The organism is Leclercia sp. M50, from assembly GCF_037150775.1.
Lineage (GTDB): Bacteria > Pseudomonadota > Gammaproteobacteria > Enterobacterales > Enterobacteriaceae > Enterobacter.
Genome location: NZ_JBBCPK010000006.1, coordinates 1 through 93088 on the forward strand (window position 1 = coordinate 1; position 93088 = coordinate 93088).

The 93088-nt window shown below is 56.5% G+C and carries 84 protein-coding genes, 1 tRNA gene, 1 pseudogene and 1 other annotated feature; of the genes and pseudogenes, 53 read left to right on the forward strand and 33 right to left on the reverse strand.

What is annotated here, in order from left to right; translation table 11 throughout:
- Nucleotides 1-81: 81 nt before the first annotated feature.
- Together WFM46_RS02350 and rsmC are read right to left on the reverse strand one after the other, a co-directional pair.
- Nucleotides 82-168 (reverse strand) — tRNA-Leu (locus WFM46_RS02350).
- 141 nt (nt 169-309) lie between these two features.
- Nucleotides 310-1338: a 16S rRNA (guanine(1207)-N(2))-methyltransferase RsmC gene (gene rsmC, locus WFM46_RS02355; RefSeq protein WP_103178164.1), complete on the reverse strand. Its 1029-nt coding sequence runs from the start codon at nt 1336-1338 to the stop codon at nt 310-312.
- 102 nt (nt 1339-1440) lie between these two features.
- On the opposite strand from rsmC, the gene WFM46_RS02360 reads away from it, so the two are divergent.
- The 8 genes from WFM46_RS02360 (at nt 1441) to WFM46_RS02395 (ending at nt 7850) form a co-directional block, all read left to right on the forward strand.
- Nucleotides 1441-1854: a DNA polymerase III subunit psi gene (locus WFM46_RS02360; protein ID WP_103178165.1), complete on the forward strand. Its 414-nt coding sequence runs from the start codon at nt 1441-1443 to the stop codon at nt 1852-1854.
- On the forward strand, nt 1823-2266 hold the full coding sequence (gene rimI / locus WFM46_RS02365; RefSeq protein ID WP_103178166.1) for a ribosomal protein S18-alanine N-acetyltransferase: 444 nt from the start codon (nt 1823-1825) through the stop codon (nt 2264-2266). The genes WFM46_RS02360 and rimI overlap by 32 nt, the downstream gene beginning before the upstream one ends.
- An 18-nt stretch (nt 2267-2284) precedes the next feature.
- The gene (gene yjjG / locus WFM46_RS02370) at nt 2285-2962 is read left to right on the forward strand and encodes a pyrimidine 5'-nucleotidase (RefSeq protein WP_103178167.1); all 678 of its coding nucleotides are present in this window, start codon (nt 2285-2287) and stop codon (nt 2960-2962) included.
- A gap of 90 nt (nt 2963-3052) precedes the next feature.
- Nucleotides 3053-4642: a peptide chain release factor 3 gene (prfC, locus tag WFM46_RS02375; RefSeq protein ID WP_103178168.1), complete on the forward strand. Its 1590-nt coding sequence runs from the start codon at nt 3053-3055 to the stop codon at nt 4640-4642.
- 304 nt (nt 4643-4946) lie between these two features.
- Nucleotides 4947-5564 carry a molecular chaperone OsmY gene (gene osmY / locus WFM46_RS02380; protein WP_103178169.1) on the forward strand — a complete coding sequence of 206 codons (618 nt, stop codon included), beginning with the start codon at nt 4947-4949 and terminating at the stop codon, nt 5562-5564.
- Nucleotides 5565-5690: 126 nt separating this feature from the next.
- Nucleotides 5691-5852 carry a DUF1328 domain-containing protein gene (locus tag WFM46_RS02385; RefSeq protein ID WP_002887716.1) on the forward strand — a complete coding sequence of 54 codons (162 nt, stop codon included), beginning with the start codon at nt 5691-5693 and terminating at the stop codon, nt 5850-5852.
- A 148-nt stretch (nt 5853-6000) separates the two neighbouring features.
- The gene (locus tag WFM46_RS02390) at nt 6001-7071 is read left to right on the forward strand and encodes a patatin-like phospholipase family protein (protein WP_103178171.1); all 1071 of its coding nucleotides are present in this window, start codon (nt 6001-6003) and stop codon (nt 7069-7071) included.
- Entirely contained in the window at nt 7068-7850 is a 783-nt protein-coding gene (locus tag WFM46_RS02395; RefSeq protein WP_336997004.1) for a TatD family hydrolase, read from the forward strand. Before WFM46_RS02390 ends, WFM46_RS02395 begins: the two co-directional genes overlap by 4 nt.
- Here WFM46_RS02395 and WFM46_RS02400 read toward each other — a convergent pair.
- Nucleotides 7845-8705: a YjjW family glycine radical enzyme activase gene (locus tag WFM46_RS02400; protein WP_336997005.1), complete on the reverse strand. Its 861-nt coding sequence runs from the start codon at nt 8703-8705 to the stop codon at nt 7845-7847. The genes WFM46_RS02395 and WFM46_RS02400 overlap by 6 nt on opposite strands.
- Complete coding sequence (locus WFM46_RS02405) at nt 8677-10227, reverse strand: YjjI family glycine radical enzyme (RefSeq protein ID WP_336997006.1); 1551 nt, start codon at nt 10225-10227, stop codon at nt 8677-8679. The genes WFM46_RS02400 and WFM46_RS02405 overlap by 29 nt, the downstream gene beginning before the upstream one ends.
- Nucleotides 10228-10488: 261 nt before the next feature.
- Between WFM46_RS02405 and deoC the strand changes: the two genes are divergently transcribed.
- The 4 genes from deoC (at nt 10489) to deoD (ending at nt 14818) form a co-directional block, all read left to right on the forward strand.
- A complete protein-coding gene (gene deoC, locus WFM46_RS02410) occupies nt 10489-11268 on the forward strand; it encodes a deoxyribose-phosphate aldolase (RefSeq protein WP_168192000.1) in 780 nt (259 codons plus the stop codon).
- A 124-nt stretch (nt 11269-11392) separates the two neighbouring features.
- Nucleotides 11393-12715, forward strand: a complete 1323-nt coding sequence (gene deoA, locus WFM46_RS02415) for a thymidine phosphorylase (RefSeq protein WP_336997007.1) — start codon at nt 11393-11395, stop codon at nt 12713-12715.
- Between the two features lie 51 nt (nt 12716-12766).
- On the forward strand, nt 12767-13990 hold the full coding sequence (gene deoB / locus WFM46_RS02420; protein ID WP_103178177.1) for a phosphopentomutase: 1224 nt from the start codon (nt 12767-12769) through the stop codon (nt 13988-13990).
- 105 nt (nt 13991-14095) lie between these two features.
- Nucleotides 14096-14818 (forward strand): purine-nucleoside phosphorylase, encoded by a 723-nt coding sequence (deoD, locus tag WFM46_RS02425; protein WP_103178178.1) that lies wholly within the window; start codon nt 14096-14098, stop codon nt 14816-14818.
- A 72-nt stretch (nt 14819-14890) separates the two neighbouring features.
- Here deoD and lplA read toward each other — a convergent pair whose 3' ends face one another.
- Complete coding sequence (lplA, locus tag WFM46_RS02430; RefSeq protein WP_103178180.1) at nt 14891-15907, reverse strand: lipoate--protein ligase LplA; 1017 nt, start codon at nt 15905-15907, stop codon at nt 14891-14893.
- A 35-nt stretch (nt 15908-15942) separates the two neighbouring features.
- Nucleotides 15943-16590 carry a YtjB family periplasmic protein gene (locus WFM46_RS02435; RefSeq protein ID WP_103178181.1) on the reverse strand — a complete coding sequence of 216 codons (648 nt, stop codon included), beginning with the start codon at nt 16588-16590 and terminating at the stop codon, nt 15943-15945.
- 122 nt (nt 16591-16712) lie between these two features.
- On the opposite strand from WFM46_RS02435, the gene serB reads away from it, so the two are divergent.
- From serB to nadR, 3 genes are read left to right on the forward strand one after another with little or no spacing between them, the layout of a single operon-like run.
- Complete coding sequence (serB, locus tag WFM46_RS02440) at nt 16713-17681, forward strand: phosphoserine phosphatase (protein WP_336997008.1); 969 nt, start codon at nt 16713-16715, stop codon at nt 17679-17681.
- A gap of 11 nt (nt 17682-17692) precedes the next feature.
- Nucleotides 17693-19078, forward strand: coding sequence for a DNA repair protein RadA (gene radA, locus WFM46_RS02445; RefSeq protein ID WP_103823183.1), 1386 nt, complete (start codon nt 17693-17695; stop codon nt 19076-19078).
- Nucleotides 19079-19113: 35 nt separating this feature from the next.
- A complete protein-coding gene (gene nadR, locus WFM46_RS02450; protein ID WP_103178184.1) occupies nt 19114-20346 on the forward strand; it encodes a multifunctional transcriptional regulator/nicotinamide-nucleotide adenylyltransferase/ribosylnicotinamide kinase NadR in 1233 nt (410 codons plus the stop codon).
- 107 nt (nt 20347-20453) lie between these two features.
- On the opposite strand, the gene ettA is transcribed toward nadR, so the two are convergent.
- A complete protein-coding gene (ettA, locus tag WFM46_RS02455; protein ID WP_103178185.1) occupies nt 20454-22121 on the reverse strand; it encodes an energy-dependent translational throttle protein EttA in 1668 nt (555 codons plus the stop codon).
- Between the two features lie 220 nt (nt 22122-22341).
- Here ettA and sltY point away from each other — a divergent pair, with 220 nt between their 5' ends.
- Together sltY and trpR are read left to right on the forward strand one after the other, a co-directional pair.
- On the forward strand, nt 22342-24279 hold the full coding sequence (sltY, locus tag WFM46_RS02460) for a murein transglycosylase (RefSeq protein ID WP_336997009.1): 1938 nt from the start codon (nt 22342-22344) through the stop codon (nt 24277-24279).
- A gap of 55 nt (nt 24280-24334) precedes the next feature.
- On the forward strand, nt 24335-24661 hold the full coding sequence (trpR, locus tag WFM46_RS02465) for a trp operon repressor (protein ID WP_103178187.1): 327 nt from the start codon (nt 24335-24337) through the stop codon (nt 24659-24661).
- A 60-nt stretch (nt 24662-24721) separates the two neighbouring features.
- Here the strand turns inward: trpR and yjjX are convergent, their stop codons facing one another.
- Nucleotides 24722-25237, reverse strand: coding sequence for an inosine/xanthosine triphosphatase (gene yjjX / locus WFM46_RS02470; RefSeq protein ID WP_156653893.1), 516 nt, complete (start codon nt 25235-25237; stop codon nt 24722-24724).
- 49 nt (nt 25238-25286) lie between these two features.
- Here yjjX and gpmB point away from each other — a divergent pair, with 49 nt between their 5' ends.
- Nucleotides 25287-25934: a 2,3-diphosphoglycerate-dependent phosphoglycerate mutase GpmB gene (gpmB, locus tag WFM46_RS02475; protein WP_103178188.1), complete on the forward strand. Its 648-nt coding sequence runs from the start codon at nt 25287-25289 to the stop codon at nt 25932-25934.
- Here the strand turns inward: gpmB and robA are convergent.
- Nucleotides 25931-26800: an MDR efflux pump AcrAB transcriptional activator RobA gene (gene robA, locus WFM46_RS02480; RefSeq protein WP_290503515.1), complete on the reverse strand. Its 870-nt coding sequence runs from the start codon at nt 26798-26800 to the stop codon at nt 25931-25933. The genes gpmB and robA overlap by 4 nt on opposite strands.
- A 212-nt stretch (nt 26801-27012) precedes the next feature.
- Between robA and creA the strand changes: the two genes are divergently transcribed.
- From creA to creD, 4 genes are read left to right on the forward strand one after another with little or no spacing between them, the layout of a single operon-like run.
- A complete protein-coding gene (gene creA, locus WFM46_RS02485) occupies nt 27013-27483 on the forward strand; it encodes a protein CreA (protein WP_103178190.1) in 471 nt (156 codons plus the stop codon).
- Between the two features lie 14 nt (nt 27484-27497).
- Nucleotides 27498-28187 (forward strand): two-component system response regulator CreB, encoded by a 690-nt coding sequence (gene creB, locus WFM46_RS02490; protein WP_103178191.1) that lies wholly within the window; start codon nt 27498-27500, stop codon nt 28185-28187.
- Nucleotides 28187-29611: a two-component system sensor histidine kinase CreC gene (gene creC, locus WFM46_RS02495; RefSeq protein WP_156237761.1), complete on the forward strand. Its 1425-nt coding sequence runs from the start codon at nt 28187-28189 to the stop codon at nt 29609-29611. The genes creB and creC overlap by 1 nt, the downstream gene beginning before the upstream one ends.
- Nucleotides 29612-29669: 58 nt before the next feature.
- The gene (creD, locus tag WFM46_RS02500; RefSeq protein ID WP_103178193.1) at nt 29670-31019 is read left to right on the forward strand and encodes a cell envelope integrity protein CreD; all 1350 of its coding nucleotides are present in this window, start codon (nt 29670-29672) and stop codon (nt 31017-31019) included.
- Between the two features lie 45 nt (nt 31020-31064).
- Here creD and arcA read toward each other — a convergent pair whose 3' ends face one another.
- The gene (gene arcA / locus WFM46_RS02505) at nt 31065-31781 is read right to left on the reverse strand and encodes a two-component system response regulator ArcA (protein ID WP_039030451.1); all 717 of its coding nucleotides are present in this window, start codon (nt 31779-31781) and stop codon (nt 31065-31067) included.
- Between the two features lie 95 nt (nt 31782-31876).
- On the opposite strand from arcA, the gene yjjY reads away from it, so the two are divergent.
- From yjjY to WFM46_RS02540, 7 genes are all read left to right on the forward strand, one after another.
- On the forward strand, nt 31877-32017 hold the full coding sequence (gene yjjY / locus WFM46_RS02510; RefSeq protein WP_001541509.1) for a protein YjjY: 141 nt from the start codon (nt 31877-31879) through the stop codon (nt 32015-32017).
- A gap of 399 nt (nt 32018-32416) precedes the next feature.
- Complete coding sequence (locus WFM46_RS02515; protein WP_336997010.1) at nt 32417-33103, forward strand: tRNA/rRNA methyltransferase; 687 nt, start codon at nt 32417-32419, stop codon at nt 33101-33103.
- 212 nt (nt 33104-33315) lie between these two features.
- Nucleotides 33316-33384, forward strand: coding sequence for a thr operon leader peptide (gene thrL / locus WFM46_RS02520; protein WP_103181027.1), 69 nt, complete (start codon nt 33316-33318; stop codon nt 33382-33384).
- Nucleotides 33323-33441, forward strand: a sequence feature (Thr leader region). It overlaps the preceding gene by 62 nt.
- A gap of 25 nt (nt 33442-33466) precedes the next feature.
- Nucleotides 33467-35929 (forward strand): bifunctional aspartate kinase/homoserine dehydrogenase I, encoded by a 2463-nt coding sequence (gene thrA, locus WFM46_RS02525; protein ID WP_336997011.1) that lies wholly within the window; start codon nt 33467-33469, stop codon nt 35927-35929.
- Nucleotide 35930: 1 nt separating this feature from the next.
- A complete protein-coding gene (thrB, locus tag WFM46_RS02530; RefSeq protein WP_336997012.1) occupies nt 35931-36860 on the forward strand; it encodes a homoserine kinase in 930 nt (309 codons plus the stop codon).
- Between the two features lie 3 nt (nt 36861-36863).
- Nucleotides 36864-38150: a threonine synthase gene (gene thrC, locus WFM46_RS02535; protein WP_103178197.1), complete on the forward strand. Its 1287-nt coding sequence runs from the start codon at nt 36864-36866 to the stop codon at nt 38148-38150.
- A 291-nt stretch (nt 38151-38441) separates the two neighbouring features.
- A complete protein-coding gene (locus WFM46_RS02540; protein WP_336997013.1) occupies nt 38442-38729 on the forward strand; it encodes a DUF2502 domain-containing protein in 288 nt (95 codons plus the stop codon).
- A 30-nt stretch (nt 38730-38759) separates the two neighbouring features.
- On the opposite strand, the gene yaaA is transcribed toward WFM46_RS02540, so the two are convergent.
- Both yaaA and WFM46_RS02550 read right to left on the reverse strand, forming a co-directional pair.
- Nucleotides 38760-39533, reverse strand: a complete 774-nt coding sequence (yaaA, locus tag WFM46_RS02545; RefSeq protein ID WP_336997014.1) for a peroxide stress protein YaaA — start codon at nt 39531-39533, stop codon at nt 38760-38762.
- Between the two features lie 66 nt (nt 39534-39599).
- The gene (locus tag WFM46_RS02550) at nt 39600-41030 is read right to left on the reverse strand and encodes an alanine/glycine:cation symporter family protein (protein WP_103178200.1); all 1431 of its coding nucleotides are present in this window, start codon (nt 41028-41030) and stop codon (nt 39600-39602) included.
- Nucleotides 41031-41291: 261 nt separating this feature from the next.
- Between WFM46_RS02550 and tal the strand changes: the two genes are divergently transcribed.
- The 3 genes from tal (at nt 41292) to WFM46_RS02565 (ending at nt 44357) form a co-directional block, all read left to right on the forward strand.
- Complete coding sequence (gene tal / locus WFM46_RS02555) at nt 41292-42245, forward strand: transaldolase (RefSeq protein WP_103178201.1); 954 nt, start codon at nt 41292-41294, stop codon at nt 42243-42245.
- A gap of 111 nt (nt 42246-42356) precedes the next feature.
- Nucleotides 42357-42944, forward strand: a complete 588-nt coding sequence (gene mog, locus WFM46_RS02560) for a molybdopterin adenylyltransferase (protein WP_103178202.1) — start codon at nt 42357-42359, stop codon at nt 42942-42944.
- Nucleotides 42945-43067: 123 nt separating this feature from the next.
- Complete coding sequence (locus WFM46_RS02565; RefSeq protein ID WP_156653895.1) at nt 43068-44357, forward strand: MFS transporter; 1290 nt, start codon at nt 43068-43070, stop codon at nt 44355-44357.
- A 27-nt stretch (nt 44358-44384) separates the two neighbouring features.
- Here the strand turns inward: WFM46_RS02565 and WFM46_RS02570 are convergent, their stop codons facing one another.
- The 4 genes from WFM46_RS02570 to satP all read right to left on the reverse strand — a co-directional run bounded on the left by WFM46_RS02570 (nt 44385) and on the right by satP (nt 48204).
- Nucleotides 44385-45521 (reverse strand): ABC transporter substrate-binding protein, encoded by a 1137-nt coding sequence (locus WFM46_RS02570; protein WP_336997015.1) that lies wholly within the window; start codon nt 45519-45521, stop codon nt 44385-44387.
- 17 nt (nt 45522-45538) lie between these two features.
- Nucleotides 45539-46315: an ABC transporter ATP-binding protein gene (locus tag WFM46_RS02575; RefSeq protein ID WP_336997016.1), complete on the reverse strand. Its 777-nt coding sequence runs from the start codon at nt 46313-46315 to the stop codon at nt 45539-45541.
- The gene (locus WFM46_RS02580; RefSeq protein WP_336997017.1) at nt 46312-47385 is read right to left on the reverse strand and encodes a FecCD family ABC transporter permease; all 1074 of its coding nucleotides are present in this window, start codon (nt 47383-47385) and stop codon (nt 46312-46314) included. Before WFM46_RS02580 ends, WFM46_RS02575 begins: the two co-directional genes overlap by 4 nt.
- Nucleotides 47386-47634: 249 nt before the next feature.
- Nucleotides 47635-48204, reverse strand: a complete 570-nt coding sequence (gene satP / locus WFM46_RS02585; protein WP_103178207.1) for an acetate uptake transporter — start codon at nt 48202-48204, stop codon at nt 47635-47637.
- Nucleotides 48205-48500: 296 nt separating this feature from the next.
- On the opposite strand from satP, the gene dnaK reads away from it, so the two are divergent.
- The 4 genes from dnaK to nhaR all read left to right on the forward strand — a co-directional run bounded on the left by dnaK (nt 48501) and on the right by nhaR (nt 53947).
- Nucleotides 48501-50420: a molecular chaperone DnaK gene (gene dnaK / locus WFM46_RS02590; protein ID WP_180209045.1), complete on the forward strand. Its 1920-nt coding sequence runs from the start codon at nt 48501-48503 to the stop codon at nt 50418-50420.
- Nucleotides 50421-50506: 86 nt separating this feature from the next.
- Nucleotides 50507-51640: a molecular chaperone DnaJ gene (dnaJ, locus tag WFM46_RS02595; RefSeq protein WP_103178209.1), complete on the forward strand. Its 1134-nt coding sequence runs from the start codon at nt 50507-50509 to the stop codon at nt 51638-51640.
- Between the two features lie 172 nt (nt 51641-51812).
- A complete protein-coding gene (gene nhaA / locus WFM46_RS02600) occupies nt 51813-52988 on the forward strand; it encodes a Na+/H+ antiporter NhaA (RefSeq protein WP_156653897.1) in 1176 nt (391 codons plus the stop codon).
- A 59-nt stretch (nt 52989-53047) separates the two neighbouring features.
- A complete protein-coding gene (nhaR, locus tag WFM46_RS02605; RefSeq protein WP_103178211.1) occupies nt 53048-53947 on the forward strand; it encodes a transcriptional activator NhaR in 900 nt (299 codons plus the stop codon).
- 59 nt (nt 53948-54006) lie between these two features.
- On the opposite strand, the gene rpsT is transcribed toward nhaR, so the two are convergent.
- On the reverse strand, nt 54007-54270 hold the full coding sequence (gene rpsT / locus WFM46_RS02610) for a 30S ribosomal protein S20 (protein WP_008502037.1): 264 nt from the start codon (nt 54268-54270) through the stop codon (nt 54007-54009).
- 154 nt (nt 54271-54424) lie between these two features.
- Between rpsT and WFM46_RS02615 the strand changes: the two are divergent.
- From WFM46_RS02615 to ispH, 6 genes and pseudogenes are all read left to right on the forward strand, one after another.
- Nucleotides 54425-54592, forward strand: a pseudogene (locus WFM46_RS02615) (DUF2575 domain-containing protein).
- 7 nt (nt 54593-54599) lie between these two features.
- Nucleotides 54600-55538: a bifunctional riboflavin kinase/FAD synthetase gene (ribF, locus tag WFM46_RS02620; protein ID WP_103823205.1), complete on the forward strand. Its 939-nt coding sequence runs from the start codon at nt 54600-54602 to the stop codon at nt 55536-55538.
- 33 nt (nt 55539-55571) lie between these two features.
- A complete protein-coding gene (ileS, locus tag WFM46_RS02625; RefSeq protein ID WP_336997018.1) occupies nt 55572-58388 on the forward strand; it encodes an isoleucine--tRNA ligase in 2817 nt (938 codons plus the stop codon).
- Nucleotides 58388-58888 carry a signal peptidase II gene (lspA, locus tag WFM46_RS02630; protein ID WP_103178215.1) on the forward strand — a complete coding sequence of 167 codons (501 nt, stop codon included), beginning with the start codon at nt 58388-58390 and terminating at the stop codon, nt 58886-58888. The genes ileS and lspA overlap by 1 nt, the downstream gene beginning before the upstream one ends.
- Nucleotides 58889-58981: 93 nt before the next feature.
- Complete coding sequence (gene fkpB / locus WFM46_RS02635; RefSeq protein WP_103178216.1) at nt 58982-59431, forward strand: FKBP-type peptidyl-prolyl cis-trans isomerase; 450 nt, start codon at nt 58982-58984, stop codon at nt 59429-59431.
- A gap of 1 nt (nt 59432) precedes the next feature.
- The gene (ispH, locus tag WFM46_RS02640; RefSeq protein WP_028015471.1) at nt 59433-60383 is read left to right on the forward strand and encodes a 4-hydroxy-3-methylbut-2-enyl diphosphate reductase; all 951 of its coding nucleotides are present in this window, start codon (nt 59433-59435) and stop codon (nt 60381-60383) included.
- Between the two features lie 19 nt (nt 60384-60402).
- Here ispH and WFM46_RS02645 read toward each other — a convergent pair whose 3' ends face one another.
- Nucleotides 60403-61305, reverse strand: coding sequence for a LysR family transcriptional regulator (locus tag WFM46_RS02645; protein WP_156653899.1), 903 nt, complete (start codon nt 61303-61305; stop codon nt 60403-60405).
- A 92-nt stretch (nt 61306-61397) separates the two neighbouring features.
- Between WFM46_RS02645 and WFM46_RS02650 the strand changes: the two genes are divergently transcribed.
- Nucleotides 61398-62039: an alanyl-tRNA editing protein gene (locus tag WFM46_RS02650; RefSeq protein ID WP_336997019.1), complete on the forward strand. Its 642-nt coding sequence runs from the start codon at nt 61398-61400 to the stop codon at nt 62037-62039.
- 203 nt (nt 62040-62242) lie between these two features.
- Complete coding sequence (locus tag WFM46_RS02655) at nt 62243-63013, forward strand: glucose-6-phosphate isomerase family protein (RefSeq protein WP_336997020.1); 771 nt, start codon at nt 62243-62245, stop codon at nt 63011-63013.
- Between the two features lie 28 nt (nt 63014-63041).
- On the opposite strand, the gene WFM46_RS02660 is transcribed toward WFM46_RS02655, so the two are convergent.
- The 5 genes from WFM46_RS02660 to WFM46_RS02680 are packed head-to-tail and all read right to left on the reverse strand — an operon-like array spanning nt 63042 to nt 67343.
- Complete coding sequence (locus WFM46_RS02660) at nt 63042-63860, reverse strand: PTS system mannose/fructose/sorbose family transporter subunit IID (RefSeq protein WP_336997021.1); 819 nt, start codon at nt 63858-63860, stop codon at nt 63042-63044.
- Nucleotides 63860-64657, reverse strand: a complete 798-nt coding sequence (locus WFM46_RS02665; RefSeq protein WP_336997022.1) for a PTS mannose/fructose/sorbose/N-acetylgalactosamine transporter subunit IIC — start codon at nt 64655-64657, stop codon at nt 63860-63862. The genes WFM46_RS02660 and WFM46_RS02665 overlap by 1 nt, the downstream gene beginning before the upstream one ends.
- Before the next feature lie 10 nt (nt 64658-64667).
- Nucleotides 64668-65162, reverse strand: coding sequence for a PTS sugar transporter subunit IIB (locus WFM46_RS02670; protein WP_180209041.1), 495 nt, complete (start codon nt 65160-65162; stop codon nt 64668-64670).
- 10 nt (nt 65163-65172) lie between these two features.
- Entirely contained in the window at nt 65173-65601 is a 429-nt protein-coding gene (locus tag WFM46_RS02675; protein WP_180209040.1) for a PTS fructose transporter subunit IIA, read from the reverse strand.
- A gap of 2 nt (nt 65602-65603) precedes the next feature.
- The gene (locus WFM46_RS02680) at nt 65604-67343 is read right to left on the reverse strand and encodes a class I mannose-6-phosphate isomerase (RefSeq protein ID WP_336997023.1); all 1740 of its coding nucleotides are present in this window, start codon (nt 67341-67343) and stop codon (nt 65604-65606) included.
- Between the two features lie 183 nt (nt 67344-67526).
- Here WFM46_RS02680 and WFM46_RS02685 point away from each other — a divergent pair, with 183 nt between their 5' ends.
- The 5 genes from WFM46_RS02685 to WFM46_RS02705 all read left to right on the forward strand — a co-directional run bounded on the left by WFM46_RS02685 (nt 67527) and on the right by WFM46_RS02705 (nt 74758).
- The gene (locus tag WFM46_RS02685; RefSeq protein ID WP_103178225.1) at nt 67527-68534 is read left to right on the forward strand and encodes a LacI family DNA-binding transcriptional regulator; all 1008 of its coding nucleotides are present in this window, start codon (nt 67527-67529) and stop codon (nt 68532-68534) included.
- 133 nt (nt 68535-68667) lie between these two features.
- The gene (gene dapB / locus WFM46_RS02690; RefSeq protein WP_336997024.1) at nt 68668-69489 is read left to right on the forward strand and encodes a 4-hydroxy-tetrahydrodipicolinate reductase; all 822 of its coding nucleotides are present in this window, start codon (nt 68668-68670) and stop codon (nt 69487-69489) included.
- 455 nt (nt 69490-69944) lie between these two features.
- The gene (gene carA / locus WFM46_RS02695) at nt 69945-71093 is read left to right on the forward strand and encodes a glutamine-hydrolyzing carbamoyl-phosphate synthase small subunit (protein ID WP_103178227.1); all 1149 of its coding nucleotides are present in this window, start codon (nt 69945-69947) and stop codon (nt 71091-71093) included.
- Nucleotides 71094-71111: 18 nt separating this feature from the next.
- On the forward strand, nt 71112-74336 hold the full coding sequence (carB, locus tag WFM46_RS02700) for a carbamoyl-phosphate synthase large subunit (RefSeq protein WP_336997025.1): 3225 nt from the start codon (nt 71112-71114) through the stop codon (nt 74334-74336).
- A gap of 188 nt (nt 74337-74524) precedes the next feature.
- Nucleotides 74525-74758 (forward strand): YgdI/YgdR family lipoprotein, encoded by a 234-nt coding sequence (locus WFM46_RS02705; RefSeq protein ID WP_103178229.1) that lies wholly within the window; start codon nt 74525-74527, stop codon nt 74756-74758.
- A 51-nt stretch (nt 74759-74809) separates the two neighbouring features.
- On the opposite strand, the gene WFM46_RS02710 is transcribed toward WFM46_RS02705, so the two are convergent.
- Entirely contained in the window at nt 74810-77641 is a 2832-nt protein-coding gene (locus WFM46_RS02710; protein ID WP_442913439.1) for an autotransporter family protein, read from the reverse strand.
- 380 nt (nt 77642-78021) lie between these two features.
- On the opposite strand from WFM46_RS02710, the gene kefF reads away from it, so the two are divergent.
- The 3 genes from kefF to folA all read left to right on the forward strand — a co-directional run bounded on the left by kefF (nt 78022) and on the right by folA (nt 81004).
- On the forward strand, nt 78022-78552 hold the full coding sequence (kefF, locus tag WFM46_RS02715; RefSeq protein WP_103178231.1) for a glutathione-regulated potassium-efflux system oxidoreductase KefF: 531 nt from the start codon (nt 78022-78024) through the stop codon (nt 78550-78552).
- The gene (gene kefC, locus WFM46_RS02720) at nt 78545-80410 is read left to right on the forward strand and encodes a glutathione-regulated potassium-efflux system protein KefC (RefSeq protein WP_103178232.1); all 1866 of its coding nucleotides are present in this window, start codon (nt 78545-78547) and stop codon (nt 80408-80410) included. The genes kefF and kefC overlap by 8 nt, the downstream gene beginning before the upstream one ends.
- A gap of 114 nt (nt 80411-80524) precedes the next feature.
- Complete coding sequence (gene folA, locus WFM46_RS02725; RefSeq protein ID WP_103178233.1) at nt 80525-81004, forward strand: type 3 dihydrofolate reductase; 480 nt, start codon at nt 80525-80527, stop codon at nt 81002-81004.
- A gap of 44 nt (nt 81005-81048) precedes the next feature.
- Here the strand turns inward: folA and apaH are convergent, their stop codons facing one another.
- From apaH to lptD, 6 genes are read right to left on the reverse strand one after another with little or no spacing between them, the layout of a single operon-like run.
- Nucleotides 81049-81897 (reverse strand): bis(5'-nucleosyl)-tetraphosphatase (symmetrical) ApaH, encoded by an 849-nt coding sequence (gene apaH, locus WFM46_RS02730; RefSeq protein WP_180209037.1) that lies wholly within the window; start codon nt 81895-81897, stop codon nt 81049-81051.
- Nucleotides 81898-81899: 2 nt separating this feature from the next.
- Nucleotides 81900-82277, reverse strand: a complete 378-nt coding sequence (gene apaG / locus WFM46_RS02735) for a Co2+/Mg2+ efflux protein ApaG (RefSeq protein WP_103178235.1) — start codon at nt 82275-82277, stop codon at nt 81900-81902.
- 3 nt (nt 82278-82280) lie between these two features.
- On the reverse strand, nt 82281-83102 hold the full coding sequence (gene rsmA, locus WFM46_RS02740) for a 16S rRNA (adenine(1518)-N(6)/adenine(1519)-N(6))-dimethyltransferase RsmA (RefSeq protein WP_103178236.1): 822 nt from the start codon (nt 83100-83102) through the stop codon (nt 82281-82283).
- Nucleotides 83099-84085: a 4-hydroxythreonine-4-phosphate dehydrogenase PdxA gene (gene pdxA / locus WFM46_RS02745; protein ID WP_103178237.1), complete on the reverse strand. Its 987-nt coding sequence runs from the start codon at nt 84083-84085 to the stop codon at nt 83099-83101. Before pdxA ends, rsmA begins: the two co-directional genes overlap by 4 nt.
- Nucleotides 84085-85371, reverse strand: coding sequence for a peptidylprolyl isomerase SurA (gene surA / locus WFM46_RS02750; RefSeq protein WP_103178238.1), 1287 nt, complete (start codon nt 85369-85371; stop codon nt 84085-84087). Before surA ends, pdxA begins: the two co-directional genes overlap by 1 nt.
- 53 nt (nt 85372-85424) lie before the next feature.
- Nucleotides 85425-87779 (reverse strand): LPS assembly protein LptD, encoded by a 2355-nt coding sequence (gene lptD, locus WFM46_RS02755; RefSeq protein WP_336997027.1) that lies wholly within the window; start codon nt 87777-87779, stop codon nt 85425-85427.
- Nucleotides 87780-88019: 240 nt separating this feature from the next.
- Here lptD and djlA point away from each other — a divergent pair, with 240 nt between their 5' ends.
- Entirely contained in the window at nt 88020-88838 is an 819-nt protein-coding gene (gene djlA, locus WFM46_RS02760; RefSeq protein ID WP_103178240.1) for a co-chaperone DjlA, read from the forward strand.
- A 42-nt stretch (nt 88839-88880) separates the two neighbouring features.
- Here djlA and rluA read toward each other — a convergent pair whose 3' ends face one another.
- The 3 genes from rluA to WFM46_RS02775 all read right to left on the reverse strand — a co-directional run.
- Entirely contained in the window at nt 88881-89540 is a 660-nt protein-coding gene (gene rluA, locus WFM46_RS02765) for a bifunctional tRNA pseudouridine(32) synthase/23S rRNA pseudouridine(746) synthase RluA (RefSeq protein ID WP_180209034.1), read from the reverse strand.
- Nucleotides 89541-89552: 12 nt separating this feature from the next.
- Nucleotides 89553-92459: an RNA polymerase-associated protein RapA gene (gene rapA / locus WFM46_RS02770; RefSeq protein ID WP_103178242.1), complete on the reverse strand. Its 2907-nt coding sequence runs from the start codon at nt 92457-92459 to the stop codon at nt 89553-89555.
- 129 nt (nt 92460-92588) lie between these two features.
- Nucleotides 92589-93088: DNA polymerase domain-containing protein (locus WFM46_RS02775; protein ID WP_336997028.1), on the reverse strand; the 500-nt coding region annotated here is incomplete at its 5' end.

Sequence of the window (93088 nt, forward strand, 5' to 3'; positions counted from 1 at the left end):
TAAGGACACTAACACCTGAAGCTAGCGCGTCTACCAATTCCGCCACCTTCGCCCAGTGCGAGCAATATCAATTATGGTTATTGGTGCGAGGGGGGGGACTCGAACCCCCACATCCGTAAGGACACTAACACCTGAAGCTAGCGCGTCTACCAATTCCGCCACCTTCGCAGACCATCGATACAGTAAAAGTATCGTAACCACGGAGGCGCATTCTAGATGTTTTCAGCTTTTCGTCAACAGATAATTGTGCGGGAGATATTATTTGCTGCAAAAATGGCCTGAACGGGCGGCTCAGGCCAGCGGGAGACGTTACTTCTTCGCCTGGCGGGTCATGATGGCGCGGTAGATCTTAAAGCGGCCAGTTTGCGCCAGCACTTCGTGGAAGCCGAAGACTTCATCCAGCACTTTCGGGTACGGCAGGAAGGCGTTCGCCACGATTCGCAGCTCACCGCCGCTGTTCAGATGGCGTACCGCGGTACGAATCAAGGTCTGCGCTGCTTCGAGGCTGGTTTCCACACCGTCATGGAATGGCGGATTAGAGATAATCATATCGAAACGGCCGGTCACGTCGGAGAGGACGTTGGAGGCAAAAACTTCGCCTTCAATGTTGTTGGCCGCCAGGGTCGCGCGGCTGGCTTCGATGGCGGATGCACCCACATCGGTGAGGGTTAAACGCACTTTCGGCGAGTGGCTTGCCAGCACAGCGGAGAGCACGCCTGCGCCACAGCCGACATCCAGCACTTTGCCTTTGGTGTGCGGCGTAAAGGTGGAGAGCAGCAGCTGGCTGCCCACGTCCAGACCGTCACGGCTGAAGACGCCCGGCAGGGTTTTGATGGTCAGGCCATCCAGCTGATATTCGCCCCAGTATTTTTCCGCGTCGAAGGTCGGTTTTTTGTCCAGGCGGCCATGGTAGAGGCCGCAGCGGCGGGCGCTGTCGACTTTGTTCAGCGTGACGTACTCCGCCAGCATCTGCTCAGCGCTGCGCACGCCGCTGCGGTTTTCACCGATCACGAAGATATCGCAACCCACCGGCAGGAGGGAGAGCAGGTTCATCAGCTGGAACTGGGCTTCGGGTTTGTTCTTCGGCCAGTAGTAGATCAGCGTATCGCAGTCGGCCACGTCGGCCTGTTCCGCCACCAGGCTGAAACGGGCGCGCTCGCCCATCTGACGGCTCAGGACCTGCCAGTGGTGATACTGCTGGGTGTGCGCACGGCTGTCGGCGCACTCGAAACGGGCAGGCAGGTCATCCTGCATATCTCCGGCAAACAGAATACGGCTTTGTTCGAAATCATCACTGTGACGCAGCAAGACTTCACTTGCCGGGGTAAATGCAGACATGAATTGTTCCTCAATAAACACAGGCGGGGATTATAGTAGGTAGATGGCGCAGATTCGACACATTTGGTATATTTGCGCGCCTGACAAACAGGAGTTTTTGCAATGGCATCCCGACGAGACAGGCAACTACAGCAACTGGGCATCACCCAGTGGGCGCTGCGCCGCCCGGCGGCATTGCAGGGCGAAATCGCCATCTCGCTACCGGCGCATATTCGTCTGGTGATGGTGGCGCAAAGCCTGCCCGCCCTGAGCGAGCCGGTGATCGCCGACGTACTTCGGGCGCTGAGGCTGGGGGCCGATCAGGTGCTGCAACTGACGCCCGATCGCGTGGCCATGCTGCCCGAGGGCAGCCGCTGCAACAGCTGGCAGCTTGGCGTAAGAGAAGAGATTGCTCTGGAGGGGGCGAGTATGGCCTCTCCGGCGCTGGACGAACTTAACGTAAACCCGGCGGCACGTCGCGCGCTGTGGCAACAAATCTGCGAACATGAACACAATTTCTTCCCTCACGACGACTGATTTAGCGCAGGCTTTTGAGATCGAAAAACGCGCCCACGCTTTTCCGTGGAGTGAAAAAACCTTTGCCAGCAACCAGGGTGAGCGTTACCTGAACTATCGGCTGGATGTCGATAATCAGCTGGCGGCATTTGCCATCACGCAGGTCGTTCTGGATGAAGCGACGCTGTTTAACATCGCTGTGGATCCTGCTTTCCAGCGCCGTGGGCTGGGCAGAGAACTGCTGGAGCATTTAATTCGCGAGCTGGAAGCACGAGACGTGTTCACGCTGTGGTTGGAAGTACGGGCCTCGAACGTCGCCGCCATCGCACTCTATGAGAGCCTGGGCTTTAACGAGGCGACGATCCGCCGTAACTATTACCCCACCGCAGAAGGACGTGAAGACGCCATCATCATGGCTCTGCCGCTTGGATAACTAAAAAAGGTTGTAACAATGAACTGGGACTGGATTTTCTTTGACGCCGATGAAACGCTGTTTACCTTCGATTCGTACGGCGGCTTACAGCGGATGTTTCTCGACTACAGCGTGACCTTTACTGCTGAAGATTTCCAGGCTTACCAGACGGTGAATAAACCGTTGTGGGTGGATTACCAGAACGGCGCAATCACCGCGTTACAGCTGCAACACCAGCGTTTTCAGGGGTGGTCGGAGCGCCTGAACGTTCCGCCAGGCGATCTGAACGACGCCTTCCTTAATGCAATGGCTGAAATCTGCGCCCCGCTGCCGGGCGCCGCGTCGCTGCTCGCCTCCCTGAAAGGCAAGGCGAAGCTCGGGATCATCACCAACGGCTTTACCGCGCTCCAGCAGATCCGCCTTGAGCGGACCGGTTTCCGTGACTACTTTGATTTATTAGTAATTTCAGAACAGGTGGGCGTGGCGAAACCGGCCCCGCAAATCTTTGATTATGCGCTGGCCCAGGCCGGAAACCCTGACCGGGCGAAAGTGCTGATGGTGGGGGACACGGCGGAGTCGGATATCCTTGGTGGAATGAACGCCGGGCTCTCCACCTGCTGGCTGAACGCGCACAACCGCACCCTGCCGGAGGGGATCACACCGACCTGGACCGTGACCTCCCTGAGCGAACTGGAGCAACTCCTGTGTAAACATTGATTGCCTGCCCCCCATTGATGGGTAAAATAGCCGCATTTTCGTATTCATGATGCGCGGCCCGCTGCCGCGCTTTTTAAAGAAGATTGAATTATGACGTTGTCTCCTTATCTGCAAGAGGTGGCGAAACGCCGTACTTTTGCCATTATCTCTCACCCGGATGCCGGTAAAACCACCATCACCGAAAAGGTGCTGCTGTTCGGACAGGCGATCCAGACCGCCGGTACGGTAAAAGGCCGTGGCTCCAGCCAGCATGCAAAATCGGACTGGATGGAGATGGAAAAGCAGCGTGGGATCTCGATTACCACCTCCGTAATGCAGTTCCCGTATCACGACTGCCTGGTGAACCTGCTGGACACCCCGGGGCACGAAGACTTCTCCGAAGATACTTATCGTACCCTGACGGCGGTGGACTGCTGTCTGATGGTGATCGATGCCGCAAAAGGCGTTGAGGATCGTACCCGTAAGCTGATGGAAGTTACCCGTCTGCGCGACACGCCGATCCTGACCTTCATGAACAAACTCGACCGTGACATCCGCGATCCGATGGAGGTGATGGATGAGGTGGAGCGTGAGCTGAAGATCGCCTGTGCGCCAATCACCTGGCCAATTGGCTGCGGTAAGCTGTTTAAAGGCGTTTACCATCTCTACAAAGACGAAACCTACCTCTACCAGAGCGGTAAAGGTCACACCATTCAGGAAGTGCGCGTCGTTAAAGGGCTGGATAACCCTGATCTGGACGCGGCTGTCGGCGAAGAGCTGGCAGAACAGCTGCGTGAAGAGCTGGAGCTGGTCAAAGGCGCTTCCCACGAATTTGATAAAGAGCTGTTCCTGAGCGGTGAAATCACGCCGGTCTTCTTTGGTACCGCGCTGGGTAACTTTGGCGTGGACCATATGCTGGACGGTCTGGTGGAGTGGGCGCCGCAGCCGATGCCGCGCAATACCGACTCCCGTGAAGTGGTTGCCAGCGAAGAGAAGTTCACCGGCTTCGTCTTCAAGATTCAGGCCAACATGGACCCGAAACACCGCGACCGCGTGGCGTTTATGCGTGTGGTATCCGGCAAATATGAAAAGGGCATGAAGCTGCGCCAGGTGCGTACCGGTAAAGATGTGGTGATCTCCGACGCGCTGACCTTTATGGCCGGTGACCGTTCCCATGTGGAAGAGGCGTATCCGGGCGACATCATTGGCCTGCATAACCACGGCACCATCCAGATTGGCGACACCTTTACTCAGGGTGAGATGATGAAGTTCACCGGTATTCCGAACTTCGCACCGGAGCTGTTCCGCCGTATCCGCCTGAAAGATCCGCTGAAGCAGAAACAGCTGCTGAAAGGGCTGGTTCAGCTGTCGGAAGAGGGGGCGGTGCAGGTATTCCGTCCTATCGCCAATAACGATCTGATTGTCGGCGCCGTGGGCGTGCTGCAGTTTGACGTGGTGGTTGCCCGTCTGAAGAGCGAGTACAACGTTGAAGCGATTTACGAATCGGTCAACGTGGCGACGGCGCGCTGGGTAGAGTGTTCTGATGTGAAGAAATTCGAAGAGTTCAAGCGTAAGAACGAAGTTCAGCTGGCGCTCGATGGCGGTGATAACCTCACCTATATCGCCCCAACCATGGTTAACCTGAACCTGGCGCACGAGCGTTATCCCGATATTCAGTTCCGCAAAACCCGCGAGCATTAATCCCTTCCCGGAGCACGGCAGCCGCCGTGCTCTGCTTAAATCCCTGCCTTATTAATCCCTTGCGGAATGTTCTTAATTCAACGGCTTTTGCTGCTTATTGCTCATTTTTTGCCCAATTCTGAAAGCGGACCTGTGAGAGTGATCTATATTTAACTCAGTGTTTAACACCGGGCGCAGATGAAAGTTTCATTCAATGCGTGTTGATAAGGTTCTCATCTCGCCCGAGTGTTGATTGGTAGTACTAAAGACTACTTGCACGTGATGTTTGACGCTCGAATTCGGAGCAAACCACAGGAATACATCGATGAATACTAAAAAACTGAAGATTTCGAAAACTCTGCTGGCGGTAATGATGGGTAGCGCTCTGGTATGCGGTTCTGCAATGGCAGAAACCACTGCAACCGACAAAGCGCAATCCACCGCGAACACCGCAGGGGAAAAAATCGATAACTCTATGAATAAAGTCGGTAACTTCATGGATGACAGCTCTATCACAGCAAAAGTAAAAGCTGCACTGGTAGATGCTGATGACATTAAAAGCACCGATATCTCTGTAGAAACCGATAAAAACGTCGTCACGCTGAGTGGCTTCGTTGAAAGCCAGGCGCAGGCTGAAAAAGCGGTCTCCGTGGCGAAAGGCATTGAGGGCGTAAAATCTGTCAGCGACAAACTGCATGTTCGCGACGGCAAGGAACAGTCTGCTAAAGGCTATGCCGGTGACGCTGCTACTACCAGCGAAATCAAAGCGAAACTGCTTGCCGATGACATCGTCCCTTCACGTAATGTGAAAGTGGAAACCACCGACGGCGTGGTACAGCTCAGCGGTGAAGTCGAGTCTAAGGCACAGAGCGACCGTGCTGAAAGTATCGCTAAAGCCATTGATGGCGTGAAAAGCGTTAAAAACGATCTGAAAGTGAAATAAAACTCCAAAATTCGTCCTTCTGGCTGAGGCCAGAAGGCGAGATAAGAATTACACATGTAGATATCGCCGTGAGCAACCTGAGCGCTCACCATGCGGTCGACATTAACTATGGTAAAGGAGAGTCATATGTTTCGTTGGGGCATCATTTTTCTGGTTATCGCGTTAATTGCCGCCGCTCTGGGTTTTGGTGGTCTGGCGGGTACCGCGGCGGGCGCGGCGAAAATTGTCTTCGTCGTCGGTATTATCCTGTTCCTGGTAAGCCTGTTCACCGGACGTCGTCGTCCATAGCTCAGGTAACCGTATGTTGATGAAAAGGCCCATGTTAAGCATGGGCCTTTTTCTTTGGCTGACCTTTTCGCATACATCCTGTTTGGGAAACCCGCCGGTGTAGGCTACTGTGTAGTGACATAACAAATAAAAAAACAGGAAAGCAGAGGTGGGGCAGCGAATTCCGGTTACGCTCGGCAATATTGCGCCGTTAGCACTGAAACCCTTTCGGCCAGGCCAGATTGCGCTGGTTTGCGAAGGGGGTGGGCAGCGAGGGATCTTCACGGCTGGCGTGCTGGATGAGTTTATGCGCGCGCAATTTAACCCGTTCGATCTCTATTTTGGCACCTCCGCCGGGGCGCAGAACCTCTCGGCCTACGTCTGTAATCAGCCGGGCTACGCCCGCAAAGTGATCATGCGTTACACCACCTCCCGCGACTTCTTCGATCCGCTGCGCTTTGTGCGCGGAGGAAATCTTATCGATCTCGACTGGCTGCTGGATGCTACCGCAAGCAAAATGCCGCTGGCGATGGACAACGCCTCGCGCCTGTTCGATACCGGCAAAGCCTTCTGGATGTGCGCCTGCCGCGGAGATGACTACTCGGCGAGCTATTTTTCGCCGCAAAAAGAGACCTGGCTCGATATTCTTCGCGCCACCAGCGCCATCCCCGGCTTCTACCGGACGGGGGCGCTGCTGGATGGGATAAGCTATCTCGATGGCGGTGTCAGCGATGCGGTCCCGGTGCAGGAGGCGGCCCGGCGGGGGGCAAACACCATTGTGGTGATCCGCACCGTGCCCTCGCAGATGTACTATACGCCGCAGTGGTTTAAGCGGATGGAACGCTGGCTGGGTGAAAGCAGTCTGCAACCGATGCTCAATCTGGTGTCGCACCATGAGGCGAGCTATCACGCCATCCAGCAGTTTATTGAAAAGCCACCGGGTAAACTGAGGATCTTTGAAATCTATCCGCCAAAGCCGCTCAACAGCATGGCGCTGGGCAGCCGCGTACCGGCCCTGCGGGACGATTACAAAACCGGGCGTCTGTGCGGACGCTATTTCCTGGCGACGGTGGGCAAAATGCTGGCCGAGCGTCCACCGCTGCGCCGCCATCAGCGGATCATCGCCCCTGCTACGGTGGTGGTTCCCCCGGCAAGCGTGGCCAACGATGTTGTTGCCACACCGTTAATCGATGCCCCGCAGGCGAACGACACCCTGTTTGATAATGAGGATCTGGCGTGACTTACCGCTTTATTGATACCCATTGCCATTTTGATTTTTCACCCTTCACCGGCGATGAGCCCGCCAGCATCCAGCGTGCCGCCGGAGCGGGGGTCATGGCGATCGTGGTGCCGGCCATTGATGCGGCGAGCATCGATCGCGTGCTGGATCTCGGCGCGCGCTACCCGGCGCTCTATATGGCGCTAGGTCTGCATCCGATTGTGATCGAAAACCATCAGGATGCCGATCTGGAAAAGCTGGAGGCGGCGCTCGCGGCACGTCCGGAAAGGCTGGTGGCGGTGGGGGAGATCGGCCTCGATCTCTATCGCGAGGATCCTCACTTCGAGCGGCAGGAGGCGATCCTCGATGCGCAGCTGAAGCTGGCCAAACGCTACGATCTGCCGGTGATCCTCCACTCCCGGCGCACCCATGACAAGCTGGCGATGCACCTTAAGCGCCACAATCTGCCGCGTACCGGGGTGGTACACGGCTTTGCCGGCAGCCTGCAACAGGCGCAGCGCTTTGTGGCGTTGGGCTATAACATTGGCGTCGGCGGCACCATTACCTATCCCCGCGCCAACAAAACCCGTGAGGTGATGGCGCAGCTCCCCCTCTCCGCGCTGGTGCTGGAAACCGATGCCCCGGATATGCCGCTCAACGGTTTTCAGGGGCAGCCGAACCGCCCGGAGCAGGCGGCAAGGGTCTTTACCTCCCTGTGTGAACTACGCCCGGAGCCCGCGGAGGAGATCGCCCAGGCGCTGCTGGACAATACCCGCGCGCTGTTCGGCCTGTCGTTATAGATAGAGCGCCGGGCGGATCACGCTGAACTGCTCGCGCTCCAGCAGCTGCGCCAGGGGCTCAACATCCTCAGCCGTTGCGCTGCGCCAGTGCCGGGCTTCGCCATAGACGCCATGCGCGTGAAAGGCGTTGATCCTGACGGGAACATCCCCCAACTGGCGGATAAATTTGATCAGTTCACGACGGTGCGTCAGGTAATCACAGCGATCCGGGATCACCAGCAGGCGCAGTTCGCTCAGCTTGTTGTGCGCCGCCAGCCAGCGGATGCTGTGCTTGATGAGAGGGTTTTCGCGTCCGGTCAGATAGCGGTGGTGTTCATTACCCCATGCCTTGAGATCCACCATCGCGCCATCAAACACCGGGAGCAGTTTCTGCCAGCCGGTTTCGCTTAGCAGGCCGTTGCTGTCTACCAGGCAGGTCAGATGCTGTAGCTGCGGATCGGCTTTTAGCGTCGAAAACAGCGCCACCAGAAACGGCAGCTGAGTGGTGGCCTCCCCGCCGCTGACGGTAATGCCGGAGATAAACGGCGCGACCTTGCGGATCTGCGCCACCATCTCTTCCACACTATAGCGCTGCGCCATAGGCGTCGCCTGCTGCGGGCACATTTGCAGGCAGGTGTCGCACTGCTGGCAATGCGCCTCATCCCACCAGACGCGCCCGGCCTGAACGTTCAGCGCCTCATGCGGGCAGTGCGGCACACAGGCGGCGCAGTCGTTGCAACGTCCTATTGTCCACGGGTTGTGGCAGGTTTTGCAGCGCAGGTTACATCCCTGCAGAAACAGGGCCAGGCGGCTGCCGGGCCCGTCGACGCAGGAGAACGGGATAACCTTACTGACTAAAGCGCATCTGTTGTTCATGGCTTATCACGCGCGGCTGGCGCTCCAGAATGCGGGTGTTGCGGGCGGCCTCTTCTCCCAGCCAGGTGGTGTTGGTGCGGGAACCTTCTGCGCGATATTTTTCCAGCTCGGACAGCCGCACCATATAGCCCGTCACGCGAACCAGATCGTTGCCCGACACGTTGGCACTGAATTCACGCATTCCGGCGCGGAAGGCACCCAGACAGAGTTCCACCACCGCCTGCGGATTGCATTTCACGGTTTCATCCAGCGTCAGGATGTCGCTGATCCCGGCGTGATAGTGACGGTGATGCGGGGCCACCGCCAGCAGGTGGTTGATGGGATCGGGCTCGTCCCCATACGGCAGGCGCGCCCCCGGCGTGGTGCCCACATCGGAACTGATCCCCGACTGGGCATGCAGCATGGCGCGTTTTTTCCAGCCATGTTTAACCGGGGTCGCTTCCACGAACGCTGCCAGCTGTTCGCTGATGCGATATCCCAGCGCATTAGCCTGGTCATCCTGGCCGTAGCGCCCGTTGATCCCGGCCTTCTCACACAGCACGTTCACCGCCTCAGCCAGGCCATACATACCGAACATCGGCACAAAGCTGTCGGGATCGATCAGCCCTTCTTTAACCAGGAAGCTATGCTCAAAGAAGCCGGAACGCTGGTACAGGAAGTCGCAGCGCGCATCGATAATGGCTATCTGCTGCTGGCAGTAGTGCGGCAGGGTGCAGGTAAAGAACGCCTCCACCGTCTCGCTCTGTTCGGCGATGGCTTTCAGGTTGAGGCGCACCAGGGTGCTGCCTCCGCCCGCCAGCGGCAGCGAGTTGTAACAGCTAACCACACCGTAGCCCTTTTTTGTGAAAATTTTATCATTCACCGGACCGTTGGCAATGTGCGGCTTGCTGCATTCGCAGATGTTCTTCGCCACCTCCAGCAGCAGGGAATCCGGGGTGATATCCGGATCATAAATAAAGGTAAGGTTGGGTGAAACCTGCTTAAGCTCTGCATCGGCACGTAAGATGGCGCGCGTGACTGGCCCCTCTGCCGGGCCGATATTGGCATGGACGAAGGCATCAGGCAGGGTGCGATCGAGGTAGCGCCAGAAACGTTTTATTCGAATATCGATTTCTTCTTGTGTTAGAATTTTAACATACGGCTGCAACAGCGTATCGAGATGGCCGAGAAAGACCGGCATGCCGGTGACGGAGGGAACATGATGATAAAGGATGGTCAGCAGCGACAGCGCATCATCCAGATCCTGAGCGCCCTCCAGCTCCAGCCACGCCGAACCCTGTTTCAGGAACAGCGCATAGTCGGGCAACACGTAGCGCGGTTTGTAAGGCGCGTGGCCTTCAAACATATCGCAGATAAACCCCCCGGCCAGCGCCAGGCGCGCATCGTTATCCAGCGCGGGATAGGGCAGGTTGTTTTCCGCCTCCAGCGCCAGAAAATGGCGTTTTTGTTCGGGGCTTAACATTGGGCTTGTCACAATTTTCTGGCAACGTTGTTGCAGGGCGGCGGGTGTGGAGAGGGACATTGTCGCTTCCTTATTGTTCTGCATGGACAGAGGAAGAGTGTAAAAAGAGTCCCGCCGGCTGCCTTTGATCCTGCGCGGGTGCCTGACGCTTTAATCCGCAGTTGCAGCTTAATTATTTGAAGTTGATCGCATTACGGTAATGCAAATTTGTATGCATTTTTCATTAACTGTGATGAATGTCGAAGTGAGAATGCGGGTGAATGTTAGAATACTCACAGACCCGCAAGGTGAAATTTTACGGCTATACGCCCGGAGAATGTTATGACCGATTTAACCGCCAGCAGCCTGCGCGCACTGAAACTGATGGATCTGACCACCCTGAATGACGACGACACCAACGAAAAAGTGATCGCGCTGTGTCATCAGGCGAAAACCCCGGTGGGCACCACCGCGGCTGTCTGTATCTACCCGCGTTTCATTCCCATCGCGCGTAAGACCCTGAAAGAGCAGGGCACGCCGGAGGTGCGTATTGCCACGGTGACGAACTTCCCGCACGGCAACGACGACATCGAGATCGCGCTGGCCGAAACCCGCGCCGCCATTGCCTATGGCGCTGATGAAGTGGATGTGGTCTTCCCGTACCGCGCGCTGATCGCGGGTAACGAGCAGGTCGGTTTCGATCTGGTGAAAGCCTGTAAAGAGGCCTGCGCCGCGGCAAACGTACTGCTGAAAGTGATCATCGAAACCGGCGAACTGAAAGAAGAGGCGCTGATTCGCAAAGCGTCTGAAATCTCCATCAAAGCCGGGGCAGACTTCATTAAAACCTCCACCGGTAAAGTGCCGGTGAACGCCACTCCGGAAAGCGCACGCATCATGATGGAAGTGATCCGCGACATGGGCGTGGAAAAAACCGTGGGCTTCAAACCGGCGGGCGGCGTGCGTACCGCAGAAGATGCGCAGCAGTTCCTGGCGATTGCCGATGAGCTGTTCGGTGCCGACTGGGCCGATGCCCGTCACTACCGTTTTGGCGCATCCAGCCTGCTGGCGAGCCTGCTGAAAGCGCTGGGTCACGGCGACGGTAAGAGCGCAAGCAGCTACTAATAGCACTACTCGTTGTAAGCCGGATAAGGCGTAGCCGCCCTCCGGCGTTATTCCGCTTCGCCGGGTGGCGCTACGCTTACCCGGCCTACGGTTAGCCTTCGACTCACTTCCTCAGGGGGTTATTTTGTTTCTCGCACAAGAAATTATTCGTAAAAAACGTGATGGTCATGCTTTAAGCGACGAAGAGATCCGTTTCTTTATCAACGGCATTCGCGACAATACCATCTCTGAAGGGCAGATTGCCGCCCTGGCGATGACCATTTTCTTCCACGATATGGCGATGCCGGAGCGCGTGTCGCTGACCATGGCAATGCGGGATTCAGGAACCGTTCTGGACTGGAAAGGCCTTAACCTTAATGGCCCAATCGTGGACAAACACTCCACCGGCGGCGTGGGTGATGTCACCTCGCTGATGCTGGGGCCAATGGTCGCTGCCTGCGGCGGCTACATTCCTATGATTTCCGGGCGCGGCCTCGGTCATACCGGCGGCACGCTCGACAAACTGGAAGCCATTCCGGGCTTCGATATCTTCCCGGATGACAATCGCTTCCGCGACATTATTAAAGATGTGGGTGTGGCGATTATCGGCCAGACCAGCTCCCTTGCCCCGGCGGATAAGCGTTTTTACGCCACGCGTGACATTACCGCGACCGTCGATTCCATCCCGCTGATCACCGCCTCGATCCTCGCCAAGAAGCTGGCCGAAGGGCTGGATGCGCTGGTGATGGACGTCAAAGTGGGCAGCGGCGCCTTTATGCCGACTTACGAACTCTCTGCCCAGCTTGCGGAAGCAATTGTTGGCGTGGCTAACGGCGCTGGGGTGCGCACCACCGCGCTGCTTACCGATATGAACCAGGTGCTCGCCTCCAGCGCGGGTAACGCGGTCGAAGTCCGCGAAGCGGTGCAGTTCCTCACCGGTGAGTACCGTAACCCGCGTCTGTTTGACGTCACCATGGCGCTGTGCGTCGAGATGTTGATCTCCGGTAACCTGGCGAAAGATGACGCCGACGCCCGCGCGAAGCTTCAGGCGGTGCTGGACAACGGCAAAGCGGCGGAGATCTTTGGCCGCATGGTGGCGGCGCAAAAAGGCCCGACCGACTTCGTGGAAAACTACGCCAAATACCTGCCTACCGCGATGCTCAGCAAAGCGGTCTATGCGGATACCGAAGGCTTTGTCTCGGCAATGGACACCCGCGCGCTGGGGATGGCGGTGGTGTCGATGGGCGGCGGTCGTCGTCAGGCTTCCGACAGCATTGATTACAGCGTCGGCTTCACCGATATGGCCCGTCTGGGCGACAGCGTTGACGGTCAACGTCCGCTGGCGGTGATCCATGCGAAGGATGAAAACAGCTGGCAGGAGGCGGCGAAAGCGGTGAAAGCGGCCATTACCCTGGCAGATAATGCCTCAGAAAGCTCGCCTTCGGTCTATCGTCGTATTACCGAATAGCGGTATACTGATCTGATCGCTTTTTTATGAAGCACTGAGTACGGAGAACATATGAAACGTGCATTTATTATGGTGCTGGACTCTTTCGGCATCGGCGCTACAGAAGATGCAGATCGCTTTGGTGACAACGGTGCAGACACCATGGGTCACATTGCTGAAGCCTGTGCAAAAGGCGAAGCGAACAACGGTCGTCAGGGCCCTCTGAATCTGCCAAACCTGACCCGCCTGGGTCTGGTTAAGGCCCACGAAGGTTCTACCGGCAACGTTGCCGCCGGTATGGACGCTAACGCGGAAGTGGTGGGCGCGTACGCCTGGGCGCACGAGCTCTCTTCCGGGAAAGACACCCCGTCAGGTCACTGGGAAATCGCCGGTGTGCCGGTTCTGTTTGACTGGGGCTATTTCTCCGATCACGAAAACAGCTTCCCGCAGGAGCTGCTCGATAAGCTGGTTGAGCGTGCGAACCTGCCGGGTTACCTCGGCAACTGCCACTCTTCCGGTACCGTCATTCTGGATCAGCTCGGCGAAGAGCACATGAAAACCGGGAAGCCGATTTTCTACACCTCCGCTGACTCCGTGTTCCAGATTGCCTGCCACGAAGAGACCTTTGGTCTGGATCGCCTGTACGAGCTGTGCGAAATCGCCCGTGAAGAGCTGACTGAAGGCGGCTACAACATTGGCCGCGTGATCGCGCGTCCGTTTGTGGGTGACAAGCCGGGCAACTTCCAGCGTACCGGTAACCGTCACGACCTGGCCGTTGAACCGCCAGCGCCGACCGTGCTGCAGAAACTGGTTGATGAGAAAGGGGGCCAGGTGGTCTCTGTCGGTAAGATCGCCGATATCTACGCCAACTGCGGCATCACCAAAAAAGTGAAAGCCACCGGTCTGGATGCGCTGTTCGACGCCACCGTCAAAGAGATGAAAGAGGCGGGTGATAACACCATCGTCTTTACCAACTTCGTGGACTTCGACTCCTCCTGGGGCCACCGTCGCGACGTTGCAGGTTATGCTGCCGGTCTGGAGCTGTTCGACCGCCGTCTGCCGGAGCTGATGGAGCTGGTGGGTGAAGATGACATTCTGATCCTGACCGCCGACCACGGCTGCGACCCAACCTGGACCGGTACCGACCACACCCGCGAGCACATTCCGGTGCTGGTCTACGGTCCGAAAGTGAAACCAGGCTCTCTGGGCCATCGTGAAACTTTCGCGGATATCGGCCAGACGATTGCAAAATACTTTGGTACGTCTGACATGGAATATGGCAAAGCCATGTTCTGATGACGCTGCCCGGCGGCGCGTGGCTTGCCGGGCTTACGTTTTTTGTAGGCCGGGTAAGGCGCAGCCGCCGCCCGGCAAAACAACATACTAATAAGGGAACTGAAGATGGCAACTCCTCACATTAATGCAGAGATGGGTGATTTCGCTGACGTCGTATTGATGCCGGGCGACCCGCTGCGCGCGAAGCACATCGCCGAAACCTTCCTCGAAGATGTGCGTGAAGTGAACAACGTTCGCGGCATGCTGGGCTTCACCGGTACCTACAAAGGCCGCAAAATTTCCGTTATGGGTCACGGTATGGGTATCCCATCCTGCTCCATCTACACCAAAGAGCTGATCACCGATTTCGGCGTGAAGAAAATCATCCGCGTCGGCTCCTGCGGCGCCGTGCGTATGGACGTTAAGCTGCGTGACATCGTGATCGGCATGGGCGCCTGCACCGACTCCAAAGTTAACCGCATGCGTTTCAAAGACCATGACTTCGCGGCGATTGCCGACTTTGATATGGTGCGTAACGCCGTTGACGCCGCCAAAGCGCTGGGCGTGGACGCGCGCGTGGGTAACATCTTCTCTGCGGACCTCTTCTACGCGCCAGACGGCGGCGAGATGTTCGACGTGATGGAGAAATATGGCATCCTGGGCGTGGAGATGGAAGCGGCGGGTATCTACGGTGTGGCGGCTGAGTTCGGTGCGAAAGCCCTGACCATCTGCACCGTGTCTGACCACATCCGTACTCACGAGCAGACCACTGCCGCTGAGCGTCAGACCACCTTCAACGACATGATCAAGATCGCGCTGGAATCCGTCCTGCTAGGCGATAAAGAGTAAGATCTGTTCTGCCGGGTGGCGGCTTCGGCTTACCCGGCCTACGATTACAGGCCCGCGCAAGCGGGCTTTTTGTTAGCGTACCGCCCGCGCAATCCAGGCTGACAACTCCCGCAGCTCTTTTTCCTGTTCCGGGAAATCGCCGATCAGGGCATCGCACTCTTGTTGCAGCCTATCCGCACGGTACAAACAGCCCTGCAAACGCGCCGCCAGCGCCTCTAACGGCGCCGGGTTCAGGCTGTCGGTAAAGACCTGGGTACGCGAGATATGGCCCTTCTCGACGTCGAAGTGCAGCTCCACGCCGCCCCACGTAAAGCGCTCATCCAGCAGGTGCGAGAAGGCAGGCGCCTGACCGAAGTTCCACTCCCAGCTGCTCTGGCGGGCAAAGGTTTCGGCAAAGTTCGGCAGATCCGGCGTCTTGTCAGGTGAAATGAGTTCGGCTTCAACCCGCTCGCCGTAATGGGCAAAAAACGCCTCGCGGATAGCATCGCAGATCCGCTCATGGGTGATGCCCGGCAGCAGATCCACCAGATTGGCAACCCGTCCGCGTACCGAGGTAATGCCCTTGGCCTGCAACTTTTTCTGGTCGGGATTGAGGTAGTTCGCCAGGCGGCTAAGATCGGCATTTAATAACAGGGTGCCGTGATGGAAACCCCGGTCCATCGTTTCGCGATAGGCCGAGCCGGAGACCTTCCGGTCACCTTCATCTGTTTTTACCACCAGGTCGTTGCGCCCGGAGGCTTCCGCCGTGGCCCCCAGCGCCTGCAACGCGTTCAGTACGATGCTGGTGGAGATGGTTTTGTCGTACTCCGGCTTTCCGGCCATAAAGGTAAAGCAGGTGTTGCCGAGGTCGTGGAATACCGCGCCGCCGCCGCTGCTGCGACGGGCCAGGCGCACATTGTCCTCTTCCATGCGCCGCGTGTTGCACTCTTTCCACGGGTTTTGCGCCCGGCCAATGACCACCGTGTCGGCGTTGCGCCACAGGAACAGCACCCGCTGCGTGGCGGGCATCTGGCGGAAGATGCACTCTTCTACCGCAAGGTTAAACCAGGGATCGTATGAATCTGAGATAAGCAGACGCAATGTAGACATGCAGATTTCCTCTCCTGAAACGGTTATCGACTCAATCACTCGCTTTTCTTTTCGCTCTCTTCCTCTTCAGGCACCGATTTACTGGCGGTGAGCAGGAATGGCGACTGCTGCCAGCGGGTGCGTTTGCCCTGCAGCAGCGTGCGGGTCAGCACCACGCCGATCGCCAGCGACAACAGCAGCATCAGGCGCAGAATATTGGTGGTGTTATCCACCTGCTTGGCCTCGGTGGCCAAAGTATGGGTGTCGAGTGTCAGACGCAGATAGCCGAGCGGGCCGTTTTTACCCTGAATCGGCTCCACCAGCTGCTGGTTAAAGTAGCCGCCCGCTTTTTTACCATCCAGCGCCAGCCTGTCGCGCACGTCGACATGCTCGCCGGAGCGGGCAATCAGGGCTCCTTCTTCATCGTAAACGCTGGCATCCAGGATGCGGCTCTCTTCCGTCAGAAGATGCAGCACCTGGGTGATGCGCTTTTCATCCGGCGTTTCGGTGCGCATCAGCGGGGCGATGTTGAGCGACACCTGACGCGCAAGGGTGTGCGCCAGCTCTTCAAGCTGCGGATTACGCTGCCGTTGATGATTCTGGCTGAACCACGATGCGCCCTGCATCAGCGCCACTAACAGGGCGAGACAGGAGAGGACAATCACGGCACGATGAAGCCGGAATTTCAGTTTTGCACGAGCCATATTCCACCTGCTGAAAATTTTCGGGGTTAATGTTGCCAGAAGTGATGGTTACAAGGTAGCCTCATGCGTTATTTTCCCTCCCCTGGATGATTCCCGGCGCGAACGATTTTACAGGAGCTTTAATGCCAAACATTACCTGGTGCGACCTGCCCAATGATCTCTCTCTCTGGCCAGGATTGCCGCTCTCATTAAGTGGTGATGAGGTAATGCCACTGGATTACCATGCTGGTCGTAGCGGCTGGCTGCTGTATGGACGCGGCCTGGATAAACAGCAGTTAACGACGTATCAGCGCAAGCTGGGCGCGGCAATGGTGATCGTGGCGGCCTGGTGTGTGGAAGATTATCAGGTGATTCGTCTGGCCGATTCCCTGACCCAGCGTGCCACCCGTCTGGCGCATGATGCGGGTCTCGATGTCGCGCCGTTGGGTAAAATCCCGCACCTGAAAACGCCGGGCTTGCTGGTGATGGACATGGATTCAACCGCCATCCAGATCGAGTGCATCGACGAAATTGCTAAACTGGCGGGTACCGGCGAGATGGTGGCTGAAGTGACCGAACGCGCCATGCGCGGCGAACTGGACTTCACCGCCAGCCTGAAACAGCGCGTGGCGACCCTGAAAGATGCCGACGCGAATATCCTGATGCAGGTCCGGGAAAAGCTCCCCCTGATGCCGGGGCTGGTGCAGCTGGTGCTGAAGCTGGAAACCCTGGGCTGGAAAGTGGCCATCGCCTCCGGCGGGTTCACCTTCTTTGCCGAGTATCTGCGTGACAAGCTGCGCCTGGACGCGGTGGTCGCCAACGAGCTGGAGATCCGCGACGGCAAACTGACCGGAAACGTGGTTGGCGATATCGTTGATGCCCAGTTCAAGGCCAACACCCTGACGCGTCTGGCGGAAAAATATGAGATCCCGGTTGCCCAGACGGTGGCCATTGGCGACGGCGCGAACGATCTGCCGATGATTAAAGTGGCCGGGCTTGGCATCGCCTACCATGCCAAACCGACCGTGAACGAAAAGACGGAAGTCACTATCCGTCATGCTGACCTGATGGGGGTGTTCTGCATTCTCTCTGGCAGCGTAAACCAGAAATAAAGAGGTAAAACGTGGCGAAAGCTCCAAAACGCGCATTTGTCTGTAATGAATGTGGTGCGGATTATCCGCGCTGGCAGGGGCAGTGCAGCGCCTGTCATGCCTGGAACACCATCACCGAAGTGCGCGGAGTTGCCGCTTCACCCACCGTAGCCCGTAACGAGCGTCTGAGCGGTTATGCGGGCAACGCAGGCGTATCGAAAGTCCAGAAGCTCTCCGACATCAGCCTTGAAGCCCTGCCGCGCTTCTCAACCGGTTTTAAAGAGTTTGACCGGGTGCTGGGCGGCGGCGTGGTGCCGGGCAGCGCCATTCTGATTGGCGGGAACCCGGGCGCCGGGAAATCGACCCTGCTGCTGCAAACCCTCTGCAAGCTCGCGGCGCAGATGAAAACGCTCTACGTCACCGGGGAAGAGTCGCTGCAGCAGGTGGCGATGCGTGCCCACCGGCTGGGGCTGCCCACCAGCGAGCTGAATATGCTCTCCGAAACCAGCATCGAGCAGATCTGCATGATTGCTGAAGAAGAGCAGCCGAAGCTGATGGTGATCGACTCCATTCAGGTGATGCACATGGCAGACATCCAGTCGTCGCCGGGGAGCGTCGCCCAGGTGCGCGAAACTGCCGCCTATCTGACGCGCTTTGCGAAAACGCGCGGCGTGGCGATCATCATGGTCGGCCACGTCACCAAAGATGGCGCCCTGGCGGGGCCGAAAGTGCTGGAGCACTGTATCGACTGCTCCGTGATGCTGGATGGCGATGCCGATACCCGTTTCCGTACCCTGCGCAGCCATAAGAACCGCTTTGGCGCGGTGAATGAGCTGGGCGTCTTTGCCATGACCGAGCAGGGGCTGCGTGAAGTGAGCAACCCGTCAGCCATCTTCCTGAGCCGCGGCGACGAAGTCACCTCCGGCAGCTCGGTAATGGTGGTCTGGGAAGGGACGCGCCCGCTGCTGGTGGAGATCCAGGCTCTGGTCGATCACTCGATGATGGGCAATCCCCGTCGCGTGGCGGTGGGGCTGGAGCAAAACCGTCTGGCAATTTTGCTGGCGGTGCTGCACCGTCACGGCGGCCTGCAGATGGCGGATCAGGATGTGTTTGTCAACGTGGTCGGCGGCGTGAAGGTCACCGAAACCAGCGCCGACCTGGCGCTGCTGCTGGCGATGGTCTCCAGCCTGCGCGACCGTCCGTTGCCGCAGGATCTGGTGGTCTTTGGCGAGGTCGGCCTGGCCGGCGAAATCCGCCCGGTGCCGAGTGGTCAGGAGCGCATCTCCGAGGCGGCAAAACATGGCTTCCGCCGGGCGATTGTCCCCGCCGCCAACGTGCCGAAAAAGGTGCCGGAAGGGATGAAGGTCTTTGGCGTGAAAAAACTTGCTGATGCGTTAAATGTCTTTGACGACTTATAATTACCTGGTCGATGTTGCAGGAGGCACCATAATTTATGTCGTCATTTGACTATATTAAGACCGCGATCCGCCAGAAAGGCTGCACCTTGCAGCAGGTGGCGGAAGCCAGCGGTATGACCAAGGGCTATTTAAGCCAGCTGCTGAATGCCAAAATCAAAAGCCCCAGCGCGCAGAAGCTGGAAGCGCTGCACCGCTTTCTGGGGCTTGAATTTCCACGTATGCAGAAGAACATCGGCGTGGTGTTCGGCAAGTTTTATCCGCTGCATACCGGGCATATCTACCTCATCCAGCGCGCCTGTAGCCAGGTGGACGAGCTGCACATCATCATGGGCTACGACGACAAGCGCGACCGCGAGCTGTTTGAAGCGAGCGCCATGTCCCAGCAGCCCACCGTCCCGGACCGCCTGCGCTGGCTGCTTCAGACCTTCAAGTACCAGAAAAACATCCGCATTCATGCCTTTAACGAAGAGGGGATGGAGCCCTATCCCCACGGCTGGGATGTCTGGAGCAACGGTATAAAAGCCTTTATGGAAGAGAAAGGGATCCAGCCAAACTGGATCTACACCTCTGAAGAGTCTGACGCTTCGCAGTATCCCGAACATCTGGGCACGGAAACGGTGCTGATCGACCCTAAACGCACCTTTATGAATATCAGTGGCGCCCAGATCCGCGAAAACCCGTTCCGCTACTGGGAATACATCCCGACGGAAGTGAAGCCGTTCTTCGTGCGCACCGTGGCGATCCTCGGCGGTGAGTCCAGCGGTAAGTCCACGCTGGTCAACAAGCTGGCGAACATCTTCAACACCACCAGCGCCTGGGAGTATGGCCGGGATTACGTCTTCTCGCACCTCGGCGGCGACGAGATGGCGCTGCAATATTCCGACTACGACAAGATTGCACTGGGGCACGCCCAGTACATTGATTTTGCGGTGAAATACGCCAATAAAGTGGCGTTTGTCGATACCGATTTCGTCACCACCCAGGCGTTCTGTAAAAAATATGAAGGGCGCGAGCACCCGTTTGTGCAGGCACTGATCGACGAGTACCGCTTCGACTTAGTGATTCTGCTGGAGAACAACACCCCCTGGGTGGCGGACGGGATGCGCAGCCTGGGCAGCTCGGTGGACAGGAGAGAGTTCCAGACCATGCTGGTGGAGATGCTTGAAGCGAACAATATCGACTTTGTGCATGTGGAAGAGGCGGACTATGACAACCGATTCCTGCGCTGCGTGGAGCTGGTGAAAGAGATGATGGGCGAGAAGGGGTAAGCCCTCTGCCGCTCTGCTTGCCGGGCCGACAAAACCGTAGGCCGGGTAAGGCGAAGCCGCCACCCGGCACACATAAAAACGGCAACCCGTGGGTTGCCGTTTTGCCTTTACTTGGCGATACGCTTGTACTTGATACGCTTTGGCTCCAGCGCGTCAGCGCCCAGCGTGCGTTTCTTGTACTCTTCGTATTCGGTGAAGTTACCTTCGAAGAACTCCACTTTACCCTCATCTTGGTAATCCAGAATGTGGGTTGCGATACGGTCGAGGAACCAACGGTCGTGGGAGATCACCATGGCGCAGCCCGGGAACTCCAGCAGGGCGTTTTCCAGCGCGCGCAGGGTTTCGATGTCGAGGTCGTTGGTCGGTTCATCGAGCAGCAGCATGTTACCGCCAACCTGCAGCAGTTTTGCCAGATGCAGACGACCACGCTCACCGCCGGACAGCTCGCCCACGCGTTTACCCTGATCAACCCCTTTAAAGTTAAAGCGGCCCACATAGGCGCGGCTTGGCATTTCGGTGTTGCCGATACGCATGATATCCAGGCCGCCGGAAACTTCTTCCCAGACGGTTTTGCTGTTATCCATTGCGTCGCGGAACTGATCCACGGAGGCCAGCTTCACGGTTTCGCCGAGGGTGATGGTGCCGCTGTCAGGCTGTTCCTGACCGGACATCATGCGGAACAGGGTCGATTTACCCGCGCCGTTCGGACCGATGATGCCGACGATCGCGCCTTTCGGTACCGAGAAGCTCAGATCGTCGATCAGCACGCGGTCGCCGTAGGATTTACGCAGGTTGCTGACTTCAACCACTTTGTCACCCAGACGGGCTCCAGGTGGAATAAACAGTTCGTTGGTTTCGTTACGTTTCTGGTATTCGGTGTTGTTCAGCTCTTCGAAGCGCGCCAGACGGGCTTTGCCCTTAGACTGACGGCCTTTAGTGCCCTGACGAACCCACTCCAGCTCTTTCTCAATGGATTTGCGACGGGCCGCTTCCTGAGAAGCTTCCTGCGCCAGACGCTGATCTTTCTGCTCCAGCCAGGAGGAGTAGTTACCTTCCCACGGAATACCTTCCCCGCGGTCCAGCTCCAGGATCCAGCCGGCAACGTTATCAAGGAAGTAACGGTCGTGGGTGATCGCCACAACGGTGCCTTCGAAGTCGTGCAGGAAGCGTTCCAGCCACGCCACAGATTCCGCATCCAGGTGGTTGGTGGGTTCGTCGAGCAGCAGCATGTCTGGCTTTTCCAGCAGCAGACGGCACAGCGCGACGCGGCGGCGCTCACCACCGGAGAGGTTGGCGATTTTTGCATCCCAGTCTGGCAGGCGCAGGGCATCGGCCGCACGCTCCAGCTGCACGTTCAGGTTATGACCGTCGTGTGCCTGGATGATCTCTTCATATTTACCCTGCTGGGCCGCGAGCTTATCGAAGTCTGCATCCGGCTCTGCGTACTTCGCGTACACCTCGTCCAGACCTTTCAGCGCGTTAACCACTTCGGAAACGGCTTCTTCAACAGATTCACGAACGGTGTGCTCCGGGTTCAGCTGCGGTTCCTGGGGCAGGTAACCGATTTTGAGGCCAGGCTGCGGACGGGCTTCACCTTCGATCTCTGTATCGATGCCCGCCATGATGCGCAGCAAGGTGGACTTACCGGCACCGTTGAGACCCAGCACACCAATTTTTGCGCCCGGGAAGAAGCTCAGCGAGATATTTTTAAGAATATGACGTTTCGGCGGTACCACTTTGCCGACACGATGCATGGTATAAACGAATTGAGCCACGTTGGACTTCGCCTCTTTTATCGTGATGAGAATAGTGGCGAAGTGTAGCCTTTTTCCCCGCCTAATCCCAGCCATCGACGGCAGGAGTGTTAAAACGCGCAAGAAAGGTAAAAATGTGTCGGTAACGTGGCGCGTTGCGGGATGCCTGGTTAGCATAAGTTAATTACGTTTTTGCGCGGCACGATGCTGCATTTAATGACGATTAACAGAGGATGAGCGTGTGGTAAAAGCCAAACAAGTGGGCTGGCGACTGTTGGCTGCCAGCGTCTGCGTGCTGACCATCAGCAGCGCGGCGCGAGCCGATTCACTGGATGAACAACGTAACCGCTATGCCCAGATCAAACAGGCATGGGATCAGCGACAGATGGAGACGGTGCAGGCCCTGATGCCGACGTTGAAAGATTACCCGCTCTACCCCTATCTGGAATACCGCCAGCTCACCGACGATCTGATGAACCAGCCGACGATCACCGTCCAAAACTTTATCCAGGCCAACCCGACGCTGCCTCCGGCGCGTACCCTACAGTCGCGCTTTGTCAACGAGCTGGCCCGCCGTGAAGACTGGCGCGGCCTGCTGGCCTTTAGCCCTGAAAAACCCGGTACCACCGAAGCGCAGTGTAACTACTACTACGCGAAGTGGGCGACAGGCCAGCAGGAAGAGGCCTGGAACGGCGCCAAAGCGCTATGGCTCACCGGTAAAAGCCAGCCCAACGCCTGCGACTCGCTGTTCGGCGCCTGGCGCGCCTCCGGCAAGCAGGATCCTTTAGCGTATCTGGAGCGCATCCGTCTGGCGATGAAAGCGGGCAACACCCGTCTGGTGACCGCGCTCGCCGGACAGATGCCGCCGGAGTATCAGACCATCTCCAGCGCGCTGATCCAGCTGGCGAACGATCCGAAGACGGTGATGGACTTTGCCCGCACCACGGGCGCCACCGATTTTACCCGCCAGATGGCGGCAGTGGCGTTCACCAGCGTGGCGCGGGACGACGTGGAAAACGCCCGGTTGATGATCCCATCCCTTGCCCAGGCGCAGCAGCTCAATGAGGATCAGACCCAGGAGCTGCGCGATATCGTGGCGTGGCGACTGATGGGCAGCGATGTCACCGATGAACAGGCGCGCTGGCGCGATGACGCCATCATGCGTTCGCAGTCCACCTCGCTGGTGGAGCGCCGCGTGCGCATGGCGTTGGGGAATGGCGATCGCCGCGGCCTGAACACCTGGCTGGCGCGCTTGCCGATGGAGGCGAAAGAGAAGGACGAGTGGCGCTACTGGCAGGCGGATCTTCTGCTGGAGCGGGGGCGTGAGGAGGAGGCGAAATCGATTCTGCACAGCCTGATGCAGCAGCGCGGTTTCTATCCGATGGTCGCGGCCCAGCGGCTCGGCGAGGAGTACACCTTAAAGATTGATAAAGCGCCGTCCGGTGTGAATGCGGCGCTGGTGCAGGGGCCGGAGATGGCGCGGGTGCGCGAGCTGATGTACTGGAATCTGGACAACACCGCCCGCAGCGAATGGGCGAACCTGGTCACCAGCCGCACCATCGACGAAAAAGCGCAACTGGCGCGCTATGCCTTTGATAATCACTGGTGGGATCTCAGCGTCCAGGCGACGATCGCCGGTAAGCTGTGGGATCATCTCGAGGAGCGTTTCCCGCTGGCCTATAAGGATCTGTTCGAACGCTATACCCGCGGCAAAACTATCCCGCAGAGCTATGCGATGGCGATTGCCCGTCAGGAGAGCGCCTGGAACCCGAAAGTGCGCTCGCCGGTGGGGGCCAGCGGTCTGATGCAGGTGATGCCCGCCACCGCCGCCCATACGGTGAAGAAGTTTAGTATCCCGGGTTACACCAGCCCGTCGCAGCTGCTGGATCCGGAGACCAATATCAATATTGGCACCACCTATCTGCAGAGCGTCTACGACCAGTTCGGCGATAACCGTATCTTCGCCTCGGCGGCCTATAACGCCGGTCCGGGCCGCGTGCGCACCTGGCTTGGCAACAGTGCCGGCCGCATTGACGCGGTGGCGTTTGTCGAGAGCATTCCGTTCTCAGAAACCCGCGGCTATGTGAAGAACGTCCTGGCGTATGATGCTTACTATCGCTACTTCATGGGAGAGAAAGATACCCTGATGAGCGACAGTGAGTGGCAGCGACGTTACTGATCGGTGGGGTTATGTTATGCTTGTACTCGTTTAAGAGTACGAAAGGCGGCATAACATGACCCAGCATTCCCCTTATTCATCGGCGATGGCCGAGCAACGTCATCAGGAGTGGCTTCGTTTTGTGGAGCTGCTTCGTCAGTCTTATGAACAGGATCTGCATCTGCCGCTGCTGCAGCTGATGCTGACCCCCGACGAGCGCGAGGCGCTGGGCACCCGGGTGCGGATCATCGAGGAGCTGCTGCGCGGTGAGATGAGCCAGCGCGAGCTGAAAAGCGAGCTGGGGGCGGGGATCGCCACCATCACCCGCGGATCGAACAGCCTGAAATCGGCGCCGGTTGAATTGCGCCAGTGGCTGGAACAGGTGCTGCTGAAAAACGCCTGATGGCGCTGCGCTTATCAGGCCTACACAAGACGTGTGTACCGTAGGCCGGATAAGGCGTAATTACCTGTATATCGCGTTATGAAACGGACTTAACGCCAGGATCACCGCCTGATGGTAAACGCTTGAGCGCGTCAGCGCCCCGGCGGTAAAGACCCCAATCGCCCCCTCTTTGCGCCCAATCTCATCAATGCCGGTGTATTTCGACATCACCGGCCCAAGGGCTTCCCCTTCGCGCACTTTATCCAGAATCACCTCCGGGAGCGGCAGGGTGGCGGAGCGGGCTTCGCCGCGCTGTTCAGCGCTCTCGATCACCACCCAACTGAAGGTGCTCCCTTCGTCGATCCCGGCTTCAATGGCGACCCAAAAGTCAGCCTGTGGACGTGCAAGCCGGGCATTCGCCACGCGGTTACGTGCGCCAGCGCGGGTTTCTTCGCTGCCGATTGGCTGTTCCGGGACGCCGCTCTCGACGTTGAGGGATTCAATATGGCAGGATCCTTCGCCGAAGATCTCGTCAAATGCCCTTAGAATTGCCTGAATTTTGGCAGGATTAGTGGTAGCAGAGACAACCTGGTGCATAATTAAGCCTAACTCTAAAAATATCATCGCAGTATAACGGAAAAAAAGCATGTTACAGGTATACCTTGTTCGCCACGGTGAAACGCAGTGGAACGCCGAGCGACGTATTCAAGGCCAGTCAGACAGTCCACTCACTGCCAAGGGCGAACATCAGGCCTGGCAGGTTGGCGAACGTGCCAAAACATTGGGCATCACCCACATCATCGCCAGCGATTTAGGTCGCACGCGACGCACAGCGGAGATTATCGCGCAGGCCTGCGGTTGCGATGTCACCGTGGATGCCCGCCTGCGTGAGCTGGATATGGGCGTGCTGGAACAGCGTCTTATCGATACCCTGACGGAAGAAGAAGAGTCCTGGCGTCGTACGCTGGTTAACGGCAGCGAAGATGGCCGTATTCCACAAGGCGAATCGATGCTGGAACTGAGCGAGCGTATGCATGCGGCACTGGCAGCCTGCCTGGATCTTCCCGAGGGTAGTCGGCCATTGCTGGTGAGTCACGGGATGGCGTTGGGTTGTCTGGTCAGCACCATCCTTGGGCTTCCGGCCTGGGCTGAACGTCGCCTGCGTCTGCGTAACTGCTCGCTTTCCCGCATCGACTATCAGCAAAGTCCGTGGCTGGCTTCAGGCTGGATTGTGGAGATGGCAGGGGATATCTCGCATCTCGATGCCCCTGCGTTAGATGAGCTACAGCGTTAACGGCGGATAGGAATCAGGTATTCGCAGCGCAGGTCGATTGGGCGTTCTTCCGGTCTCACATCCGTTGACGGATAGTAACGCTCAATATCCTGCCCCTTTCTGCGGTTCAGGTTCAGCATCGGCATGCAGGTGCCGTACACCGTCATGATAAAGTCCTGCACGCCGGTACCCAGCCCTTCATAGGTGAACATCACATATTCGCCGCCTTCCAGCACGACCGGTTTCGACCCCTGAATATAGCCATTGGCCATTTCCGGCGTTAATGCGGTGGTATAGAACACTTCCTGCTCGTCATCTTTTTCCAGGCTTGGACGCGTCTCGTTCAGGCCATACAGCAGCGGCGGAATGGCCGGCGCATGGCTGAGGAAATCACGCCAGAACTGAACGCGCATCTGATGACGGAATTCGGAGATCTGTTCCAGCGAGCAGGAGTAGCTTTGCGTCGTGCCGACCAGATGCGTCTCTGGCAGAGTGACGAACTCATGCTGAGGCAGGGTGAACTCGCCAAGGCGCAGCGGCGGGCACATACCGAATGAACTCCAGTCCGGGGAGCGGCGGTAGAGCGCAGGGGTCAACGAGAACTGTTTTTTGAACGCGCGGGTAAAGGTCTGCTGTGAATCAAAGCGGTACTGTAAGGCGATATCCAGAATTGGACGCGCAGTCAGGCGAAGCGCCACGGCGGACTTGGAGAGGCGACGTGCGCGGATATAGGCGCCAATGGCATGACCGGTGACATCCTTAAACATCCGCTGTAAATGCCACTTAGAATATCCCGCTTTTGCCGCCACATTATCGAGTGACAACGGCTGATCCAGATGGCCTTCCAGCCAGGTAAGAAGATCGCGAATAATTCCAGCCTGATCCATATACTATCCTCATCCTTTAAACAGCAGATACCCTGCTAACAGGTTAGCGGATAATAGCATTTTTTGATGTTTTAGCATTCAGTGTTTTTTTTGCGCTTAAATGCGATTTTCCTTGTTATCCAGGGAGATATTTTCTAATGCTGTGATCTTGCTGCTTTTTTTATATCATTGTTGAATAATTACGCAGTTCAATCTTCAAATATGGTAACAATATGAAATACAAGACATTGATCGTTATGACGCTGCTGTTATTAGTGGGGCGCGCCGTGCAGGCCGAGGAGATTGGCTCTGTCGATACCGTGTTCAAAGTTTTCGGGCCGGACCATAAAATTGTTGTCGAAGCTTTTGACGATCCCGATGTAAAGAACGTGACCTGCTATATCAGCCGGGCAAAAACGGGCGGGATAAAAGGGGGCCTTGGGTTGGCGGAAGACACCTCCGACGCGGCGATCTCCTGTCAGCAGGTGGGGCCGGTTGAGCTGAGCGACAAGATCAAAAACGGTAAGGCGCAGGGCGACGTGGTGTTCCAGAAACGCACCTCGCTGGTGTTCAAAAAACTGCAGGTGGTGCGTTTCTATGATGCGAAACGTAACGCGCTGGCTTACCTGGCCTACTCGGATAAGGTCGTTGAAGGTTCACCGAAAAACGCGCTGAGCGCGGTGCCCATTATGCCGTGGCATTAATTCAGGGACACGCCATGCAGCAACCTGTGGTCTGGCTGGTTGAAGACGAAATCAGCATCGCCGATACGCTGATCTACATGCTCCAGCAGGAGGGATTTGCGGTAAAGGCCTTTGAACGTGGCCTTCCGGTGCTGGAGGAAGCGCGCCGACAAAGCCCGGCGCTCGCCATCCTGGACGTGGGGCTGCCGGATATCAGCGGTTTTGAGCTCTGCCGTCAGCTGCTGGCCCGGCATCCTTCGCTACCGGTGCTGTTCCTGACGGCCCGCAGCGATGAAGTGGACAAGCTGCTCGGCCTGGAGATCGGCGCCGATGATTACGTCGCCAAACCCTTCTCGCCCCGGGAAGTGTGCGCCCGGGTGCGGACCATTTTACGGCGCATGCAAAAGTCCGCTGCGCCTTCAGAGATTGTCCGTATCGGCGAGTTTGAACTGAATGAACCTGCCGCCAGAATCAGCTGGTTTGGTGAGCCATTACCCCTGACACGCTACGAGTTCCTGCTGCTTAAAACGCTGCTGAACGCGCCGGGCCGCGTCTATTCCCGCCAGCAATTGATGGATAAAGTCTGGGGAGAGGAGGGCGACAGCTTCGATCGCACCGTGGATACCCATATTAAAACCCTGCGCGCCAAGCTGCGGGCCGTGAATGATCAGCTTTCCCCTATCAGCACCCACCGCGGCATGGGTTATAGCCTGGGATTATATTAATGCGCATAGGCATGCGGCTGTTGCTGGGATACTTCCTTATTGTGGCCATCGCCGCGTGGTTTGTGCTGTCGATCTTTGTTCAGGAGATCAAGCCCGGCGTGCGCAGGGCAACCGAAGGCACGCTGATTGACACCGCGACGCTGCTGGCGGAAGTGGGGCGAGACGATCTGCTCGCAGGCAACCCGCAGGAGGGCAAGCTGGCGCAGGCCTTTTCCCGGCTCCACCAGCGCCCGTTTCGCGCCAATATTGGCGGCATTCATAAAGTGCGTAACGAATATCACGTCTACATGACCGATGCCCGCGGCCGGGTGGTATTTGATTCCGCCGGCCTGGCCGTGGGGAAGGATTACGCGCGCTGGAACGACGTCTGGCTGACGCTGCGCGGGGAGTATGGCGCCCGCAGCACGCCGAGCGATCCGCAGGATCCGGAGAGTACGGTCATGTACGTTGCCGCGCCGGTGGTCGATCGGGGCAAGATTATCGGCGTATTGTCGGTTGGCAAGCCCAATAGCGCGATGGCGCCGGTGATCCAGCGCAGCGAGCGACGGATCCTGTGGGCCGGCGGCGCGCTGCTAGGGATTGCGTTGCTCATTGGTCTGGCGGTGGCCTGGTGGATCAACCGCTCGATTAACACCCTGTCGCGCTATGCCGACTCGGTGACCAATGATACCCCGCTACCGTTGCCCGATCCGGGCAGCAGTGAACTGCGCAAACTGGCGCAGGCGCTGGAGAACATGCGTGTTCGTCTGGAGGGAAAAAATGATATCGAAAATTATGTGCATGCGCTCACCCACGAACTGAAAAGCCCGCTGGCCGCGATCCGCGGTGCGGCGGAGATCCTGGCAGAGCAGCCCCCGCCGCAGGTGGCGGCGCGGTTTATTGATAATATCCTGGCGCAAAACGCGCGCATGCAGTCGCTGGTTGAAAAACTTCTCGCTCAGGCCAGGCTGGAAAACAGGGTCGAGATCGTTCCGGTCAGTGTCAGCATTGATGAGCTGTTCACACGCCTTGCCGATGCGCGCGCGGCGACGCTGGCCTCCCGAAACATCACTCTGAACTGGCAAAGGAGCGGGTGCTGCGTGGAGGGCGATGCCGATCTGCTTGAGCAGGCGCTGGGCAATTTACTGGATAACGCTATCGACTTTACCCCGCCGGGTGGGGCGATCCAGCTTGCCGCTACGCAGGCGTTCAGGCAGGTCACCATCACCGTGACGGATAACGGAAGCGGCATCCCGGATTATGCGCAGGCGCGAATCTTTGAGCGCTTCTACTCCCTCCCGCGCGAGAACGGGTTGAAAAGTAGCGGGCTGGGGCTGGCCTTTGTGCTGGAGGTGGCGCGTCTGCATCAGGGGAGCATCGATCTGCGAAACCGGACTGACGGCGGCGTGACGGCCACCCTGATACTTCACCGTCCCTTCACATAACTTCAAACTGACCCCACATAGCCTGGTTAGGCTCTCCTCATCACAAAGGAGACCTGATATGAAATCCCCCCTGTTCTGGAAAGTCAGCACCCTGTTGGGGTGCATTCTGCTGTTACTCATCCCACTGATGCTGGTGGGCAATCTAATTTCGGAGCGTGAGAGCTATCGCAACGAGGTCGAAAACACCCTTCGCCAGAGTACCAGCGGTCCGCAGCAGCTGGTGGGCCCGCTGATCGCCATTCCGGTAACGGAGATCTATTACAAACAGGAAGAGGCGAAAAAGGTGGAGTATAAGAAGCGTTATATGCACTTCATCCTGCCGGAGACGCTACTGGTTGAGGGCAATCAGCACGTGCAAACGCGCAATATCGGCATCTATGACGGACAAATCTGGAATACCGATCTCAACATTAAGGCGCAGTTTACGACGGAAAAACTGGCGGAGTTGCAGGGGGAGACGATGACGCTCGGCAAGCCGTTTATCGTGGTCGGCGTCGGGGATGCGCGCGGGATAGGGGCAGTGAGCATCTCAAAAATCAATGGTGAGACGTTAAGCATCGAGCCTGGCGCCGGGGTGTACGGGGCGTTATCCGGCATTCACATCCCACTGACCGACAACGCGCTGGCGGCAAAAACCGTCTCGCTGGAGATGTCGCTCAATCTGGCCGGTACCGGCAGCTTTGCCGTGGTTCCAGTGGGACGTAACAGCGAAATGACCCTGAACAGTAACTGGCCGCACCCGAGCTTTATGGGCAATTACCTGCCGGTTAAGCACGAAATTAGCGCGTCTGGTTTCCAGGCAAACTGGAAAAGTAGCTGGTTTGCGAACAATCTTGCGGGCTGGTTCAACGACAACGAGATCCCTGAATGGAGTGCGATCCCGGCGTTTAGCGTCACGGTGGCGACCCCCGCGGATCAGTATCAGCTGACCGACCGCGCGATTAAGTACGCCATTTTACTGATTGCTTTGACGTTTATGGCCTTCTTCGTCTTTGAAACTTTAACCGGATTGCGGCTGCACCCGATGCAGTACCTGCTGGTGGGACTGGCGCTGGTGCTGTTCTATCTGGTGCTACTGGCGTTGTCTGAGCATGTGGGCTTTACACCCGCATGGATTATCGCCAGCCTGGTAGGGGCGCTAATGAACGGCGTCTATCTGCAGGCAGTGCTGAAAAGCTGGAAACGCAGTGGCCTGTTTGTGCTGGCGCTGCTGGGGCTGGACGTGGTGATGTGGTTCCTGCTGCGTTCAGAAGAGAGTGCGTTGCTGCTGGGCTCTGCGGTGCTGGTGCTGGCCCTGTTCGCGGTAATGTATCTCACGCGCCACTTTGACTGGTACTCGCTCTCCCAGCCGAAGCGCACGGCGCCATCCGGGTCATCGGATAAAGATACGATGCGGTTATGGAAATAAAAAAAACGGCGCCAGGGCGCCGTTTTTTATGACTTATGTGCAGAATTATTCCTGCAGGTCGCCGCAGAAACGATAGCCTTCACCATGAATGGTGGCGATGATTTCTGGTGTATCCGGCGTGGATTCGAAATGTTTACGAATACGGCGGATAGTCACGTCAACGGTACGGTCGTGTGGCTTCAGCTCACGGCCGGTCATTTTTTTCAGCAGTTCTGCACGGGACTGGATCTTGCCCGGGTTTTCGCAGAAGTGCAGCATGGCGCGGAATTCGCTGCGCGGCAGTTTATACTGGTCGCCCTGAGGGCTCACCAGAGAACGGCTATTGATATCCAGTTCCCAGCCGTTGAATTTGTAGCTCTCTACGCTACGACGCTCTTCGCTGACCGTGCCCAGGTTCATGGTGCGGGACAGCAGATTGCGTGCACGAATGGTTAACTCGCGTGGGTTAAACGGTTTGGTGATATAGTCATCCGCGCCGATTTCCAGGCCAAGAATTTTATCAACTTCGTTGTCGCGGCCGGTCAGGAACATTAACGCAACGTTCGCCTGTTCACGCAGTTCACGTGCCAGCAGAAGGCCGTTTTTACCCGGCAGGTTGATGTCCATGATAACCAGGTTGATATCATTTTCAGAAAGGATCTGATGCATCTCTGCGCCATCGGTCGCTTCAAAGACATCGTAGCCTTCTGCTTCGAAAATGCTCTTTAACGTGTTGCGTGTTACCAACTCGTCTTCAACGATAAGAATGTGCGGGGTCTGCATGTTTGCTACCTAAATTGCCAACTAAATCGAAACAGGAAGTACAAAAGTCCCTGACCTGCCTGATACATGCCACAAATTAACATGACCGGCGTAACGTGACTAAAGTACGTAATTGCGTTCTTGATGCACTTTCCATCAACGTCAACAACATCATTAGCTTGGTCGTGGGTACTTTCCCTCTGGACCCGACAGTGTCAAAAACGGCTGTCATCCTAACCATTTTAACAGCAACATAACAGGCTAAGTGACACCAGACACCCAATAAAACTACGCTTCGTTGACATATATCAAGTTCAATTGTAGCACGTTAACAGTTTGATGAAATCATCGTAGCGGATCGCTAGCCTTTGTCACAAATTTTCAACAAACCAACTAGTTGCGACCGTTAATTAATAAACAAGGTGAATCCAATGTCAACATTGAACCTGAGAAATCATTATCATTATTAAACATAGGGATAAGTATTGTTCATTAACATTATCGCTTAAAGTTCATTCACGAAATAGTTTAGTATTTTTAATTTGTCGTGAAATGCTATTTCAGTGATTTCTGTTACGAATTTGTAAATTCGTGATGCGTAATATGATGATGTGTATCACATTTTTATCGGCTAACTGCCTAAAAAGAGAGCATAAATGCATTTGTCTATCGTACTGGTATCCCCAGCAAGAGCAGAAAATATCGGCGCCGCCGCACGGGCAATGAAGACCATGGGGTTTACCGATTTACGAATCGTTGCCAGCGACGCGCACAACGAACCTGCGGCGCGTTGGGTTGCCCATGGATCTGGAGATATCTTAGATAATTTAACGACTTACGAAACGCTGGCCGACGCGCTGCACGATATCTCTTATACCGTCGCTACCACCGCACGCAGCCGATCTAAGTTTCATTACTACGCCACGCCCGCTGAACTGGTGCCGTTACTGGCAGAAAAAAGCCAGTGGCTGCCCAACATGGCGCTGGTTTTTGGCCGGGAAGATTCCGGCCTGACGAACGAGGAACTGGCACTCGCAGACGTGCTGACCGGCGTGCCGATGGTGGCAGATTATCCGTCGCTAAATTTAGGTCAGGCCGTGATGGTGTACTGCTATCAATTAGCATCCTTGATGCAAAATCCTGCTCCACCTCCGGCTGAGGTGGATGAAAACCAGCTTTCTGCTCTGCGTGCGCGTACCGAACGCCTGCTGACCTCGCTGAATATCGCCGACGATCAAAAAATGGCGGAGTGGCTACAGCAGCGGTTAGGTCTGTTAGGTCAGCGAGACACGGCAATGTTGCACCGATTACTGCACGATATCGAAAAAAAACTGACAGAGTAAAATGCTGTCATACTTTTTTGTTATGGTTGAATGTTCCAAAAAGCGTACTGCGCACGGTCCGATCCGGACGGAAATAAAAACTCAGGCAGAGATACGTGAAAGGGCCGGAAAATGTGATCAAATTAGAAATTCGTTGACTTACCGGCACGTATGCTTTAACCAATAGGGTCAGACAGCACAGACAGATAATAATGACAGAGTACACAACATCCATGAAACGCATCAGCATCACCACCATTACCACCACCATCATCATTACCACAGGTAACGGTGCGGGCTGACGCGTACAGGAAAGAAAAGAAAAAAGCCCGCACCTGAACAGTGCGGGCTTTTTTTTCGGCTAAAGATCACGAGGTAACAACCATGCGAGTGTTGAAGTTCGGCGGTACATCAGTGGCAAATGCAGAACGATTTCTGCGTGTTGCCGACATCCTGGAGAGCAATGCCAGGCAGGGGCAGGTGGCGACGGTTCTCTCTGCCCCGGCTAAAATTACCAATCACCTGGTGGCGATGATTGAAAAAACCATCGGGGGTCAGGATGCACTGGTGAACATCAGCGACGCTGAGCAGATCTTTGCCAGCCTGCTACAGGGCCTGGCGGATGCACAGCCTGGCTTTCCTCACGCCCAGCTGAAAGCCTTCGTTGAGCAAGAGTTCGCTCAGATTAAACACGTTCTGCATGGTATCAGCCTGTTGGGGCAGTGCCCGGACAGCATCAACGCGGCGCTGATCTGCCGCGGCGAAAAACTCTCTATCGCCATTATGGCGGGTCTGCTGGAAGCCCGTGGTCATAACGTCACGGTGATCGATCCCGTCGAAAAACTGCTCGCTGTTGGCCATTACCTCGAATCTACCGTAGATATTGCCGAATCTACCCGTCGCATTGCGGCAGGAAAAATTCCTGCCGACCATATGATCCTGATGGCGGGCTTCACCGCCGGGAATGAAAAAGGGGAGCTGGTGGTGCTGGGCCGTAACGGCTCCGACTATTCCGCTGCCGTGCTGGCTGCCTGCCTGCGCGCCGACTGTTGTGAGATCTGGACTGACGTCGACGGCGTCTATACCTGCGACCCGCGCCAGGTGCCCGATGCCCGCCTGCTGAAGTCGATGTCTTATCAGGAGGCGATGGAGCTCTCCTACTTCGGGGCCAAAGTGCTTCACCCGCGTACTATCGCCCCTATCGCCCAGTTCCAGATCCCCTGCCTGATTAAAAACACCGGTAATCCACAGGCGCCAGGCACGCTGATTGGCGCCAGCAGCAATGAAGATGGCCTGCCGGTAAAAGGTATCTCCAACCTCAATAATATGGCGATGTTCAGCGTCTCCGGGCCAGGCATGAAAGGGATGGTTGGCATGGCGGCGCGCGTGTTTGCGGCCATGTCGCGCAACGGCATCTCGGTGGTGTTAATTACCCAGTCCTCTTCTGAATACAGCATCAGCTTCTGCGTTCCGCAGGTGGACTGCCTGCGCGCCCGCCGTGCGCTGGAAGAGGAGTTCTATCTTGAGCTGAAAGAGGAGCTGCTGGAGCCGATGGCGATTCAGGAGCATCTGGCGATCATCTCCGTAGTCGGTGACGGTATGCGCACCCTGCGTGGTATCTCCGCGAAGTTCTTTGCGGCGCTGGCGCGGGCGAACATCAATATTGTCGCCATTGCCCAGGGCTCATCGGAGCGCTCCATCTCCGTGGTAGTGAATAATGATGATGCGACCACCGGCGTGCGCGTCACCCACCAGATGCTGTTTAACACTGACCAGGTGATCGAGGTGTTCCTGATTGGCGTCGGCGGCGTCGGCGGTGCGTTACTGGAGCAGCTGAAGCGCCAGCAGGAGTGGCTGAAGAAAAAGCATATCGATCTGCGCGTCTGCGGCATCGCTAACTCAAAAGCCCTGCTGACTAACGTCCACGGACTGAATCTGGAGAACTGGCAGGCAGAGCTGGCGGAAGCGAAAGAGCCGTTTAACCTTGGCCGCCTGATCCGCCTGGTCAAAGAGTACCATCTGCTGAACCCGGTGATCGTCGACTGTACCTCCCACCAGGCGGTGGCCGATCAGTATGCCGACTTCCTGCGTGAAGGCTTCCACGTGGTGACGCCAAACAAAAAGGCCAACACCTCGTCGATGGATTACTACCATCAGATGCGCCACGCGGCGGCAAAATCCCGCCGTAAGTTCCTGTACGACACCAACGTCGGCGCCGGGCTGCCGGTTATCGAAAACCTGCAAAACCTGCTCAATGCCGGGGATGAACTGCAGCGTTTCTCCGGCATCCTGTCGGGCTCGCTCTCCTTTATCTTTGGCAAGCTGGACGAAGGCATGAGCCTGTCGGAAGCGACCAAAATGGCGCGTGAGCTGGGCTACACCGAGCACGATCCCCGTGACGATCTCTCCGGCATGGATGTGGCGCGCAAGCTGCTGATCCTCGCCCGCGAAACGGGGCGTGAGCTGGAGCTGTCGGATATCGTCATCGAACCGGTTCTGCCGGAGAGTTTTGACCACGCTGGCGATGTCGCCACCTTTATGGCGAATCTGCCGCAGCTGGATGACGCTTTCGCCTCCCGGGTGGCAAAAGCCCGTGATGAAGGCAAGGTATTGCGCTATGTTGGCAACATTGAAGAAGATGGCGTCTGCCGTGTCAAAGTGGCGGCGGTAGACGGTAACGATCCGCTCTTCAAAGTGAAAAACGGCGAAAACGCCCTCGCGTTTTACAGCCACTATTATCAGCCTCTGCCGTTGGTCCTGCGCGGCTATGGCGCGGGAAATGATGTGACGGCGGCGGGCGTGTTTGCCGATCTGCTGCGTACCCTGTCATGGAAGTTAGGAGTTTAATATGGTCAAAGTTTATGCCCCGGCTTCCAGCGCCAATATGAGCGTCGGGTTTGATGTGCTGGGTGCGGCGGTGACGCCAGTGAATGGCGCATTGCTGGGTGATACGGTTACGGTAGAAGCGGCGAATAGCTTCAGTCTGAACAACGTGGGACGCTTCGCCAGCAAGCTGCCGAGCGAACCGCGCGAAAATATTGTCTATCAGTGCTGGGAGCGTTTTTGTCAGGAGATCGGTAAAAACGTCCCGGTCGCCATGACGCTGGAAAAAAGCATGCCGATTGGCTCCGGGCTGGGTTCCAGCGCCTGTTCCGTCGTCGCTGCGCTGGTGGCGATGAACGAACATTGCGGCAAGCCGCTGAATAACACCCGCCTGCTGGCCCTGATGGGCGAGCTGGAAGGGCGCATCTCCGGCAGCATTCATTATGATAATGTCGCCCCCTGTTTCCTGGGCGGCATGCAGTTGATGATCGAAGAGAACGGCATTATCAGCCAGCAGGTGCCAGGCTTTGATGAGTGGCTATGGGTGCTGGCCTATCCGGGCATCAAAGTGTCGACCGCGGAAGCGCGCGCTATTCTGCCGGCGCAGTATCGCCGTCAGGACTGCATCGCCCATGGCCGTCATCTGGCAGGCTTTATTCATGCCTGCTATACCCGTCAGCCAGGGCTTGCAGCAAAACTGATGAAAGATGTTATTGCCGAGCCGTACCGCACTAAACTGCTGCCTGGCTTTGACGAGGCACGCAGCGCCGCACTGGATATTGGCGCACTGGCCTGCGGCATCTCCGGTTCCGGACCGACCCTGTTTGCGCTGTGCGACAAACCGGATACGGCTGAGCGGGTGGCAGGTTGGCTGGAGAAAAATTACCTGCAAAATCAGGAAGGCTTTGTTCATATTTGCCGTCTGGATACGGCGGGCGCACGAGTACTGGGATAAACGATGAAACTCTACAATCTTAAAGATCATAACGAGCAGGTAAGCTTTGCACAGGCAGTAACGCAGGGGCTGGGCAAAAACCAGGGGCTGTTCTTCCCGCACGATCTGCCAGAATTCGGTTTGACCGAAATTGACGAGATGCTGAAGCAGGATTTCGTCACCCGCAGCACCAAAATTCTCTCGGCGTTTATCGGCGACGAGATCCCACCAGAGCTGCTCGAAGAGCGCGTTCGTGCGGCCTTTGCCTTCCCGGCACCGGTAAGCCAGGTCGAGCCGGATGTCGGCTGCCTTGAGCTGTTCCACGGTCCGACGCTGGCGTTTAAAGATTTTGGCGGCCGCTTTATGGCGCAGATGCTGACTCACATCAGCGGCGATAAGCCAGTAACCATCCTGACGGCTACCTCTGGCGATACCGGGGCGGCGGTCGCGCATGCCTTCTACGGCCTGAAAAACGTCCGCGTCGTGATCCTCTACCCGCAGGGTAAAATCAGCCCGCTGCAGGAAAAACTCTTCTGTACGCTCGGCGGCAACATTGAAACCGTCGCTATCGACGGGGATTTCGATGCCTGTCAGGCGCTGGTTAAGCAGGCCTTCGATGATGAAGAGCTGAAAGTGGCGCTGGGTCTGAACTCCGCCAACTCCATCAACATTAGCCGCCTGCTGGCGCAGATCTGCTATTACTTCGAAGCGGTGGCCCAGCTGCCGCAGGAAGCGCGTAATCAACTGGTGATCTCGGTGCCGAGCGGCAACTTTGGCGATCTGACAGCTGGCCTGCTGGCGAAGTCTCTGGGCCTGCCGGTGAAACGCTTTATCGCGGCCACCAACGCCAACGACACCGTTCCCCGCTTCCTGAAAGAGGGCAAGTGGACGCCAAATGCGACGCAGGCCACCCTGTCTAACGCGATGGATGTGTCACAGCCTAATAACTGGCCGCGTGTGGAGGAGCTGTTCCGCCGTAAAATCTGGCGTCTGAATGAGCTGGGCTACGCTGCGGTGACTGACGAAACCACCAAAGAGACAATGCGTGAGCTGAAGCAACTGGGCTACGTCTCTGAACCGCATGCCGCGGTGGCGTATCGCGCCCTGCGCGATCAGCTGAACCCGGGCGAGTACGGCCTGTTCCTCGGCACCGCGCACCCGGCGAAGTTCAAAGAGAGCGTGGACGCGATCCTGGGCGATTCCCTGCCGCTACCGAAAGAGCTGGCCGAACGTGCCGATCTGCCGCTGCTGTCGCACAACCTGCCGGCCGATTTTGCGGCGCTGCGTAAGTTGATGATGACGCGCGGGTGATTGTTTGTTGCCGGGTGGCGCTTCGCTTACCCGGCCTACACGAGCTCGAATTGTAGGCCCGGCAGGCACAGCGCCGCCGGGCATCAGGCCGCACAATCCAGCCGGGGACGCCTCTGCGTTACCCGGCTTTTTTATGGAGAAATTAAGGAGAGAAATAGCAGGGAAAAAGTAGAAATTCCCAATAAATGCGGACACTTACAGAATAGGATTGCAGAGAATAACATCCTGCCTATCCCTCACGTAATCTCCTTACATCGGCCCACAACGGGCAGGATGAATAAGGAGTAACCTATGTCGAAACTGAAACCTGTGCTGATCGCGCTTTCTCTGATGCTGGTGGCTCCGATGGCGGCTCAGGCCTCTGAAATCACTCTGGTACCGGCGGTCAAACTGCAAATTGGCGATCGGAATAATCGTGGACACTACTGGGATGGCGGGCACTGGCGTGACCATGACTGGTGGAAATCTCACTACGAGTGGCGGGACAACCGCTGGCATCCGCATGGCGAGCATCACGATAATCACCATCACGATCGCCATGATGACCACCGTCCGGGACCGGGCTGGAAGCATCACTAAGATTTCCCCGCCGGGCGGCGGGGAAGGTGATTACTGCTCGTGACGCTTAAACACCATTTCGCCTTTCCCTGACGCTTCCTCGTCAAAGAAATAGCCTTCGCTGTCGAATGCTTTCAGTTGCTCTGGCTGGGTCAGACGGTTTTCAATGATGTAGCGGCTCATCAACCCGCGGGCTTTTTTGGCGTAGAAGCTGATCACTTTGAATTTGCCATTCTTCTCGTCCAGGAAGACCGGCTTGACGATCTCCGCATTCAGCTTTTTCGGTTTGACCGATTTGTAGTACTCATCCGATGCCAGGTTGATCAGGACGTTGTCGCCCTGCGCCTTCAGCGCCGCGTTCAGCGTGTCGGTGATGGTCTCGCCCCAGAACTGATAGAGATCTTTCCCTCTCGCGTTTTCCAGGCGGATCCCCATCTCCAGGCGGTAAGGCTGCATCAGATCCAGCGGGCGCAATACCCCGTACAGGCCGGAGAGCATGCGCAAATGCTGCTGGGCAAAATCAAAGTCCGCTTCGCTAAAGGTTTCTGCCTGCAGGCCGGTATAAACATCGCCTTTAAAAGCGAGAATCGCCTGACGCGCGTTGGATGGGGTGAAATCGGGCTGCCAGTCGTGAAAACGGGTGGCATTCAGATCCGCCAGCTTGTCGCTGATGTTCATCAGGGTCGCAATTTGCGGAGCCGAAAGCTTACGCGCCTCGCGGATCAGCTGTTGCGAGTGATCCAGCAGTTCCGGCTGGGTATAGCGCTCGGTGGCAAGCGGGCTCTGGTAGTCGAGCGTTTTGGCAGGTGAAATCAGAATCAGCATATCCAGTCCTTGCAGAAGAATGAGTGCGACTTTAGCAAAAAAAACGCCCTGGGTGATCGATGGCTGTTATTGACGCGGCAAATCATCCCAGGCGCCGGGGGCGAGCTGTGCTTCAATCTCGGGATAACGCGAGACATCAAAGACCGGCTGGACACCCAGCTTGCGCTGACGCAGATAGTCCCGGGCAATCAGGGTCACCACCGGGGAGAGCAGCAGGATAGCCGTCAGGTTGGCGATGGCCATCAGGGCCATGATGATATCCGCCAGCTGCCAGACCGTCGGCAGGCTTAACAGCGATCCGAGCAGCACCATCAGCACAACGCCGCCCCGTAATACCCAGCGCGATCGCCGGGCATCGGGATGCAGAAAGATCAGGTTATTTTCGGCATAGATGTAATTCACCACGATGGAGCTGAACGCGAACAGGATGAGGATAAACCCGACGAATCCCGCTCCCCAGCCCCCGGTCAGGTTTATCAGGGCCTGTTGCAGCAGCTGTATGCCTGCGGTATCTGCCGGCAGATCCATAGGCCCTGCCAGCAGCACAATCATGGCGCTGGCGGTACCGATAATGATGGTATCGACGAAGACGCCGATCATCTGCACCAGTCCCTGAGAGGCCGGGTGAGGGGGACAGGAGGCGGCGGCTGCGGCGGCATTCGGGGTTGAACCCATGCCCGCTTCGTTGGAAAACATGCCGCGCTGGAAACCTGCCGTCAGGGCCTGGCTCAGGGTGTAGCCCAGCGCCCCGGCGGCCGCTTCGCGCCAGCCAAAGGCGCTTTTGACGATCAGGCTGAAGACGGCGGGTAACTGTCCGGCATGCCAGACGCAAATGACCAGGCTGCTCATGACCCACAGCAGCGCCATCGTCGGCACCATCCACTGCATCAGCCGGGCGACGCCTTTGATGCCGGTGACGATCGCCAGCAGCGTGAACGCGGCCAGCATGCCGCCGGTGATGATTTCCGGGCAGTCGAAGGCGAAGCGCAGCGCATGGGCCACCGAGTGGGCCTCGACGGTGTTAAAAATAAGACCGTAGGCGACGAGCAAAAAGAGTGAAAAGAGCACGCCCATCCAGCGCATGCCGAGGCCCCGGGCCATGTACCAGGCCGGGCCACCGCGAAATTGCCCCTGTTTATCCGCTTCCTTATAAAGCTGCGCCAGCGAGCACTCTGCGAAGGAGGTCGCCATGCCGATAATGGCGGTCATCCACATCCAGAATATCGCCCCCGGGCCGCCAGCGGAGATGGCCAGCGCGACTCCGGCCAGGTTACCGCTACCGAGCCGGGCCGCCAGACTGGTGCAGAGCGCCTGGAATGAGGTTAAGCCTCCCGGCTGGGGGCTCAGGCTATTTTTCAGATTAATGCGCAGTTGAGGAAGGGAGCTAAATTGAATAAACCCGCTGCGAACAGTGAACCAAAGACCTGCCGCAAAAAGCAGGTATATCATCACCGAACCCCACAGAATTTCATTAATAAACGACAGATAATCAGGCACTAACGTCCCTCGTGTTGATGCCAAAGTGCATAGGTAATCGCTTCGAGCGATTGAACAAACAGTGAATGGGTAATCTGTTAATTTGCTGAGTTTATCACAGTATCTTTCAGCGCATTGTCTGCGGTTGCGCTGACCTTCCGTCGTGTTATCATCAGGGCAGACCGGTTACATCCCCCTAACAAGTAAACCTGTCATTTTTCCGTTTCTGGCATCTTGCTGGTAACGCGAATTATCCAGGGCAAGTTAAAGAGAAACACTATCATGACGGATAAATTAACCTCCCTTCGTCAGTTCACGACTGTTGTCGCTGACACCGGAGATATCGCGGCAATGAAGTTGTACCAGCCGCAGGATGCCACAACGAACCCTTCTCTGATCCTTAACGCTGCACAGATCCCTGAATACCGTAAACTGATCGACGATGCCGTTGCCTGGGCGAAAAGCCAGAGCAGCGATCGCGCACAGCAGGTAGTGGATGCTACCGACAAACTGGCTGTGAACATCGGTCTGGAGATCCTGAAACTGGTTCCGGGCCGCATCTCCACTGAAGTGGATGCGCGTCTGTCCTACGACACCGAAGCGTCCATCGCGAAAGCCAAACGCCTGATCAAGCTGTACAACGATGCGGGTATCAGCAACGACCGTATCCTGATCAAACTGGCTTCCACCTGGCAGGGCATTCGCGCTGCAGAGCAGCTGGAAAAAGAGGGCATCAACTGTAACCTGACCCTGCTGTTCTCCTTCGCGCAGGCGCGTGCGTGTGCAGAAGCGGGCGTCTACCTGATCTCGCCATTCGTGGGCCGTATTCTGGACTGGTACAAAGCCAACACCGATAAGAAAGAGTACGCGGCAGCGGAAGATCCGGGTGTGGTTTCCGTTACCGAGATCTACGAGTACTACAAACAGCACGGTTATGAAACCGTGGTGATGGGCGCAAGCTTCCGTAACGTGGGCGAGATCCTGGAACTGGCTGGCTGTGACCGTCTGACCATCGCCCCTGCGCTGCTGAAAGAGCTGGCAGAAAGCGAAGGCGCAATCGAGCGTAAGCTGAGCTTCAGCGGTGAAGTGAAAGCCCGTCCAGAGCGCATCACTGAATCTGAGTTCCTGTGGCAGCACAACCAGGATCCAATGGCGGTAGACAAACTGGCGGACGGTATCCGTAAGTTTGCCATCGACCAGGAAAAACTGGAAAAAATGATCGGCGACCTGCTGTAATCATTCCAGCGTGACCGGGCTCCCGGTCACGCTACCTTTCTCATACCCTGTCTGAATCGCCTTCCTGCGTGTATCATTCCCCTCAATCTGTATTGTTTGAATGGAATGGATATGAATACCTTACGCATTGGCTTAGTTTCCGTCTCAGATCGCGCCTCCAGCGGTGTCTATGAAGATAAAGGCATCCCCGCGCTGGAAGCCTGGCTGGCGTCTGCCCTGACTACGCCGTTTGAAGTACAAACCCGTCTGATCCCCGACGAGCAGGCCGTGATTGAGCAAACCCTGTGTGAACTGGTGGATGAAATGAGCTGTCACCTGGTGCTGACAACCGGCGGTACCGGTCCGGCACGACGCGATGTGACCCCGGACGCAACGCTTGCCGTCGCCGACCGTGAAATGCCGGGCTTTGGCGAACAGATGCGCCAGATCAGTCTACACTTTGTGCCAACGGCCATCCTGTCACGCCAGGTCGGTGTGATCCGCAAGCAGGCGCTTATCCTCAATCTCCCGGGCCAGCCGAAGTCGATTAAAGAGACGCTGGAAGGCGTTAAAGAGGCTGACGGCAAAGTGGTGGTGGCGGGAATCTTTGCAAGTGTACCGTATTGTGTACAGCTTCTGGAAGGACCTTACGTCGAAACCGATCCGCAGGTAGTAGCAGCTTTTCGCCCTAAAAGCGCGAGACGTGAAACAATATCCTGAAATTAACCAGAATGTGACATAAGCTGTAACGGCAGTAGCGTGCTGATTGATTTACGGTATAGTAATTTTTTCTTTACGATAGCTGTAAATGTAACTCAACAATTCAGCCCAGAATGGTTCGCTATGTCACATTACAACCGGCCCCTCAATCGACAGGATTATAAAACCCTCACGCTTGCCGCACTCGGCGGCGCGCTGGAGTTTTATGACTTCATCATTTTCGTCTTCTTCGCCGCTGTCGTCGGGGAGCTATTCTTCCCGGCTGACATTCCCGAATGGCTGCGTCAGGTTCAGACCTTTGGCATTTTCGCCGCCGGTTATCTGGCGCGCCCGCTGGGCGGCATCGTGATGGCCCACTTCGGCGATCTGGTCGGGCGCAAGAAGATGTTCACCCTCAGCATCCTGCTGATGGCGGTACCTACCCTGGCGATTGGCCTGCTGCCTACCTATGCCTCCATGGGCATTCTCGCGCCGGTCCTGCTGCTGCTGATGCGTATTCTGCAGGGGGCGGCGATCGGCGGTGAAGTACCAGGGGCATGGGTATTTGTGGCGGAACATGTTCCGGCCCGGCGGATCGGCATTGCCTGCGGCACACTGACCGCAGGACTGACCGTCGGCATTCTGCTGGGCTCGGTGGTGGCGACGCTGGTGAATACCAGCATGACCCAGCAGGCGGTACACGACTGGGGCTGGCGTATTCCATTCCTGCTGGGCGGCGCGTTTGGTCTGGTCGCCATGTATCTGCGCCGCTGGCTGCAGGAGACACCGGTATTCCTTGAGATGCAGCAGCGTAAGACGCTGGCGCAGGAGCTGCCGGTGAAAGCGGTGGTGGTGCGGCACAGAAAGGCAGTGGTGGTGTCAATGCTGCTCACCTGGCTGCTCTCGGCGGGTATCGTGGTGGTGATTTTGATGTCGCCGGTCTGGCTGCAAAAACAGTATGGCTTTGCGCCGGCGGTGACGCTGCAGGCTAACAGCATCGCCACCATCATGCTGTGCTTTGGCTGCCTGATTGCCGGGCTGGCGGTGGATCGTATCGGCTCCAGCCTGACCTTTATTATTGGCAGCCTGCTGCTGGCCGGGTCGAGCTGGGCGTTTTACCATCTTGCGGGTAGCCATCCTGAACAGCTGTTCCTGCTGTATGGCACCGTGGGGCTTTGCGTAGGTGTGGTGGGGGCTGTGCCGTATGTGATGGTCCGCGCCTTCCCGCCTGAGGTGCGCTTCACCGGGATTTCATTCTCCTATAACGTCTCGTACGCCATCTTCGGCGGCCTGACGCCGGTTGCCGTAACCCTGCTGATGGGGATATCGCCGATGGCGCCCGCCTGGTATGTGCTGGCGCTCTCGTTGATGGGACTGGCGCTGGGGATCTGGCTGCGCCAGAAACCGGTAGAAGTACCGGTCCTCGCGGGATAGCAAAATGCCGGGCTGGGCCCGGCATTTTTATGAGTGCGAAGGGGTGTAGCTCAGGATGATGTTCTCATCCGGGATATGGGTGAAGTCAGCGATAATCGCGTGGTAATCCGCCTGTGGATCCATGTCGTTAAAGAGTGCTGGATAGAAAATTTTACTCAACGCCTCGATGGCGACGATGTTGTATGGGTTGTTATAGAAGTGGTGATACAGCGCCCCGGTATGACCCTGCGCTACCGCTGGAATAGCGGCAACCCCCTGACGCGCCACAAGCGCATTGAACGCTGCGGTGACCTTCTCTGCCGGGACGTTATAGCCAAACGGGATAATGGCCGAGCCTTTGCCCGGACGCTTAGAGCCGGTCATCAGGTAGTAGTCCGGGTTGAGGGCGATGATTTTTTCCACCGAAACATTCCCGCTCGCCCCAGGCAGCAGCTGTGAGCCTATGTTGGTGCCACCCGCCGCTTCAACCAGTCCCCCCCAGCCGTTACGCGCATGGGTAAAACAGCAGCCATTATCCAGCCCGCCAACACCGGCGATCGGTTCGATAAAGACCAGCGGTTGTTTGCTGACGGTCGCCAGACGCTGGTGGATTTTATCCAGACGCTGTTGATAGAAATCGATGTAGGCTTGCGCGCGTTCGGTCTGACCCAGCACCTGGCCCAACAGGGCGATACTCGGCAGGGTATTCTTTACCGGATGCAGCTCGTAATCCACGAAGAGGACCGGAATGTGCAGGGCCTCGAGCTTCGTCAGTACGCCAGATTGCACCAGCGACGGTTTAGCGCGAAGCTGGGCGATCATCAGGTCCGGCTGGCGGGAGAGCACCGTTTCGAGATCGACATTGCCCTGGTCGGAAAACTTCATGTCGAGGATCTTCTCCGCTTCTGGCCATTTCCGCTTCAGTACGTTCCAGGTTTCGGTATCCTGCTTTTTCGGCAGATTGTTCCACGCCACCACCCTGGCGAACGGGTTCTCGCGCACCAACAGCGCCAGCGCGAAGATGTCGCGCCCGTCCTGCAAAATGATGCGCTGCGGTTCGTGTTCCACCGTCACCGTGCGGTTATCCATATCCTTGACCGTCACGGGCCAGCTTTGCGCCTGGGCGATAAGCGGGGCAATGAAGAGTGCCAGCCCCCCGGCGGCTGCGATGAGTTTTTTTAGCATCCTGTTTTCCATCTCTTTTAGGGTGTTAATCCGTCGACCACCACATGGGGCAGCCTGCGGGAACAGTATTCGACTCGTCCCTCCACGCCATATACCGTCGCCAGATTAGCAGGGGTAACAACCTCTCCCGGCAGGCCGCTGGCAATCAGTTCGCCGCCTTTCAGCATCAGGGCATAGTTCGCGTGGCGCAGGGCAATGTTGATGTCGTGGATCACCACGACAGTGACGATGTTGCGCAGCCGCGTTTCGCGGGCGACGATATCCATCACATGGGACTGATAGTTGAGGTCGAGGGCACTCAGGGGCTCGTCCAGCAACAGCAAATCGGGCTGGCGGATCAGGGACTGAGCGAGGGCAATCAACTGCTTTTGCCCGCCGGAGAGCTGGTCGAGAAAACGCATCGCCAGATGAGCAACGCCCAGTTTTTCAAGGATGGCGTACGCCTCCTGTTCAACATTTTGCGTATCGACGCTGCCGCTGGCCCGACGGGCGACAATCACCGATTCCAGCGCATGCAGGTGCACACCCTGAGGCAGGGATTGCGGGAGATAAACCACCTTCTGCGCCCGCGTTGCCGAGGGCAGCGTCATCAGATCCTCGCCATTCAGCCGTAACTCGCCCTGCGCAGGATTCAGGTCCGCCAGGGCGCGCAGCAGGGTCGATTTACCGGAGCCGTTCGGCCCCAGCAGGGCGGTGATCTCGCCGCGGGGGAGCAGGGGTGTGGTGAGCCCGCTGATGATCTTTGTCTTGCGATAGCCGGTGTGCAGTTCCCGGACGCGAAGGCCGTCGGTCATACGTTCCCCCGGTTGCGAATAATGATGCTCAGGAAGAACGGCACGCCCACCAGCGAGGTGACAATCCCTACAGGAATAATGACGCCGGGAACGATGTTCTTGGAAAAAACGGAGGCCAGCGAAAGCACCAGGGCGCCAACCAGCATGCTGCCAGGGAGATAAAAACGGTGATCCTCGCCAAACATCATGCGGGAGATATGCGGCGCCACCAGGCCTATAAAACCCACTGGCCCGACAAAGGCGACCGTCAGCGACGAGATAATACTGATGCGTAACAGCGTCGCCAGACGCAGCTTTTTCACGTTAATGCCGAAGCTGACGGCACGATCTTCGCCCAGACGCAGCGCCGTGAGTTTCCATGCGTTTTTCAGCGACAGCGGCACGATAATCAGCAGGGCTACGGCCAGGATCGCCAGCTTATCCCATGAGGCTCTTGCCAGGCTGCCCATCGTCCAGAATACCAGCCCCTGCAGCGTATCTTCGCTGGCGACAAACTGCAGGATGGAGATTAGCGCGTTAAAGGTAAAGACCAGCGCGATACCGAACAACACCACGCCGGAAGTGGCCACGCGGGTCCAGCGGCTGATGCCATCCAGAATAAAGCAGGCCAGCAAGGCAAAGATAAAGGCGTTTGCCGGAATAAACCACTTATCGTCAATGCCGGGAATGCCCAGCCCGAGCACTATCGCCAGCGCGGCACCGAAGGAGGCGGCAGACGACACGCCCAGCGTAAATGGACTGGCGAGCGGGTTATTCAGGATGGTTTGCATCTCTGCCCCGGCAAGCCCCAGGGCCATGCCAACGGCGACAGCCATCAGCGCGAACGGCAGCCGTAGTTCCCAGACGATAACGCGCGTGCCGGCATCGACAGAAGCGGCATCCATTAAGGTGTGCCAGAGCGTGGAAACGGAGATGCCCGACGGGCCGAGGATAAAATCGAGGATCAGGGAGCAGATAATAAAGAAGAGCAGTACGCCTGCCAGAGTAAAACGCCTGACCAGGACTTTACGGTAATGCGACGCGATAATGGCTTCGCCAGTTTGCTCGCGAGCGGCAAGGCTGGAGTTCATCAGATAACCCTATGCAACACAAAAGAATCATTTATCCCCTGCGCGTTCCATTTTGGCGGCCGTCTGATATCCATTATCCGGGATGCCCGGGCAACACTATTCGCAATGATAATGCTTATCAATTGAATATGAGGATTATTGCCGTTCTGTTTACGTATCGTTTCTGATGCGGGCAAAAAACAAGCAGATTAGAAGGGGAAGGTGTAACCGGAGAGGGGAGTCGTGCCCGCGGAGCGGGCACGAAGGGGATCAGTGTTTTTCACCAATCGGCAGAACGGTGCGACCGAACTGCTCGTTCAGGACTTCACCCATTGCCAGGTAGATGGCGCTGGCACCGCAGACCAGGCCAACCCAGCCCGCCACGTGGATAATGGCTTCGCCGTTATCCACCAGGTGACCCACTGCCAGCAGGGCGAACAGCACGGTCAGGCTCAGGAAGACGAACTGCAGCGCGCGGTTACCTACCAGCGTGCCGAAGAACATGAACAGCGTGAAGACGCCCCACAGGCCCAGATAGACACCCAGGAACGGCGTATTAGCCGCATCGGTCAGGCCCATTTTCGGCATCAGCAGAATGGCGACCAGGGTCAGCCAGAATGAACCGTAAGAGGTAAATGCGGTTAAACCGAAGGTATTGCCTTTCTTATATTCCAGCAGGCCCGCGAAAATCTGTGCGATACCGCCATAAAAAATGCCCATCGCCAGGATAATGCCATCCATCGGGAACATCCCGATATTATGCAGGTTCAGCAGAATGGTGGTCATGCCAAAACCCATCAGGCCCAGCGGAGCCGGATTAGCCAACTTAGTGTTGCCCATAAGTCCTCAAAAAAATCATCATTAATATGGTGAAATAGTGGTTCCCACGCCAATACTCCCTGGCGGGGCGCGGCATCATAATGGGCGCCATCGATGCCGTCTATGATCTAATCAGGGTGAAATTAAAAAATTTTTTATCCGTCCCCCTTGATGGATGCCGTTGCGACCCCATCTTGTAGTCAACCGCAGTGTGTGGACCTGAAAAAATTCAAATCTGGGCAGTTGAAAAAGCACCTTTTGCCCTTATTACAGGTACACAACCACATGTTGACCGAATTTATAGTGGAGACGTTTAGATGGGTAAAATTATTGGTATCGACCTGGGTACTACCAACTCTTGTGTAGCGATTATGGACGGCACAACTGCACGTGTGCTGGAGAATGCCGAGGGCGATCGCACCACGCCTTCTATCATTGCCTATACCCAGGATGGTGAAACTCTGGTTGGTCAGCCGGCTAAACGTCAGGCAGTGACAAACCCGCAAAACACGCTGTTTGCGATTAAGCGCCTGATTGGCCGTCGCTTCCAGGACGAAGAAGTTCAGCGTGATGAAGCCATCATGCCGTACAAAATCATCGGCGCTGAAAACGGTGATGCCTGGATTGATGTGAAAGGCCAGAAAATGGCACCGCCGCAGATCTCTGCTGAAGTGCTGAAAAAAATGAAGAAAACGGCGGAAGATTACCTGGGTGAGCCGGTAACTGAAGCGGTTATCACCGTACCAGCCTACTTCAACGATGCACAGCGTCAGGCGACCAAAGACGCGGGCCGTATCGCGGGCCTGGAAGTCAAACGTATCATCAACGAACCAACCGCAGCGGCACTGGCTTACGGTCTGGATAAAGAAGTTGGCAACCGCACCATCGCGGTATACGACCTCGGTGGTGGTACTTTCGATATCTCTATTATCGAAATCGACGAAGTTGACGGCGAAAAAACCTTCGAAGTTCTGGCAACCAACGGTGATACCCACCTGGGTGGTGAAGACTTCGACAGCCGTATGATCAACTACCTCGTTGACGAATTTAAGAAAGATCAGGGCATTGACCTGCGTAACGATCCGCTGGCGATGCAGCGCCTGAAAGAAGCCGCAGAAAAAGCGAAAATCGAGCTCTCTTCTGCGCAGCAGACCGACGTGAACCTGCCGTACATCACTGCAGACGCCACCGGTCCAAAACACATGAACATCAAAGTGACTCGCGCGAAACTGGAAAGCCTGGTAGAAGACCTGGTTAACCGTTCCATCGAGCCGCTGAAAGTTGCGCTGCAGGATGCGGGCCTGTCCGTATCTGAAATCCAGGACGTTATCCTGGTAGGTGGTCAGACTCGTATGCCAATGGTTCAGAAGAAAGTCGCTGAATTCTTTGGTAAAGAGCCGCGTAAAGACGTTAACCCGGACGAAGCCGTTGCTATCGGTGCTGCTGTTCAGGGCGGCGTACTGACCGGTGATGTTAAAGACGTACTGCTGCTGGACGTTACCCCGCTGTCTCTGGGTATCGAAACCATGGGCGGTGTGATGACTCCGCTGATCGCCAAAAACACCACCATCCCGACCAAGCACAGCCAGGTGTTCTCTACCGCTGAAGACAACCAGTCTGCGGTAACCATCCATGTGCTGCAGGGTGAGCGTAAACGTGCCGCAGATAACAAAGATCTGGGCCAGTTTAACCTCGACGGTATCAGCCCGGCGCCGCGCGGTATGCCTCAGATCGAAGTCACCTTCGACATTGATGCTGACGGTATCCTGCACGTTTCCGCGAAGGACAAAAACAGCGGTAAAGAGCAGAAGATCACCATCAAGGCCTCTTCTGGTCTGAACGAAGAAGAGATCCAGAAAATGGTTCGCGAAGCAGAAGCGAATGCCGAATCTGACCGTAAGTTCGAAGAGCTGGTTCAGACCCGCAACCAGGGTGACCATCTGCTGCACAGCACCCGTAAGCAGGTTGAAGAAGCGGGCGATAAACTGCCAGCTGACGACAAAACGGCTATCGAGTCTGCACTGAGCGCGCTGGAAACTTCCCTGAAAGGTGAAGACAAAGCCGATATCGAAGCGAAAATGCAGGCACTGGCGCAGGTTTCCGGGAAGCTGATGGAGATCGCACAGCAGCAGCACGCACAGCAGCAGGCTGGCGCAGGCGCTGACGCTTCTGCGAACAACGCGAAAGATGACGATGTTGTCGACGCAGAGTTTGAAGAAGTGAAAGACAAAAAATAATCGCCCTTTGAACGGGTAATACACTGGCACGGGCGAAGAGGTTTCCTCTCCGCCCGTGCACGCATGTTAGGGGCAGATAAAACAAGATGGCAAAGCAAGACTATTACGAGATTTTAGGCGTTTCCAAAACAGCGGAAGAGCGTGAAATCAAAAAGGCGTACAAGCGCCTGGCCATGAAATATCACCCGGACCGCAACCAGGGTGACAAAGAGGCCGAAGCCAAATTTAAAGAGATCAAAGAAGCCTACGAAGTCCTGACCGATGCGCAGAAACGTGCGGCTTACGATCAGTACGGTCATGCCGCGTTTGAACAGGGCGGTATGGGCGGCGGCGGATTTGGCGGCGGCGGCGCAGATTTCAGCGATATCTTTGGTGACGTGTTCGGCGATATCTTCGGCGGCGGCCGCGGTCGCCAGCGTGCAGCCCGTGGCGCAGACCTGCGTTACAACATGGAGCTGACGCTGGAAGAGGCGGTCCGTGGCGTGACGAAAGAGATCCGCATCCCGACGCTGGAAGAGTGTGACGTTTGCCACGGCAGCGGCGCGAAGGTGGGCACCAAGCCGCAGACCTGTCCAACCTGTCATGGCTCCGGTCAGGTGCAGATGCGTCAGGGCTTCTTCGCGGTGCAGCAGAGCTGTCCGCACTGTCAGGGTCGCGGTACGCTGATCAAGGATCCGTGCAACAAATGTCACGGTCACGGTCGCGTCGAGAAGACCAAAACCCTCTCCGTTAAAATCCCGGCGGGCGTGGATACCGGCGATCGTATTCGTCTCTCTGGCGAAGGCGAAGCAGGCGAGCATGGCGCACCGGCAGGCGATCTGTACGTTCAGGTACAGGTGAAGCAGCACGCGATTTTTGAACGTGAAGGTAACAACCTGTACTGCGAAGTGCCGATCAACTTTGCGATGGCGGCGATGGGCGGTGAGATTGAAGTGCCAACGCTGGACGGTCGTGTAAACCTGAAAGTGCCTGGCGAAACCCAGACCGGCAAGCTGTTCCGTATGCGCGGCAAAGGGGTGAAATCCGTCCGTGGCGGCGCTCAGGGCGACCTGCTTTGCCGCGTGGTGGTAGAAACCCCGGTTGGCCTGAACGAAAAACAGAAGCAACTGCTGAGAGAATTGCAGGATAGCTTTGGTGGCCCAACAGGTGAAAACAACAGCCCGCGCTCCAAAAGCTTCTTTGATGGCGTGAAAAAATTCTTTGACGATTTGACTCGCTAATGCTGAGCTAACGTTGTCCCCGAAGCCCGGAAGCGATTCCGGGCTTTTTTATCCCTGAAGTAATCAGATCGGAAAAACTGAGTCTATAGTTAACATTAACCTGCTTTTGCCGATGAATATCCGTGCGTATGATGGTTTTAACGAAGGATTGTCGTAAAAAGAGAGAGTAATAGTGAAACTTTTGAATCGTTTTTTCCGCAATGAGGCCTCTGGGGGCATCATACTCATGCTGGCTGCAGCCATCGCTATGCTGCTGGCAAACCTGGGCCCAACCCGCGGCCTGTATCACGCTTTTCTGGAAACACCCGTTGAGTTACGCGTCGGCGTGCTGGAAATCAACAAGAACATGCTGCTGTGGATCAACGATGCACTGATGGCGGTCTTTTTCCTGCTGGTGGGGCTGGAGGTCAAGCGTGAGCTGGTCCAGGGCTCCCTGGCAAGCCGTCAGCGCGCGGCGTTTCCGGTGATTGCCGCCATCGGCGGGATGGTGGTTCCGGCCCTCATCTTTCTGGCTTTTAACTATCAGGATCCCATTGCCCGGGATGGCTGGGCGATCCCGGCAGCAACGGACATCGCCTTTGCGTTGGGCGTTCTCGCGCTGTTAGGTAATCGCGTGCCGATGGAGTTAAAAATCTTCCTGATGGCCCTGGCGATCATCGATGACCTGGGCGCAATCGTCATTATTGCCCTGTTCTATACCAGCGAGCTGTCGGTGCTGTCGCTGGCGGTTGCGGCGGCGGCCATCGCGGTACTGGCGCTGCTCAATATCTGCAATGTCCGTCGCATTGGTATCTATCTCCTGGTGGGTATGGTGCTGTGGACGGCTGTACTGAAATCGGGCGTGCATGCCACTCTGGCCGGCGTGATTATCGGTTTCTTCGTGCCGCTGAAGGCGCAAGAGGGTAAATCGCCGGCGAAGCAGCTCGAGCACGTGCTGCATCCGTGGGTCGCCTTTATGATCCTGCCGCTTTTCGCCTTCGCAAACGCGGGTGTTTCCCTTGAGGGCGTCACGCTGGATGGATTGATGTCGATGCTGCCGCTGGGGATCATCGCCGGGCTGTTTATCGGTAAGCCGCTGGGGATTGGCCTCTTCTGCTGGATGGCGCTGAAACTGAAGCTTGCCACCCTGCCGCACGGAACCACCTGCCGGCAGATCATGGCCGTCGGCGTGCTGTGCGGGATCGGCTTTACTATGTCGATCTTTATCTCAACACTGGCGTTTGGCGCGAATGCCCCTGAGCTTATCATCTGGGCTAAGCTGGCTATCTTAACCGGATCGCTGTTGGCTGCGTTTGTAGGTTATATGTTGCTGAAGACGAAATTGCCCTCGCAGGCGCATCCGGCGTAACGGGACTCCGGGAGGGACAGGCAGCCCTCCCGTTAACACAATCAGGGAGCGAGGATCATATGTCTCATCTTAACTACAACCATCTTTACTACTTCTGGCATGTCTACAAAGAGGGGTCGGTTGTCGGCGCTGCAGAGGCGCTCTACCTGACGCCGCAGACGATTACCGGGCAGATAAAAGCGCTGGAGGAGCGCCTGCAGGGCAAGCTCTTCAAGCGTAAGGGGCGCGGTATTGAGCCAAGCGAACTGGGTGAACTGGTGTTTCGCTACGCCGACAAAATGTTCACCCTGAGCCAGGAGATGCTCGATATTGTGAATTACCGTAAGGAGTCGAACCTGCTTTTTGATGTGGGCATTGCAGATGCGCTGTCAAAGCGGCTGGTCAGCGGGGTGCTGGATGCGGCAGTCGTGAAGGATGAGCAGATCCACCTGCGCTGTTTTGAATCGACGCACGAGATGCTGCTGGAGCAGCTGAGCCAGCATAAGCTGGATATGATTATCTCTGACTGCCCCATCGACTCGACACAGCAGGAAGGCCTTTTTTCGGTGAAGATTGGCGAATGCGGCGTCAGCTTCTGGTGCAGCAATCCGCCGCCAGAAAAACCGTTCCCCGCCTGTCTGGAAGAGCGCCGTTTACTGGTTCCCGGGCGTCGTTCGATGCTGGGACGCAAGCTGCTGAACTGGTTTAACTCCCAGGGGCTGAACGTTGAAATTCTGGGTGAGTTTGACGATGCCGCATTGATGAAAGCGTTCGGGGAAGCGCATAACGCCATTTTTGTCGCCCCGACGCTCTATGCGCAGGATCTCTATGCGGATGAGAAGATTACCGAGATAGGCCGGGTGGACAACGTGATGGAAGAGTATCACGCCATTTTTGCCGAAAGAATGATCCAGCATCCGGCGGTGCAACGTATCTGTAATCAGGATTACGCTGCGCTGTTTACGCCACCGGTACTCTGAAGGCATAAAAAAACCCGCATTAAGCGGGTTCTTTTAAAACAAGCAACAACAAATAGCGATTAAGCCAGTTTGTTGATCTGCGCGGTCAGGTTAGCCTTATGACGCGCTGCTTTGTTTTTGTGGATCAGACCTTTAGCAGCCTGACGATCCACGATTGGTTGCATTTCGTTAAATGCGTTCTGCGCAGCAGCTTTGTCGCCAGCTTCGATAGCTGCGTATACTTTCTTGATGAAAGTACGCATCATAGAGCGACGGCTTGCATTGTGCTTACGAGCCTTTTCAGACTGGATAGCACGTTTCTTAGCTGATTTGATATTAGCCAAGGTCCAACTCCCAAATATGATCTATGTGGACAATTCAAAGGCCGAGGAATATGCCCTCTATACCTTCTTTTGTCAATGGATTTGTGCAAATAAGCGCCGTTAATGTGGCGACGCTACGTTACGTAGTGATGGCGCAGGATTCTACCAGCTTGTCGTGTCTGAATACAGCTTTTCGGCACAAAAAACGTTATCTGCCGACAGTTTTTTTCGCTCTGAAAGGTCAGCATGATGAAATCATTACAGCTTTCTGTTTTGCGGCAACAATCGCCGGTTAACCTTAACCGCTGTACAAGGTATACTCTGGCGATTTTCACTGTTTTGAGCCAGTCATGAAGCTGATACGCGGCATACATAATCTCAGTCAGGCCCCGCACGGGTGTGTGCTGACTATTGGTAATTTCGACGGCGTGCATCGTGGGCATCAGGTGCTGTTGCAGGGATTGCGTGAAGAGGGACGGGCACGGGGTCTGCCGGTCGTCGTAATGATTTTTGAACCGCAGCCGCTGGAGCTCTTCGCCAGCGAGAAGGCGCCTGCGCGACTGACCCGTCTGCGTGAAAAATTACGCTATCTGGCTCAGTGTGGCGTGGACTATGTCCTGTGCGTCCGGTTCGACCGACGCTTTGCCGCCCTGACGGCACAAAATTTTGTTGGCGACCTGCTGGTCGATCGCCTCGGGGTACAGTTTTTGGCGGTGGGTGATGATTTCCGCTTTGGCGCTGGTCGTCAGGGGGATTTCTTGCTATTACAGAAGGCTGGTCTGGAGTATGGCTTTGACGTCACCAGCACCCAGACCTTTTGCGAAGGCGGCGTGCGCATCAGCAGCACGGCGGTTCGCCAGGCTTTAGCCGATGACGATCTGGATACCGCCGCAAAACTGCTCGGACGCCCGTTCTCCATTTCCGGACGCGTCGTGCACGGCGATGAACTGGGTCGCACCATTGGTTTCCCTACGGCGAATGTACCGCTGCGCCGTCAGGTTTCCCCGGTTAAAGGGGTTTATGCGGTAGAAGTGACGGGGCTGGGTGATAAGCCTTTACCGGGTGTTGCCAATATTGGTACCCGTCCGACAGTTGCTGGCGTGCGCCAGCAGCTCGAAGTGCATTTGCTGGACGTTGTAATGGACCTCTACGGTCGCCATATAGATGTAATCCTGCGTAAAAAAATACGCAATGAGCAGCGATTCGCCTCGCTTGATGAGCTGAAAGCGCAAATCGCGAGAGATGAATTAACAGCCCGCGAAATATTTGGGCTATCGAACCCGGCTTAATGCCTGAGATATAAATACGGAACCGAGAATCTGATGAGTGACTATAAATCAACCCTGAATTTGCCGGAAACAGGGTTCCCGATGCGCGGCGATCTCGCCAAGCGCGAACCGGGAATGCTGGCGCGTTGGACCGATGATGACCTGTACGGCATCATCCGTGCAGCCAAAAAAGGTAAAAAAACTTTCATTCTGCATGATGGCCCTCCCTATGCGAATGGCAGCATTCATATTGGTCACTCTGTAAACAAGATTCTGAAAGACATTATCGTTAAGTCTAAAGGCTTAATGGGCTATGACTCGCCTTACGTTCCAGGCTGGGACTGCCACGGTCTGCCGATCGAGCTGAAAGTGGAGCAGGAGTTTGGCAAGCCGGGTGAAAAATTCACCGCTGCTGAATTCCGTGCTAAATGCCGCGAATATGCCGCCACGCAGGTGGATGGTCAGCGTAAAGACTTTATCCGTCTGGGCGTACTGGGCGACTGGTCGCACCCGTACCTGACCATGGACTTCAAAACCGAAGCCAACATCATCCGTGCGCTGGGTAAAATCATCGGCAACGGCCACCTGCACAAAGGCGCTAAGCCGGTGCACTGGTGTGTGGACTGCCGCTCTGCGCTGGCAGAGGCAGAGGTTGAGTATTACGACAAAACCTCTCCGTCCATCGACGTAGCCTTTGAAGGCGTCGATCAGAATGCGCTGCAGGGCAAATTTGGTCTGCCGGGCGTCAACGGCCCAATCTCGCTGGTCATCTGGACCACCACGCCGTGGACCCTGCCTGCCAACCGCGCGATCTCCCTCTCTGCGGAGTTCGAATATGCGCTGGTACAGGTTGAAGGCCGCGCGCTGATTCTGGCGAAAGATCTGGTTGAGAGCGTGCTGAAGCGCGCGAATATCACCGACTATAAGGTACTCGGCACCGTGAAGGGCGCTGAGCTGGAGCTGATGCGCTTTAAGCATCCGTTCCTCGATTTCGATGTTCCAGCGATCCTGGGCGAGCACGTTACCCTGGAAGCGGGTACCGGTGCGGTACATACCGCCGGTGGCCACGGCCCGGACGACTACAACATCAGCCTGCAGTACGGTCTGGAAATCGCTAACCCGGTTGGCCCGGATGGCGCGTACCTGCCTGGCACATACCCGACGCTGGACGGTGTTAACGTCTTTAAAGCCAACGATATCATCGTCAACATGCTGCGCGACAACGGCTCGCTGCTGCACGTTGAAAAAATGCAGCACAGCTATCCATGCTGCTGGCGCCACAAAACGCCGATCATCTTCCGTGCGACCCCGCAGTGGTTTGTGAGCATGGACCAGAAAGGCCTGCGCGCGCAGTCATTGAAAGAGATCAAAGGCGTGCAGTGGATCCCGGACTGGGGCCAGGCGCGTATCGAGTCCATGGTGGCGAACCGTCCTGACTGGTGTATCTCCCGTCAGCGTACCTGGGGCGTACCGATGTCTCTGTTCGTGCATAAAGAGACCCAGGAGCTGCACCCGCGCACGCTGGAGCTGATGGAAGAAGTGGCTAAGCGCGTTGAAGTGGACGGCATTCAGGCGTGGTGGGATCTCGATTCCCGCGACATCCTGGGCGCAGATGCGGATAACTACGAGAAGGTGCCGGATACGCTGGACGTCTGGTTCGACTCCGGGTCTACCCACGCCTCCGTGGTTGACGTGCGTCCTGAGTTTGCCGGTCACGCTGCCGACATGTATCTGGAAGGTTCTGACCAACACCGCGGCTGGTTCATGTCATCCCTGATGATCTCCACCGCCATGAAGGGCAAAGCGCCTTACCGTCAGGTACTGACCCACGGTTTCACCGTCGATGGTCAGGGCCGCAAGATGTCTAAATCTATCGGTAACACCGTTTCTCCGCAGGACGTGATGAACAAGCTGGGCGCGGATATTCTGCGTCTCTGGGTGGCATCCACCGACTACACCGGCGAAATGGCGGTTTCTGACGAGATCCTGAAGCGTGCTGCCGACAGCTATCGTCGTATCCGTAACACCGCGCGTTTCCTGCTGGCGAACCTGAATGGTTTCGATCCGGCAAAAGATATGGTGAAACCGGAAGAGATGGTGGTGCTGGATCGCTGGGCGGTAGGCTGTGCCCAGGCGGCGCAGGAAGATATCGTCAAGGCGTACGACTCCTACGACTTCCACGAAGTGGTGCAGCGCCTGATGCGCTTCTGCTCCATCGAGATGGGCTCGTTCTACCTCGACATCATCAAAGACCGTCAGTACACCGCTAAAGCGGACAGCGTGGCGCGTCGTAGCTGCCAGACTGCGCTGTACCACATCGCAGAAGCGCTGGTGCGCTGGATGGCGCCGATCATGTCCTTCACCGCAGATGAGATCTGGGGCTACCTGCCAGGCGACCGTGAGAAGTATGTCTTCACCGGCGAGTGGTATGAAGGTCTGTTTGGTCTGGGCGAAACCGAAGCCATGAACGATGCCTTCTGGGACGAGCTGCTGAAAGTTCGCGGCGAAGTGAACAAAGTCATCGAGCAGGCGCGTACCGACAAGAAAGTGGGCGGCTCTCTGGAAGCGGCAGTAACCCTGTTCGCTGAACCAGAGCTGGCGGCGAAGCTGACGGCGCTGGGTGATGAATTACGATTTGTCCTGTTGACCTCCGGTGCAAAAGTTGCGGATTATGCCGATGCGAGCGCTGATGCCCAGCAGAGCGAACTGCTCAAAGGGCTGAAAGTGGCGCTGGCGAAAGCCGACGGCGAGAAGTGCCCGCGCTGCTGGCACTACACGACCGATGTCGGTCAGGTGGCGGAACACGCAGAGATCTGCGGACGCTGTGTCAGCAACGTCGCCGGTGATGGCGAAAAACGTAAGTTTGCCTGATGAGTAAATCACTCTCTTCAACAGGGCTGCGCTGGCTGTGGCTGGTGGTGGTCGTGCTGATTATTGATTTGGGCAGCAAGTACCTGATCCTCCAGAATTTTGCTCTGGGGGATACGGTTCCGCTGTTCCCGTCGCTTAATCTGCACTATGCGCGTAACTATGGCGCAGCGTTTAGCTTCCTTGCGGACAGCGGCGGCTGGCAGCGCTGGTTCTTTGCCGGTATCGCCCTCGGTATCTGCGTGGTACTGGCCGTGCTGATGTACCGTTCGAAAGCCACGCAAAAGCTGAACAACATCGCCTACGCGCTGATCATTGGCGGCGCGCTGGGTAACCTGTTCGACCGTCTGTGGCACGGCTTTGTGGTCGATATGATCGACTTCTACGTCGGCAACTGGCACTTCGCCACCTTCAATCTGGCCGATACGGCGATTTGTATCGGTGCGGCGCTGATTGTGCTGGAAGGCTTCTTGCCGAAGCCCGCAGCGAAAGAGCAGGCGTAACAAACCCGCCGGGCGGCGCTGCGCTTGCACCGGCCTACGATGAGTAGGCCCGGTAAGCGCAGCGCCACCGGGCAAAATGAGTGAGCACTCTGCATGTCTAAATCCGTACAGTCCAACAGCGCGATGCTGGTTCATTTCACGCTGAAACTCGATGATGGCTCCACGGCGGAGTCCACCCGCAATAACGGCAAACCGGCGCTGTTCCGTCTGGGTGATACCTCTCTGTCTGAAGGTCTTGAGCAACAGCTGCTGGGGCTGAAAGAGGGGGATAAAAAAAGCTTTTCACTGGAGCCGGATGCAGCGTTTGGCGTGCCGTCCCCGGACCTGATCCAGTACTTCTCGCGTCGTGAATTTATGGATGCAGGAGAGCCTGAGATCGGGGCGATTATGCTCTTTACCGCTATGGATGGCAGCGAAATGCCAGGTGTGATCCGTGAAATCAACGGCGACTCGATTACCGTTGACTTCAACCATCCGCTTGCCGGGCGTACCGTTCATTTTGATGTAGAAGTGCTGGAAATCGATCCGGCACTGGAGGCCTGAAATGCAGATCCTGTTGGCTAACCCGCGCGGCTTCTGCGCCGGTGTAGACCGCGCTATCAGCATTGTTGAAAACGCGCTGGAGATCTACGGCGCGCCGATTTACGTGCGCCATGAAGTGGTACACAACCGCTACGTGGTCGACAGTCTGCGCGAGCGTGGGGCGATCTTTATCGAGCAAATCAGCGAAGTGCCGGACGGCGCTATTCTGATCTTCTCCGCGCATGGCGTTTCCCAGGCCGTGCGTAACGAAGCCAAAAGCCGCGATCTGACCGTATTCGACGCTACCTGTCCGCTGGTGACGAAAGTGCATATGGAAGTGGCCCGCGCCAGCCGTCGTGGTGAAGAGTCGATCCTGATTGGCCACGCCGGTCATCCGGAAGTCGAAGGAACCATGGGCCAGTACAGCAACCCGGAAGGGGGGATGTATCTGGTTGAGTCCCCGGAAGATGTCCTGACGCTGAACGTGAAAAACGAAGCCCGTCTGTCGTTTATGACGCAGACCACGCTTTCGGTTGATGATACGTCGGATGTGATTGACGCCCTGCGCCAGCGCTTCCCGAAAATCGTCGGGCCGCGTAAAGATGATATCTGCTATGCAACCACTAACCGTCAGGAAGCGGTGCGTGCCCTGGCTGAACAGGCGGATGTGGTGCTGGTGGTCGGCTCGAAAAACTCCTCTAACTCCAACCGTCTGGCCGAACTGGCGCAGCGAATGGGCAAGGCGGCGTTCCTGATTGACGACGCGACGGACATCCAGGAAGCGTGGGTTAAAAACGCGGCCTGTGTCGGTGTCACCGCCGGGGCTTCCGCGCCGGATATTCTGGTGCAGAACGTGATTGCTCGCCTTCAGGAGTTGGGTGGGGGTGAAGCCGTTCCGCTGGAAGGGCGCGAAGAGAACATCGTCTTCGAAGTCCCGAAAGAGCTGCGAATCGACGCCCGCGAAGTAGAATAAGGTTTGAAAATGCCAGTCATCAGGTGACTGGCATTTTTTCATTCAGATAGTTGATCATGGCTCGCATTCTGGCTGGCATATGCTTGTTACGCGTCCAGAGCAGCCATAAATCGCCCGAATAGCTGCTGATAAACGTCCACTCCGGCAGAACCTGTACAATTTCCCCTTTTTCAAGCGCCTCACGCGCCGTAAACAGCGGTAAACTCCCGATACCTACATGGTGTTTGACCGCATCCAGCCGCACGCCCGTGTGGTTAGCCGCGTAGCGGCCGTGCGTCTGTACCATCTCCGTTTTTCCCTGTGAGGTAAATTTCCAGCGTGAATCGGCCGGGGTTTCACCGAGCGAAATACAGCTATGCCCCCGGAGGTCGTGCGGATGCTGAGGCGTGCCTGCGCGACGAAGGTATTCTGGCGTCGCGCAAATAATATGGGTTACCGGCATCAGCGGTTTTCCGTACAGGCCTGGCGAAGGGGTATCGGTGATCCGTAATGCCAGATCGACACCGTCATCGATCAGATCCATGTAGCGATCTTCCAGGCGCAGGCAGACATCTATTTGCGGATAGCGCGCCAGGAATGCTGGCATCAGCGGATGGATCACGAACCGTCCCACGGCTTTCGGTACGCTTATCGTGAGCTTTCCCTGCGCAATAGTTTGCAGACTGCTGCCGGAATCCATTGCCTGTTGTGCCGCGTCCAGCATATCCAGGGCGTGTTCATAGACCGATTTTCCGGTTTCGGTAAGTGCCAGTTTGCGCGTGGTACGGTTCAGTAACTTACACCCCATCTCCTTCTCCAGGCGTGAAACACAACGGCTGATCGCTGAGGGGGTCGCGCCCGTAATACGGGCTACGGTTGAAAAATTGCCATGTTCGACAATGGTAACGAAGGTCGCGAGATCGGGAAGCAGTGCAGGTTTCATTTGTGTATACCAGGCAAGAGTGCATTGTTTGAAAGCCAGATTATCGATGCTTAAGTGATGAATATACTGTCAGGGTACAGAGGAGAACAACCATGACAGAACGACTTTATTACACCAGTGAAGCGACGGAAGGCCGCGCGAAAGTCATCCGTTGCACTGAAGAGGCGGATGGCCGTTACGCCGTCGAGCTGGATCAAACCCTTTTCCATCCGCAGGGTGGCGGACAACCAGCAGATCGGGGCTTCATCGCCGGGATCGCGGTGGAGAGCGTGAACCTGCGTGGAGAGCAGGTCATTCACATTCTGGCCCGGCCGCTTATGCCTGGTGAGGTGGACATTCAGGTGGATAAAAGTGCGCGGGTGCGACATTCCCGCTGGCACAGCGCAGGCCATTTGATCGGTTATGCCGGCGAGCGATGTGGTTGGGAACCGGTAAAAGCCCACCACTGGCCCGGTGAAGGAAGGATTACCTTTACGGCCCGGGATCTTAAGAGCGCAATGCCTGATGCCAGCGCGCTGACAGTTCTTATTGACGGCTGGAAAGCGGACAATCTGCCCCGTCATACAGCAATGGAAGCGGGCAGACGCCAGGTTCGCTTTGGCGATCTTCCGGCTTATGCCTGTGGCGGAACGCATGTTAGCCAGCTGGCGGAAATAGGTGAAATGGAGATCCTGGGGATGAAAATAAAAAAAGGGCAGCTGGTCATCACTTATGCCCTTCACGAGCAGGCGTAACTGGAGTGTGATTAACCCGACAGAGCGGAAGGCTTCGCGGGAGGGGGACAGGTTAATCTGGTAAGCTTGTTATGTTGTTCTCCTCGGGCCGGAGATAAACATGAATCCTGATATTACCCCGCCACCCCAGGTGGCATTGGCCGGCGGTTATGCGCTTCGCGTATTTGCCGCTGAACTTCACCCACAGGGATGGGAGGTCAGCCATGCTTAACGTTGGGCTGGATATGACCATTACACACCGTCCATTAGGTTTTAGCTACGGAGGCGACGTCACTGGCCCGATGCCAGAGATCCGAACGCTGGATCAGATCCGTCCGTCGCTGCGCAATCCGGACTGCGAAGGGCCAGAGCAGGTGTATGCCATCGCGATGGACGTGGCGAGGCTTGCAGACAGAGAGAAGCTGGAAAAGCGGAAACTGCTGTTTGGCGTGGTCACCTATGCCGCGGGTACGCTCGGCGATGAGCCGGTGCGTAGCCAGGGGCATGTTCACCGTATCAGCCAACACAGTGGATGGTCACCGCCCGAACTGTATGAGATCTGGCAGGGGAAAGCGATCGTCTACATGCAAGAGTATGTTGATGACGATCCCGGCCGCTGCTTTGCGGTGCTGGCGGGGCCGGGTGAAAAGGTACTGGTGCCGCCGGGGTGGGGCCATGCCACTATTTCCGCCTCGCCGGAGGAGCCCTTAACCTTTGGCGCCTGGTGCGACAGAGAATATGGCTTTGAGTATGAGGCCATTCGCGCCCGCAGGGGGCTCGCCTGGTATCCGCTGGTGCAGGGGAGGCATATCGTCTGGCAACATAATAAGCATTATATGGCAGGCAGGCTGCAGATGATTACGCCGCGCTGCTACAGCGAGTTTGGCATCACCGATGCGCCTGTCTACCAGCAGTTTATTGACGATCCCGCCCGCTTTCAGTTTATCTCCCGCCCGGATAAAACGGCGGAGTTATGGCGCAACTTCCATCCGTAACGTAAGCCGGGGCATCGCCCCGGCTCGTTTAACCGGCAAACAGACCGGATGCCACGCCAAGCGCGGCCAGCACCAGCAGTAGCAGCATGGCTTTCACCGGCGAGACCCCTTTTTTTGCCATCACATACCAGGTGCCGAGCACGACCGCCAGCGGCAGCAACTGCGGGAAGATCCCATCGAGCATCTGCTGAACGTGGATATTCACCCCATCTTTAGTGATGAACTCCAGCCCGGTGCCCAGCTTCACGTAGCTTGCCGCCACGCCGCCCATGACGAACACCCCCAGCAGCGAGAGCGCCTCACGCAGGCGTGCGGATTTGCTGCTTACCAGCATCTCCACCGAGCCGGAACCCATCCGGTAGCCCTTAAGAAACAGGAACCAGGAGCCAGGGAGCACGATCGCCAGCCAGGCAATAGCATAAAAAAGCGGCCCGAGAATATTCCCCCCCGCCGCCAGCGCCATTCCGATACTCAGCAAAATGGGGATCAGCATGCCGGGGATCATTGAATCGCCGATGCCGGCGATCGGCCCCATCAGGCCCACCTTCAGGGTATTGATGGTGTCGCCGTCAATGGGTTCACCGTTGGCTTTTTTCTCTTCCAGGCCCAGCACCATGCCGTTAACTATCGCGCCAATCTGCGGTTCTGTGTTGTAGAACGAGGCATGACGGCGCAGCATTTCGGTGCGCTGCGTTGCGTCCGGATAGAGCTTTTTTGCCACCGGCAGCATGCTCAGGCAAAAGCCGAAGGATTCCAGGCGTTCAAAGCTCATCGACGACAGGTTATGCATCATCCATGCCCGCCAGCAGCGGCGCAGATCCTTACGGGTGAGTTTACGTTCTTCCATCAGAATTCATCCTCGTCGTCGTGCGTCGGTCTTGCGGCAACGGGTTGCGGTGCCTCCGGCTTGTAGTTGTAATGGATCAGCGCCAGCAGCGCGCCGACAATCACCAGCGCCACCATGTTCAGCTTCAGAAAGACAATGCAGACGAAACCGACCAGGAAGTAGATGAGCATGGTATAGCTTTTGATGATCTGCTTTAACAGAATGGCGATGCCCACGGCAGGCAGGATGCCGCCCAGCACGTTCATCGTGGAGAGCACGGTTTGTGGCAGGCTATCCATAAAGCTGCTGATGTACTGGGCACCAAAATAGACCGCGATGAAGGCCGGAACAAAGCGCAGTAAGAAGTTCATCGCCTGCGGCCAGATCGCGCTGTTGAGAAAGAGTCCCCGTTCGTCGCCGCGTTCCAGCGCAACATCCGCCCGGTGGTTCCAGTACGAATTCAGGACCATCATGGCGTTAAAGAGGATGGTGCCGGCGATGCCAATGGTGGCTGCCAGGGCAACGGCGACTTCGGGACCTTTACCGGAGAGAATGCCAAGGGCTATCGCAGGCCAGGCGACGAAGTTTAAATCCGCTGGCATCGAGCCGCCCGGGGTGACCATGGCGATATAGACAGCCTGAACCGCCACGCCAATCATGATACCGGTTTTTACGTCGCCAAGGATAAGCCCTACCAGCATGCCCGAAATCAACGGCCTGGAGATGAGATACCAGCCGCCTGTCAGGCCGAACAGCCAGGGACTGCTGAGCGCCCCGAGATAGCAAAACAGGCCGATTAATGATGCTTCGACAATCATTTCTGGCTCCTTATTTTATTTTTTGTTTAGCGTCCTGCCAGCTAAAGAAGCTGGCATCCGGCACCAGGCGAAACTCAATCACATGGCCCTGTTCGGCAAGCCACTCAAAGGCTGCGGCCTCCTCAGCGCTGACGGACTGGTTAGGCCCGATGGTCGTGGTGTTGGCGCGGGCGCTCATTGGCCCGACATTAATTTTCCCGTTGCTGTTTTTCAGGCTAATGCCCGCCTGTTCAATGCGCTGCAGCGTGACCGGTGATTTGCCGATCACGAAATAGCGTTTCTCGCTGGCAATGACCTTCGGCAGCTTCTCAATGGCCGTAGCGGTATCAAATAGCCACACTTTGGTATCGGATACCGCCCCTTTCATGACCGACGAGAGCAGTGGGTCGGCCGCGACGGCATCGTCAATGGCGACGATGCCGTCGCAGGGCAGCTCTTTTGCCCAGCGTGTGACCAGCTGGCCGTGGATTACCCTGTCATCAATGCGTACGAAAGAAATCGTCATAGCTCTCTCCTTAAAAATCGTCTGTCTGTTCGGTCACCACGGGCCTGGCCTGGATGAGCGTGGGGAAAGTCAGTTCAAGAAGCTGTGCGGCGGCGTGTTGCACATCGTCCAGCTCAGCGACCTCATCGGTTTGCAGCAGCATCGGGAAATTCACCCCCGCTACCACGGCGATGGGCGGCTGGGTTAAGGGGTTAAACGCGGCTTCGCAGGCCACGTTCCAGGGCGTGCCGCTCTGCATATCGCACAGCACCAAAATGCCGCTGGCCCCCTCGCTGGCCTGTGCCAGAGCGGTAGTGAAATCATGGCGAAATCCTTCAATGCCTCTCTCTCCGGTGAGGCATACGGCGCGTAGATTTGGCAGTTCGCCATAGACCATCTCCCCGCTTTCCAGCAGCGCGGCGGCCAGGGGGCCGTGTGTGGCAACGATAAACTGAATCATGCTTACCCCCTTACCCAGGCTTTAACGGTGGCCAGCTGCTGGCCGATGCCTTTACCCCAGGGAGAGATGCGGTATTCGCCCACGGCAGCAGGGACGATAAAGGTTTCGGCGTAATGCACCACGAAGGGTTCAAAGGCGTTGTCAGGACTGTCCACTCGCGCTTCTGCCCCCTCCACCAGGTTCAGCACGTTTACGCCGCCTTCCGTGTTGTGCAGGACTGGTTCGCTGAACCAGTGACGGCGGGTTTCAATAAATTCGCGTTCGTGCAGGCCGGTGCGCTCTTCGCGCCAGCCCTTTCCTTCGCTGACAGGCTCAAACTGGTTCATGAGATGCTTCTGTACCCAGCGGGTGTCACGCTGCCAGTCAATGACCTGCTCGCCATGCTCGAGGTGAACAGGGCGGGGCAGACCGTCCATGCCGAGACGGCCCCAGTCCCAGAGTTTGAAGGTGAAAATGTAAGGCGTGGCGCTGATCTCCAGCACCATCGTGCCGGAACCTGAGCAGTGAACCGTGCCGGCGGGGATCAGGAAGTGATCGTGTTTATGCGCCGGGATCTTGTTCACAAAGCGGGCGTCATCGAAGGCTTTTTCACCCTGAGCGGCGCGTTTGAGATCGTCCATCATTGCCTGTGGGTGGGTGCCGCTCACGGTGCCCAGGTAAACCACCGCGCCGGGCTCCGCCTCCAGAATGTAGTAACTCTCATCCTGGGTGTAGTGCATACCGAACTGCTGCTGGATGTACTCCGTTACCGGGTGCACCTGAAAGCTCAGGTTCTGCCCGCCGATGGTATCGAGAAAGTCGAAGCGGATTGGGAATTCCGCGCCAAACCGGGCGTGAACCTTTTCCCCCAGCAGCGATCGGGGCTGAAGCAGAACCAGGTTCTGGGAGGGGATCTCGATCCGCACCGCGCCAAAACGCAGTAACAGGCTGTTTTCCTCGGGCACGCAATCAAAACACCACGCGTAGTTGGGCGCGGCGGGATCGAGATCGAACTGTTGTTTCATCCACTGGCCGCCCCAGATGCCGGGATCGAAGAAGGGCACCACGCGGAAAGGACGCCGGGTGGTGTGCGCCAGGCCCGCGCGCAGGGCGTCTCCGCAGACCATCGCCGGTGCGTTAGCGAGGGTGGTATCCAGCAGGAAATCAGCGCGTTTAAGCAGCGGTGTTTTGTGGCGATCGAACACCCGCCACTCAATAAAGAAGGCGCGCTTATAACGGCGGAGCATATCTTCAGTCTGGTTTTCGACACCCCAGTTGCCCAGCTCGCCTTTGCGCATACGCTGCTGAATTTCCCAGCGCGGCAGATCGGCGTAGACCAGCACGTCGCCCGGATGGACCAGGGCAGCGCCGGAGCCATAAATCACCACCAGCCCCTCTTCACAAGCGGTGACCTGCTCTTGCAGAGCCTTTAGCCTCTCCCTGTCCATAAATTCCACTAGCTGGTGGCATGAAAGCACGCCAAAAACGCGGTCATCGGTGAGGTTACGCGCCAGCATCGCATGCAGCGCATCCTCATCGCGGCGGGCCCGTTCGGCATTAATCGTCAGCGCCGGACGGAGCGATGAGAACAACATCTGCTCCAGTTCGTCGAGACGTACGCCGGGATAGCAGTCGATAACCAGCACGGTGCGTTTCGGGCGCTGTTGCTGTGCAAGCGTACGTCCAATCGCCTCCCAGCCCTGCCAGGCGCGGTGGTCGAAGCCGCTTATGTTGACTTCAGGGTGTTTATCGTAGGTGGTCATAGTCTCTCTCCTTCAATATTGATTAGGTTATTCGATTAACCGACTTTGAAAAGAGTGGTTAACGCGATTAACCCGGCATTCCGCGGCATTTACGGGTAATCTGCGGCGGTTCTGTGAAGGAGGTCACAGGGAAAAATGCAAAAATTAGGTTATTCGATTAATCTAAAGAAAAAAGGAGTCACCATGACGGGAATAACGCTGGCGGACGTGGCAAAACGGGCAGGCGTATCAACTGCAACGGTATCAATGGTGCTGTGCAACAAGGGGCGGATCTCCCAGGCCACGCGGGAGAAAGTACTCAGGGCGCTGGACGAGACGGGCTACGTCTATAACCAGACGGCGGCTAATCTGCGCAACCGGCGAAGTAACCAGGTCGGGCTGCTGCTTCACGATATTACCAACCCCTTCTACGGCGAAATGACGGCGGGGCTGAGCCACGAGATGGAGCGCCACGACCTGCTGCTGTTCCTGGCCAACAGCGAAGAGTCTTCATCGCGCCAGCAGAAGTTTGTTGATTCACTGATGCGCAACAACGTCTGCGGCATGGTGCTGTGTGCCGCGCGCGAAACGCCGCAGGCCTTTTTTGATGGCCTGAAGCGCCGCACTATTCCGGCGATTATGGTGGTGCGCCCGCTGAACGATCCAGATTTTGATTTCGTTGGCACTGATAACTTCCTCGGCACCCAGTTAGCCACGGAGCATCTGTTGCGGATGGGCCATCGCCATATCGCTTTTATCGGAGGAAGCGCGCGCTCCGGCTCGCGGGCGCAGCGCCTCGGGGGATTTACCAGCAAGCTGCTGGAGTATGGCGTAACGCCGAATCCGGAGTGGATCGTCACCGCCCAGGCCAGCCAAAGTGACGGGGCGCGCGTTGCGCTGGCTCTGCTGTCGCGCCATCCGCAGATCACAGCGGCTATCTGTTACCAGGACATCGTGGCGCTGGGCGTTATGCAGAGTTTACGCAAGCTGGGGCGCGAGCCGGGCAGTGATTTTGCGCTGGTCGGGTTCGATGACATTACCGAAGCGGGACTGGTTCAGCCTGCGTTAACCACGGTCTCCGTGGCCGCCAAAGAGATCGGTCGTAAGGCGGGCGAGCTGCTCTTTAGCCGCATTCAAGGGAATGACGAGCCGCCAAAGCGGATCATCCTGCCCCCTACGCTGGTGGTGCGTGAATCGTGCGGTTTTCGCTGACGCCTATGTTTTTTACTGATATCTGACCCGTTTTATCATTAAATTCTAATTATCGGCGTTTTCAGATGGCGGCAATCTTGCTGGCTGGTTACTCTGGAAACGATTTACATCATTTTAACGTAAGAGAATAACTATGCATGATGCACAGGTCCGTGTCGCAATTGCGGGCGCGGGTGGCCGTATGGGCCGTCAGTTAATTCAGGCTACGCTGCAGATGGACGGCGTTGCGCTTGGCGCCGCGCTGGAGCGCGAAGGCTCTTCTTTATTAGGCGCGGATGCCGGTGAGCTGGCAGGCGTGGCTAAGACGGGCGTTACCGTGCAGAGCAGCCTTGATGCAGTAAAAGATGACTTTGACGTGTTTATCGATTTTACGCGCCCGGAAGGCACGCTGCATCACCTGGCGTTTTGCCGCCAGCACGGCAAGGGCATGGTGATCGGCACCACCGGTTTTGACGATGCGGGCAAACAGGCGATTCAGGATGCGGCGAAAGTCATCCCTGTCGTATTTGCGGCCAACTTCAGCGTGGGCGTGAACGTGATGCTCAAGCTGCTGGAGAAAGCGGCGAAGGTGATGGGCGACTATACCGATATCGAGATCGTTGAAGCGCACCATCGCTACAAAGTGGATGCACCGTCAGGTACGGCCCTGGCGATGGGCGAGGCGATTGCCCAGGCGATGGATAAGGATCTGAAAACGTGTGCCGTCTACACCCGTGAAGGTCATACCGGCGAACGCGTTCCGGGCACCATTGGTTTTGCCACGGTGCGTGCCGGTGACATTGTAGGCGAACATACCGCGATGTTTGCCGATATTGGTGAGCGCGTTGAAATCACCCATAAGGCTTCCAGTCGTATGACTTTTGCAAATGGGGCTGTACGTTCTGCTATTTGGTTGAAAGGCAAAAAAGATGGTCTTTTTGACATGCGAGATGTGCTTGATCTTAAAAACTTGTAATCATAGTTACCCTTCGTGATGTGGTTATTGCAGTCGTAATTAATTGATTGCAAAGGGCAATATTTTATTGCCCTTTAATTTTGAAGTCTTTGGCATAATTTTTATATTAACTTCCCATAAATCTTCTTTTTCACCTCTATTTTTGTTTCAAAATTGTGAATTTTGACCAAATGGTCCACTTTTTTGGACCGCAACGGCAGTTCTAACAATAAAATGGGTTAGCAAGCGTTTTCCCAGGTGATTTAGTTGATCTTTTTGCCCGTTAATAACTGTCTTTCCCACCAATGGCATAAAAATGACAGACAAAACCCACTTTTTGAGTTGACTTTCCCCTGCTTAATCTCCAGAATGCCGCCGTTTGCCGAAAATCCACTGGCAGCAGATTTGCATTGATTTGAACCCTGGTTATGAATTAATATGCAAATAAAGTGAGTGAATATTCTCTGGAGGGTGTTTTGATTAAGTCAGCGCTATTGGTTCTGGAAGACGGAACCCAGTTTATCGGTCGGGCCATTGGGGCAACAGGTTCGGCGGTTGGGGAAGTCGTTTTCAATACTTCAATGACCGGTTATCAAGAAATCCTCACTGATCCTTCCTATTCCCGCCAAATCGTCACTTTAACTTATCCCCATATTGGTAATGTCGGCTCTAACGCCGCTGATGAAGAGTCCTCCCAGGTCCACGCACAAGGTCTGATCATTCGTGACCTGCCGCTGATTGCCAGTAACTACCGCAGTACTGAAGACCTCTCTTCCTACCTGAAACGCCATAACATCGTGGCGATTGCCGATATCGATACCCGTAAGCTGACGCGTCTGCTGCGTGAAAAAGGTGCCCAGAATGGCTGCATCATCGCTGGCGACAACCTGGACGCGGCTCTGGCGCAGGAAAAAGCCAAAGCCTTCCCGGGTCTGAACGGTATGGATCTGGCAAAAGAAGTGACCACCGCTGAGTCCTACAGCTGGACGCAGGGTAGCTGGACGCTGGCTGGCGAACTGCCGGAAGCGAAAAAAGAGGAAGAGCTGCCGTTCCACGTGGTGGCCTACGACTACGGCGCCAAGCGCAACATCCTGCGTATGCTGGTGGATCGCGGCTGCCGCCTGACCGTTGTGCCGGCCAAAACCCCGGCAGACGAAGTACTGAAGATGAACCCGGACGGGATCTTCCTTTCTAACGGCCCGGGTGACCCGGCACCGTGCGATTACGCTATCGACGCGATTAAAACTTTCCTTGAAACCGACATTCCGGTATTCGGCATCTGCCTCGGCCATCAGCTGCTGGCGCTGGCGAGCGGTGCGAAAACCGTGAAGATGAAGTTCGGTCACCACGGTGGCAACCACCCGGTGAAAGATATCGACAACAACACGGTAATGATTACCGCACAGAACCACGGTTTTGCTGTCGATGAAGCCTCCATGCCTGCCAACCTGCGCGTCACGCACAAGTCGCTGTTCGATGGCACCCTGCAGGGCATTCATCGTACCGACAAACCGGCGTTCAGCTTCCAGGGACACCCGGAGGCAAGCCCAGGCCCGCACGATGCCGCGCCGCTGTTCGATCACTTCATCGAACTTATCGAGCAATACCGTAAGACCGCTAAATAATCAGGAGCCGAGAAGACCATGCCAAAACGTACAGACATAAAAAGCATCCTGATCCTTGGCGCTGGCCCGATCGTTATCGGCCAGGCCTGTGAATTTGACTACTCTGGCGCCCAGGCGTGTAAAGCCCTGCGTGAAGAGGGTTACCGCGTTATTCTGGTGAACTCCAACCCGGCCACCATCATGACCGACCCGGAAATGGCCGATGCGACCTACATCGAGCCGATTCACTGGGAAGTGGTACGCAAAATCATCGAAAAAGAGCGTCCGGATGCCGTACTGCCAACCATGGGCGGCCAGACGGCGCTGAACTGTGCGCTGGAGCTGGAGCGTCAGGGCGTGCTGGAAGAGTTCGGCGTGACCATGATTGGTGCCACCGCCGACGCGATTGATAAAGCGGAAGACCGCCGTCGCTTCGACGTGGCAATGAAAAAAATCGGCCTCGACACCGCGCGTTCCGGTATTGCACACAATATGGAAGAGGCGCTGGCGGTTGCCGCTGACGTGGGTTATCCGTGCATCATCCGTCCTTCCTTCACCATGGGCGGCACCGGCGGCGGTATCGCTTACAACCGTGAAGAGTTCGAAGAGATTTGTGCCCGCGGTCTGGATCTTTCTCCAACCAACGAGCTGCTGATTGATGAATCGCTGATCGGCTGGAAAGAGTATGAGATGGAAGTGGTGCGTGATAAAAACGACAACTGCATCATCGTCTGCTCTATTGAAAACTTCGACGCCATGGGCATCCACACCGGTGACTCCATCACCGTGGCACCCGCCCAGACCCTGACCGACAAAGAGTACCAAATCATGCGTAACGCCTCGATGGCGGTACTGCGTGAGATTGGCGTCGAAACCGGCGGCTCTAACGTGCAGTTCTCGGTTAACCCGAAGAACGGTCGTCTGATTGTTATCGAGATGAACCCGCGTGTATCCCGCTCCTCTGCGCTGGCATCGAAAGCCACCGGCTTCCCGATTGCCAAAGTGGCGGCGAAACTGGCGGTGGGTTATACCCTCGACGAGCTGATGAACGACATCACCGGTGGGCGTACTCCGGCCTCGTTCGAGCCGTCTATCGACTACGTTGTGACCAAAATTCCTCGCTTCAACTTCGAGAAATTTGCCGGTGCGAACGACCGTCTGACCACCCAGATGAAATCTGTCGGCGAAGTGATGGCCATTGGCCGCACCCAGCAGGAGTCCCTGCAGAAAGCGCTGCGCGGTCTGGAAGTGGGCGCCACCGGTTTCGACCCGAAAGTAAGCCTGGATGATCCGGAAGCCCTGACCAAAATCCGTCGTGAGCTGAAAGACGCGGGCGCCGAGCGTATCTGGTATATCGCCGACGCCTTCCGTGCGGGCATGTCCGTCGATGGCGTCTTCAACCTGACCAACATTGACCGCTGGTTCCTGGTGCAGATTGAAGAGCTGGTGCGTCTGGAAGAGAAGGTGGCAGAGCTGGGCATCAACGGCCTCGACGCTGACTTCCTGCGCATGCTCAAGCGTAAAGGCTTTGCCGACGCGCGTCTGGCTAAACTGGCGGGCGTACGCGAAGCGGAGATCCGCAAGCTGCGTGACCAGTACGACCTGCACCCGGTCTACAAGCGCGTGGATACCTGTGCGGCAGAGTTTGCTACCGACACCGCCTACATGTACTCCACCTATGAAGACGAGTGCGAAGCGAACCCGTCCGTTGACCGCGACAAAATCATGGTGCTGGGCGGCGGTCCAAACCGTATCGGCCAGGGCATCGAGTTCGACTACTGCTGCGTACATGCCTCCCTGGCGCTGCGCGAAGACGGTTACGAGACCATTATGGTCAACTGTAACCCGGAAACCGTCTCGACTGACTACGACCCCTCCGACCGCCTCTACTTCGAGCCGGTAACGCTGGAAGATGTGCTGGAAATCGTGCGTATCGAGAAGCCAAAAGGGGTTATCGTGCAGTACGGCGGCCAGACTCCGCTGAAGCTGGCCCGCGCGCTCGAAGCGGCAGGTGTACCGGTTATCGGTACCAGCCCGGACGCGATTGACCGTGCGGAAGACCGCGAACGTTTCCAGCACGCCGTTGACCGTCTGAAGCTGAAACAGCCGGCTAACGCCACCGTCACCACCATTGAGCAGGCGGTTGAAAAGGCCAAAGAGATCACCTACCCGCTGGTGGTGCGCCCCTCCTACGTGCTGGGTGGCCGCGCAATGGAGATCGTCTACGACGAAGCCGACCTGCGCCGTTACTTCCAGACGGCGGTCAGCGTCTCTAACGATGCGCCAGTCCTGCTGGACCGCTTCCTGGACGATGCGGTAGAAGTGGATGTGGATGCTATCTGCGACGGCGAAAGAGTGCTGATTGGCGGCATCATGGAGCACATCGAGCAGGCGGGCGTGCACTCCGGCGACTCCGCATGTTCTCTGCCAGCCTATACGCTGAGCAAAGAGATTCAGGACGTGATGCGCGAGCAGGTGCAGAAACTGGCCTTCGAGCTGCAGGTACGCGGTCTGATGAACGTGCAGTTTGCGGTGAAAGACAATGAAGTCTACCTGATTGAAGTGAACCCACGTGCGGCACGTACCGTCCCGTTCGTCTCCAAAGCCACCGGTATCCCGCTGGCGAAAGTGGCGGCGCGCGTGATGGCTGGCCAGACGCTGGCGCAGCAGGGCGTAACTAAAGAGATTATCCCGCCGTACTACTCGGTGAAAGAGGTGGTGCTGCCGTTCAACAAGTTCCCGGGCGTTGACCCGCTGTTAGGGCCAGAGATGCGCTCAACCGGTGAAGTCATGGGCGTGGGCCGTACCTTCGCGGAAGCGTTCGCCAAGGCGCAGTTGGGCAGTAACTCCACCATGAAGAAACAGGGCCGTGCGCTGCTCTCCGTGCGAGAAGGCGACAAAGAGCGCGTGGTGGACCTGGCGGCGAAGCTGCTGAAGTATGGCTTTGAGCTGGATGCGACCCACGGCACCGCGATTGTGCTGGGTGAAGCGGGTATCAACCCGCGTCTGGTGAACAAGGTGCATGAAGGTCGTCCGCACATTCAGGACCGTATCAAGAATGGCGAATATACCTACATCATCAACACCACCGAAGGGCGCCAGGCGATTGAAGACTCCAAGCTGATTCGCCGCAGCGCGCTGCAGTACAAAGTGCACTATGACACTACCCTGAACGGCGGTTTTGCGACAGCGATGGCGCTGAACGCGGATGCCACCGAGAAGGTGATTTCTGTGCAGGAGATGCACGCGCAGATTAGCAAGTAACAAGCCTGTTATCGTAGGCCCGGTAAGCAAAAGCGACGCCGGGCAAATGGCGGGTGGCGCTTCGCTTACCCGCCCTACGATGGCTGCCTCCCTCTTCAGAACCTTCTGCTTTCTCATCTCCCATCAGTCAGTTAGCCTAAAATTATCAGGTCGATAATTAAATCCAACTGAAAAGCAGGGAGAACACCATGCGTAAGAATCTTTTGCTGACTTCAATTTTTACTGCCGCAGCACTATTTACCGTTGCAGGTTGTTCGTCTAACCAGGCGGTGAAAACTACTGACGGTAAAACCATCGTCACCGACGGAAAACCGCAGGTAGATGACGATACTGGAATGATGTCTATTGATAATGCCGAAACCGGTCAGACGGAACAGATTAACCGCGATCAGGTGAAATCCATGGGTGAACTGGATAACTGATAAAAAAATGCAGTGGCCTGCGCCACTGCATAGGTTGTTGCGGTAACAGGATTACCAGCGGTGATTTAACAGGATATGACCGCCATAGGCGTCGTAGCTGTTTTCGCCCCATTCGCCGCTGGCGCGCAGCGAGATCAGGGTGGTCTCGTTCAGCTTGCCCGTTACGCCCAGCTCCAGCTGTGCGCGGTCGTCCGGGGTATCGTTGCTGAAGGTTTCGCCGTTGAAAGCGATGTCGTTCTGTCCTGCCCCTTTCAGCCAGTTAACTGCCACATAAGGCTGCCACGCCTGAACATCTTTCTGGTCAAAGTAGCTGGATTTCACCCCTACGCGGCCAAGTACGCTGTCGTTATCAAGGGTAGAGATCCGTACGCCGTCGGCATCCTTATGATTTTCCTGGTCCAGGTAGCTGTAAATCGCCTGAATTTGCGGCTCGATTTTCCAGGTTCTCTCGTTCTCAGAGGCCACCACCCAGGCATGGCCCATTTCGAGCGACGCGGCGAAACCGTTGCTGTCATAGGATTCGCTGCTGCGCTTGTCCCCGTTAACCGTATTGTGATACCAGCTAAACGCGGTCCAGGTGTCGATATAGCTGCCTGTGCGTAATGCCGGATCTTCCTGCCAGGTAGCGTACAGCCCGACGTTCACACCATCGACTTTACCCTGCGCGCTACGGGTGTTGTAGCGTGCTGTAGCGTCGGTTTTCGCCTGACCTGCACCGAACATCATCCCGGCGTGCAGCACTCCCTGATCCATCTGCTTGCTGATAAAATCACTACCGACCTGCATAACGAACTGGGTCGTGTCGTAGTTTACTTTGCCGCCAGCGATATCGTTATCGTGATAACGGCCTTTGACATACATCCAGGTATTCAGATCCTCGCCATTGCGCAGGGTCAGCTGATCGCGATCGTCACGTTTATGCAGGAACATATCCTGAGCGGCAAGATAGTTGCCCAGGTAGGCTCCCACTTCTGGCGCCATGACTTCCGGCGCAACAGGCTCGTCCGGCGCATCTGGATCAACCGGCGTATCTGGAACAACAGGTGTATCTGGAACGACCGGCACGTCTGGAGTAACCGGTGTGTCTGGGGTGACCGGTTCGTCAGGGGTAGAAGCTCTGGATTCAAGATACCAGTTGCCGTTGCTCTTCTTATTCAGGGTATATTCCCAGGCACCCACTACCGCAGGTCTGGACAAGGTAAAGGCGGCACCTGAGTCGCCACCAACGCTGACAACTTCGATCCCGTTTATAGTCTGTGCCCCAAGGCCGCCAATATTGGTGAGGCTGATATTTGATTGGCCCGCGCTGCTGCCCGTTATCGTCAGATGATCGGTGCGGGAGCTATCATCGCCCAAGGTGGTGTTCATGACGATTTGGCTGCCGCTGGCGCCGCTATAGTCGCCATTAATGGTGAAATTGTTGCCAACCTGATCGTTCAGGCCGCTAATTTGCAGCGTACCGCTGTTATTAACGTCACCATTAATGGTATCGACATTATCGGATCCAGAGAGGCTATTACCGGACACGGCACTCCAGGCAGCCAGGGTGCCGCCATTCAGGATTGCAATATTATTATTGACGATGCCTGCGCTGGCGAAGGTAGCACCCTCTTCAATCGTTACCGTCGCGGTATTGCCCTGGCTGCCAAGCGTAGCGCCTTCAGCCACCAGTGTGGTGCCCTTACGCAGTCGCGTATCCCCGCTATAGCTGTTGTTACCTGTGAGCGTCAGGGTATGGGCATCTGTCTTCGCCACACTGCCCGTGCCGGTGATATCTGTTGCGAAGGTAAAATCTGCGGCCTGGTTAAATTCCAGCGTACCATTGTTGGTCAGCGTGCCGCTCAGAGTACAAGTTTTTTCTCCGTTACCCAGCTGCAGAATGGCGTCATTGGCGATAAGGGTGTTGCCGCTATTTTTCACATCGCCTGCAAACGTCAGTTTGCCGGCGTCGACTTTAATCGAATCTCCAGCGCCGATGATATCTATATTGCCGGTCAGATCCCATGCGCTACCTGACATCGTCAGGGATGCAAAGCCATCGCCACGATTAACACCAGCAAAGTTGCTGTCTTCGCTACCGCTGCCTTTCAGTACGAGCGTATTCCCCGTTGAACCTGTTGAAAATACATCACCATCGAGTTGTGAGCCGGTATCCAGCGTCAGGCTATTATTTTTATTGCTGCCAAAATAGACGGCACTTTCTGCCCCCTTAAGCAGACCGGTATTTGTGATGACCGCTTTTGCGTTTTCGCTGACGATAATGCCATTTTCCGTACCTTCAATAGTGCCGGTATTGGTCAGAAAACTATTGCCAGCTCCCCATAGCTTAAGGCCGTCGCCCTGGTTGCCTTTGAAAGTGCCTTCGTTGGTAAAGGAGATCGTCACGCCCGAGGAGAGCGCCGTATCGCCCTCAACGAGACCACTATTGTTGATAATGATGGTCGACGCTTCATCGCTAATTAAAATGCCATTTTGTTTGCCGATGATACTGCCGGCGTTATCAATAGTGCCACCCATTACGTTGACGGTGATCCCATTGGCAGTGGAGGACTTTATGCTGGCACCGGCCTTATTGTCTAATTTAGCGCCCTGTTTCATTGATTTAATGGTGATACCATCGCCATTAGCGGCGATTGTGCCGTTATTCTCAATATTGGCTATTGAATCTCCATCCACCGTGACCGCAGAGCCGGCATCCGCCGTAGCAATAGTGACACCAGGGGCAATGATATATTGATCGTCTGTAGAAAAGGATTGTGCTTGGGTGGTGGAATCGGTGATGGTTGCTGCGGAGGACATTAGAGGAGCGAATATAAGTAAGGCCGGGAATATTCTGCTCATGGATTTTGTTATTTTGTTTAATTCAGGGTTTTTTCTTTTCATTGCCACATCCATTTGTGTTTAAAAAATGAATGCGTATCTTAATAAGATGGCTTATTAATGTAAATCATTGATTTTTAAGGTTTATATATTTTATAAAATTAAAATTATTGATTTTGAAACCAACGTTGTATATCAATTTATTTTAACTTGTGAATTAATAAAAGATTAAAAGTTCTGAATATTTTATTTTAAGCAAGAAAATGATCTTTATTCTCAATATAATTGTTTTGAGTTATTTATTGGTTCTGGGTATATCTTTTACTTAGGATGTTTGGCAATCCTTGCTGTTAAGTCTGTTCGCGGGACTGACCCCTTCAAACGCCTCGCTTTCCTGACTACACTGACAGTCACAACAAGAAAGCCGTTTACCCAGGTTAATCATGATACTCATTATCTACGCCCATCCTTATCCGCACCATTCGCATGCGAATAAGCGAATGCTCGATCAGGTAAAGACGCTGGAGGGTGTAGAAATCCGCTCGCTCTATCAGCTCTATCCTGACTTTAATATTGATATCGCCGCAGAGCAGGAGGCGATTTCCAGAGCCGATCTCATCGTCTGGCAGCACCCGATGCAGTGGTACAGCACGCCTCCGTTGCTGAAACTGTGGATCGATAAAGTCTTCTCGCACGGCTGGGCGTACGGTCATAACGGCAGAGCGCTCAAGGGTAAAAGCCTGCTGTGGGCGGTGACCACCGGTGGCGGCGAAAGCCATTTCGATATCGGTTCCTTCCCCGGCTTTGAGGTGCTGGCGCAGCCGCTGCAGGCGACCGCGCTCTACTGCGGGCTCAACTGGCTCCCGCCATTTGCTATGCACTGCACCTTCGTTTGCGACGACGAAACCCTTCAGGCGCAGGCGCGCCACTACAAACAACGTTTACTCGACTGGCAGGAGGCGCATCATGGATAGCCATACGCTGATTCAGGCGCTGATCTATTTGGGTGCCGCGGCGCTGATTGTGCCGGTTGCGGTTCGTCTGGGGCTGGGGTCGGTGCTGGGCTATCTGATTGCCGGCTGCGTCATTGGTCCGTGGGGTTTCCGGCTGGTCACTGATGCCGAGTCGATTCTGCACTTTGCGGAAATTGGCGTGGTGCTGATGCTGTTTGTGATTGGTCTGGAGCTGGATCCGCGTCGCCTGTGGAAACTGCGCGCCTCGGTATTTGGCGGCGGGGCATTGCAGATGCTGGCCTGCGGTCTGCTGCTGGGCGGATTCTGCATCCTGCTGGGCATGGACTGGAAAGTGGCGGAGCTGATCGGTATGACGCTGGCGCTCTCATCCACGGCGATCGCCATGCAGGCCATGAATGAACGTAACCTGACGGTTTCGCAGATGGGTCGCAGCGCCTTCTCAGTGCTGCTTTTTCAGGACATCGCCGCCATTCCGCTGGTGGCGATGATCCCGCTGCTGGCCGCTTCCGGGGCGTCAACTACCCTGGGCGCCTTTGCCCTTTCGGCCCTGAAAGTTGTCGGGGCGCTGGCGCTGGTGGTCCTGCTCGGGCGGTATGTCAGCCGGCCGTTGCTGCGTTTTGTCGCCCGCTCCGGCCTGCGCGAAGTCTTCAGCGCCGTGGCCTTATTCCTGGTATTCGGCTTTGGTCTGATGCTGGAAGAGGCCGGGCTCTCTATGGCGATGGGGGCGTTTCTGGCAGGCGTTCTGCTGGCGAGCTCCGAGTACCGCCACGCTCTGGAAAGCGATATCGAGCCCTTTAAGGGGCTGCTGCTGGGGCTGTTCTTTATTGGCGTGGGGATGTCGGTTGATTTCGGGACGTTAGTCACCCATCCGCTGCGCATCGCGATCCTGCTGGTGGGCTTCCTGGCCATTAAAATGCTCATGCTCTGGCTGGTGGCTCGCCCGCTGAAGGTTCCCGCGAAACAGCGGCGCTGGTTTGCGGTGCTGCTGGGGCAGGGGAGTGAGTTTGCCTTTGTGGTGTTTGGCGCGGCAAACATGGCTAACGTGCTCGATCCCGAATGGGCGAAGGCGCTGACGCTGGCGGTGGCGCTATCAATGGCGGTAACCCCGCTGTTGCTGGTGGTGCTGACCCGTCTCGACGCTGCCAACAGTGGTCAACAGCACGAGGCTGATGAAATTGATGAAGAGCAACCGCGGGTCATCATCGCCGGGTTTGGTCGCTTCGGTCAGATTGCGGGCCGTTTGCTGCTCTCCAGTGGGGTAAAAATGGTCATCCTCGATCACGATCCCGATCATATTGAAACCTTGCGTAAGTTTGATATGAAGGTCTTTTATGGCGATGCCACCCGCGTGGACCTGCTGGAATCCGCCGGGGCGCACAAGGCCGAAGTGTTGATCAACGCGATAGACGATCCGAAGAACAGCCTGCAGCTGGTTGAGCTGGCGAAGACGCACTTCCCGCATCTGAAAATCATCTCCCGCGCGCGCGATATCGATCACTACATCAAACTGCGTCAGACAGGTGTCGATGCCCCGGAGCGTGAAACCTTTGAAGGGGCGCTCAAATCCGGACGGCTGGCGCTGGAGAGCCTTGGCCTCGGGGCATATGAAGCCCGGGAGCGGGCCGATCTGTTCCGTCGCTTTAATATTGAGATGCTGGAGGAGATGGCGGAAATGGCGGAGAACGATGCCAAATCCCGCGCAGCAGTGGTTAAACGCACCAGCGCCATGCTGACCGAGATCATCAATGAGGATCGTAATCACCTCTCACTGACCCAGCGTCATGGCTGGCAGGGAACGGAAGAGGGTAAGCATACCGGCGATCCGCACGATGAGCCGGAGAGCAAACCTGTAGCGTGAAGAGGGGTTGCCAGCAAATATAAAAAATTTCCTGTTCTTTACTCTGCCGCCAGTCGACGAAAGATTAAGCTTTCCGTATAGTGGCGGCAATTTTTTGCATCCGGGAAATAATCAATGATCAGTCTGATTGCGGCGCTTGCGGTAGATCGCGTGATTGGTATGGAAAACGCCATGCCGTGGAATCTGCCTGCCGATCTCGCGTGGTTTAAACGTACAACGTTGAACAAGCCGGTAGTAATGGGTCGCCTGACCTGGGAGTCAATCGGGCGCCCGTTGCCGGGCCGTAAAAACATCGTAATAAGCAGCCAACCCGGCACGGACGATCGTGTTGAGTGGGTTAAATCCATCGACGAAGCCATTGCTGCCTGCGGCGATGCTGAAGAGATCATGGTGATTGGCGGGGGGCGTATCTATGAGCAATTCCTGCCGAAAGCGCAGAAATTATATCTGACCCACATTGATGCTGAAGTGGAAGGGGATACCCATTTTCCGGACTACGATCCTGACGAGTGGGAATCGGTGTTCAGCGAATTCCACGACGCGGATGCGCAAAACTCGCATAGCTACTGCTTCGAGATCCTTGAACGCCGCTAATGTGGTTACTGCACCTTTCCCGCCGGGAGAGGTGCAGCGCTCTTCTACGACGCTACGGCTTCATTTTCATCCAAATCCAGATGCCGGTTCGAAGGCTGCATAAACCAGGCTTTATCTTCCCAGCGCAGACAGGTGAGTTCTCCCCCCCAGCAGCAACCCGTATCCAGCCCATAAATGCCTTCAGGCGTGCCTTTCCCTTCCAGCGATGCCCAGTGGCCGAAGACGACACTGTACTGCTCCGTTACCGGGCCAGGGATTGCAAACCACGGCTTGAGCGGCGTCGGCGCGTTTTCCGGCACATCCTTGCAGTACATATCCAGCTGACCATTCGGGAAGCAGTAACGCATGCGGGTGAAGGCGTTCGTGATAAAACGCAGGCGCGCAACGCCGCTGAGCTCCATGCTCCAGTTGTTGGGCATGTCGCCATACATCGCATCGAGGAAGAACGGGTAAGAGTCGCTGGCGAGCACCGCTTCGACGTCCCGGGCACACTCTTTGGCGGTTTGCAGATCCCACTGTGGGGTAATGCCCGCGTGCGCCATCACCAGTTTTTTCTCTTCGTCGATCTGCAGCAGCGGCTGGCGACGTAGCCAGTTAATCAGCTCATCGGCGTCGGGCGCTTCCAGCAACGGCGTGATCCTGTCTTTCGGTTTATTGCGGCTGATCCCGGCGTAGACCGCCAGCAGATGCAGGTCGTGGTTGCCGAGGACGATCCGCACGCTGTCGCCCAGCGATTTGACATAGCGCAGGACTTCCAGCGAGCCAGGGCCACGGGCAACGAGATCGCCCGTGAGCCACAGCGTGTCTGTACCTGGGGTAAAATCCACCTGCTTTAGCAAGGCGATCAGTTCATCGTAGCAACCGTGAACGTCGCCAATGAGATATGTAGACATGTTTAGTGAATGAGTGTTGGTACAGCCAGACGGAAAACAGGAATGGCAACGCGGAATGCATTGCCCTCGGTATCGACCATTTCATAATGGCCCTGCATGGTTCCCAGCGGCGTCTCGATTACTGCACCGCTGGTATACTGATACTCTTCGCCGGGCGCAATGTGCGGCTGTTCACCCACCACACCTTCGCCCTGCACTTCAATTTCACGGCCATTGCCGTTAGTGATAAGCCAGTAACGCCCCAGCAGCTGGACAGGGGTTCGCCCGAGATTGCGAATGGTCACGGTGTAAGCAAAAACAAAACGTTCTTCATCCGGTGTGGATTGAGACTCGATGTAAAGGCTTTGCACCTGAACACATACGCGGGGCGAATTAATCATGGCTTAGCTCTCCTTCGGCGGCGCATTTTCGCTGATGTAGTTAGCCAGCTTGCAGTACTGCTCTACGGAAATGTTTTCCGCGCGCATCGCCGGGTCGATACCCAACTGAGCTAACACGTCAACAGTAAACAGATTGCCAAGGCTGTTACGAATCGTTTTACGACGCTGGTTAAAGGCTTCGGTGGTGATGCGGCTCAGCACGCGCAGATCCTTCACCGGATACGGCTTCGTTTTATGCGGCACCAGGCGCACAACCGCTGAGTCAACTTTTGGCGGCGGCGTAAATGCCGATGGCGGTACTTCGAGTACCGGGATCACGTTACAGTAGTACTGTGCCATCACGCTTAAACGACCATACGCTTTACTGTTCGGCCCTGCAACCAGTCGATTAACGACCTCTTTTTGCAACATGAAGTGCATGTCAGCAATGGCATCAGTATAGCTAAACAGGTGGAACATCAGCGGCGTGGAGATGTTATACGGCAGGTTGCCGAATACGCGCAGCGGCTGGCCCATTTTCTCCGACAGTTCGCCGAAGTTCATGGTCATGGCATCCTGCTGATAAATGGTCAGTTTCGGCCCGAGGAACGGGTGCGTCTGCAGGCGCGCTGCCAGATCGCGATCCAGTTCGATGACGGTAAGCTCATCCAGACGCTCGCCAACCGGCTCGGTCAGTGCAGCCAGACCCGGCCCGATCTCGACCATCGCCTGGCCTTTCTGTGGATTGATAGCCGAAACAATACTTTCGATCACGAACTGATCGTTGAGGAAGTTTTGCCCGAAACGTTTACGGGCTAAATGGCCCTGGTGGACGCGATTATTCATTGAGTATTAACAATCATTTTGATGGCGAGATTAAGCGCCGTAATAAAACTGCCGACATCTGCTTTTCCCTGGCCTGCTAAATCGAGCGCAGTACCATGGTCAACAGAAGTACGAATAAAGGGTAAACCGAGGGTAATATTAACCCCGCGGCCAAATCCCTGGTATTTTAGCACGGGAAGGCCCTGATCGTGGTACATCGCCAGCACGGCGTCTGCATGATCCAGGTATTTCGGTTGAAACAGGGTATCGGCAGGCAGCGGCCCGCTGAGATTCATGCCTTTCGCACGCATCTCTTCCAGCACCGGAATGATGGTGTCGATCTCTTCCATACCCATATGCCCACCTTCACCCGCATGTGGGTTCAGGCCGCATACCAGCACGTGCGGATCGGCAATACCGAATTTTGTGCGTAAATCGTGGTGCAGGATGGTAATGACGTCGCGCAGCAGATCCGGCGTAATGGCGTCGGAAATGGCTTTGATGGGCAGGTGCGTCGTCGCCAGAGCGACCCGCAGCTCCTCGGTTGCCAGCATCATCACCACTTTTGCGCTGTGCGACCGCTCTTCAAAAAACTCGGTATGACCGGTAAAGGCCACGCCGGCATCGTTGATCACCCCTTTATGGACCGGGCCGGTGATCAGCGCGGCAAATTCCCCGCTCAGACAGCCATCGCAGGCGCGCGCCAGCGTCTCCACCACATAATGACCATTTTCAGTGCTCAACTGGCCGGGGATAACCGGCGTGCGTAGCGGGACAGGTAGCAGCGTTAAGGTGCCTGCTTGCTGGGGAAGGGGAGCGTTTTCTGCCTGATACGGCAGAAGCGTGAGCGGGAGATTAAGCTGTTTCGCTCGCGCTTCGAGCACGCTGGCATCGGCGCAGATCACCAGTTCGACCGGCCAGCTGCGCTGGGCAAGCTGGACGACCAGGTCGGGACCAATCCCGGCGGGTTCGCCGGGAGTGATAACAACACGATGTTGTTTCATTAGTTGCTCAGGACTTTGACGTAGGCGCTGGCGCGTTGTTCCTGCATCCAGGTCGCTGCTTCTTCAGAGAACTTACGGTTGAACAGCATACGGTACGCACGATCTTTTTGCGCCGCATCGGTTTTATCCACATTGCGGGTATCCAGCAGCTCGATGAGGTGCCAGCCGAAGGTGGAGTGAACCGGTTCGCTCATCTGACCTTTGTTCATTCTCATCAGCGCATCGCGGAAGGCCGGATCGTAAATATCCGCAGCCGCCCAGCCCAGATCGCCGCCCTGATTCGCGGAACCTGGATCCTGAGAGAACTCTTTCGCGGCGTTGGCGAAGGAGGTTTTACCGCTGCGAATATCGGCGGCAATTTGCTCCAGCTTGGTACGCGCCTGCGTATCAGACATGATCGGCGAGGTTTTCAGCAGAATGTGGCGGGCGTGCACTTCCGTCACGGAGATGCTCTGGCTCTGGCCGCGCAGATCGTTCACTTTCAGAATATGGAAGCCCACGCCGGAACGGATTGGACCCACGATGTCGCCTTTCTTCGCCGTGCTCAGCGCCTGGGCAAAAATAGAAGGCAGCTCCTGAATACGACCCCAGCCCATCTGGCCGCCTTTCAGCGCCTGCTGGTCAGCGGAATAGGTGATCGCCAGTTTGCCGAAATCACCGCCATTACGCGCCTGATCGACGATGGAACGTGCCTGGCTTTCCGCCTCGGCCACCTGGTCAGAAGATGGGTTTTCTGCCAGAGGGATCAGGATGTGGCTCAGGTTCAGTTCGGTGCTGGCATCGTTCTGGTTGCCCACCTGTTTCGCCAGGGCATCCACTTCCTGCGGCAGGATGGTAACGCGGCGACGCACTTCGTTATTGCGCACTTCTGAAATCAGCATCTCTTTGCGGATCTGATTACGGTAGGTCGAATAGCTGATGCCGTCATAGGCCAGACGGCTGCGCATCTGGTCCGGGGACATATTGTTCTGCTTCGCAATGTTGGCGATAGCCTGATCGAGCTGCTCATCAGAGATCTTCACACCCATCTTCTGACCCATCTGCAGAACGATTTGATCCATGATCAAACGTTCAAGGATCTGATGACGCAGCGTGGAATCGTCCGGAAGTTGCTGACCTGCCTGACCCGCGTTGAGCTTCACAGACTGCATTAAACCATCAACGTCGCTCTCAAGTACCACACCGTTGTTCACAACGGCAGCGACTTTGTCGACAACCTGTGGGGCCGCGAAGCTGGTATTCGCGACCATAGCGATACCGAGCAGCAGCGTTTTCCAGTTCTTCATACTTTTTCCATATCAATTAACCGCAAAGCGGATTACGTGTTAAATCAAGTACATCACAATGAACTACGGTACGGCAGAATCGGTGAGCGCAGCATCTGCTGAGTACCCAGACCATAGTTGGAACTCAGGCCACGGAGTTCGATGTTAAAGCCGATGATGTTATCGTATTCGCTCTGACCTTTGTCATAGTCCCAGCCATTCAGCTTACGTTCGTATCCGACGCGAATCGCGTAGCAGCAGGAGTTGTACTGCACGCCCAGCATCTGATCTGCAGACTTATTCTGGTTGGTATCGAAGTAGTAGGCTCCCACCACCGACCAGCGATCGGCAATTGGCCAGCTAGCCGTACCACCCACCTGCGAAATGCCCTCTTTCGTTTGTTCGGAGGTAGCAAAGTTAGGTAACGTCGCCTGGATATATTCCGGGCTGGCGTAACGATAGCTAAGCTGCACCATTCGGTCTGCATCACGACGGTACTCGATTGTACCGCTACCCGTGGCAACATTGTTCAGCCGCGTGTCATATTGCACGCCGCTGCGCAGACCCCAACGATCGGTTATGCGCCAGTAAGTATCACCGGCCCATACCAGCGATCCTTTTTTGTCGTCCTTCTCCCACTGGATGTTGTCATCACCGGTACGTGCTTCGGTGAAGTAGTAGATTTGACCCACAGAAGCATTAAAACGTTCAACTGCAGCATCATCATAAATACGCGTTGTGACCCCGGTAGTCACCTGGTTGGCCGACGCTATACGGTCCAGGCCGCCATAGGTACGGTCACGGAACAGGCCGCTGTAATCCGACTGCAGGAATGAAGAGTCATAGTTCTGGATATTGCTCTGGTCGCGGTACGGCACATAGAGATACTGGGCGCGTGGCTCCAGCGTCTGGGTATACCCCTCGCTCCAGTCCATATTGCGCTCGAAGATGAGTTTGCCGTCCACTTTAAACTGCGGCAGCACGCGGTTAACGGAATCTTCCAGACGCGTGCCATGATTGGCATTGTACGTTTCCAGATTATCCTGCTGATAGTGGGTCGCCATCAGCTTCACTTCGGTATCGAGGCTGGCCCAGTCGTTTGAAACAGGCAGGTTAATCGTTGGCTCAAGGTGCAAACGCGTTGCTTCAGGCATGTCGGAGTCAGTATTGACGAAATGCACCGCCTGGGCGTAGACCCGGGTGTCAAAAGGACCCACATTATTCTGGTACCAGTTAACATCAAGCTGTGGCTCTGCAGCATAGGTGCTCTGCGTTTGGTCGCTAAAGACCTGGAACTGTTTGGTGGAAACGGTCGCGTCAAAATTCTGTACTACATAGCCCGCGCTGAATTTCTGCGTGGCGTAGCCATCGGTACTTGAGCCGTATTTAGAGGTAAAGTCGTTAAAATAGCTCGAGTCGCTGACTTTGGTGTAGTCGACGTTAAAACGCCACACCTGATCCATTACGCCCGAGTGCTGCCAGTAGTACAACCAGCGATGGCGATTATCCCCGGAGGTGTTTCTTGGATCATCCTCATACACTTTATCCGATGGCAGATAGTCCAGCTCCATCAGACCCGAACCCGCATGCGTCAGATAGCGGAACTCGTTCTCCCACATGATGTTGCCGCGCTTGTGGATATAGTGCGGCGTGATCGTCGCGTCCATGTTGGGCGCGATATTCCAGTAGTACGGCAGGTAGAACTCAAAGTAGTTTGAGGTGCTGTACTTGGCGTTCGGGATCAGGAAGCCGGAGCGACGTTTGTCACCCACGGGCAGTTGCAGATACGGGCTATAGAAGACCGGTACCGGGCCGAGCTTAAAGCGGGCGTTCCAGATCTCCGCAACCTGCTCTTCGCGGTCGTGGATCACTTCGCTACCTACCACGCTCCAGGTATCCGAGCCTGGCAGACAGGAGGTAAAGGTCCCGTTTTCCAGAATGGTGTAGCGGTTTTCACCGCGCTGTTTCATCAGGTCCGCTTTACCGCGACCCTGGCGGCCAACCATCTGGTAATCACCTTCCCAGACGTTAGTGTCTTTGGTATTCAGGTTCGACCAGGCTTTCGGACCTTTCAGGATGACCTGATTATCGTCATAGTGCACATTACCCAGCGCATCTACCGTGCGTACCGGTTCGGCTGCGCCTTCTGGTTGTTTCTGGTGCAACTGCACTTCATCGGCCTGCAAGCGGCTGTTGCCCTGGTTAATATCCACATTCCCGCTAAACAGGGCGTCGTCAGGATAATTCCCTTTTGCGTTGTCAGCGGTGATGGTAACCGGTAGCGTGTTCGTATCACCCTGTACCAGCGGGCGATCATAGCTGGGGATACCCAGCATACATTGCGAGGCGAGATCGGCTGCCAGACCCTGTTGACTGTACAGAGCCGTAGCTATCATCGTGGCCAGAAGGGTGGGGATACGTTTTTTCATACGTTTTATTTATTGTTCCGTCATCAGTGGCTTATCGCTGGCAAACGGTCAGAGACTATCTTACTCATCATCACAGTGCCAGCGTTAATCCTGCCCGTAAACGAGCCATGGTGATAGGCTCGTTATTGAATGACGAGTATGATAATGCAAATTATAGGCGATGTCCTTCACTTGACCGTGGCCAGGCCACCGGAATGATGGCGTTGCGCTGGATCAAATCGATCACCATTTGGGGAGTATATGCAGTATTGGGGAAAAATTATCGGCGTAGCGTTCGCTTTACTGATGGGCGCGGGCTTCTGGGGTATCGTTCTGGGGCTGCTTATCGGCCATATGTTTGATAAAGCGCGCAGTCGCAAGATGGCCTGGTTCGCTAACCAGCGTGAACGCCAGGCGCTTTTTTTTGCGACAACCTTCGAGGTAATGGGCCATCTGACCAAATCGAAAGGGCGTGTCACCGAGGCCGACATCCATGTCGCCAGCCAGTTTATGGATCGCATGAACCTGCACGGTGACTCCCGGGCGGCCGCGCAAAACGCATTTCGTATCGGTAAGGCGGATAACTATCCCCTGCGCGAAAAAATGCGTCAGTTCCGCAGCATCTGCTTCGGGCGCTTCGACTTAATTCGGATGTTTCTGGAGATTCAGATCCAGGCGGCGTTTGCCGATGGGTCGCTCCACCCGAACGAACGTGAAGTGCTGTATGTTATCGCCGAAGAGTTGGGCATTTCCCGCACCCAGTTCGATCAGTTCCTGCGCATGATGCAGGGCGGCGCACAGTTTGGCGGCGGCTATCAGCAACAGCAGGCGGGCGGTGGCGGCTGGCAGCAGGCGCAGCGTGGTCCTACCCTGGAAGATGCCTGTAATGTGCTGGGCGTGAAGCCAACCGATGAACCGACAACCATCAAGCGGGCCTACCGTAAGCTGATGAGCGAGCATCACCCGGATAAGCTGGTGGCCAAAGGTTTACCGCCAGAGATGATGGAGATGGCGAAGCAAAAAGCGCAGGAAATTCAGAAAGCCTACGAGCTTATCAAAGAGCAGAAGGGCTTTAAGTAAGGAAGCGGTTGGCCCGGCGGCAAGGTGCTGCCGGGCAACGGATCAAAAGTCTGCCGGTGCCTTAAAGGTCATCGGCGTACCGTATTCCGGGTGGGTGATGGTGAGCATTTCCGCATGCAGTTGCAGACGCGGCGCCATCGCCCGGGCTTCCGGCGTGGCATAAAAGCGATCCCCCAGAATCGGGTGACCCAGCGCCAGCATATGCACACGCAGCTGGTGCGAGCGGCCGGTAATCGGTTTTAGCAGCACGCGGGCGCTGTTGTCCGCCGCGTACTCCAGCACTTCATACTCGGTTTGCGCCGCCTTGCCGGTCTCGTAGCAGACCTTCTGCTTCGGGCGGTTAGGCCAGTCGCAGATCAGCGGCAGATCAACCAGCCCTTCCGCCGGTTGTGGATGACCCCAGACGCGCGCCAGGTACTGCTTCTTCGGCTCACGCTCTCGAAACTGACGTTTCAGCTCGCGCTCTGCCGCCTTGGTCAGCGCCACTACAATCACTCCGCTGGTGGCCATGTCCAGACGGTGGACGGACTCCGCCTGCGGATAATCGCGCTGAACGCGCGTCATCACGCTGTCTTTGTGCTCATCCAGCCTGCCCGGCACGGACAACAGGCCGCTTGGCTTGTTGACCACCATAATATGCTCATCCTGATAGAGAATGACCAGCCACGGATCCTGCGGCGGATTGTAGGGTTCCATCAACATGTTTCGCTCCGCTTACTGATGCGTCACAACGATAAGGCGCAGCGCATCCAGACGCCATCCCGCCTGGTTCAGGCTCTCAAGCACCTGCTGACGATTGGTTTCAATCGCCGCCAGTTCATCGTCACGAATATTCGGGTTCACCGCACGCAGGGCCTCGAGACGAGAGAGCTCCGCCGACAGTTTTTCATCCGCCTCGCTGCGCGCCGCGTCAATCAGGGCGCGCGCTGCTTTCTCAACCTGAGACTCACCCTGCTGGAGGATGGCGTAGACATCCTGCTGCACCGCATTCACCAGCTTGCTGCCGGTATGGCGATTCACCGCGCTCAGCTGGCGGTTAAAGCTCTCAAACTCGACCTGCGCCGCCAGATTGGTACCGTTTTTATCCAGCAGCAGACGTACCGGCGTGGCAGGCAGGAAACGGTTGAGCTGCAGCTGTTTCGGCGCCTGGGCCTCCACCACGTAGATCAGCTCCAGCAGCAGGGTACCCACCGGCAGCGCCTTGTTCTTCAGCAGCGAAATGGTGCTGCTGCCGGTGTCGCCGGAGAGGATCAGATCCAGACCGTTGCGGATCAGTGGGTGTTCCCAGGTGATGAACTGCGCATCCTCGCGGGACAGCGCCACATCACGCTCGAAGGTGATGGTGCAGCCATCTTCCGGCAGGCCCGGGAAGTCCGGCACCAGCATGTGATCGGACGGGGTCAGCACGATCAAGTTCTCGCCGCGATCGTCCTGGTTGATACCGACGATATCAAACAGGTTCATGGCGAAGCTGATCAGGCTGGTATCGTCATCCTGCTCTTCAATGCTCTCTGCCAGCCGCTGGGCTTTCTCGCCGCCGTTGGAGTGGATCTCCAGCAGGCGGTCGCGGCCCTGCTCCAGCTGCGCTTTCAGGGCGTCATGCTGTTCACGGCAGGTTTTGATCAGCTCGTCAAAGCCGTCGGTGTTTTCCGGCGCCGCCAGATAGCCCGTCAGCTCGTTGTGCACGCTATCGTAAATGGTACGACCGGTCGGGCAGGTATGTTCAAACGCATCCAGCCCTTCGTGGAACCAGCGCACCAGCACCGACTGGGCGGTTTTTTCCAGATACGGAACGTGGATCTGAATGTCGTGCGCCTGACCGATACGGTCCAGACGACCGATACGCTGCTCCAGCAGATCCGGGTTGAACGGCAGATCGAACATCACCAGACGGCTGGCGAACTGGAAGTTACGCCCCTCGGAGCCGATTTCGGAGCAGAGCAGCACCTGGGCGCCGCTGTCCTCTTCGGAGAACCACGCCGCCGCGCGGTCGCGCTCGATAATGGACATGCCTTCATGGAACACCGCCGCGCGAATACCTTCCCGCTCGCGCAGAACCTGCTCAAGCTGAAGCGCGGTGGTGGCTTTGGCGCAGATGACCAGCACTTTCTGGGAACGGTTGGCGGTCAGATAACCCATCAGCCATTCAACGCGCGGGTCGAAGTTCCACCAGGTGCCGGTATCGCCTTCAAACTCCTGATAAATCTGTTCCGGATAGAGCATGTCCCGGGCGCGCTCTTCCGCTGTTTTACGCGCGCCCATGATGCCGGAAACTTTGATCGCCGTCTGATACTGGGTGGGCAGCGGCAGGCGAACGGTATGCAGCTCGCGTTTCGGGAAGCCTTTCACCCCGTTACGGGTATTACGGAACAGCACGCGGCTGGTGCCGTGCCTGTCCATCAGCATGGAGACCAGCTCCTGGCGTGCGGCGTCGGCGCCTTCACGATCGCTGTTGGCCGCCTGGAGTAACGGCTCGATATCCTGCTCGCCAATCAGATCGCTCAGGGTGTTGAGCTCGTCGTTGGAGAGGTGCTTGCCCGCCAGCAGCAGGGCAACGGCATCCGCCACCGGGCGATAATTTTTCTGCTCTTCGACAAAGAGGTCAAAGTCATGGAAACGGTTTGGATCCAGCAGGCGCAGACGCGCGAAGTGGCTCTCCAGACCCAGCTGTTCCGGCGTAGCGGTGAGCAGCAGTACGCCAGGTACGCGCTCGGCCAGCTGTTCAATCGCCATATATTCACGGCTCGGCGCGTCGACATTCCACACCAGATGGTGCGCTTCATCGACCACCATGATGTCCCACTCGGCATCACAGAGGTGCTCAAGACGCTGCTTGCTGCGGCGGACGAAGTCCAGGGAGCAGATCACCAGCTGTTCGGTTTCGAACGGGTTATCGGCGTCGTGCTGGGCTTCGGCGTAGCGCTCGTCGTCAAACAGGGAGAAACGCAGGTTGAAGCGACGCAGCATCTCCACCAGCCACTGGTGCTGCAGGGTTTCTGGCACCACAATCAGCACGCGCTCGGCCGCGCCGGAGAGCAGTTGCTGGTGCAGGATCATGCCCGCTTCGATGGTTTTACCTAAACCGACTTCATCCGCCAGCAGGACGCGCGGCGCATGGCGGCGGCCAACGTCATGGGCGATGTTGAGCTGATGGGGGATCAGGCTGGTGCGCTGGCCACGCAGACCGCTCCACGGCATGCGGTACTGCTCGCTCTGGAACTTGCGCGCACGGTAGCGCAGCGAGAAGCGATCCATACGGTCGATCTGACCGGCGAACAGGCGATCCTGAGGTTTGCTGAAGACCAGTTTGCTGTCGAGCAGCACTTCGCGCAGCATGACGCCCGTCTCTTCGGTATCCAGTCGGGTTCCGATATAGGCGAGCAGTCCATTCTCTTCTTTTACGTCTTCAATCTTCAGCTGCCAGCCTTCATGGCTGGTAACGGTGTCGCCCGGGTTGAACATCACGCGGGTGACAGGGGAATCATTGCGAGCATACAGACGGTTTTCACCGGTGGCGGGGAAAAGGAGAGTCACCATACGCGCATCCAGCGCCACTACAGTTCCTAACCCAAGTTCGCTTTCTGTGTCGCTGATCCAGCGTTGACCAAGTGTAAAAGGCATATTTGTTCGGCTCTAATCTTTAATTGCAGGCAATAGTTCAACCACCGTTCAGGAATGACGGTCGTCGAATAATGGGTCCGGGAATGGAAAGGGCGCTATGGTACTGGATGGCAGCGATTTCGTCACCTGTCAAAATAGCCCCAACTGACCTGTCATCAGTGTAGCAAAGTCGTCGTCCATGAACGGTAAAATTCCCTCTGCGACGGGCTGTAGCTGGCGCGTGAGGTAGTGCTCATAGTCAAGGGGCGAACGCTGATAATCCACCGGCTCCGGGCCGCTGGTGGTCCAGACATACTTGATGGTGCCTCGGTTCTGGTACTGCGGCGCGCGCCCAAGACGGACGTTCTCTTCATCGGCAAGCCGGGCGGCACGAACGTGGGGCGGCACGTTGCGCTGATACTCCGCCAGCGGGCGACGCAGGCGCTTGCGGTAGACCAGCTGGTCATCCAGTTCGCCCGCCATCAGGCTGGCGATGGTCTCGCGCACAAACTCCTGGTAGGGCTCGCGCCGAAAAATTTTCAGATAAAGCTCCTGCTGGAAACGCTGCGCCAGCGGGGTCCAGTCGGTACGGACGGTTTCCAGCCCTTTAAATACCATCCGCTGCTTTTCCCCCTCCTCGATAAGCCCGG

Bases quoted from the DNA above. Each gene is read 5' to 3' on its own strand.
- rsmC (WP_103178164.1), bottom strand. From the start codon at position 1,338: ATGTCTGCATTTACCCCGGCAAGTGAAGTCTTGCTGCGTCACAGTGAT.
- WFM46_RS02360 (WP_103178165.1), top strand. From the start codon at position 1,441: ATGGCATCCCGACGAGACAGGCAACTACAGCAACTGGGCATCACCCAG.
- rimI (WP_103178166.1), top strand. From the start codon at position 1,823: ATGAACACAATTTCTTCCCTCACGACGACTGATTTAGCGCAGGCTTTT.
- yjjG (WP_103178167.1), top strand. From the start codon at position 2,285: ATGAACTGGGACTGGATTTTCTTTGACGCCGATGAAACGCTGTTTACC.
- prfC (WP_103178168.1), top strand. From the start codon at position 3,053: ATGACGTTGTCTCCTTATCTGCAAGAGGTGGCGAAACGCCGTACTTTT.
- osmY (WP_103178169.1), top strand. From the start codon at position 4,947: ATGAATACTAAAAAACTGAAGATTTCGAAAACTCTGCTGGCGGTAATG.
- WFM46_RS02385 (WP_002887716.1), top strand. From the start codon at position 5,691: ATGTTTCGTTGGGGCATCATTTTTCTGGTTATCGCGTTAATTGCCGCC.
- WFM46_RS02400 (WP_336997005.1), bottom strand. From the start codon at position 8,705: ATGAACAACAGATGCGCTTTAGTCAGTAAGGTTATCCCGTTCTCCTGC.
- WFM46_RS02405 (WP_336997006.1), bottom strand. From the start codon at position 10,227: ATGTCCCTCTCCACACCCGCCGCCCTGCAACAACGTTGCCAGAAAATT.
- deoC (WP_168192000.1), top strand. From the start codon at position 10,489: ATGACCGATTTAACCGCCAGCAGCCTGCGCGCACTGAAACTGATGGAT.
- deoB (WP_103178177.1), top strand. From the start codon at position 12,767: ATGAAACGTGCATTTATTATGGTGCTGGACTCTTTCGGCATCGGCGCT.
- deoD (WP_103178178.1), top strand. From the start codon at position 14,096: ATGGCAACTCCTCACATTAATGCAGAGATGGGTGATTTCGCTGACGTC.
- lplA (WP_103178180.1), bottom strand. From the start codon at position 15,907: ATGTCTACATTGCGTCTGCTTATCTCAGATTCATACGATCCCTGGTTT.
- WFM46_RS02435 (WP_103178181.1), bottom strand. From the start codon at position 16,590: ATGGCTCGTGCAAAACTGAAATTCCGGCTTCATCGTGCCGTGATTGTC.
- serB (WP_336997008.1), top strand. From the start codon at position 16,713: ATGCCAAACATTACCTGGTGCGACCTGCCCAATGATCTCTCTCTCTGG.
- nadR (WP_103178184.1), top strand. From the start codon at position 19,114: ATGTCGTCATTTGACTATATTAAGACCGCGATCCGCCAGAAAGGCTGC.
- trpR (WP_103178187.1), top strand. From the start codon at position 24,335: ATGACCCAGCATTCCCCTTATTCATCGGCGATGGCCGAGCAACGTCAT.
- yjjX (WP_156653893.1), bottom strand. From the start codon at position 25,237: ATGCACCAGGTTGTCTCTGCTACCACTAATCCTGCCAAAATTCAGGCA.
- gpmB (WP_103178188.1), top strand. From the start codon at position 25,287: ATGTTACAGGTATACCTTGTTCGCCACGGTGAAACGCAGTGGAACGCC.
- robA (WP_290503515.1), bottom strand. From the start codon at position 26,800: ATGGATCAGGCTGGAATTATTCGCGATCTTCTTACCTGGCTGGAAGGC.
- creA (WP_103178190.1), top strand. From the start codon at position 27,013: ATGAAATACAAGACATTGATCGTTATGACGCTGCTGTTATTAGTGGGG.
- creB (WP_103178191.1), top strand. From the start codon at position 27,498: ATGCAGCAACCTGTGGTCTGGCTGGTTGAAGACGAAATCAGCATCGCC.
- creC (WP_156237761.1), top strand. From the start codon at position 28,187: ATGCGCATAGGCATGCGGCTGTTGCTGGGATACTTCCTTATTGTGGCC.
- creD (WP_103178193.1), top strand. From the start codon at position 29,670: ATGAAATCCCCCCTGTTCTGGAAAGTCAGCACCCTGTTGGGGTGCATT.
- arcA (WP_039030451.1), bottom strand. From the start codon at position 31,781: ATGCAGACCCCGCACATTCTTATCGTTGAAGACGAGTTGGTAACACGC.
- WFM46_RS02515 (WP_336997010.1), top strand. From the start codon at position 32,417: ATGCATTTGTCTATCGTACTGGTATCCCCAGCAAGAGCAGAAAATATC.
- thrA (WP_336997011.1), top strand. From the start codon at position 33,467: ATGCGAGTGTTGAAGTTCGGCGGTACATCAGTGGCAAATGCAGAACGA.
- thrB (WP_336997012.1), top strand. From the start codon at position 35,931: ATGGTCAAAGTTTATGCCCCGGCTTCCAGCGCCAATATGAGCGTCGGG.
- thrC (WP_103178197.1), top strand. From the start codon at position 36,864: ATGAAACTCTACAATCTTAAAGATCATAACGAGCAGGTAAGCTTTGCA.
- WFM46_RS02540 (WP_336997013.1), top strand. From the start codon at position 38,442: ATGTCGAAACTGAAACCTGTGCTGATCGCGCTTTCTCTGATGCTGGTG.
- yaaA (WP_336997014.1), bottom strand. From the start codon at position 39,533: ATGCTGATTCTGATTTCACCTGCCAAAACGCTCGACTACCAGAGCCCG.
- tal (WP_103178201.1), top strand. From the start codon at position 41,292: ATGACGGATAAATTAACCTCCCTTCGTCAGTTCACGACTGTTGTCGCT.
- mog (WP_103178202.1), top strand. From the start codon at position 42,357: ATGAATACCTTACGCATTGGCTTAGTTTCCGTCTCAGATCGCGCCTCC.
- WFM46_RS02565 (WP_156653895.1), top strand. From the start codon at position 43,068: ATGTCACATTACAACCGGCCCCTCAATCGACAGGATTATAAAACCCTC.
- WFM46_RS02570 (WP_336997015.1), bottom strand. From the start codon at position 45,521: ATGCTAAAAAAACTCATCGCAGCCGCCGGGGGGCTGGCACTCTTCATT.
- WFM46_RS02575 (WP_336997016.1), bottom strand. From the start codon at position 46,315: ATGACCGACGGCCTTCGCGTCCGGGAACTGCACACCGGCTATCGCAAG.
- WFM46_RS02580 (WP_336997017.1), bottom strand. From the start codon at position 47,385: ATGAACTCCAGCCTTGCCGCTCGCGAGCAAACTGGCGAAGCCATTATC.
- satP (WP_103178207.1), bottom strand. From the start codon at position 48,204: ATGGGCAACACTAAGTTGGCTAATCCGGCTCCGCTGGGCCTGATGGGT.
- dnaK (WP_180209045.1), top strand. From the start codon at position 48,501: ATGGGTAAAATTATTGGTATCGACCTGGGTACTACCAACTCTTGTGTA.
- dnaJ (WP_103178209.1), top strand. From the start codon at position 50,507: ATGGCAAAGCAAGACTATTACGAGATTTTAGGCGTTTCCAAAACAGCG.
- nhaR (WP_103178211.1), top strand. From the start codon at position 53,048: ATGTCTCATCTTAACTACAACCATCTTTACTACTTCTGGCATGTCTAC.
- ribF (WP_103823205.1), top strand. From the start codon at position 54,600: ATGAAGCTGATACGCGGCATACATAATCTCAGTCAGGCCCCGCACGGG.
- ileS (WP_336997018.1), top strand. From the start codon at position 55,572: ATGAGTGACTATAAATCAACCCTGAATTTGCCGGAAACAGGGTTCCCG.
- lspA (WP_103178215.1), top strand. From the start codon at position 58,388: ATGAGTAAATCACTCTCTTCAACAGGGCTGCGCTGGCTGTGGCTGGTG.
- fkpB (WP_103178216.1), top strand. From the start codon at position 58,982: ATGTCTAAATCCGTACAGTCCAACAGCGCGATGCTGGTTCATTTCACG.
- ispH (WP_028015471.1), top strand. From the start codon at position 59,433: ATGCAGATCCTGTTGGCTAACCCGCGCGGCTTCTGCGCCGGTGTAGAC.
- WFM46_RS02645 (WP_156653899.1), bottom strand. From the start codon at position 61,305: ATGAAACCTGCACTGCTTCCCGATCTCGCGACCTTCGTTACCATTGTC.
- WFM46_RS02650 (WP_336997019.1), top strand. From the start codon at position 61,398: ATGACAGAACGACTTTATTACACCAGTGAAGCGACGGAAGGCCGCGCG.
- WFM46_RS02655 (WP_336997020.1), top strand. From the start codon at position 62,243: ATGCTTAACGTTGGGCTGGATATGACCATTACACACCGTCCATTAGGT.
- WFM46_RS02660 (WP_336997021.1), bottom strand. From the start codon at position 63,860: ATGGAAGAACGTAAACTCACCCGTAAGGATCTGCGCCGCTGCTGGCGG.
- WFM46_RS02665 (WP_336997022.1), bottom strand. From the start codon at position 64,657: ATGATTGTCGAAGCATCATTAATCGGCCTGTTTTGCTATCTCGGGGCG.
- WFM46_RS02670 (WP_180209041.1), bottom strand. From the start codon at position 65,162: ATGACGATTTCTTTCGTACGCATTGATGACAGGGTAATCCACGGCCAG.
- WFM46_RS02675 (WP_180209040.1), bottom strand. From the start codon at position 65,601: ATGATTCAGTTTATCGTTGCCACACACGGCCCCCTGGCCGCCGCGCTG.
- WFM46_RS02680 (WP_336997023.1), bottom strand. From the start codon at position 67,343: ATGACCACCTACGATAAACACCCTGAAGTCAACATAAGCGGCTTCGAC.
- WFM46_RS02685 (WP_103178225.1), top strand. From the start codon at position 67,527: ATGACGGGAATAACGCTGGCGGACGTGGCAAAACGGGCAGGCGTATCA.
- dapB (WP_336997024.1), top strand. From the start codon at position 68,668: ATGCATGATGCACAGGTCCGTGTCGCAATTGCGGGCGCGGGTGGCCGT.
- carB (WP_336997025.1), top strand. From the start codon at position 71,112: ATGCCAAAACGTACAGACATAAAAAGCATCCTGATCCTTGGCGCTGGC.
- WFM46_RS02705 (WP_103178229.1), top strand. From the start codon at position 74,525: ATGCGTAAGAATCTTTTGCTGACTTCAATTTTTACTGCCGCAGCACTA.
- WFM46_RS02710 (WP_442913439.1), bottom strand. From the start codon at position 77,641: ATGAAAAGAAAAAACCCTGAATTAAACAAAATAACAAAATCCATGAGC.
- kefF (WP_103178231.1), top strand. From the start codon at position 78,022: ATGATACTCATTATCTACGCCCATCCTTATCCGCACCATTCGCATGCG.
- kefC (WP_103178232.1), top strand. From the start codon at position 78,545: ATGGATAGCCATACGCTGATTCAGGCGCTGATCTATTTGGGTGCCGCG.
- folA (WP_103178233.1), top strand. From the start codon at position 80,525: ATGATCAGTCTGATTGCGGCGCTTGCGGTAGATCGCGTGATTGGTATG.
- apaH (WP_180209037.1), bottom strand. From the start codon at position 81,897: ATGTCTACATATCTCATTGGCGACGTTCACGGTTGCTACGATGAACTG.
- apaG (WP_103178235.1), bottom strand. From the start codon at position 82,277: ATGATTAATTCGCCCCGCGTATGTGTTCAGGTGCAAAGCCTTTACATC.
- rsmA (WP_103178236.1), bottom strand. From the start codon at position 83,102: ATGAATAATCGCGTCCACCAGGGCCATTTAGCCCGTAAACGTTTCGGG.
- pdxA (WP_103178237.1), bottom strand. From the start codon at position 84,085: ATGAAACAACATCGTGTTGTTATCACTCCCGGCGAACCCGCCGGGATT.
- surA (WP_103178238.1), bottom strand. From the start codon at position 85,371: ATGAAGAACTGGAAAACGCTGCTGCTCGGTATCGCTATGGTCGCGAAT.
- lptD (WP_336997027.1), bottom strand. From the start codon at position 87,779: ATGAAAAAACGTATCCCCACCCTTCTGGCCACGATGATAGCTACGGCT.
- djlA (WP_103178240.1), top strand. From the start codon at position 88,020: ATGCAGTATTGGGGAAAAATTATCGGCGTAGCGTTCGCTTTACTGATG.
- rluA (WP_180209034.1), bottom strand. From the start codon at position 89,540: ATGTTGATGGAACCCTACAATCCGCCGCAGGATCCGTGGCTGGTCATT.
- rapA (WP_103178242.1), bottom strand. From the start codon at position 92,459: ATGCCTTTTACACTTGGTCAACGCTGGATCAGCGACACAGAAAGCGAA.